Genomic DNA, 114,659 nt, shown 5'->3' on the forward strand with positions numbered 1-114,659 from the left:
TGCTGGAAGGTATTGCCGAAGGTACGACCGTCTATGCCGACAAAGGCTATGACAGTAAGGAAAACCGGCAACATCTGGAAGGGCATCAGTTGCTGGACGGCATTATGCGCAAAGCCCACCGCAACCGCCCGCTGACGGAAGCACAAACCAAACGCAACCGATATTTGTCGAAGACCCGTTATGTAGTCGAACAAAGCTTCGGTACGCTGCACCGTAAATTCCGCTATGCCCGGGCAGCCTATTTCGGGCTGATTAAAGTGAGTGCAAAAAGCCATCTGAAGGCGATGTGTTTGAACCTTTTGAAAGCCGCCAACAGGCTAAGTGTGCCTGTTGCCGCCTAAAAGGCGGCCCGGATGCCTGATTATCAGGTATCCAAGGGGGATTAAGGGGGTATTTGGGTAAAATCAGGAGTAATTAGGAGCGGAAATAGACGAAAACCTATGTTTGGATTTCGGCTGTCGGGGGAAAAGGAATTTTGCAAAGGTCTCAGGCCGTCTGAAACTTTCAGACGGCCTTTTCTTTCCTCTAGCAAAAATAGTATAAAATCTCCTTATCGTTCAAATCATAAACCCAAAACACCATGGTCAACAAACTCACTCCCCCTCCCAGTCTGCCCGATCCGCAAGACCTCCGCGCCGTTATCGCCTACAACATGCGCCTCTACCGCGTCAATCACGGCTGGTCGCAAGAAGAACTCGCACGCCAATGCGGACTCGACCGCACCTACGTCTCCGCCGTCGAGCGCAAACGCTGGAACATCGCCCTTTCCAACATCGAAAAAATCGCATCCGCACTCAAAATCGCCCCTTACAAACTTCTCCTTCCGCCGCAAGAAATGCTCCGCCAAATGACCGAGCCTGCCGACACCCAAGCCTAATTCAAAACCAGATACCATCATGACCGCCGCCCAACAAGCCATCCAAACCTACCGGCAGCAAAAAGCCGCAGCAGAAACTGCCTACCGCCAAAACAACCGCCCTACCGTTTACTTCCGCGACCATATCACCGCTGCCGAAACCCTGCTGCAAACCCTCTGGCAAATCCACTTTCCCGACAGCGACGACATCAGTCTCATTGCCATCGGCGGCTTCGGGCGTTGCGAACTCTATCCCCATTCCGACTGGGACTTAGCAATTATTTCCTCGGCCCCATTTTCAGACGGCCTGCAACAACAAACCGCCCAATTTATCCAAACCCTTTGGGACGCACGCCTCAATCCCGCCATCAAAAGCGGCAGCATAGAAGAAATCCTCCAAAGCACCCAAAACGACATTACCGGCGAAACTGCCTTTCTTGAAGCACGCCATCTCCAAGGCAATGCTAACCTTACCGCCCAACTTCTAAACAAACTCAATACACGCCGCGACACAGCCGCCTTTATCGAAGCCAAACTCCTCGAAATGGAGCAACGCCATACCAAATCCCAAGGCACAGGCGCACAACTCGAACCCAACATCAAAACCTGCCCCGGCGGCCTGCGCGACATCCACACCCTTATCTGGACAGCCAAAGCACAAGGCATAGACAGCAACCCCACCGCCCTCGTTACCGCCGGCGTCCTCACACGCACCGAAGCCGGCATGCTGGCTCATGGCTACCGCCGTCTCGCCAATATCCGCATTCATCTCCACCTTACCGCCGGCCGCCCCGAAGACAGGCTGCTTTTCGACTACCAGTCCCAAGTTGCCGAAAGCTTAGGCTATACCCAACCCGACATCCGCGGCAGAAGCGAAGCCCTGATGCACACCTTCTACCGCGCCACCAAAGCCATCAAACAACTCAACGGCATCCTCATTCCGGTTCTCAAAAACCATCAAACCTCCAGCCGTCCCCAACATATCCACCCTATCGACAGCCGCTACAAACGCATCGGCCACCAAATCGCCGCCAGCGACCTTGCCCTGTTCGAACAAAATCCCGAACACATCTTCACCATCATCCAAACCATGCAGGAGCAAAACATTACTACCATCGAGCCGCAAACCCTGCGCGCATGGTGGGCGGCCACACGAAAAATCAATACCCGTTTCACCCAAAATCCAGAAAACCGCCGCCGCTTTATCCAATTCTTCAAACACGGTACCGGCCTTACCCAAACCCTCCGTTTTCTCAACCTCTACGGCGTACTTGGCCGCTATCTCCCCGCATGGGAGAAAATCACCGGCCTGCTCCAACACGACCTCTTCCATATTTACCCCGTAGACGACCACATCCTGACCGTCGTCCGCAATATGCGCCGTCTCGCCATCGAAACCCATAGCCACGAAATGCCCGAGGCCAGCGCCATCATGCAGGCCTACCCACGACCACATGTCCTCTACACCGCCGCCCTGCTGCACGACATCGCCAAAGGCCGTGGCGGCGATCACGCCAAAGAAGGCATCAAAGACGCACAACAATTCGCCGCCAACCACTACTACACCGAAGAAGAAAGCTACCTCCTCGCATGGCTGGTTGAAAACCACCTGCTCATGTCCACTGTTGCCCAAAAAGAAGACATCCAAGATCCCCATGTCCTCCAAGCCTTCTGCCGCCGTATTCCCACACGCGAATACCTCGACGCACTCTACCTGCTTACTATTGCCGACATCCGCGGTACCAACCCCAAACTTTGGAACACATGGCGCGCCAGCCTGCTCCAAACCCTCTACCACAGCACCGCCGCCGTTTTACACAGCAAACACCACGATCCCGAACGCCTCCCCAACCGACGCGAACAAGCCTCGACCGATCAGCTCACACGCGCGGCCGTTCCACTCAAAAACCAACAAAAACTCCGCCGCATCCTCGGCAGCGCATACTACGTCCGCCATCAAACGCGGGAAATCCTCTGGCACACCGCAAACCTCGCCTACGACACCCAAAGTCCGGCCGTCCGCAGCCGCATCCTTCCCCAAAGCAACAGCCTTCAAGTCATGGTATTCATGCCCAATGGCGACCGCCTCTTCGCACGCCTCTGCCGCATCTTCAGCAGCCACCGCTTCGACATCCAAGCCGCCCGCGCCTTCATCACCGAGCACGACTACATCCTAGACACCTTTATCCTCCAACTTCCCGACAATCTCCCACCCGAAGAATATCCCGACCGCCAAAGCGCACTCGAAGCCGAACTCAACAGCTTCATCCACGGCAATACCACCGTCCAAAAACAAAGCGGCCGCCCGCACATCAGCCGCCGCATCCGCCACATCCCCATTCCGCCTACCGTAATCATCACCCCCGAAGAAGATTATCCCGGCTGGCATACCATAGACATCACCGCCGTCAACCGCCCCCATCTCCTCGCCGACATCGCCGAGACCTTCTTCGCACACAACATCAGCCTGCGCTACGCCAAAATCACCACCTTGGATCAGCGCATTGAGGACAGCTTCATCACCTACAGCCCATCCCTGCAAGACCCGCAAACCCAAAACACCCTAAAACAGGCATTGATCGAAGTCTTGACCCCATAAAGGCCGTCTGAACATCTTAAAAACATAGGGTGAGCATTTTTTGCTCACCCTAATCACACCCAAAAATATAAACATCCTGAATATACTCTTTTAAAACACTCAAGAAATCCAAAACTTTAAAATTCAAAACAGACCATTGCTCTGACATAAAACTACATTCTAAAATCATAACCCAAATGAATATAATTCTAATAACAAATTTTCATTCACCTATTATACCAAACCCTCGTTAAAAATCCTTCCTTCCAAATCTTTTCCTCATCCATATTCAAACAAAATACGTATACAAAATAAAACCCATAAAAAACAAAAAAATAAAATCACAAAATATTAAACCTACCGATTAATCCATAAAGATACTGCCTATCTAAATCAATTAATATATTATTGAATAAGCTTAATTTCTAACAAAAAACGTCACACATCCAAACTTGCCTCCTTTCCCTGTCACAAAAAACACAAAACTGACAAAAAACGTCAACCACCCAAATTCCCTAAAATCCTGAAACTTTCAAACAAAACCTCATAAAACTTAAAAATTAAAAAATAAACCAAATAAAAACAATGAATAAAAAATAAAAAATAAAATTTTTAATCAATTTTGCGAACTTGGCACACAGACTGCTTGTAACAACACATCCGATAAGGCCCAAGCCTCAAAGCAGCAAGCCCGACGGAAGCTGTATATTCCTTCTTACTTATGGTTTACTCATAATACATAGTGCCAAGCACATTACGGACTTTTTACTTAAACACAATTATTCACACTTTCAAACTGGAGTTTTAAACAATGAAAGCAATCCAAAAAGGTTTTACCCTGATCGAATTGATGATCGTCATCGCCATCTTGGGCATCTTGGCCGTAATCGCTCTGCCTGCATACCAAGACTACACCATCCGCGCCAAAGTATCTGAAGGCTTGAGCTTAGCCGAGCCTGCAAAATTGGCTGTAGCAGAAACTGCTTCTGCTTTGGGTGGCCTGAAAGCAATTACTGCCACCAATACTGGTTACACTTTCCCACAAAAAGGTACTAGCTATGTTAAGAGCATTGCTATTACACCAGGCTCTGGCATAATCACAGTTACTACTCAAAATACAGGTGCGACTAAACAGCCTGTACTGACTCTGACTCCTGCTCAAGCAAACTCTGAGTCTCCAATTACTTGGACATGTAAATTTAAAGACAGCGAAGCTAAACACGTTCCTGCTAACTGCCGCTAATATTGGTATTGCAGCCTGAATAAAAGCAAATCCCATAACGCGGTTATGGGATTTGCTTTATAAAAATAAAAAACTTAAAAACGATACGCTCAAATGAATACCCCATTTCAAGCCCAAAAAGGTTTTACCCTGATTGAGCTGATGATAGTTATCGCCATCCTCGGTATTCTGGTTGTTGTCGCCATACCCACTTATCAAAACTATACCGGTAGGGCGCAAGCCTCCGAAGCACTATACCTTGCCGATGACCTGAAAACCGAAATCAGTATCGCTTCTGCAGTAAATAACCGCCTGCCAAATGCAGAGGATGTCAGCAAACAAGGCACAATCGGTGTTACCGCTCAACGCATCGGCGGCACATACATCCAAAACGGTGGTGTAACGGTAGAAGCAGATACAGGCAAAATCAGTATTCCTTTCGATAAAGGGCAAAACAAAGGAAAAGTCCTGACCCTGACCCCTTATCGAAATAATAACGATTCGACTTGGTTGCTCAACTGGCAATGCGGCGGAACGCTGGATCCGATGATGGTTCCCGCCATGTGCCGAGACAACTCACACGGATAAGAACCAAGCATATACCCTAAGAAAAACACAAAAATACATTGCAAAGAAAACACCCAAACAAAGCCAAATACAAACGCGGAAAGCGAACAAACCAAAAGAACAAAACTCTCCAAAACAAGGTCCTTAAGAGCCTGAATGATCACATTACGAAAATAAATGCCGTCTGAAATCATTTTCAGACGGCCTCTTTATATCCAATCCTAATATGACATAAAACTTTGGCTTTGATTAGTTTCAGACGGCCTTCATCTTTTCACAACTACATAAAACAAATTCGCAACACCCCTGATAAGACAATTTGTCGCACATCTGAACTCAATATATAATTTAACCATGCAAGTCTTTATTTTTAAGCATTTTTCATTTTCAAAACATATATTATCGACACTGGGAGAACCATCATGCCTCATCTAAACTTGGATAAAACGGATTTAAAGATTCTGCAGGTTTTGCAGGAAAATGGGCGGTTGAGCAATGTTGAGCTTTCTGAAAAGGTGGCGCTCTCCCCTTCTCCCTGTCTGCGCCGTCTCAAACAGCTTGAAGATGCGGGCATAATTCAAAAATACGCGGCCCAGCTTTCTCCCGTATCTTTGGGCTTGGGCTTGCAGGCTTTTATCCGTGTTTCAATTAGCAAGGCAAAAGATGCACGCGAGGATTTTTCCGAATCTGTCCGCGCTTGGCCTGAAGTATTGAGCTGCTTTGCTTTAACGGGCGAAACCGACTATCTGCTCCATGCCTTTTTTACCGATATGAACGCGTTTTCCCATTTTGTTTTGGACACGCTGCTTTCGCACCACGGCGTGCAAGATGCGCAATCAAGTTTTGTGTTGAAAGAAATTAAAAACACGACCGCTCTGCCTTTGGTTCATTTGGTTCAGGATTAATGATTTGAAACTGATAAAGGCCGTCTGTTGTTCAGACGGCCTTTTAAATTCCAATGGTTTGCTTTCACGTCCATACACTTGTATACTTTTTAAGAATAATTCACATAAGCTTTTACTATGACTGACACCGCCCATCTCGATATCGATACTGTTTCAGAACATACCAAACAATGGCTGGAAAAAGCCGTTATCGGCCTGAATCTTTGCCCGTTTGCCAAAGCGCCGCACGTTAAAAACCTGGTTCGCATCGTTGTCAGCGAAGCCCGTCATTTGGACGGTTTTCTTGAAGATTTGGATCGTGAATTGCAGCTTTTGGGCAATACGCCCGCTTCGGAATTGGAAACCACTTTACTGGTTCATCCGACGCTATTCCCTGATTTTGAAACCTTCAACCAAATGCTGGAAATTGCCGATGATGCCGTTGTAGAAAACGAATTGGAAGGCATTGTCCAAATTGCACCGTTCCATCCCGATTTCCAATTTGAAGGCACTGAAGCCGACAACATCAGCAACTACACCAATCGCTCTCCCTATCCGACCTTACATCTTATTCGTGAAGACAGTATTGCCAAAGCGGCTGAAGCATTTCCCGATGCCTCGGCAATTTTTGACCGTAATATCGCGCTGCTGGAAAAAATGGGGCACGAGGGCTGGGATAAGTTAGATATTCCGCGTTGTCCATTTCCACATCACAAGCTGTCTGAAAACAAATAATTGGTGATGGGAATATGGTTCGCTATTTGTTGATTTTTTGCGGCGCATTGTCGCTCGTCTTGGGCATTATCGGCATTTTCCTGCCATTACTGCCGACTACGCCTTTCATTTTATTGACCGCCGCCTGCTGGGCAAAAGCTTCGCCGCGCTTTCACAATTGGCTCTATCATCACCGCCATTTCGGCCCGATCATACAAAACTGGGAAAATAACGGATCCGTTCCACGCAAGGCAAAGTTTTTCGCTATCGGCATGATGGCCCTTTCTTGCCTGTTTATGTTTTGGCAATTTCCAGAACGCTGGTGGATTGGTGCCGTTTCATCAATCTTCTGTAGCTGCGTGGCAGTGTGGATGTGGTTACGGCCGGAGGCATAAAATAAAACAGGTGGGCATTTTCGCTTACCTGTTTTTTATTTTCACACCCAATTTATCCATTAAAACAATCAGTAAGAACTAAAACACCCTATTTCATCCTCATTTTTCAGACGGCCTCCATTTATTCAATCAAATGTAAATTTTAGCTAAAATTAATTCAAAGTATTTTTTCGATAGCATTATTTCCAAAACTTCAAACTCCTGTTTCAAAACCATTTTTTTACTACCTCCTACTACTTCTATCGCTTTTATTTCTTTATTTGTATCAACATTTCTTTAGATTCCAACACTCTAAACCGTCCCTTAACACTTGCTTTGCGTTATACTTTCCCCTGACACCACCGCGCAGTTCGTCTGGATATTTTCAGACGGCCTGAATATTTCACCGCCGTGCTTTCTCAACGAAGTTTCTAACGGCGCAACAGAATAAAAAGGAAATACTATGCGCTCTCTCTCATTTTTACTGCTTCTTGCCGCCTTTCCTGCTGCGGCATCCGATTTTGACGGCTCATCCGCAAGCCTGCTTTGGGGTCTGCCGTTTGCACTGATTCTCTTGTCCATTGCACTCGGACCTCTGTTTTTCTCCCGTATTTGGCACCATCACTTCGGCAAAATTACAGCGTTTTGGACGCTGCTGTTTTTAACGCCGTTTATCATCACCTTTGGTTTCGGAGCCGGCGTACATACCGTTACCCATGCGTTGGTTGAAGAATATATCCCCTTTATCCTGCTGCTTTTGGCGCTCTATACCATTTCAGGCGGTATTTTTGTCAGCGGCGATTTGCACGGCTCGCCTAAATTGAATACAACCCTGTTGGCAGTCGGCACGGCTTTGTCTTCCATCATGGGGACAACAGGCGCGGCGATGTTGATGATTCGTCCGCTTTTGAAAGCCAACCATAAACGCCACTACCGCGTTCACATCGTGATTTTCTTCATTTTCTTGGTGGCGAATATCGGCGGAGGTCTGACTCCTTTAGGCGATCCTCCGCTGTTCTTAGGATTCCTGAAAGGCGTAGATTTCATGTGGACGGTCAAACACATGCTGCTGCCTGTATTGATTAGTTCTGTGATTTTGCTGGCCGTTTTCTACATCATCGACAGCCGACATTTTCATCGTGAACAACGCGAACACCTTATCCCTGCTTCTACCGAAACCGAAGAGAAAGTCAAAATTTACGGCAAATGGAATTTTCTGTTACTGGCCGGTGTTGTCGGCGCGGTTTTATTGTCCGGCTTGTGGAAACCAAATCATCCGGGCTTTGAAATCTTGGGCAGCCATTATGCCTTGCAAAACCTGATGCGCGATGGCATTTTGCTGGCTTTGACCGCCGTATCTTGGATTATTACGCCCAAACAGGTCCGCGCAGGCAATGAGTTCAACTTCGAGCCGATTGCCGAAGTGGGCAAACTGTTTTTGGGTATTTTCATTACCATTTCGCCTGTTTTGGCGATTTTGAAAGCCGGCGAAACAGGCGCATTGGCTTCCGTTGTTTCTTTGGTTCACGACGCGGCAGGCAATCCGATTAATGTGATGTATTTCTGGATGAGCGGCATTTTGTCGGCATTCTTGGATAACGCGCCGACTTATTTGGTGTTCTTCAATATGGCCGGTGGCGATGCCCAAGCCTTGATGACAGGCCATCTGTTCCATTCGCTGCTGGCAGTATCCATGGGCTCCGTATTTATGGGTGCGCTCACTTATATTGGTAATGCGCCGAACTTCATGGTCAAGGCCATTGCCGAACAACGCGGCGTACCGATGCCTTCCTTCTTCGGCTACATGGCATGGTCGGTGATTGTATTGGTACCGCTGTTTGCCCTGCATACGATGATTTTCTTCGTTTGGCAGCTCTTTTAAACTTAGAGGCCGTCTGAAATTCAGACGGCCTTTTATTTTCAGCTATATCATCAAATATAGCGTTTAAATATCAATCAGTTAAAAATTATTTCCCTTAACACTCGATTACATATTCCTACTTTTCTCCCACTTTTCCCGTAAAAATAAGCGTAAAACTGACATAAAGCAGCCTATACCTGATAAAATCTAAAGCTTTGTTGTTTGCGTTTATTCGTTGTTTTTATAGCAAACCTCTGCTTTTTTCAGACGGCCCATCCGTTGTTTCAACGCATTACATGCCGTCTGAAAAAACAATCCGACATCCGAATCTCAACCCACCAAAAAGTAACGCATCCTTATGATTAAGATAAAAAAAGGCTTAGACCTGCCTATCGCAGGCAGACCGGAGCAAGTCATTTATGACGGCCCGGCCATTACCGAAGTCGCGTTGCTTGGCGAAGAATATGTCGGCATGCGCCCCTCGATGAAAATCAAGGAAGGCGAAGCCGTCAAAAAAGGCCAAGTGCTGTTTGAAGACAAAAAGAATCCGGGCGTAGTATTTACTGCTCCGGCTTCAGGCAAAATCGCCGCGATTCACCGTGGCGAAAAGCGCGTGCTTCAGTCAGTCGTGATTGCCGTTGAAGGCAACGACGAAATCGAGTTCGAACGCTACGCACCTGAAGCGCTGGCAAAATTGAGCAGCGAAGAAGTGCGCCGCAACCTGATCCAGTCCGGTTTGTGGACTGCGCTGCGCACCCGTCCGTTCAGCAAAATCCCTACCGTCGATGCCGAACCGTTCGCCATCTTCGTCAATGCGATGGATACCAATCCGCTGGCTGCCGATCCTACAGTCATCATCAAAGAAGCCGCTGAAGACTTCAAACACGGTCTGTTGGTATTAAGTCGCCTGACCGAACGCAAAATCCATGTGTGTAAAGCAGCAGGCGCAGACGTGCCGTCTGAAAATGCTGCCAACATCGAAACACATGAATTTGGTGGCCCGCATCCTGCCGGTTTGAGTGGCACGCACATTCATTTCATCGAGCCAGTCGGTGCGAACAAAACCGTTTGGACCATCAATTATCAAGATGTAATTGCCATTGGCCGTTTGTTTGCAACAGGCCGTCTGAACACCGAGCGCGTTGTTGCCTTGGGCGGCTCTCAAGTCAACAAACCACGCCTCTTGCGTACCGTTTTGGGTGCGAAAGTATCGCAAATTACTGCGGGCGAATTGGTTGATGCAGACAACCGCGTGATTTCCGGCTCAGTATTGAACGGCGCGATTGCACAAGGCGCGCACGATTACCTCGGCCGCTACCACAATCAGATTTCCGTTATCGAAGAAGGCCGCAGCAAAGAGCTGTTCGGCTGGGTTGCGCCACAACCAGACAAATACTCCATCACGCGCACAACCCTCGGTCATTTCCTGAAAAACAAACTCTTCAAGTTCAACACAGCCGTCAACGGCGGCGACCGCGCCATGGTACCGATCGGCACTTACGAGCGCGTGATGCCCTTGGATATCCTGCCTACCCTGCTCTTGCGCGATTTAATCGTCGGCGATACCGACAGCGCTCAGGCACTGGGTTGCTTGGAATTGGACGAAGAAGACCTCGCTTTGTGCAGCTTCGTCTGCCCGGGCAAATACGAATACGGCCCGCTGTTGCGCAAAGTGCTGGAAACCATTGAGAAGGAAGGCTGATTATGGGCTTGAAACATTTTCTTGAAAAAATCGAACCGCACTTCCTGCCGGGCGGCAAACATGAAAAATGGTATGCCCTCTACGAAGCTGCGGCGACGATTTTCTATACATCCGGCGCGGTAACGCGCAAAGCGGCCCACGTCCGCGATGCGCTCGACTCCAAGCGCATGATGATTTTGGTGTGGCTGGCTTTGTTCCCCGCCATGTTCTTCGGTATGTACAACGTCGGCGCGCAGGCATTCGGTGCGTTAACGCCTGATTTGTTACAACAAAATATCGCCAACGACTGGCATTACGCCCTTGCCAACGCTTTGGGCATCAATATGTCGTCTGAAGCGGGCGTGTTGGGCAAAATGCTGTTCGGCGCGATTTTCTTCCTGCCGATTTACGCGACTGTATTTGTCGTGGGCGGCTTCTGGGAAGTTTTGTTCGCCACTGTGCGCAAACACGAAATCAACGAAGGTTTCTTCGTGACTTCGATTCTGTTTGCTTTGATCGTTCCTCCTACCCTGCCTTTGTGGCAAGCGGCTTTGGGTATTTCTTTCGGCGTTGTGGTTGCGAAAGAAGTATTCGGCGGTACAGGTAAAAACTTCATGAACCCTGCTCTTGCAGGCCGTGCGTTCCTGTTCTTCGCCTACCCTGCCAATATTACCGGCGATACCATTTGGACTGCGGTTGACGGCTATTCCGGTGCCACTGCTTTGGCGCAATGGGCGGCACACGGTGCAGACGGCCTGAAAAATGCCGTTACCAATCAATCCATCACTTGGATGGATGCGTTTATCGGTAACGTACCCGGCTCAATCGGCGAAGTATCCACTTTGGCGCTCTTAATCGGCGGCGCGTTTATCGTGTTTACCCGCATTGCCTCTTGGCGCATTATCGCCGGCGTGATGATCGGTATGATTGCCATGTCTTCTCTGTTTAACTTCATCGGTTCGGACACCAACGCCATGTTCTCCATGCCTTGGTACTGGCACTTGGTGGTCGGCGGCTTCGCCATCGGTATGCTGTTTATGGCGACCGACCCTGTTTCCGCTTCCTTTACCAATGTCGGCAAATGGTGGTACGGCGCGCTTATCGGCGTAATGTGCGTATTGATCCGCGTGGTCAACCCTGCTTACCCCGAAGGCATGATGTTGGCGATTCTGTTTGCCAACCTGTTTGCCCCGATTTTCGACTATTTCGTCGCACAAGCGAACATCAAACGCAGAAAGGCGCGCAGCAATGGCTAAGAAATTCGATAAAGACAGCTTCAGCGGCACGCTGATTGTGGTATTGGTTGTCAGCCTGATTTGTTCCATCATCGTTGCTGGTGCGGTCGTTGGCTTGAAACCAATCCAAGAGAAACAAAAACTCCAAGATAAACAAGGCTATATCTTGAGCGTAGCCGGTTTGATGGATAAAAACACCGACATCAGCAAAACCTTTGCCGAGCGTATCGAGCAACGTGTCGTGGACTTGGCTACCGGCGAATACGTCGCCGATGCGCCTAAAGACTTCAGCGCACGCGTTGCCGGCAAAGACCCTGCCCAAAGTATTCAAATCAAACCTGAAGACGATTTGGCAGGCATCAAAAGCCGCGCCAAATACACTGAGGTTTACTTGGTAAAAGGCGAAGACAGTAAAGTCAGCCAAATCATCCTGCCTATGCACGGTAACGGTTTGTGGTCTGTCATGTACGGTTTTGTCGCCATTCAACCTGACGGCAACACCATCAACGGCATTACCTACTACGACCAAGGTGAAACCCCGGGTTTGGGCGGCGAAATCGGCAACCCTCTGTGGCAACAAAAATTCGTCGGCAAAAAACTGTTTAACGAACAAGGCAAATTTGCCCTGCATGTCGGCAAAGGCGCAAGTTCAGACAAAGAACATGGCGTAGATGCCCTCTCCGGCGCGTCGCTGACGTCTAAAGGTGTACAAGGTTCGTTCGACTACTGGTTCGGCGAAAACGGCTATATCCCCTATCTGAACAAATTGAAATCAGCAGGAGCACAATAATGGCTGACATGAAACGCTTGAAACATTTGATGTTTTCACCCTTTATCGACAACAACCCGATTGCCTTGCAGGTTTTGGGTATTTGTTCGGCTTTGGCGGTTACCACCAAACTTCAGACGGCCATCGTAATGGGTATTTCCGTAGCTTTGGTAACCGGTTTTTCCAGCTTCTTCATCTCGCTGGTACGCAACTACATCCCCAACAGCATCCGTATTATTGTGCAAATGGCGATTGTTGCTTCCTTGGTAACGCTGGTTGACCAACTGCTTCAAGCCTTTGCTTATGAGCTGTCCAAACAGCTGTCTGTATTCGTCGGCCTGATTATTACCAACTGTATCGTGATGGGCCGTGCCGAAGCATTCGCCATGAAAGAGCCACCGCTGGAAAGCTTGGTTGACGGTATCGGCAACGGCGCCGGTTACGGCTTGATGCTGATTATCATCGCAACCATCCGCGAACTGATCGGCTCAGGCAAGCTCTTTGGCTACACCATTTTCCAAACTGTACAAGATGGTGGCTGGTATCAAACCAACGGCTTGTTCCTGCTCGCCCCTAGCGCGTTCTTCATCATCGGCTTCTTGGTATGGGGGCTGCGCACTTGGAAACCTGAACAGGCGGAGAAATAACACATGGAACATTACTTAAGCCTCTTTGTAAAATCCGTCTTTCTGGAAAACATGGCACTTTCCTTCTTCTTGGGGATGTGTACGTTTTTGGCGGTATCTAAGAAAGTATCCACTGCATTCGGTTTGGGCGTGGCTGTAACTTTCGTACTCGGCCTGTCCGTCCCTGCCAACCAACTTGTTTACTCGCTGTTAAAAGACGGCGCGCTGGTTGAAGGCGTGGATCTGACCTTCCTGAAATTCATCACCTTCATCGGCGTGATTGCCGCTTTGGTGCAAATTTTGGAAATGTTCTTGGACAAATTCGTCCCTGCCCTCTACAACGCATTGGGTATCTATCTGCCTCTGATTACCGTAAACTGCGCGATTTTCGGTGCCGTATCGTTTATGGCGCAACGCGAATACAACTTCGGCGAGTCCGTTGTATACGGTTTCGGTGCAGGTCTGGGCTGGCTTTTGGCTATTGTCGCTTTGGCGGGCATTACCGAAAAAATGAAATATTCGGATGTCCCTAAAGGCCTCAAAGGCTTGGGCATTACCTTTATCGCCGCTGGCCTGATGGCAATGGCGTTTATGTCGTTCTCCGGCATCCAGTTATAAGAAAGGAATCGGCATGGAGATTATTTTAGGTATTGTGATGTTTACCCTCATCGTCTTGGTTTTGGCACTGATGATTCTGTTTGCCAAATCCAAGTTGGTGAGCGAAGGCGACATCACCATCAAAGTCAATAACGAAAAAGAGCTGACGATGCCTGCCGGCGGCAAACTGCTGGGTGCGCTTGCCAGCCAAGGCATCTTCGTTCCTTCCGCCTGCGGTGGCGGCGGCTCATGCGGTCAGTGCCGCGTTGTCGTGAAAAGCGGCGGTGGCGACATTCTGCCAACCGAGTTGTCCCACATCAGCAAACGCGAAGCGCGCGAAGGCTGCCGTCTGTCTTGTCAGGTCAACGTTAAAACCGACATGGACATCGAAGTACCAGAAGAAGTATTCGGCGTGAAAAAATGGGAATGTACCGTCATCTCGAATGACAACAAAGCAACGTTCATTAAAGAACTCAAGCTTGCCATTCCAGAAGGCGAAGAAGTTCCTTTCCGCGCCGGCGGCTACATTCAAATTGAAGCCCCTCCTCACACTGTTGCCTATAAAGACTTCGACATTCCTAAGGAATACCACGAAGACTGGGACAAATACAATCTGTGGCAATACGTTTCCAAAGTGGACGAGCCGATTTTGCGTGCCTACTCCATGGCTTCATATCCAGAAGAAAAAGGCATCATCATGCTGAACGTGCGTATCGCCACGCCGCCTCCGCGCGTACCTGATGCGCCTCCGGGACAAATGTCGTCTTACATCTGGTCGCTTAAACCCGGTGATAAAGTAACGATTTCCGGTCCGTTCGGCGAATTCTTCGCCAAAGACACCGATGCCGAAATGGTATTTATCGGCGGTGGTGCGGGTATGGCTCCGATGCGTTCCCACATTTTCGACCAGCTAAAACGTTTGAACTCCAAACGTAAGATTACCTTCTGGTATGGTGCACGTTCTAAACGCGAGATGTTCTATGTCGAAGACTTCGACCAACTCGCAGCAGAATTCCCGAACTTCACATGGCACGTCGCTCTGTCCGACCCATTGCCTGAAGACAACTGGGACGGTTACACAGGCTTCATTCACAACGTGGTTTACGAAAACCACCTGAAAAACCACGAAGCACCGGAAGACTGCGAATTCTACATGTGCGGCCCTCCAATCATGAACCAGTCCGTGATCAAAATGCTCAAAGACTTGGGCGTGGAAGACGAAAACATCCTTTTGGACGATTTCGGCGGCTAACAGACAAAAAGGAAGAAACTTCGGTTTCTTCCTTTTTTATTGGCAGGCCGTCTGAAAACCATACTTTCAGACGGCCTGAACCTTTCTTTTACGATACAATAAAGGCTTCAAAAAATAATCCGCAAATCCCTTATGCCGTTTCTTTCAAATTCATTTTACCGTCCGATAATCGGTTGTACCGTTGCCATCGTTTCCGCACTCACGCTCTCTGCCTGCCAACCTGAAAAACAACAAACCATTACCCTGCAAGGCGAGACCATGGGCACGACCTATACTGTCAAATATCTTTCAGACGGCCAAGACAAACTCCCCTCCCCCGCCGAAATACAAAAACGCATTGATGATGCGCTTAAAGAAGTCAATCGGCAAATGTCTACCTACCAGACCGATTCCGAAATCAGCCAATTCAACCAGCTGCGCACTGTCAATCAGGCCATGCCCATTTCCCAAGACTTTGCCTATGTAACCGGCGAAGCCTTGCGTTTAAACAACCTGACGCACGGCGCACTAGACGTAACCGTCGGCCCCTTGGTCAACCTTTGGGGATTCGGTCCGCAAAAAGAAATCACGCACGAACCGACTGCACAAGAAATCCAACATGCTTCAGAAATGGTCGGTACGGACAAACTCAAACTTTCCCAAGACGGACAGCAGCCTACACTGGCGAAAACCCATCCCGAAGTCTATTTAGACCTATCCTCCATTGCCAAAGGCTTTGGTGTGGATAAAACCGCCGCCGAACTTGAAAAACTCAATATCGGCAATTATTTGGTAGAAATTGGAGGCGAGTTGCATGGTAAAGGCCGCAATGCGCAAGGCAACCCTTGGCGTATCGGCATCGAGCAACCCAATATCGTTCAAGGCGGCGCCACTCAAATCACCATTCCATTGGACAATAAATCACTGGCCACATCCGGCGACTACCGCATTTTCCATGTCGATAAGTCAGGCCGCCGCCTTTCCCATATCATCAACCCTAAAACCAAACAACCCATCAGCCACAACCTTGCTTCCATCAGCGTAGTCGCTGAAAACGCCACACTTGCAGACGGCCTTTCAACCGGCTTATTCGTCCTCGGAGAAACCGAAGCACTTAAACTTGCTGAGCAAGAAAATCTCGCCGTTTTCCTTATCATCCGGACCCCGCAAGGCGGCTACCATACTAAAATGTCCAGCGCATTCAAGAAATTACTAAACTAACCTTCAGGAATACACACATGAAAACCCTCCTCCTTACTTTCGGCATTTTTATCATTGTCATCCTCGGCATGGCAGTCGGCTATATCTTCTCCAAACGCACCATCAAAGGCAGCTGCGGCGGCATTTCCTCTCTCGGTATGAAGAAAATGTGCGATTGCGACACGCCATGCGATACCTTGCAAAAAGAGCTGGATAAAAAACAACATTCCGACAACCAAGGCATCAAAGTCGATCATTAAGTCATTGTTGAATGTTTATTAGTGATTTAAGACTGCTTATCCCCTATCAGGCCGTCTGAAAAATAAAAGAGCGTAATCCCAATGGATACACGCTCTTTGTATTTTGCCTCTTCCAAAGCAATCCAAAAATATCTTGCATACACATTTGAAACAAGCCTCCCAAACCAATCGAGAAAAAAGAAAAAGCTCCTGAAAAACAGGAGCTTTTTCTTGGAAGAAACCGGATTATTTCAATTTAGTTTCTTTGTAAATAACGTGTTTACGGGCTACTGGGTCAAATTTTTTGATTTCCAGTTTGCCAGGCATAGTACGTTTGTTTTTAGTAGTTGTGTAGAAGTGACCAGTACCAGCACTGGACTCCAGTTTGATTTTATCGCGCATTGCAGTAATCCTTAATTAATGGTGTTTAAATTAAGCTTCGCCGCGAGCACGCAAATCAGCCAATACGACATCAATGCCTACTTTATCGATGGTGCGCAATGCAGCGTTAGAAACGCGCAGGCGAACCCAGCGGTTTTCACTTTCTACCCAGAAACGACGTGATTGCAAGTTAGGCAAAAAACGACGTTTGGTTTTGTTGTTGGCGTGTGATACGTTATTGCCAGACATCGGGCGCTTACCGGTCACTTTGCAAACTCGTGCCATGGTTAGTCTCCAAACTTCTAAAATAGTAAAACGCGATTTATACCACGAAATCCGCCTTCAGTTCAAGTCGTTTGCTGAAAAAACGGGATTTGTGGAAATAAATCTTCTCAATATGTTGCATCTGCGAAACGGTATTCCGCAAAGCCTTAACTTTTCAATTATAACGGATTTCTTTAAAAAAATCATCTGTCGTTTGCGTGGTCGGCGAAATAAACAGGCCGTCTGAACATTTCAGACGGCCTGTTTATCATCATGCTTTTTTCTTCAACGCCGCATTCAAAATGCAGCCGAGTATAAAGCAGGCTAAAGAGGGAACAACCCACCCTAAACCGATATTGTAAAACGGCAATGCGCGCTCGATGGCAGCCGCGGTTTCGGCATCAAATCCAAACGCGGCCTTATAGGCATCGAGCAAGCCGACCATAAGGGCCGCCATCATGGTGCAGAAATAGACAATACGGCCGCCGCCAAACAGTTTATCTGTCAAGGCCAACAAAATGATGACGATGGTCAGCGGATACAACAGCATCAACATAGGGATGGAAAACTGCAAAATCGCTGACAGGCCTTTGTTGGCCAACAGGATAGACACCACCGTATTCAGTATCACAAAGATTTTATAAGAAATACCCGGGTAAAGACGGTTGAAATATTCGGCGCATGAAGTAATCAAGCCAACCGCCGTACTCAGACAGGCAAGCAACACCATGACACCAAGCAACACAATACCGGCCGTACCGAAATAGTGCTGTGCGGTTTTAGACAAAACCGACGCGCCGTTTTCCTGCAAGCCGATACCGGCCACGCCTGTCGCACCCATATAGCCGATAAACAGGTAAACCACTGCCAAACAAGAAGCCGCCAACACACCGGAAATCGTCGTGGTCTTCAGCAAATCCGCGCGGTTGTCCACGCCCATGGCGCGAACGGCATCGATGACGATAATGGCAAACACCAGCGAAGCCAGCGCGTCCATGGTGCCGTAGCCTTCCAAAATACCTTTGACCAACGGATGCGCGGCAAAATCGCCTTGTGCAGTCTGTGGCATACCCATCGGGTTAATAGCAGCATAGCCGACCAATATTGCAATTGCCAGCAACAAAACGGGCGTAAGGATTTTACCGATACGGTCAACCAGTTTCCCCGGAGAAATCGACAGCCAATAAGTCATACCGAAAAACACCAGGCTGAATACGGCCAATGCGATGCTTTTCCAAGATTCATCAATGAAAGGAGAGATGGCGGTTTCAAAAGATACCGTTGCCGTACGCGGCATGGCAAACAAGGGGCCGATTGCCAGATAAAGCGCGGCGGCAAAAGTCACGCCGTACCAAGGCGCAACACGGGAAGCCAGCGCTTCCACATCGCGCGAGCCGGAATAGCCGACGGCAATCACGCCCAGCAATGGCAACCCCGCCCCGGTCAGCAGAAAGCCGGACATCGCCGAAAGCCAGTTTTCGCCGGCCTGCTGCCCCAAATAAGCCGGGTAAATTAAGTTACCCGCGCCGAAAAACAGCGCAAACAGCATCAAGCCCACCGCCCATAAAGAGGCCTTGCTGCGACTTGTCGTCGAATTCATCTTAAATTCTCTTTTTCCAAATACCCGTTATCGGTTTCATCAGCTTCAAGGCCGTCTGAAAGCATTTCGGCTTCGTTTGTTTCCAAACCGTCTTTCAGGCTGATTTCGATTTCGCCATAATTTTCAGGCTGTACGATACGCACCAAGCCTTCTTTGGCCAATTCCAGCAATGCAATAAAATTGACCACCACATACGTCGCACCCTGCTCTGGCTTAAACAAATCACTGAACTTGCTGATACCGCTTTCGTTCAAACGGCGCAAAATCGCCGTCATCTGCGCGCGCACTGAAATGGTTTCCCGCACCACTTCATGACTGCGCGTATGCTTGGCACGCGACAAAATACCCAACCAAGCCTGCGTCAAATCGGCAACGTACACTTCCGGCAACTTCGCTTCGACCGCAATTTCCAGCGGCAAATACGCCCAAGCAAAATCACGTCCGGCCCGCGGCAACGCGTCCAAGCCTTGAGCCGCCAGTTTCATTTGTTCGTAAGCCAACAGACGGCGCACCAACTCGGCACGCGGATCCGCCTCTTCATCCTCAACTTCTTCAGGGCGCGGCAACAACAGGCGCGATTTGATTTCAATCAGCATTGCCGCCATCAGCAGGTATTCCGCCGCCAAATCAAACTGATATGCCTCCATTTGGGCAATATAGTGCAGATACTGCTCGGTAATCTTCACCATCGGAATATCGAGGACATCGATATTTTGCTTGCGGATAAGGTACAGCAGCAAATCCAACGGCCCTTGGAAGCTGCTCAATACCACCTTCAACGCATCGGGCGGAATAAACAAATCCTGCGGCACATCGGTAACAGGTTGACCGAACACCCACGCAACGGTATGTTCAGACGGCGTTGCGGCAGTGGAAGAAATAAGGTGTTCTGAAGGCATGGTTAAAGGGTCTTTTTCTTTTTAAGTTTAGTAAGAAGTTTCATCAACAAAAGGCCGTCTGAAACAAGGACGACCCGTTTTGAATATAAAAATCAGCGGTTTTTACGATTGATTTGCAAAGAAACGATGGCGACGGCAAAGGTCTGGGCCAAGGCCATGCCCAACAGCGGCAGGCCGGCGAAAACTGTACCCGTCAGTACCGAGCCGATATCTCGGGACAACACAAAACCATCTCTCGCAAGCATCGCCACCATCAAAGCCGACAACAGCAAACTTTCGCAGCCGACCAAAAACCAAATCATTTTAACCGAACGGCGTTTGCGCCATTTCATGATACCGGCGTGCACAAGGCTGAAGATCACGATAGACAGAAACGGATAAAGAAAAGTGGTGAACGGGCGGGTATAACCGCTTTGCACACACAAATAATCGCCCGGCAGCGTATTGCATTCCATCACATCGAGAAACATCGGATCGACAGCATACATCAACACGCCGAACCATACCGCATAAATCAGGCTGGCGATAAAGTAGGCTTTAAAAAATCGGCTCTTCACCATCTTCCCCTACCCCTCACTTCCGCCCTGCGATATGCTCCACCGCCGCCTGCGCACAATACAATCCAAACGAAGCCGTTACCAACATACTCGCACCATAACCCGCGCAGGACAAACCTTGCGGCGCAGCATCGGTCGAACACGCTTCGCCGGATTGCGGCGGCGTAATATTCTCGGTTGAATAAACGCAAGGCACGCGCATTTTTTCTTTGGTATCGCGGCTGAAGCCGTAGCGTTTGCGCAAGGTATAGCGCAAATTGGAAAGCAGAGGGTCGTGGGTAACGCGGCTCAAATCGGCGGTTTGGATTAAAGCCGGATTTTTCTGTCCGCCCGCGCCGCCGCTGATAATAAACGGTTGTTTATGTTGCACGAAATACGCCGCCATCGCCGCTTTGACACGGATTTGGTCAATGGCATCGATGACGAAATCAAAAGGCCGTCTGAAAAGCTCGTCCAGATTGTCTTCGGTCACAAAATCTTCGATTTCCGTCACTTCGCATTGCGGATTGATTTGGGCAATGCGTTCGCGCAAAGCGGTAACTTTTGCCTTACCGAAATCATCGGTCAAAGCGTGCAACTGGCGGTTGACATTCGACTCGGCAACGTTGTCCAAATCAATCAGCGTTAAACGACCGATACCGCTCCTCGCCAAAGCCTCCACCGCCCACGAGCCGACACCGCCGACGCCGACCACGCACACATGCGCACGCGAAAAGCGCGCCAGTGCTTCGTCTCCGTAAAGTCTGGCAATGCCGCCAAAGCGGCGCGAAGAAAGAAAAGCGGCGTCCTGCATAAGTAACCTTGTGATATATCAATAAATTAATGAAAAACGCGACAGGCGATTCGGACAGACATTATACTTGAAAGCAGATGGGCTGTTGTACCCGCCCGAAAGAGTTTATAATCGTTTCACATTCAGACACGTTCTGATTTCATATTAAACGAAAGTGCCGCTACTCGGCGCAAAAGGAGAATAAATATGTACAAACATCTGGTTGTAGCCGTTGACGGTAGCGAGACTTCCCTCAATGCATTGAAACACGCTGCCGAACTGGCAAGCCTCAACAAAGCCCAACTGACTTTGGTTCACGTTGCCAACCCTGCCGAATACATGGCTTTAGCTCCTGAATTCCTGCAACACGAAAGCTACGAAGCCGCCGCAGTGGCTCAAGGTAACGAAGTTTTGGATTTCGCAGAAAAAACAGCGCGTGAAAGCGGCGTTGAAAACATCGTAAAACACCTGTTGGTTGCCAACAAAGGCGCGCGCGAAATGGCGCAAGACTTGGTTGACTACGCCGACAACAACGGTGCAGACCTGCTGGTACTCGGTACACACGGCCGCACCGGCCTGATGCACCTGCTGATGGGCAGCTTCGCCGAGACCGTAATGCGTCAAAGCCACCTGCCTCTGCTGATTATCCGCAGCAAAGCCGAAGAAGCATAATCAAGCATTGATTTAAAATAGCGAAAGGCCGTCTGAATATTTTTCAGACGGCCTTTTTTCACATGACAGCTTCAGCTTTTATTTTGCCATTTCTTTGAACACTTCGTGTGCCACAGCAATGGTTTCGTCAATCAGCTCAGGCGTATGCGCGGCGGAAACAAAACCGGCTTCGTAAGCTGACGGGCCGAATGCGACATTGCGGTCGAGCATACCGTGGAAGAAATGTTTGAAACCGTCGATATTGGAACGCGCCATGTCGGCATAGTTTTGCGGCGTATGGCTGGCAAAATACAAACCAAACATACCGCCCACGCTGTCCGCCGTAAATTCAACACCATGTGCTTTAGCCGCGTCGGCAATACCGTTGGCGAGGCGTTGGGTCAGGGCAGTCAGGTTTTCATAGAAGCCTTCGCGCTGAATGATTTCCAGTGTTTTCAAACCGGCGGCAACCGCAATCGGATTGCCGGACAATGTACCTGCCTGATACACGCCGCCCAACGGGGAAATACATTCCATAATATCTTTACGGCCGCCGAACGCCGCCAAAGGCATACCGCCGCCGATCACTTTGCCCATGGTGGTCAAATCAGGTTTGATGCCGTGCAAGGATTGCGCGCCGCCCAACGCCACGCGGAAACCGGTCATCACTTCGTCGTAAATCAACACGGCACCGTGTTTTTCAGTCAATTCGCGTAAGGCTTTGACGAAGGCTTCAGACGGCCTAACCAGATTCATATTGCCGACAAAAGGCTCCAAAATCACGCAGGCAATGTCATTGCCGCTTTGGGCAAAGGCTTCTTCCAGTTGGGCGATATTGTTGTACTCGAGTACCAAAGTGTGTTTGGTAAAGTCGGCAGGCACACCGGCGGAAGAAGGATTGCCAAACGTCAGCAGACCGCTGCCTGCTTTCACCAACAGGCTGTCGGAATGGCCGTGGTAGCAGCCTTCAAACTTGATGATTTTGTCCCGACCGGTAAAACCGCGTGCCAAACGAATGGCGGTCATCGTTGCTTCCGTACCGGAGCTGACAAGGCGCAGCTGCTCGACGGACGGCATGATTTTGGCGATTTCTTCGGCAATGACAATTTCGCCTTCAGTCGGCGCACCAAACGACAAACCACCCAATGCCGCTTCGCGCACGGCTTCAATGACTTCAGGATGGGCATGACCGACAATCGCAGGGCCCCAAGAGCCGACATAGTCGGTATAACGCGTGCCGTTTTCGTCCCAAACATACGCGCCTTCTGCCTTTTTGATAAAGCGCGGTACGCCGCCGACGCTGCCGAATGCGCGCACAGGAGAGTTCACGCCGCCGGGAATAATGGCTTTGGCGCGGTTGAACAAGCTTTCATTACGGTTCATGGTCAATTCTTTCGTAAGAGGTCGTCTGAAAATCAAATCGGAGCCATTTTAACACCAAATCCTTTTCAGACGGCCCAAGCTTCAAAATAAGAATCGGGCGCAAAATCAAAATTATTCTTTAAAAACAAACACTCTATCCACATTTTTCCTGCTTGTGCTATAATCCGCGACCTATTGAAACAATAAAAGAAAAGCATCATGTTACGCGGATTCATACTCAGCCTCGCCCTTTTGGCGTCCTCTCTCGTCCATGCACAACGCAGCCTGCCTGATGATATGGACGTGGCCGTTTTAAAAACTGTCGATCTGCCTTATCTGAAAGTCAGCAAAGGTGGTTTTTCTTGGACGCGCCTGCTGACCTTGGGCATTGTGGACGGCAATGCAGCCAAACTGCAAATCACCCGCTTCACCAAAATCCACGATGAAAACGACCGTTTCATCCCCATGGGCCGCCTGCTGAACCAAACCGGCAAAGCCGTCGCGTTCAAATACAACGAAGAAAGCCGCCTCGTCCGCGAAATCTGGATTTTGACCGATGCCGAAGCCGACAGGTTCATCGAACACGCCAAAAAGCAGAAAAAGGCGGAAGAATAATTTTTCAGACGGCCCGAGTATTTCACAGGCCGTCTGAACCCTTTTACAACAAGCAAATCAATCAAAACAAACCATGAAAAAAGTATTTATCCGCACCTTCGGGTGCCAAATGAACGAGTACGACAGCGAAAAAATGCTGTCCGTCCTCGCCGAAGAACACGGCGGCATCGAACAGGTTACCCAACCTGACGACGCCGACATCATCTTGTTCAACACCTGCTCCGTGCGTGAAAAAGCGCAAGAGAAAGTCTTCTCCGACTTGGGCCGCGTACGTCCGCTCAAAGAAAAAAATCCCGACCTCATCATCGGCGTTGCCGGCTGCGTTGCCTCTCAAGAAGGCGAAAACATCGTCAAACGCGCTCCGTATGTGGACGTGGTTTTCGGCCCGCAAACGCTGCACCGCCTGCCCAAACTCATCGTTGACAAAGAAACCACCGGCCTGTCTCAAATCGACATTTCCTTCCCCGAAATCGAGAAATTCGACCACCTGCCGCCTGCGCGCGTAGAAGGCGGCTCGGCGTTCATTTCCATTATGGAAGGCTGTTCCAAATACTGCTCTTACTGCGTCGTCCCTTACACCCGCGGCGAAGAATTCTCCCGCCCGCTCAACGACGTATTGACCGAGATTGCCGGTTTGGCGCAACAAGGCGTTAAAGAAATCAACCTCTTAGGCCAAAACGTTAATGCCTATCGTGGCGAAATGGAAAACGGCGAAATCTGCGATTTTGCCACTTTGTTGCGCATCGTCCACGAAATCCCCGGCATCGAACGCCTGCGCTTTACCACCAGCCATCCGCGCGAATTTACCGACGCGATTATCGAGTGCTACCGCGACCTGCCGAAGCTGGTTTCCCATCTGCACCTGCCGATTCAAAGCGGTTCCGACCGCGTATTGAGCGCGATGAAACGCGGCTACACCGCCTTGGAATACAAATCCATCATCCGCAAACTGCGCGCCATCCGTCCTGATTTGTGCCTCAGCTCCGACTTTATCGTCGGCTTCCCGGGCGAGACCGAGCGCGAGTTCGAGCAAACCTTGAAACTGGTAAAAGACATTGCCTTCGACTTGAGCTTCGTCTTTATTTACAGTCCGCGTCCGGGCACGCCTGCCGCCAACCTACACGACGACACGCCGCATGAAGAAAAAGTGCGCCGCCTCGAAGCTTTGAACGAAGTCATCGAAGCCGAAACTGCGCGCATCAACCAAACCATGATCGGCACGGTTCAACGCTGCTTGGTTGAAGGCATCTCCAAAAAAGACCCTGACCAACTGCAAGCCCGTACCGCCAACAACCGCGTGGTCAACTTTACCGGCACACCCGACATGATCAACCAAATGATCGATTTGGAAATCACCGAAGCCTACACCTTCTCCCTGAAAGGCAAACCAGTATAAGCACACACAAACATAGGCCGTCTGAAACTGTTCAGACGGCCTTTATCTTGGTTCGGCCCGGCATTATCTGATTCATGTATTTTTATTACCCGAACAAAAGGCTTTTCAGTATAATACCGCCCGAAAATTCCCTTATCTGTTGAGAAGTTAAGGTCAAAATCCGAGCTTCCGACAATTAAACCCGATGATGCCGTCTTTGAACGGCTTTCCCCAAAGGAATATCTCGAATGAGTTCTTCAAATCAAAGCGTTTTGGAAAGATTATTCAACCTCAACGCCAATCAGACCAACGTCCGCACGGAAATTATGGCCGGGGTGACAACCTTCCTCGCCATGTGCTACATCATCATCGTCAATCCCCTGATTCTGGGTGAAACCGGCATGGATATGGGCGCAGTATTTGTGGCCACCTGTATCGCCTCCGCCATCGGCTGTTTCGTGATGGGCTTTGTCGGCAACTACCCGATCGCCCTCGCTCCGGGCATGGGTTTGAACGCCTACTTTACCTTTGCCGTCGTCAAAGGCATGGGCGTAGACTGGCGTGTGGCTTTGGGCGCTGTTTTCATCTCCGGCATCATTTTTATCTTGTTCAGCTTCTTTAAAGTGCGCGAAATGCTGGTGAACGCCCTGCCTATGGGCTTGAAAATGTCGATTGCCGCAGGTATCGGCCTTTTCTTGGCATTGATTGCGCTCAAAGGCGCAGGCGTGATTGTGGCCAATCCTGCCACCTTGGTCGGTTTGGGCGACATCCACCAGCCTACCGCCCTGCTGGCGATGGCTGGCTTTGTCATGGTGGTTGCACTTGGCCATTTCCGCGTTAAAGGCTCCATCATCATTACCATTCTGACGCTGACCGCCATCTCCACCATCTTGGGCTTGAGCGAGTTCAAAGGCGTGGTCGGCGAAATTCCGAGCATTGCGCCAACCTTCATGCAGATGGACTTCAAAGGCTTGTTCACCGTCAGCATGGTTAGCGTGATTTTTGTATTCTTCCTGGTTGACCTGTTTGACTCTACCGGCACATTGGTCGGCGTTTCCCACCGCGCAGGCCTGTTGCAAGACGGCAAACTGCCACGTTTGAAACGCGCCCTGCTTGCCGACTCAACCGCCATTATCGCAGGCGCCGCATTGGGTACTTCTTCCACTACTCCTTACGTTGAAAGCGCGGCAGGCGTTTCTGCCGGCGGCCGTACCGGCCTGACTGCCGTTACCGTCGGCGTACTGATGCTGGCCTGTCTGATTTTCTCCCCGCTGGTTCAAAGTATCCCTGCATTCGCTACCGCACCCGCCCTGCTCTATGTAGGCGCGCAAATGTTGCGCAGCGCGCGTGAAATCGACTGGGACGACATGACCGAAGCCGCACCAGCATTCCTGACCATCGTCTTTATGCCGTTTACCTACTCGATTGCCGACGGTATTGCATTTGGCTTTATCAGCTACGCACTCATCAAACTCTTGTGCAACCGCACCCAAGACGTACCGCCTATGGTATGGATCGTCGCTGTGTTGTGGGCATTGAAATTCTGGTTCTTAGGTTAAACCGCTCAAAAGAACAGGCCGTCTGAAAACTTTTCAGACGGCCTGTTTTATTTTACCCAGCGTTTAAAGCTTTTGGTAAAAGATTATTTTTTCGCTTTTTTAGCAGCTGGTTTAGCAGCAGCTTTCGCGCCGTTGTCCAATGCGCAGAAGCGGGTAACGATTTGATCAACCACTTCTTGTTTGCCGTTTACTTCGGTAGTACCGCGGATAGTCAGCATGTTGCCGTCAACTTTGTCTACGTTGGCTGCAGTGGCAGCTTCAGCAACCCAAGCGACATTGCCGCCCCAGAATGCGTTTACATCTTTGCTGCTGTCAGTGATACGGAACAGGTTTTCAGTTAGTTGACCTTTGTATTTTACTTGTGCAGCAACAACTTCGTTGCCTTTGAAGCCGTACATTACGCTCAAAGGCTCTTTGCCGTCTTTACCGCATTTGTAGTGAACTTCTTTTTTACCGTCGATAGAGTCTACTTTCAAAGTATTAGGTACTGGAGCTTGAGCTTGTTGAGCCTGAGCTTGGGTTTGTTGTTGCGCAGTAGGCGCAGCTTTAGCTTCAGGTTTGGCTTTAGAACCGCTGCTACATGCAGTCAGGGCAACAGCCGCCAAAACAGCAGGAACGATTAATTTAACATTCATATTCATAATTGACTCCCAAATGGTTTCAATAAAAAACCGGCAAACGCCGGCTGACATTTACACATTAACAGAGATATTCCGTCTTGTCTTTATCTCAGACGGCATTTTTTAGGAAAAGTTCAAATAAATATTTTTATTTTATAAAATCAAGAAATTATAAATATGAAATCATGTAAATTCAGGTTTGGGAATTTTTAAGATGAATACTATTGTCAATAAATCGGGTTTTGACAATGGTAAAATGAGGTTGAAAAGCGCATAGAGATGACAAAATTCAGGGCAATTGATTTTACACACTTCTGCCTCTTGAGTTGCTAAGCGTTTCAGACGGCCTTAGAACACAAACAGTAAATGCAATAAAAAAACGCAATCTGAAACAGATTGCGTTTTTTTGAAAACTGGCACGCCCACGGGGAATCGAACCCCGGTTACCGCCGTGAAAGGGCGATGTCCTAACCGCTAGACGATGGGCGCGGATAAATCTTGTGGCGCACCCGGAGCGATTCGAACGCCCGACCCTCTGGTTCGTAGCCAGATACTCTATCCAACTGAGCTACGGGTGCATCCTCATCACTTCGCTAGTGCGTTGTGAATCAAGAAGACCGAATAATATAGGCTTTCCTAAAACCTGTCTACCCTTTTCACGGATATTTTTTATATTTTTATTTAACTATTTGAAATTAAATAATATAAAATTAACGTAAAATCCCTACTCCCGACAAATCCTGCGCCATTTTGGCGGCGGAGTTATCGGTCATGCCGCCGACAAAATCCAAAATCTTCATATAGGCCTGATACAGACTGTCTTCAGGAAGAATCGGATTGTGCTTTTTCAATAATTCCAACGCCAAAGACTGACGCGTTGCCAACTGTTTTTCTGCAATCAGGGCATAAGCGGCAGGGACAAGCAAATCCAAGATAGAGCCTAAGCATGGGAACGTGGCGATTTCGGTCAAGAGTTTGGTGTGATGGCGGAAAATCCGTGTTTGCGCCAATTCTTTCGCTTTTGCCAAAGTATTTTGCACTTGCGGGCTACACAGAGCCAGCAAATCTTTGCCTTTGAATGTTCCGTCCAACAAGTCGGACTGATGCAGCATAAAGGTTTGCGCGACATCATCAATTGCCTTGCCGATCGCAATGCCGCGCAACATGGCGCAACGCTGACGGCTGGAGCTGGCGTGCCACGCGCTTTCGGCAAAGGTCAGCTCGGACAAAATACTTTCTACTTCCGTATCCGTGAGCAAATCCAATTCGACGGCATCTTCCAAGTCCAGCAAGGCATAGCAAATATCGTCGGCAGCCTCCATCAAATAAGACAAAGGATGGCGCGCCCAACTGTCTGCTCCTGCGGAAACCAGCCCCAATTCGTCGGCAACTTGACGGATAAACGGCAACTCGGTTTGATAAATATTGAATTTTTTTCTGCCGTTCGGATGTTGCGTTGTCCACGGATACTTCAGCAATGCGCCGATAGCTGCCGCAGTCAGACGCATTCCGCCCGCCTCCGGATACATTTCAAGGCTGGCGACGATACGCAGGCTATGCGCATTGCCTTCATAGGTTTGAATATCGTTGCGCTCCGCTTCGTTTAATGTGTTCAGATAAATTTGATGTTCAGGCCGTCTGAACCAATCGCGCAAAGCATCTTCGCCGGTATGGCCAAACGGCGGATTGCCCAAATCATGCGCCAAACAGGCAACCTGCACCACGGCACCAATATCGCTGGGCGTATTGCCCTGCGGCAGAAAACCGCCGTTGTGCAACATCACGCCCACGCGGTTGCCCAAGCTCCTGCCCACACTGGCAACTTCAACGCTGTGCGTCAGGCGGTTGTGCGTCAAATCGTGTTGCGCCAGCGGATGCACTTGCGTTTTTCGGCCAAGGCGGCGGAAGGCTCCGGAAAAAACAACCCGGTCGTAATCGATGTGAAAATCCGTACGCAAGGCATCGGCACCTTCCTGGGTCGAAGGGGTAACGGTCGGCACAATTTCGCCGTTTTTGGGACGGAAGCGTTGGGTGGACAATAAGTTTTGCCAATTCATTCGGGTATTCATAAGCGTTTCCTAAAATGAAGCAAAGGCCGTCTGAAACATATTCAGACGGCCTTATGTTTATTTACCGCGCATCAATTCAAAGAAATCGTCATTGTTTTTGGAGTCTTTGAGTTTGCCCACCAAAAACTCGGTCGCTTCGATTTCGTCCATCGGATGGAGGAATTTACGCAAGAGCCACATACGTTGCAACTGATCGTTCGGCACCAGCAATTCTTCGCGGCGCGTACCGGATTTATTGATGCTGATGGCCGGGAACAGGCGTTTTTCTGCCATACGGCGATCAAGGTGCAATTCCATATTGCCCGTACCTTTGAACTCTTCGTAAATCACGTCATCCATGCGGCTGCCGGTTTCAACAAGTGCTGTCGCAATAATAGTGAGCGAACCGCCCTCTTCCACATTACGCGCCGCACCGAAAAAGCGTTTCGGACGGTGCAAAGCGTTGGCATCGACACCGCCGGTCAGAATTTTACCCGAAGTCGGCACGACGGTATTGTAGGCGCGCGCCAAACGGGTAATCGAATCCAGCAAAATCACCACGTCTTTTTTGTGTTCGACCATACGTTTGGCTTTTTCAATCACCATCTCGGCCACTTGTACATGGCGTTGCGCCGGTTCGTCAAACGTAGAGGAAACGACTTCGCCGCGTACAGAACGGCTCATTTCGGTTACTTCTTCCGGACGCTCGTCAATCAACAGGACAATCAGCTCGACATCAGGATAATTGGCGGTAATGGCGTGGGCGATGTTTTGCAACATCACGGTTTTACCGGTTTTAGGCGGCGCCACCAACAATGCACGTTGGCCTTTACCGATTGGGGAAACCAAGTCGATGGCGCGGCCGGTCAGATTCTCTTCGGCTTTGATGTCGCGCTCGAGTTTGAATTGTTCGGTTGGGAATAAAGGCGTGAGGTTTTCAAAAAGGATTTTATGTTTGCAGACTTCGGGCGGATCGCCGTTGATGGTATCGAGGCGGACAAGCGCGAAATAGCGCTCGTTGTCTTTCGGCACGCGCACGCTGCCTTCGATGGTATCGCCGGTGTGCAGATTGAAGCGGCGGATTTGCGTGGGCGAAACATAAATATCATCAGGACCGGCAAGATAAGAAGTATCTGCGCTGCGCAGGAAACCGAAGCCGTCGGGCAGGATTTCAAGTGTGCCCGAACAGGTAAAGCTGACATTCTGCTTCATCATCTGGCGGACGATGGCAAAAACGAGGTCTTGTTTGCGGAAACGGTTGGCGTTTTCAATGCCATGTTCTTCTGCCATTTCCAAGAGTTTGGAAATGTGGAGGGTTTGGAGTTCTGAAACGTGCATAGTATTGATATATTTTGGATGGTATCAGAGAGATGGCACACAGGCCGTCTGAAAGTATGAAATCGTGCCGCAGGATACGGTAGATTTTTGAGAAAGTTGAATTTTAGGCAGTTGGAAGCAGGGTGTCAAATTTTTAAATCGAACACTGAGCCGAGACCATAATCTTACCCTGCAATAAGATTAGGGCCGGCAACAGCTTGACAATCGCAACCCTATCGCCCAAAATCCGAGTATTTACCCAACTTCAGACGGCCTTCTGCCCGTACCGCATCAGCGTCATGCCGCCGACTGCCGCCGCACAGCCTGCGACCAGCGAAATATGCAGCGGTTCGCCCAAAACCCACGCCGAAGACAGCACACCGAAAATCGGCACAAGCGTAATATACGCCGCCGCGCTACCTGCGCCCAAAGTCTTTACGCCTTCGAAATACCACGCATAAGCCAATACCGTCGCACCGATGACCAGCCACGCCAAGGCCGTCCAACCGCGCCCATCCATTGCCGCTATCGCCTCAAAAGGCAATCCGTCCGTCCACAACACCACCACCGACAACATCAACGCACCAATGAACGACGTTGCCGTCGTTACCGTCAGCGCGTCTATTCCGCGCAAAACCGCACGACCGATTAAGGTATAAGCCGCCCAACAGACCACGCAGCCGAAAATCAGCCACTCCCCCGCCTTGATGCCGCCCGACAATACCGTCAACGGCTGCCCTTGCGTTACCACCATAATGGCACCGCCGACCGCCAGCAGCATACCCGCCAAAATCTTCGCATTTAAACGCTCGCCGAAAAACCAAGTTGCCAACAGCAGCGTCAACACGGGATTCACCGCCACGACCACTGCCGCCTTGCCTGCCGGCATAGTCTGCAAACCCAGCATAAAAAACACCGCATAGCCGCACACGCCGACGGAAGCGGCCGCCGTCAAACCCAGCCATTGCCGTGCCGACAAAGCCGCCAAAGTCGCGAACCTGCTGCGCGCAAACAACCAGCCCAACAACAAAACCGAAGCCAAGACAAACCGAACTGCCCCGCCCGTCAGCGGTGGCAGCGACTGCCCCAGCATCCGCCCCATCGGCCAGGATGCGCCCCACAACACTGCCATTCCCAGCAGTTTCAAATGTACAGAATAACGTTCCATCTCATCCCTTTATCGACAAAGGCCGTCTGAAAACCGGATTTCAAGTTTTCAGACGGCCTTCAATATAGCGACTGCAAACAGATTACTTAGGCTGCCAAGAATCTTTCAACGTCACCGTGCGGTTAAACACCGGCGTGTCTTTGCTGTGGTCTTTGCGGTCGGTGACGAAGTAGCCGATGCGTTCAAACTGCCAACGGCTCTCCGCCGGCAAATCTTTTGCGACAGGCTCGGCGTAGGCGGTGATTTCCTTGATGGATTCTGGATTGAGGAAATCGGTAAACGGCAGGTAGTTGCCGTCTTCGCCACGCACGGCATCGGGACGCTCGACGGTAAAGAGGCGGTCGTAGAGGCGGACTTTGATTTCGGCGGCGTGTTCGGCAGAAACCCAGTGAATCACGCCTTTGACTTTACGGCCTTCGGGGTTTTTACCCAAGGTATCGTGGTCGATGCTGCATTTGAGTTCAACCACATTGCCTGCCTCGTCTTTTACCACTTCATCGCACTTGATGACATAGCCGTGGCGCAAGCGCACTTCGCCGCCGGGAATCAGGCGTTTGAAGCCTTTGGGCGGATTTTCGGCAAAGTCGTCGGCTTCGATGTAAATGGTTTGGGACACGGGAATTTCGCGCTCGCCCATTTCTTCGTGGTTCGGATGAAACGCGGCACGGCGGCTTTGGGTTTTGCCGGCTTCGAAGTTGGTCAGGGTCACTTTGAGCGGATTCAACACCGCCATCAGGCGCGGCGCGGAGTTTTCCAGCTCTTCGCGAATCGCGCCTTCCAACACGCTCATATCGACGATGTTTTCAGATTTGGAAATACCGGCGCGTTTGGCAAACAGGCGCAGGCCTTCGGGCGTGTAGCCGCGGCGGCGCATACCGGAAATGGTCGGCATACGCGGATCGTCCCAGCCGGAAACATGGCCTTCTGAAACCAGTTGGTTCAGCTTGCGTTTGGACGTGATGGAATACAGAAGCTCCAAACGGGAAAACTCGTATTGGCGCGGACGCGTGGCGTGCGGCGCAGGGATGTTGTCCAACACCCAGTCGTACAACGGACGGTGGGCTTCAAATTCGAGCGTACACAAGGAATGCGTGATGCCTTCGATGGCATCGGAAATGCAATGCGTGTAGTCGTACATCGGGTAGATGCACCATTTGTCGCCGGTATTGTGGTGATGGGCGCGGCGGATGCGGTAGATGACAGGATCGCGCATATTGATGTTGCCCGATGCCATGTCGATTTTCAGGCGTAGGGTTTTACTGCCGTCGGGAAATTCGCCGTTTTTCATGCGCGTGAACAGGTCGAGGTTTTCTTCGATGCTGCGATCGCGGTAAGGGCTGTTTTTGCCTGCTTCGGTCAGTGTGCCACGGTATTCGCGCATTTCTTCGGGCGTCAAATCATCGACATACGCTTTGCCGTCTTTGATTAAACCGACGGCGTAATCATAGAGCTGGTCAAAATAGTTGGATGCGAAACGAGGCTCGCCCGCCCAATGGAAACCGAGCCACTCAACATCTTCTTTGATGGCGTTGACGTATTCGTCGTTTTCTTTTTCAGGGTTTGTATCATCAAAACGGAGGTTGCACAAACCATCATAAATATAAGCCAAACCGAAGTTCAGGCAGATAGATTTGGCGTGGCCGATGTGCAAATAACCGTTCGGCTCGGGCGGGAAACGGGTTTGGATGGCTGTATGTTTACCGCTTTTGAGGTCTTCATCGATGATGGTGCGGATAAAGTGGTTGTCCGCGAATTGGTCTTTATTCAACATAATATTTCTTTGATGGGAAAATGATTTTCTGTTTTCAGACGGCCTGAGCATTCAATCAGGCCGTCTGAAAGGAATGGAATGATGGCTCAATTGTACCCGACTTGGCTACTTTGATACAGGGTCGGCAACCTGCCACGCCACGCCGCGTTCGTTTAGGGTTTTCTGCATGGCGGCGGATGGGGTGCGGTCGGTAAACAGCTTATCGAATGCGCCGATATCTCCCAGTCTGACCAAGGCATTGCTGTTGAACTTGCTGTGGTCGACACCGAGATAGCGCACGCGGGCATTGTTCACCATCGCCTGCATGACGCTGACTTCCTTGTAATCGTCATCCAAAAGCGAGCCGTCGTTTTCTATGCCGTGAGTACTCATGATGGCATAGTCGACTTTGAATTGGTTGATGAAATCGACAGTCGCCACGCCGGTAATACCGCCGTCCAATGGGCGGACCACGCCGGAAGCGATGATGACCGTGTAGTCGGTACGCGCCGCAGTGATGGAGGCGGCGTAGATATTGTTGGTGATAATCCGCAGGTTTTTACGCTGTCTGACCAACTCGGCGGCGACGGCTTCCATGGTGGTGCCGATGCTGATAAATAGCGAGGCATTATCGGGAATGGTGGAAGCGATCAATCGGGCAATGGCGTTTTTTTCCTGCTGCTGATGGTTGCGCCGCTCCTGCCCTGCCGTTACAACTGAAACGTCGCCCAAAGATGCGCCGCCGTGATAGCGTTTGAGCTGTCCGGTTTCACTCAACTCCTGCACATCGCGGCGTATGGTTTGCGGCGTAACATCCAAATTCGCCGCCAATTCTTCCACCGTCATAAAGTTATGTTCGCGGACAAGGCTGAGGATATGTTCGTGTCTTTGGATTTTGGGTTTCATGGCGTTTCGTTTTGTAGGGATAAACCAATGGCCGTCTGAATATTTCAGACGGCCTTGTTGTTGTCAACCCGATTACATCTCGAGTTTTTGTTCCAAGCGTTCCATACACACGCTCAAGTGGCGGCGTATGACTTTGGTCACACGGTTGCGCTTGCCGGCCACCAATAAATCGAGAATTTCACGGTGTTCATGGTGTGAATTGGAATCGATGTTGCGCTTTTCTTTGCGCAGCGGATCGGAAACAGCCACAATCAATGAAGAACGTGCACACAAGGTATTCATGATTTCAAACAGGACATCGTTGTCCAGCAGCCGCGCCAATTCGACATGGAAGGCATTGGACAGGCGGTTCCAACCCACGCGGTCGCCGCTTTCGGAGGCTGCGCCCTCTTGCTCAATCATGGCGTAAAGCGGTTGCAGACGCGTTTCCAAATCAGGCATATCGATGAGGACGCTCAAAATCATGCTTTCCATTTCGATACGCGTGTTGAACACGTCTTTCATTTCTTTCAAGTCCGGCACATGGACAAATGCACCGCGGTTGGGCTGCAAATCGACGATTTTATCGTGCGCCAAAAGTGACAATGCGCCACGCACGGTATTGCGCGAGCAAACCATTTGTCGGCAAAGCTCGGACTCGGTCAGTTTTTTTCCCGGCAGCAGCAGATGGTCGGTAATGCCGTCCAAAATCAATGCGTACACGCGGAAGAGTTCCGAATCGTGACGCTCTTCCAAAATAAGCGATGAAGTTGCAGGCGCAACGTTGGTATTATTTTCGTAATCCATAATGTTTCCCCAGTATCCGTATTAAGGCACAAGCGTTTACAAACCTGCAGCTTTCGGGGGTGTTTAAAATATAATTAAAAATTGTTGACAATGTTAAACGAAACTTGCACAATGAGGTCAACAAGCCAAGTTATAAAGGCTGATAGAGAGAGAGAAAAAGGAATAAAAAGCAAGCAGATATATTCATGTTAATGCGTGAATATATCTGCTTTTTTTGTGGGCAGCCGTTTCACGCTCCGACACCCCCCCTGAAACCGCCCTATTCTGTTTCGACGATCTCGAAGCTGTGGCTCATTTTTGCCGCTTTGCCCAGCATAATCGATGCGGAGCAATATTTTTCGGCAGACATCTGTACAGCGCGTTCAATCGCGCTTTCTTGCAAATCCCGACCATACACTTTGAAATGGATATGGATTTCGGTAAACACGCGCGGCGCGGTGTCGGCGCGTTTGGCAGTCACTTCGGCACGGCAGTCGGTGATTTTTTGGCGTTGTTTCTCGGCAATCATCACTACATCGATGCTAGAACAGCCTGCTACACCCAACAACAGCATTTCCATCGGGCTGGGGCCGCGTTTGACTTCGCCTTCAGCCGCCGCGCCTTCCATCACAACGCTGTGTCCGTTTGCCGTTGTTCCGACGAAGCACATTCCGTCTATCCATTTTGAAGTAACTTGCATGGTGTCTTTTTTATCCGTAAAAGCATTAATCCGATATTGTAAACAATTTCAAGTGATAAACCTAGTCAGGCCATCTGAAAAATACAATCAATTACAATTGGTCTGAACGCATTATTCGTCCCGATACGCCCAGTGGTTGACCGGTCCGTGCCCTGCCCCGATGCCCAAAGGATGGGAAATGGCGGCGGTAATATAGTTTTTTGCCGTTTGAACCGCCTCGGGCACGCTAAACCCTTTTGCCAACTCGGCAGTAATGCAGGCAGAAAACGTGCAGCCCGTGCCATGCGTATGCGGCGTCGGGAAACGTTTGCTGTTCAGCTCGATGGTTTCGTATGGCGTAAACAGCCAGTCGGTGCAATATTCGCTTTGACTGTCGGCAAGATGGCCGCCTTTAATCACCACATTTTTCACGCCCCAATCCTGAAGAATTTTGGCGGCGCGTTCCGCATCTTGGCGGTTTTCAATATTGATACCCGTCAAAGCCTGCGCTTCGGGCAGATTGGGGGTCAATACGTCCGTATGTGGCAGCAGCAGGCGCTTCATGGCTTCGACGGCTGAATTTTCCAACAACGGCGCACCGCCTTTGGCAATCATGACCGGATCCAACACGCGTTTGCCGAAGTCGCATTCGGCGGTTTGTTCCACCACGCATTCGATGATTTCCGCCGTACCCAGCATGCCGATTTTATAGGCGCGGATTTGGAAATCCTCCTGAATCGCGGCAATTTGCGCGGCAATCATGTCGGTCGGTATCGGATGCACTGCCGATACGCCCAAAGTATTTTGTGCGGTAACCGCTGTCAGTACGCTGGTACCGAACACGCCGCGCATCTGAAATGTCTTCAAATCCGCCTGTATGCCCGCGCCGCCGCCGGAATCGGAGCCGGCAATCGTCAGCGTTTGAATAAAAAGTTCATCCATCATATCCTCCTGTTTTCAGACGGCCTTTTGTTTATCGTTGTTGAAAGCCGTTTGGTTTTATCCGCAAACAAAGGCATTCGCCGTCTATTTTTCCGAATGCCTTATCTGTTGTTTTACCCAAAACAAACGTACGTTCTCGGGTGGAATATCTTAACAAACAAAAGGCCATCTGAAAACTATTTTCATTTTCAGACGGCCTGTTCAATTTTAAACCTATTCAGGCTTAATCTTCGTATGCGTCAATCGGCAAGCAGGAGCAAACCAGATTGCGGTCGCCATACACTTCATCTACCCGTTTGACGCTCGGCCAGAATTTGTGTTCGCGGACGAACGGCAATGGGAAGACAGCTTCTTCGCGGGAGTACGGATGCGCCCATTCGCCGGTTACATCTGCTGCGGTATGCGGAGCATTCACCAGCGGATTATCCTCTTTCGGCCATTCGCCGCGCTCGACTTTCAGCACTTCCTGTTTGATTTGTTTCAGGGCGGCGATGAAGCGGTCGAGTTCGGCTTTGCTCTCGCTCTCGGTCGGCTCGATCATCAGCGTGCCGGCAACAGGGAAAGAAACCGTTGGTGCGTGGAAGCCGTAATCCATCAGGCGTTTGGCGATGTCAGTTTCAGTGATGCCGCTTTCGGCTTTGAGCGGACGCAAATCAACGATACATTCGTGCGCGACACGGCCGTTTTTGCCTGTATACAGAATCGGATAGTCTTCGCTCAGACGTTTGGCGACGTAGTTGGCATTGAGCAATGCCCAGCGTGTCGCCTGCTCCATGCCTTGTTTGCCCATCATGGTCAGGTACATCCAAGTAATCGGCAGGATGGACGCAGAACCGAAGGCCGCAGCAGCAACGGCGGTTTGGTCGGCACTGGCGCTGTGGGTGTCGGTCAAAGCGTGTCCCGGTGCAAACGGGGCAAGGTGGGCTTTCAAACCGATAGGGCCGACGCCTGGACCGCCGCCGCCGTGGGGGATACAGAAGGTTTTGTGCAGGTTCATGTGCAACACGTCCGCGCCGACTTCGGCAGGCTGCATGATGCCGATTTGGGCGTTGAGGTTGGCGCCGTCCATGTAAACCTGTCCGCCGTTTTCATGGATGATGCGGCAGATGTCGCGGATGCCTTCTTCGTACACGCCGTGGGTGGACGGGTAGGTAATCATGATGGCGGACAAAGCGTCGCGGTATTGCTCGGCTTTGGCTTTCAAATCGTCGATGTTGACGTTGCCGTGTTCGTCGGTATCGACAACAACGACTTTCAAACCCAGCATAGCGGCAGTCGCAGGGTTGGTGCCGTGGGCGGATTTAGGAATCAGGCAGATGTTGCGGTGTCCCTCGCCGTTGGCTTCCTGATAGCGGCGGATGGAGAGCATGCCGCTGTATTCGCCCTGCGCGCCGGAGTTGGGCTGGAAGGAAATCGCGTCAAAGCCGGTGATGGCTTTCAGGCTGTTTTCCATGTCAGTCAAAAGTGCGCGGTAGCCTGCGGCTTGGTCTTTGGGGGCGTAGGGGTGGATGTCGGTGAACTCTGCCCAAGTAATCGGCAACATTTCCGCAGTCGCATTGAGCTTCATGGTGCAGCTGCCCAATGAAATCATGCTGCGGTTCATCGCCAAGTCGCGGTCTTCGAGTTTTTTCAGGTAGCGCAACATTTCGTGTTCGGTGTGGTAACTGTTGAACACAGGATGTTGCAGAATGTCATCCTGACGCAGCAATTCGGCATTCAGACGGCCTTTGACATCATCGGCAAATGTAGCCGTATCTTTGCCGGTAAACGCACGGTACAAATCGACCAAATCTTCGTATGCCGACGTTTCATGGAATGCAACTGCAATTTGAGTATCGTTGACGCGGCGCAGGTTGTAACCCGATTCTAAAGCAGCGGCAAACACTTGGTCTGCTTTCTCTTTGCTGCCGAAATCGACGGTAACGGTATCGAAGAAGACCTTGTGAACCACATTCAGGCCGTCTGAAACCAGCGCATCGGCAAAAGCAGAAGCCAGCGCATGAATGCGGTTGGCAATGCGTTTCACACCTTCAGGGCCGTGGTAAACGGCATACATACCGGCCAAGTTCGCCAGCAATGCTTGTGCGGTACAAATATTGGATGTCGCTTTTTCGCGGCGGATGTGTTGCTCGCGGGTGGACAAAGCCATGCGCAAGGCAGGTTTGCCCGATGCGTCTTTGGATACGCCGATGATGCGGCCCGGAGCGGAACGTTTGAACTCGTCTTTAAACGCGAAATAAGCAGCGTGCGGACCACCGAAGCCCATCGGCACGCCGAAGCGTTGGGTGTTACCCAAAGCAATATCCGCGCCCAATTCAGCCGGAGACTTCAGCAAAACCAAGCTCATGATATCGGCGGCAACGGCCACGATTGTGCCTTTGGCTTTCAGACGGCCGATAACGTCCTGCAAGTCTTGCACGTCACCGTCTTTGCCGACGTATTGGAACAGCGCGCCGAAGTATTCGCCCTCGTCGGCTTGGGCAAAATCGCCGACCACCAGTTCAAAACCGAAATATTTAGCGCGGGTTTTCATCACGTCCAAAGTTTGCGGATACACGCGCGCATCCACAAAGAAACGCTCGGATTTCACTTTGCCCACGCGGTGCGCCATCGCCATCGCTTCGGCGGCGGCAGTTGCCTCGTCCAGCAAAGACGCGCCTGCCACAGGGAAACCGGTCAAATCGATACACACTTGTTGGAAGTTCAACAAAGCTTCCAAACGACCCTGTGCAATTTCCGCCTGATACGGGGTGTAGGCGGTGTACCAACCCGGATTTTCCAATACGTTGCGCAAAATCACATTCGGCACGCGGGTCGGGTAATAGCCCAAACCGATATAGGATTTGTTGATCACGTTTTTCGACGCGATGCCTTTCAATTTCGCCAACGCGTCCGCCTCGGTCAACGCTTCGGGCAAATCGAGTTCGGACGGCATACGGATGCTTTGCGGCACGGTATTGCCGACAAAATCATCCATGCTCTTCTCGCCGAGCGCTTCCAAAAGCGCAGCCTCGTCGCCAAAGCTCAAATGGCGCGCGGCAAATTCGTTCGGGTTGAACAATTCAGATAGTTTCATTTCTACTCCTTTGGTGTTATCGATATCAACACTGTTTTTTCTTGCAGATGTTGTTTCAGACGGCCTCCGCCCACTTCGGACGACATGCCAATATTTCCCTATAAACCGGACAGGTTTCCACATGCGCGCCGGGCAGGTAGCCGGTACTCATCAGAAATTCGCCGACGATTTCGCCACCGACAAATTTAAAATGTTTTTTAAACAGCTTCACCCATTCAGCCTTGTCGAGCGGATGGTTCGCATCCAGCCAGTTTTTGAATGAGCCGTATTCTTGCTGTATTTGTTTGATTTGTCGCGCATTGTAGATGGCTGCGTTGATTTTCAGGCGGTTGCGGACGATGCCTGCATCGGCAAGCAGTCGCTCAATATCGGCTTCGTCAAATGCGGCGACCGTATCGATGTCAAAACCTTTAAATGCCGTCTGAAATGCCTGCTGCTTCTTCAGCATCAGCGTCCAGCTCAATCCTGCCTGATTGATTTCCAACACCAGTCGCTCAAACAATTCATTGTCGTCCTCAATCGGAAAACCGTATTGCGCGTCGTGATAATGTTTGTTGGGATTGTCCGTATCGTCAGGAAGCGTGTCGACAAATTCGCAGTAATTCATGTTTGCTGAGGAAAAATTGAAACAAAGGCCGTCTGAAAGCATTTTTCAGACGACCTAAGACCTGCAATATCAAACAGATGAAAAACCTGTTTGGATGTTTGCAAAAATCAAGCTACTTCGCCTGCGTATTGTTCGGCAGTCAGCAGACCGTCGTAATCGGCAGGGTTGGCAGGTTTGATTTTGAAGAACCAGCCTGCGCCGTAAGGGTCGCTGTTGGCAGTTTCCGGAGCGCTTGGCAAATCTTCGTTGACGGCAACGACTTCGCCTGCAATCGGCGCGTACACGTCAGATGCGGCTTTTACAGACTCAACCACACCGGCTTGCTCTTCGGCAGCCAGGTTTGCGCCGACTTCAGGCAGCTCGACAAACACGATATCGCCCAACAGCTCTTGCGCGTGATGGGTAATGCCGACGGTGATGGTACCGTCTTCTTCAAGGCGCAGCCATTCGTGGCTGGCAACGTATTTCAGTTCTGCTGGGATGTTGCTCATGGTTTGATACTCCATTGATAGGGGGTTATTTTCAGACGGCATCTGCATGAATCAATATCCACAGATGCCTTGTTCGATGCTTTCTACAAACGTCCGTATCGGACGACAATTAAAACCTGCTTTCAGACGGCCTTTAACAAATAAAGGCCGTCTGAACCGATATTAATCAAACTGTTTTTGACCATTACGCACAAACGGCAACTTCAGTACGCGTACGTCCACTTCTTTGCCACGCATCAGCACTTTGGCGGTATCGCCGTCAAAGTCTTTCGGTACGCGGGCGATGGCGATGGATTGTTTCAGGCTTGGTGAGAATACGCCGCTGGTGGTTTCGCCTTTGCCTTTGTCGGTCAACACTTCCATATGCGCGCGCAGGATGCCGCCTTTGTCAAGCAGCAAACCGACCTGTTTGACGGCAACGCCTTTTTCTTTCAATGCCAGCAATGCGGCTTTACCGACGAAGTCGCGGTTTTCATCTTTCAAGTCAACGGTCCAACCCATGCCTGCTTCGAGCGGGCTGGTATTGTCGTCCATATCGTTGCCGTAAAGGTTCATACCGGCTTCCATGCGCAGGGTGTCGCGTGCGCCGAGGCCGCAAGGCTGTACGCCTGCTGCTTGCAGGGCTTTGAAGAATGCGACGGCTTCAGTGCCCGGCAGAATCACTTCGACGCCGTCTTCGCCGGTATAGCCTGTACGGGCGACAAACCAGTCGTTGCCCAAGTCTGCACCTTGGAACGGTTTGAGGCCGCGAATCACGTCTGCCCATTCAGGTTTGACGGTCAGGAGTTTTTCGATGGCTTTCGGGCCTTGTACGGCGAGCATGCCGAGGTCGTAGCGCGGATTGAAGGCAACGCCGAACTCTTGTCCGACTTTGTGGAATTGCGCCGTGTCTTTTTCGCGGGTCGCGCCGTTGGACACGATGCGGTATTGGGTTTCGGCTTCATTGGTGCGGTAAACGATCAAGTCGTCAATCACGCCGCCGTTGTCGTTGAGCAAAGCGGAATAAAGGGCTTTGCCGACAAAAGCGAGTTTGGCGACATCGTTGGCAATTAATTTGCGGAAAAAGGCTTTGGCATTTGCGCCTGCTACGTCGGTAACGAGCATATGGGATACGTCAAACATACCGGCGTCGGTGCGCACGGCTTCGTGTTCGGCGATTTGTGAACCATAATGGATGGGCAGCTCCCAGCCGGCAAAATCTACCAGCTTCGCGCCTGCATCTTGATGGGCTTGATGAAATGGGGTGGTTTTCAGAGCAGTCATTCTCAAGTTTCTCCGGATTTTTTGTTCAGATGCCGCCCGCGCACCTGTGCGCGGATGACCCTATCTGTCCTTGAACCTGAGATTTTCGGCCGTATCCGCATGATGGCAAACCAGTCTGCTCACTGCTTTGCGCGGTTGTCTGAATGGTGGTTCAGACGGCCTTCTCCCCTTCGGTGGACGTTATTCTAACGCCGCTCTCCAGATTGTTTGTTTCAATGTGCAGTCCCTGATACCTGAGCGATTTAAGGGTGTCTGCGCCTTCGGTGGTTACATTGTAGTTGGGTGTAACACTCTCCTGCACATTTCCCGATTATGTCTTGAATCGGCAGTTTGGGCAAGTAGCCGACGAATATTTATGATGTGAATATTCGTCTTTTTATTGGGGTGGCAAAACCTGAGCCTTTATAAAATTGTTAGCTATGCGGCAAATGTTTTTGCAAAAGTCTCAGGCCGTCTGAAGCCCTTACCCGTTTTTCCTATATAATTCTGTTTTTTCGATTTATCTGCGTCCATCATGAACCGCCTCAAACGCATTAAAACCATCCTCTGCACGCTCTACCGCTACCGCCTTGCCGAGCTGATTGCCTCGCTGGTTCGTCCGGGTTGGGCGCGGACTTTCCTCAATATACTGCCGCAGTCGTCCAAGTTCAAACACGAGATGCCTGCCGTGCGCCTGCGTTTGGCGTTGGAAAGCCTAGGGCCGATTTTCATCAAATTCGGACAGGTATTGTCCACGCGCCCCGATTTGATTCCGCATGATTACGCGGTCGAACTGGCAAGGCTGCAGGACAAAGTGCCGCCGTTTGACGCGCAGCTTTCACGCTCGCAAATCGAAAAATCTTTAGGCCAATCCATCGACACTTTATACGCGGAATTTGAAACCGAGCCTGTCGCCAGCGCGTCCATCGCGCAAGTACACAAAGCTCGCCTGCATTCGGGCGAACAGGTCGCCGTGAAAGTCTTGCGCCCCAACCTTTTGCCCGTTATCGAACAGGATTTGTCGCTGATGCGCTTTGGTGCAGGCTGGGTAGAGCGTTTGTTTTCAGACGGCAAGCGTTTGAAGCCGCGCGAAGTGGTGGCCGAATTTGACAAATACCTGCACGACGAATTGGACTTGATGCGCGAAGCCGCCAATGCCAGCCAGCTCGGTCGCAATTTCCAAAACAGCGATATGCTGATTGTGCCGAAGGTGTTTTACGACTACTGCACCAGCGATGTGCTGACCATCGAATGGATGGACGGCACGCCGGTATCTGATATTGCCAAACTCAAAGCCGACGGCATTGATTTGCACAAACTTGCCGATTACGGCGTGGAAATCTTCTTCACGCAAGTTTTCCGCGACGGCTTTTTCCATGCGGATATGCACCCCGGCAATATTTTGGTCGCCGCCGACAACCGCTACATTGCCCTCGATTTCGGCATCGTCGGCACGCTGACCGACTACGACAAACGCTATCTAGCCATCAACTTCCTCGCATTCTTCAACCGCGATTACCACCGCGTCGCTACCGCCCACATCGAATCGGGTTGGGTGCCTGCCGATACGCGCGCGGAAGAATTGGAAGCCGCCGTCCGCGCCGTGTGCGAGCCTGTGTTCAACAAACCGATTTCGCAGATTTCCTTCGGCTTGGTGCTGATGCGCCTGTTTGAAGTCAGCCGCCGCTTCAATGTCGAAATCCAACCGCAGCTGGTATTGCTGCAAAAAACGCTGCTCAACATCGAAGGCTTGGGTCGCCAACTCGATCCCGATTTGGACTTGTGGAAAACCGCCAAACCGTTTTTAGTACGCTGGATGAACGAACAGGTCGGCCCCAAAGCCCTTTGGCGCAACCTCAAAAACGAAGCCCCCGACTGGGCGCAAATCATCCCTTCCCTGCCGCGCAAAATCAGTGCGTTGGTTGATGAAAACCGCCAACAGGAAATGCGTGATGCCTATGTACATCTGGTCAAAGTACAGCAACGCCAAAGCCTGTGGCTGGGTGTGATTGCGGTTGTTTTGCTGCTGATTTTGCTGTTTAAGTAAACCGTAATACAGCTTTAAACGACATAATAAAGGCCGTCTGAAATCTGATTTTCAGACGGCCTTTTATATACCAAACCTATTCTTTTTTCTCGTGCTGAACATGTCCGCTTTCGGCTTCGATATGCCGTCTGAAGCGCAAACCTGCGGCATGGTAAAACGGATGCGGCGAGAATTGGCGCGAGACTTGCGAAGCGAAGATGCAAGTCAGCAGCATCCAAAACAATAAATTCTGTCCGCCCGTCATTTCCATTACCACCACGGCGGCGGTCAACGGCGATTGGGTCGCAGCGGCAAGGAATGCGGCCATGCAAAGCAAAACCGCGACATTGGACGCGTCGCCCAGTTGCGCGAAAGAAGCCATGTGTTCGCCTATCATCGCGCCGATGGTTAATGACGGCGTGAAGATACCGCCGGGAATGCCTGCCCAGTAGCTGAACACGGTTGCCGCCCATTTCGCGGCGGCCAAGCCGAACGGCGCTTCATACGCGCCTTTGAGTGCGGCTGCGGCTTCGTGATAGCCCGTGCCATAGGTTTTGCCTTGATAAAACGTACCGAGCAGCGCCAGCAAGATACCCATTACAAAGGCGACCACCAACAAATGACGGCGGATGAAACTGCGCCAGCGTACCGGTGCGAATGCCGCCGCGCCGCGATACAAAAAGCTACCGAACAATCCGCCTGCCACGCCGCAGGCTATACCCGACACCGCGGCCCACATCAGCATGTTTGGCAGCTCATGCCCTTGAAACCCTGAGAAATACGGGTTATTGCCCTGTATCGCCACTTGAATGAAACCGGCCGCCAACACGCCCATCAGGATTTGGCGTTCCCAACGCAAAATCACGCCGCGCCCCAATTCTTCGATGGCAAAGACCACACCGGCCAAAGGTGCGTTAAACGCCGCCGCCAAACCGCCGGCCGCACCGGCGGCAATCAAATCGTTTTCCTGCATGCCCCTAAACGCCAGCCCGTGCTTTTTACACCATGCGCCCCAAGCGTCCATGACCGCCGAACCCACTTGTACAGACGGCCCTTCCCTGCCGACAGACGCGCCCAACAGCATGGCGCAAAACGTCAGCGGAATTTTGAAAAAGGTTTCGCCCAGACGAATCAAACGGGTTTTCTGCGCACCATAAGGCAAAGACAAAGAAGCGATGACCTGAGGGATACCACTGCCGGAAGTGTACGGCGCAAATTTACGCGTAAACCATGCTAAAAGCGGCAAACCCAGCGGCAAAGCCACCCACGCAAACCACGGATATTTTCCCACCAGCAATGCGTTCCATTCCAAAGCCAAATCTGCCAAGTACGCAAACATCAAAGCCGTCAGGGCAACCAGTGCCGAGCCTGCCAGCAAAAACAGAAGGGCAATGCTCTTTTTCGACAGGCGTTTGGTTTGGCGGATTTTGTGGGCGAGGCGCGCCGCCCAAGTCTGGGGAAATTTCATCATAAACACGCAGTCAATGTGTTCAGACGGCCTTGATACTTTGCTCAAAAGCCGTCTGAACACAAGGATAAAGGTTTTTAAGAACGGTAATCCGCGTTAATCGACACATACTCGTGCGACAAATCGCAGGTATAGACGGCTGCCGTCGTATCGCCGCGTTGCAAATCGATGCGGACGGTGATTTCTGGACGGTTCATCACCGCTTGTCCTGCTTCTTCGGTATAGCTTTCCGCGCGGCCGCCGTTTTCGGCCACCAACACGTCATCCAGCCACATTTTTAAAGCATCGACGTCCAAGTCTTCAATACCGGCATAGCCGACGGCTGCCAACAGACGGCCCAAGTTCGGGTCGGAGGCAAAGAAAGCAGTTTTCACCAAAGGCGAATGGGCGACGGCATAAGCCACTTTGCGCGCCTCTTCGCGGGTTTTCGCGTTTTGCACTTCAATCGTGATGAACTTGGTCGCACCCTCGCCATCACGGACAATCGCCTGTGCCAACTCCAAAGCCAGCGAACCAAGCAAGGCTTTGAGCTGCGCATAGCGCGGATCGGCGGTATTGTCGATTTCGCTCTGACCGCAACGGCCTGTCGCCATAATGACAAAGCTGTCGTTGGTACTGGTATCGCCGTCCACGGTAATCGTATTGAAACTTTCATCTGCGATTTCTTGGGTCATCAGCTGCAAAATCGGTTGGGACACTTTGGCATCAGTGGCGATAAACGACAACATGGTCGCCATATTCGGATGAATCATGCCCGAACCTTTGGCGATACCGGTAGCGCGGACTGTGTGTTTTTCGCCGACCAAGCCTGTGCGTGAAGCGGCTTTCGGTACAGTATCCGTCGTCATGATGGCACGAGCCGCATCCGACCAGAATGCAGGGCGCACTTGCGGCAAAGCGGCCACGATTTTATCCACAGGCAGCGGCTCCAAAATCACGCCGGTTGAAAACGGCATAATCTGATTGGATTGGCAGCCGACCTGTTCCGCCGCCGCCGCGCACACTTTAATCGCGTCCAGACGGCCTTGTGCGCCGGTACCCGCATTGGCATTGCCCGTATTGATAACTAAGGCACACACGCCGTCTTGGTCAAACAGATGCGACTTGGCGATATGCACCGGCGCGGCGCAGAAACGGTTTTGCGTAAACACCGCGCCCACCGTATGTCCGCCGCCCAACACCATCAGCGTCAAATCGTCGCGGTCTTGTTGCTTGATGCCGGCACGACCTGTAAACAGACGGATGCCGTCGATTTCCAACAATTCGTCTGCACGTTTTTCAGTCAAATTTACAGCCATATCATTTTCTCCTGTTTACACTATTTTCAGACGGCCTAAACGCTATACGCCCAATAAGGGAATCAAGATAGGCACCAATACCGCCGTCAATACACCGTTGAGCGTCAAGCCCAAGCCGGCATATGCGGCCATACGGCGGCCGTATTCCAAAGACGCCGCAATACCCATCGCATGTGAGGCCGTACCCAAAGACATTCCCACTGAAGAAGGCATATACAACGTCCCTTTCAACACTTTATATCCGGCCATCTGTCCAAAAAGTCCGGCAATAATCACCGTTGCCGCCGTAATCGCCGGAATACCGCCGATAGACGCTGTGATTTCAATCGCAATCGGGTTGGTCACGGATTTGGAAGCCAGCGACAGAATCACTTCGCGCGAAGCGCCCAGCCATTTGGCAAAATACACGCCCGTAACAATACCTGTCACGCTGCCCGCCAACTGCGACAACACCACCGGCAACCACTGGCTGCGGATACGGTCCCAATTTCGATAAAGCGGCACGGCCAGCAACACGACTGCCGGTTTCAACCAAAAATCAATAAAGTGCGAAGCAGAATGGTACAGCTCGTAATCGATGGCAAATACTTTCAAATACCCCATCAACACCAGCGTACTGATCAATACCGGATTACACAGCACATTCCCCGTGCGCGCCCGAATCCGCACCGCCAAAGCATACACGGCCAAAGTCAGGAACAACATGACCGAGGGCATACGCAACAGCCCGTCTATGTTCATCACATCCACCTCCTGACCCACTCATGCACTTTGCCGGTCACCAACAATACGCAGATCGTACTGCCGATTGTGGCCGTCAAAATCGAAAGCCAGTCGTTTGCAATCACATCCAAATAGCTGATGACGGCCACGCAAGGCGGCACCAAAAACAAAGTCAGGTTTGCCATCAAAATATCTGCCAGTTCTCCCACCCAAGACAATTTGACCCAGCCGGCCTGAAGCGCGGCAAACAGCAAAGCCATGCCGACAATACTGCCCGGCAGCTTCAACCCCAAAATCCAAACGGTTGCCTCGCCCAAAGCCAGGCAACCCAATACCACCAATAAGGCACGAATAATATTCATTAAGCCGGTTTCTCCTTATCCTTTTTCAGACGGCCTCAAAAAATTTATTAATCATTGAATCATATCGTGCCACAGGCCGTCTGAAAAGGGAAGAAACGCCTTCCTTCAAGTTTAATGAAAGATAAGTATGATTACTCTAGCGGGTTGCTTAGGCAATGTCGAAACCCCTACCCTGCTTTTTGTCTTTAACGGCCGCCGCAAACCGGGCATTCGGGATTGTGTCTCACCCCGTATTGCTGCCATTTTCCGCTCAACGCGTTATAGGTAGAAAGTTTGCCGTGCGACGGCGTACCGATACCGATCAGCACTTTAAGCGCTTCGGCGGCTTGGGTCGTTCCGATAACGCCGACCAATGGCGAAAAAACGCCGAACAATGCACAAGCGCCGTCGTCGGCTTGTTCGCCGTCAAACAGGCAGGCATAACAAGGCGTATCGGGAAGGTCGGGGCGGTACACGGCGATTTGTCCGTCAAAGCGGACGGCCGCGGCGGAAACCAAAGGCGTGCGCGTGGCAACGGCGGCGCGGTTGACCGCCTGGCGCGTGGGATAATTGTCGGAACAATCAAGAATGATGTCGGCGGCGTTTGCCAATTCGACAAACTTGGCCTCATCGAGAAATTCGGCTATGGCGGTAATGTGTGTTTGGCTGTTGATCTGTTTCAGACGGCCTTGCATGACCAAAGCCTTGTTTTTGCCGATGTCGGCTTCGGTAAACGTGATTTGGCGTTGAAGGTTGGTCTCGTCGACGGTATCGGCATCGGCAATCGTCAGGCGGCCGATACCGGCGGCGGCAAGATACGGCAAGGCCGCCGCACCCAGCCCGCCGCAACCGACAACGAGCGCATGGGCGGCCAAGAGTTTTTCTTGGCCTTCGATACCGATTTCATCCAGCAGGATATGGCGGCTGAACCGCAAAAGTTGTTGATCGTTCATCATAACAATAAGGCCGTCTGAAACCGAATATTCAGACGGCCTGAGTGGTTTAGAAATTGATATTTTCGTAGGCGTTGTCAAACAGGAAAGGACGGCCTTCGCTGCTGGTTTCGGATTCGAGGCGGATGCCGCTGAGCATCATATTGCGGTCAACGTCTTTCATCATGTCGTAAACGCTCAAGAGCGCCAGATTGAGGCCGGTCAGGGCTTCGGTGGCAATGCTGCCGTTGCTGTGCGCTTGGACGGTCAATGTGGCTTTCAGGCAGGCCAGCTCGACGTTAATATCGAAATCAACCTGCACGCCGATGATGCGGCCGGGCAGGTGCAGCGGAATCAGGTTGCCGCTTTGTTTGATGTTTTGAATGGCGGCAACGCGGGCGATGGTCAGGATGCTTGCCTTTTCGGTGGCATTCTCTATCAACACCCGTACCGCCTGCTGGCTCATGTTGATGGTGCCGACGGCGACGGCGGTGTGTTGCTCAGGAAAATCGGGCTGGTTGGGGAATTCGATCATGGGGTTCTCGCCTCTGTTTTGACAGTCAATATTTTACGGCATTTTACAGACACCGGCCACGCGGCGGATACGGACGGCCGTTTTCCGGTTTGAAATGTATCGGACGGCAGCATTGGCAGTTTATAAAAATCTGCTATACAATGGATTCGGGACAAACCTAAATTAACATTTAAATAAGAGAAAAATCATGCAACTGCATATCTTAAACAATCCCAAAGATGCCGCTTTGGCAGCGGATGCGGAATTTTTAAAACAGTCTCTGTTCAATCTGCTGCATGAGGAAGCATCGCCTTTAGTGGTCGAAACCGTTAAGTTGTTATCGACTTCAGACGACAGCGCCGCCTTGATTGAGAAGGTGTTGCCGCAACTGGACGAACAGCAAACTCACGATTTAACCCTGGCCTGCGGCCTGTTCGCACAAATTCTGAACATCGCCGAAGACGTGCACCACGAACGCCGCCGCCAAATCCACGAAGAGGCAGGACACAACAGCGCCGAAGGCAGCCTGACGGAAACCGTGCGCAAGCTCAAAGCCGGAAAAGTCAACGGCAAAGCGGTGCAACAACAACTGGACAACACGGTCGTTACCGCCGTTTTGACCGCGCACCCGACCGAAGTGCAACGCCAAACCGTCTTGAGCTTCAACCGCCGCATCCGCGCGCTACTGCCGCAACGCGAACGCTGCACTAATCCTGATGCACTGGCTCAATTGCGCCGCGAAATCGACACAGTCCTTTTGGGCTTGTGGCAGACCAGCGAAACGCGCCGCCACAAACTCAGCGTCAACGACGAGATCAACAACGGTGTATCCATCTTCCCGATGAGCTTCTTTGAAGCCCTGCCTAAACTCTACCGCACAATGGAACGCGATTTTCAGACGGCCTATCCCGGTGTCCGCGTTCCGAATATTCTCAAAATCGGCGGCTGGATCGGCGGCGACCGCGACGGCAACCCGTTCGTTTCTGCCGAAACCTTGCGTTTTGCGTTCAGACGGCATGCCGACGCCGTATTCCGTTTCTATCGCGGCGAACTCGACAAACTCTACCGCGAATTGCCGCTCTCCATCCGCCGCGTCAAAGTCAACGACGATGTAATGGCACTTTCCGCCCAGTCTCCCGATGAAGAAATCGCCCGCACTGAAGAACCCTACCGCCGCGCCATCGCCTACATCATGGCACGCGCTATGGGCAAGGCACGTTCACTCGGTTTGGGCATGGGCTGCAAATTCGGCTTCCTCGAGCCTTATGCCACGGTTGAAGAGTTCCTCAACGACCTGAAAAAACTGCAACGCTCGCTCCACGAAAACGGCAGCCAACTGCTGGCAGAAGGCCGTCTGGCCGACATTATCCGCAGTGTGTCCGTGTTCGGCTTCCACATGATGCCGCTCGACCTGCGCCAACACGCAGGCAAACACGCCGATGTGGTTGCCGAGCTTTTCCAACACGCAGGTTTGGAAGACTACAACAGCCTGAACGAAGAGCAAAAACAAGCCGCCCTGTTGCGCGAATTGAGCCATCAACGCCCGCTGTACAGCCCGTTCATCACATACAGCGACCATACCCGTCACGAACTGGCGATTTTCAACGAAGCGCGCAAAATCAAAGACGAATTCGGCGAAGATGCCGTTACACAAAGCATTATTTCCAACTGCGAACAACCCAGCGACCTGCTCGCCTTGGCATTGCTGCTGAAAGAAAGCGGCCTGCTGGTGGTGGAAAACGGCAAACCGCACAGCCGCATCAATATCGTGCCTCTGTTTGAAACCATCGAAGCGCTCGAAAACGCCTGTCCGGTCATGGAAACCATGTTCCGCCTCGACTGGTATGATGCCCTGCTCGAAAGCCGCGGCAATATCCAAGAAATCATGCTGGGCTACTCCGACTCCAACAAAGACGGCGGCTACGTTACCAGCTCGTGGTGTCTGTATCAGGCAGAGTTGGGCTTGGTCGAACTCTTCAAAAAATACGATGTCCGCATGCGCCTGTTCCACGGCCGCGGCGGCAGCGTAGGTCGCGGCGGCGGCCCTTCTTACCAAGCCATTTTGGCGCAACCTGCAGGCAGCGTTGCCGGACAAATCCGCATTACCGAGCAAGGCGAAGTCATTACCGCCAAATACGCCGACCCGGGCAATGCCCAACGCAACTTGGAAACCTTGGTTGCCGCGACTTTGGAAGCCAGCATCCTGCCGGATAAAAAAGACCCTGATGCCAAACTGATGCAGGATTTGTCGGACGTATCGTTCAAATACTACCGCGAACTAATTACCCACCCCGACTTCATCGACTACTTCCTGCAAACTAGCCCGATTCAGGAAATCGCCACCCTCAACCTCGGCAGCCGTCCTGCCAGCCGCAAAACCTTGGCGCGGATTCAGGACTTGCGTGCAATTCCGTGGGTATTCTCATGGATGCAAAACCGCCTCATGCTGCCGGCTTGGTACGGTTTCGGCAGCGCAGTGGAAACCTTGTGCGAAGGCAAACCCGAAACGCTCGCTGCCCTGCGCGAACATGCCCAAAGCAACCCGTTTTTCCAAGCCATGCTCTCCAACATGGAGCAAGTGATGGCGAAAACCGACATCACCTTGGCGGAAAACTATGCCGGCTTGAGCGAATCGCCCGATAAAGCAAAAGTCATCTTCGGCATGATCAAGGAAGAATACCAACGCAGTCGCAAAGCACTGCTCGACCTGCTGCAAACCGAAGAGCTCCTGCGCGACAACCGCAGCCTCGCCCGTTCGCTTGCCTTGAGGATTCCATACCTGAACGCCCTCAACGGCCTGCAAGTCGCCATGCTCAAACGCCTGCGTAAAGAGCCCGACAATCCGCACGCGCTGCTGATGGTTCACTTGACCATCAACGGCGTGGCGCAAGGTTTGCGTAATACCGGTTAAGGCAGCATGGAAAAAAGGCCGTCTGAAACAATTTTCAGACGGCCTTTAAACTAACTGCGAACCGTGGCAAAAGCTTTATCCATAAGCCCCATACTGTTTCTCAAACTACTTGCCACTCTTCCCCCTATTTATTAAGCTTGTCCTGTATTTCGGACTATTTTGGGAAATAGCAGATAACCCTCTGCTAATTCAAAGTGTTCACTTAAGTATGGCAAGCGCTTCAGCATGGTAAATAGTCGGCCTACTGACATACCTTACCGCGGCACTGCCACATATCGCCGCACAATACGCTTTCAGACAACCCTGAGGCCGTCTGAAAAACAAAAACATCTCACACCAAGGCAACTATCAATATGTTTGACATTGTATTTATATTGTTATTTGGCAGGCTTCAGCCCCACAAAACACCCGACTCATCCGACACGCCCCTCCCTTTTGGGAGTTCGGCTGCAGGCTCAGCTTTAATTTATTTATGCATACGCATAGGGACAATCATCCTTTATGGTTCGATTTCCGAAGCCATTGACAGCCTCCCCCTCATTCTGTTTCAAACAATCTGCATGTTCGGCTGTCTGGTTTTGTATTTCAAAATGTTACGTACCGCATCCAACCCGAAACACCGTCAGATGATTTATTGGGTACTGGGCATTCTTTTGGGTTTGATCTTAAGCCTCCTATCCGAAAAATTGTTTTATTTAATGGCTTTATTCATTTTCTCATTCTTCGGAAGCACAATAAGCTGAATGCCTGACCCTTCTTTTTTCAGACGGCCTTTTATTATAAGAACACACCAGCATTGCGGCTGTTTTGAGTACCTTCACAATATGCTATAATCCGCCGTTAAACTTTTATCTTTTCAGGAAAAACCATGAGCTTGAAATGCGGCATCGTCGGTTTGCCCAACGTCGGCAAATCCACCCTCTTTAACGCGCTGACCCAATCGGGTATCGAAGCGGCAAACTATCCTTTCTGTACCATCGAACCCAACGTCGGCATCGTTGAAGTCCCCGATCCGCGTATGGCTGAATTGGCAAAAATCGTCAATCCGCAAAAAATGCAGCCTGCCATCGTCGAATTTGTCGATATCGCCGGTTTGGTTGCAGGTGCGAGCAAAGGCGAAGGCCTGGGCAACCAGTTCCTCGCCAACATCCGCGAAACTGACGCAATTGTTAACGTTGTACGTTGCTTTGACGATGACAACATCGTTCACGTTGCAGGCAAAGTCGATCCTATTGCCGACATCGAAACCATCGGCACCGAGTTGGCACTGGCTGACTTGGCCAGCGTCGAAAAAGCCATCGTCCGCGAAGAAAAACGCGCACGCTCAGGCGATAAAGACGCACAAAAACTGGTCGATCTGTGCAAAAAACTGCTGCCTCATTTGGACGAAGGCAAGCCTGTACGCTCCTTCGGCTTAGACGCAGAAGAACTTGCCATGCTCAAACCGCTGTTCCTGCTGACTGCCAAACCTGCCATGTACGTCGGCAACGTTTCCGAAGACGGTTTTGAAAACAACCCGCACCTCGATCGCCTGAAAGAATTGGCTGCAAAAGAAAACGCGCCGGTTGTGGCCGTTTGCGCCGCGATGGAAAGCGAAATCGCCGAATTGGAAGACGACGAAAAAGCCGAATTCCTCGCTGAAATGGGCTTGGAAGAACCGGGCCTGAACCGCCTGATTCGTGCCGGCTACGACCTCTTGGGCCTGCAAACCTACTTCACCGCCGGCGTCAAAGAAGTCCGCGCCTGGACCATCCACAAAGGCGACACAGCCCCACAAGCCGCCGGCGTGATTCACACCGACTTTGAACGCGGCTTCATCCGTGCCCAAGTTATCTCCTACGAAGATTTCATCGCTTTAGGCGGCGAAGCCAAAGCCAAAGAAGCCGGCAAAATGCGTGTGGAAGGCAAAGAATACGTCGTACAAGACGGCGATGTGATGCACTTCCTGTTTAACGTATAAACCCAGTGTAACGCTTTTTCAGACGGCCTTTTCTAAGATTAAGGCCGTCTGAATTTATTTTCAGACGGCCTCATGTCTTGAAATATCAACAAAACAAGACATCATCTCCATAATAAATGCGGGCATGGCCCGTAATTTTTCTTGCTTAAAATCTCTCGTTTCTTACCTACGCCTCACCTAAAAATAGCGCAAGATTACATCATCAATAACAATACCACTGATATGACAATAAATAATTAAACAATACCACATCGTATTGATTCATTATAAAAACAACATATTAAACATTATGTTGAAACTATCAACCGTATTCCTACTCTAATCTATTACTATTCAAACGCATATCATCAGCAATCATTCTAAGAAGGCAAACAAACTGCCCAGTACTGACAAACGATGGCCGACCTCCGAAATACTGCCATTCTCGGCAGGAATCACTTTTCAGACGGCGCCATTAAAATAAACTAATTAAAATCAAAATATTATGAGCAAAGTTTTATCTTACCGCCCAGATATTGATACATTGCGTGCCGTTGCTGTTCTATCCGTTGTCGTTTTCCATATTGAAAAAAACTGGCTGCCTGGCGGCTTTCTTGGTGTTGATATCTTTTTTGTCATTTCCGGCTATCTGATCACGATGATTATCCATCGTGAAATGAGTAGCGGGATTTTCTCGTTCAAAAAATTTTACATCCGCCGTATCAAGCGGATACTGCCCGCATTTTTTACCGTATTGACGGTAACGCTGATATGCGGCTTTCTTTTATTCACCAAAGATGATTTCTTTCTTTTATGGAGGACAGCCCTGTCCACCTTGGGGTTCATCTCCAATATCTTTTTTGCCAAGGGTCAGGGCTATTTCGATCCCATACAAGAAGAAAAACCTTTGCTTCACATTTGGTCTTTATCGGTCGAAGAACAATATTATTTCGTCTTCCCGATATTGCTGTTGCTGGTTGTCCGCAAAAGCTGGCGCACCCAGTTTGCCTTCCTCATCACGCTATGCGTATTCAGTATTTTGGCTTCTTTTATACCGACTGCGCTGGATAAATATTACCTTCCCCATCTGCGCGCCTGCGAAATGCTGATCGGCTCGTTGACGGCAGTGTGGATGCAATATCGGCAACAACAAGGGCTGGATACCGGCAAACAATATGCAGCGGCAGGCGCATTACTTTCCGTATGCGTACTGTTTGCCTGCCTGTTTACCTATACGGAAAAAACTGCCTATTTCCCGGGGCCTGCCGCCGTCATTCCTTGTTTGGCCGCCGCCGCATTCATTTACTTCAATCAATTTGAACACCGGCTGAAAAAATTTTTCCAATGGAAGATTACTGTCGGCATAGGCTTGATTTCCTATTCGCTGTATCTGTGGCATTGGCCTGTATTGGCTTTTATGAGATACATCGGTTCAAATAATCTGCCTTCGTATTCGACTGCGGCCGCGATTGTCCTCATGTTCGTACTCTCTCTGCTTTCTTATTATTGTGTCGAGAAGCCGTTTAAAAACTGGAAAGGCTCTTTTGCCCAATCTGTGACATGGGTTTATGCCGTCCCCATGCTTGTTTTGGCCATTACGCCTTTTCTTGCCATGAAGCTCCCGTTTATGCAGCAATACGACCGTATGGGATTGGCACGTTCCTACACTTCTTGTCACAACAATACCGACAAACAGTGTATTTGGGGTGATACCGACAAACAGCCGGAATTACTGATTCTAGGCGATTCGCATGCCGACCAATATAAAACGTTTTTTGATACCGTCGGCAAAAAAGAAAAATGGTCGGCAACGATGGTTTCTGCGGACAGTTGCGCCTATGTAGAAGATTATGCCGCACCCGTATTCAAGAAAAACGCCTCCTGCCGTGCCGTTTATCAATATGCCAAAGAGCATCTGCCCCAATATTCAAAAGTGCTTTTAGCCATGCGCTGGGGCAGCCAAATGCCTGAAAACAGCCATTCCCTTGCTTACGATGCCGATTTTTTCAAAAAATTCGACCTCATGTTGCAAAAACTTTCTTCGGAAAAACAAGCGATTTACCTGATGATAGACAACCCTAATCTGTCATACAACGGCTTGCGCGCCTATATTCTGTCTTACCGCATACCGGGATTTAGTCAGAATCTTGCCATTGATGAAACAGTCACTTCAAAAGGAAATGAACGCATCAAAGAATTGGCAGAAAAATATGCCAACGTGCATATTATCGATGCCACTGCCTATATTCCGGAGAACTTCAAAATCAACGGATTGCCGGTTTATTCCGATAGAGACCACATCAACCCTTACGGCGGCAGAGAACTGGCCAAGCGTTTTTCTGAAAAACACACGCTTCTTCAGTAAGCCATAGCCATTCATCCGATGAAATTTGTTACAATTAGCAGTTTGTAAAACTGCTAATTTTTTTGGAAGATAACAATGAGCGTCATCAAAGACCTACAATCGCGTGGCTTAATCGCGCAAACTACCGACATCGAAGCCTTAGACGCTTTGCTAAACGAACAAAAAATTTCCCTCTATTGCGGTTTTGACCCGACAGCAGACAGCCTGCACATCGGCCACTTGCTGCCTGTATTGGCATTGCGCCGTTTCCAACAAGCCGGCCATACGCCGATTGCTTTGGTGGGCGGTGCGACCGGCATGATCGGCGACCCAAGCTTTAAAGCCGCCGAACGCAGCTTGAATTCTGCTGAAACCGTTGCCGGTTGGGTTGAAAGCATCCGCAACCAACTGACCCCTTTCTTAAGCTTTGACGGCGACAACGCGGCCATTATGGCTAACAATGCCGACTGGTTCGGCAGCATGAACTGCCTCGACTTCCTGCGCGACATCGGCAAGCATTTCTCTGTCAACGCCATGCTGAACAAGGAATCCGTCAAACAGCGTATCGAGCGCGACGATGTGGGCATTTCCTTTACCGAATTCGCCTACTCCCTGCTGCAAGGCTACGACTTTGCCGAATTGAACAAACGTCATGGCGCAGTTTTGGAAATCGGCGGTTCCGACCAATGGGGCAACATCACTGCCGGTATCGACTTGACCCGCCGTCTGCACCAAAAACAAGTATTCGGCCTGACCCTGCCTTTGGTAACCAAATCCGACGGCACCAAATTCGGTAAAACCGAAGGCGGCGCGGTATGGTTGAACGCAAAGAAAACCTCTCCGTATCAGTTCTACCAATTCTGGCTGAAAGTGGCCGATGCCGATGTGTATAACTTCCTGAAATACTTTACCTTCCTGTCCATCGAAGAAATCGATGCCATCGAAGCGAAAGACAAAGCCAGCGGCACCAAGCCAGAAGCGCAACGCATTCTCGCCGAAGAAATGACCCGTCTGATTCACGGCGAAGAAGCCCTTGCAGCCGCCCAACGCATTTCTGAAAGCCTGTTTGCCGAAGACCAAAGCCATCTCACCGAAAACGACTTCGAGCAGCTGGCACTCGACGGCCTGCCGGCTTTTGAAGTTTCCGAGAGCCTCAACGTGGTGGAGACTTTGGTGAAAACCGGTTTGGCGTCTTCCAACAAAGAAGCGCGCGGTTTTGTAAACAGCAAAGCGGTTTTGCTCAACGGCAAACCTGCTGAAGCCAACAATCCGAACCATGCCGCTGAAAAACCTGACGATGCCTACCTGCTGACCGACGAACACAAACGTTTCGGCAAATACACCATCGTCCGCCGCGGTAAACGCAACCATGCTTTGTTGGTTTGGAAATAATCTTTAAACGCATCGTTTAAAAACAAAAGGCCGTCTGAAAACCAAGTTGTTTTCAGACGGCCTTTTATATGGATGCATCACAGCAATGAAACTGTGCAAAAAGAAAGGACAGAACTTACGCTCGTCCTTTTTTCTCAAGAGTCAAACTGCTTTAAGAAACTTGCTTATTTCGGATTACTGCAAACGCTCATTTTCTTGGCGTACAGCATTCACCACATCCGCGCCAAACAAAGCGTTGACATCGGTTTCATCAAACACATACTTGCTATGGCAGAAATCGCAATCGATTTGAATGCTGCCTTGTTCTGCCACCACGCCACCGACTTCCTGACCACCAAGCATCAACAGCATATCGCTGACTTTGCCACGGGAGCAGGTGCAGGCAAACTCGATGGCTTCCGGTTCAAAAACGCGGGGCGGGGTTTCATGGTAAAGGCGGTAAAGGGCGTGATGCGCATCCAAACCGGTCAATTCTTGCGGAGTAAGCGTTTGCGCAAGCGTAGTCACATGCTCCCACGCGGCATCATCCAATTCTTCTTCCGGCAGGCGTTGCAGCAATAATGCACCTGCTGCTTGGTCGTCGGCGGCAAGCGTAATATAGGTATCGAGCTGCTCGGAACGTTTCATATAGTTGACCAGCATTTGCGCAATGCTGTCGCCTTCCAGCGGCACAACACCTTGCCAAGGGTCGGCATCTTTAGGCTGATGGGTCAAAACGAACACGCTGTTTTCGCCCAACAGCGCAGTCAGGCTTTCATCATCACGAATTTCAGCGGTTCCGTCCCAACGCGCGGTAGCACGGACAGTATTTTCAGAAGTCGCTTCCACCACCAACATTTTCAGACGGCCCTGACCTTGAACTTGAACAATCAGCGCGCCTTCGTTTTTAAGGTTGGCAGACAATAAAGAACCGGCGGCCAACAATTCGCCCAATGCGCGACGGATGGCGACAGGATAATGTTTTTGGTTGACGATGTGGTGCCAAACCTTTTCAAGGCGGATGTGCATGCCGCGGATAGGCATATCGTCGAAGATAAAGCGTGTACGGATATCGCTGTGATTTTGTGTCATATCAGTCTCTGAAAATAAATCAATGAATGCCGCTTATATGGTTGCAGCGGCGGATAAATCAAGCAAAACCGCGTTTGATGTTTTTCTAGTTTGTTTGGAAACAAGGGTTTAACGCAAAATAACAGCAGTTTTTTTGCCAAAAAGACGGTTTTTGAATACAATCAAGCAGATAACAAGAGAATGATACGGGATAACATCTCAGAAACCGGCAATGTGCCTGCAATCGGCAGGGAATGCCTTCTGAAACGGAAGTTTTTACAATGAATTTTTTACTCCGGCTCGCAGCAGTTTGGACTTCGGTCGCCATGCTCGCGAGCGTCAATTTTTCTTACGCCGATGATTTGGAAAACCTGATTACCACCCGTCAGCGTGTTTTAAACCAATTCAACGACAACGCCAACGTTTACGGCAATACGCGTCAGGCAACCCCTGTCCACCCCGTCAATACACGCCCCGCTCCAAGCAACAATACGCGCGCACCTTCAGGTAATTCAGACGAATTGATCGGCAGCGCCATGGGCTTGCTCGGCGTAGCCTACCGCTACGGCGGCACATCAGCCTCTACCGGCTTTGACTGCAGCGGCTTCATGCAACACATCTTTAAACGCGCCATGGGCGTAAACCTGCCGCGCACCTCTGCCGAACAGGCGCAAATGGGCGTTGCCGTGAACCGTTCCGAGTTGCAGCCGGGCGACATGGTCTTTTTCCGCACCATGGGTCGCGGCCGTATTTCCCACGTCGGCCTTTACATCGGCAACAACAATTTCATTCACGCGCCGAGAACGGGCAAACGTATCGAAATTACCAGCCTCGGCCACAAATATTGGAACGGAAAATACGCCTTTGCCCGCCGCGTGAAGAAAAACGACCCATCCCGTTTCTTGAATTGAGGTGCACGATGGCGATGCCGCAAATGCCCAAATGGTATGACGACGACGGTCAGATTGTTTCCTGCACCGAAAAAGTCAAAGTCATGACCGAAAACTTAAACGAACTGTACCAAATAGCGCAGGACGCATTTGAAGACGCGCTGCTGATGGGTTGCTCCGAAAAACAGTTGCGCGAATACTTCCGCGACTTAATGGCCGGACTGGAAAACCCTTATCAAAAAAACGGTTAGTGATTCGATTCATACAAAAAAAGGCCGTCTGAAAGTTTCTCAGACGGCCTTTTTTTATCGGGCATATCCCCTACCCTATCGCTAACATTCCACCACGCGCACGGATACCGGTATGGCTTTTTTCTGCAAGGTAATGGCTAGGCCTGCGAGTGAGGTTTCTTTGTAGGTTGCCTTCATATCGCGGCCGGTTTGCAACATGGTTTGAATCACTTCATCAAGTGAGACTTTTTTATCTGTGCCGTCTTCCAAAAGCGCGAGGGTGGCGAGCTTGAGGGCTTTTTCGGCGGCAATGCCGTTGCGCTCGATACAAGGGATTTGCACCAAACCGCCGACAGGGTCGCAGGTCAGGCCCAAGTGATGCTCCATAGCCATTTCGGCGGCGTTTTCCACTTGTTTTGGTGTACCGCCGATAACTTCGGCGTATGCACCCGCCGCCATAGAACATGCCACACCGACTTCGCCTTGGCAGCCGACGTCCGCACCGGAAATCGACGCGTTGGTTTTGTACAAAATGCCGATAGCGCCGGCAGTCAGCAGGAAATCTTCGACGCGCGATTGGTTGGCGTGCGGATTAAATTTACGGAAATAGTGCAATACGGCAGGAATAATGCCTGCCGCGCCGTTGGTCGGTGCGGTGACGACGCGGCCGCCGCCGGCGTTTTCTTCATTGACCGCCATGGCGTACACCATCGGCCAAAGTTGGGTATTGACGATTTCGCTCTCGCGCAGGACTTTGAGTTTGGCCGCCAACTGCGGCGCACGGCGGCGCACGTTCAAGCCGCCCGGCAATTGCCCTTCCGCGCCCAAGCCGCGCTTGATACAGTTTTCCATCACATCGGCCACGGCAGCCACACGGCGGCGCACTTCCACCTCATCGCAACCTGCCAACGCTGCTTCATTGGCCAACACGACTTCGGAAATATTCAACTGGTTCAGACGGCATTGTGCCAGCAACTCGTCGCAGTTTTTGTAAGGATATGGCACATCCGAATTTTCCTGCGCTTCTTGTGCAAACCCTTCGTCTGTTACGATAAAACCGCCACCGACCGAATAATAAATCTGCTCTTTCAGCTTCAGGCCGTCTGAATGGTAGGCGATAAAGTTCAAACCGTTCGGATGTTTGGGCAACACTTTGTCGCCGCGGATATCCAAATCTTTTTCAGGATTGAAGGCCATTTCACGGCCGTTGAGTTTTAAAACGTGTTGCGTGCGGATGCGTTCCAAGCGTTGAGGGATGTCCGCAAGCGGAATATCGTGCGGCAGGCTGCCTTCCAAACCAAGCAATAATGCGTCAAATGTGCCGTGTCCGATGCCGGTCAAGGCAAGCGAGCCGTACACTTCAATGACAATGCGCGCCACTTGTGTATCCAAGTTTTCGGCATTCAGCAAATCGGCAAAAGCGGCAGCGGCCTTCATCGGGCCGACGGTGTGCGAGCTGGACGGGCCGATGCCGATTTTGAAAATATCAAAGATGCTGATCATAATTTTCCTATTATTGTGTGTACGGGCTGTGTTTTTCAGACGGCCTTAAAGCCTAAAGCACCGCTTGCCAATGCAAGTACCAAATGTCCGACAACCATCAAAGGATCACCTGCTCCCGGCGAGGTGTATTTCAGCGTCAGCGGTTTTTTACGCAAGGGTTCGTAATGACTGACTTCACACTGTGAGGCCTCTAAACTTGCAGAACCGGCACGGTATTTGTACGCCAACAGCCGTAAATTGTTCAAGTCCATCTTCATGCCACTGTCCAGCAATTCGCGCAACTGGTTTTCCCAGGCAATATCGGTACTTCCGTCTTTAATGGCAATCAAGATGGACTTTTCGAGGATTTTTTTGATGTGCTGGTTCAAGGAGCGGATTGGGAAATGCCCCAGCCACAACAAATCGGTCTCTGCAAATTGTGCGGAAAACTGCTCGATAAACCAGGAATGTAAACCTCGATAATTCGGCGAATGAAACAGGGTTGATTTAACCTTGTTGCCATCTTTATCCAACATGTAATGGCAACCGATAATCACGCTGCAAGATTCGGCAGCCCATCTGGGAATAATGACTTTGGGGGTAAAGAGCGTTTCAAGGCGTTGCTCGGTAAATTGTGTGGTGAAATCGGGGTTGTATTGCAACGATGTCGGTAAATAGCCGCGCCAAAGGTACATGCCGATCCTGTTTTCGCCGATGACATCCAATAGTTGTTCCAGCATGGTACGGCTAGGACATGAAATAAATTCGTCCGCATCCAGCGGAAAAACGAAATCTATCGCTTCATCTTTTGCTACAAGCTGCTTCATAAGCAGGTTTACCAATTGGTCTTGATTGAACTTGAGCGCTTGATATTGATAGATAAATACAGGTAAACCTTCTTCTTTCAATTGAATCAGGATTTCCCTTGTACCATCGCTGCTGCCATGATCGATGATGTGCATTTCATCCATCAGCTCGAGATTATGACGGACAAACGATTCGATAACGTCGTTTTCGTTGCGCACCATGCTGATGCTGATTAGTTTTTTTCCCATAAATTACGCAATGTATTGAGATATTTTAATATTTTTCAGACGGCCTCTATCCAACCGGCAATGCGTTTTTCAACGGCTTCGGCATTCAGTCCCAAATCGGCTAAGAGTTTTTTCGGGTCGCCGTGTTCGGTAACTTTGTCTTCTACACCCAGCAGCAGTACCGGTTTGCAGATGCCGTGTTTCGCCAACACTTCCAACACTGCACTGCCTGCGCCGCCTTGTTCGGCATTTTCTTCGGCTGTAACAATGTAGTCATGGCTTCGGGCAAGACGGACGATCAGCTCTTCATCTATCGGTTTGACAAAGCGCATATCGGCAACGGTGGCGTTCAGATTCTCAGCCGCGGTCAATGATGGGACAACCATGCTGCCAAAGGCGATAACGGCAATTTTCTCGCCTTCGCGACGGATGATGCCTTTGCCGATTTCAACGGTTTCCAGGCCTTCTGAAATGGTTGCGCCCGTACCTGTACCGCGCGGATAACGGACGGCGGATGGCGAATTTGCCTGATAGCAGGTTGAGAGCAGCAGGCGGCATTCGTTTTCGTCGCTGGGTGCGGCAATAATCATGTTCGGCACGCAACGCAAAAAGCTTAAGTCGTATAAACCGGCATGGGTCGGGCCGTCTGCACCGACAATACCTGCACGGTCAATGGCGAACAAAACAGGCAGGTTTTGCAGGGCAACGTCGTGTACCAACTGGTCGTAAGCGCGTTGCAGAAAAGTGGAATAAATCGCCACGACAGGCTTGATGCCTTCGCACGCCAAACCGCCGGCAAAGGTAACGGCGTGTTGCTCGGCGATGCCGACATCGAAATAGCGGTCGGGGAATTGCTGTTCAAACTCAACCAAGCCGCTGCCCTCGCGCATGGCAGGCGTGATGGCAACCAAACGCTCGTCCGCCGCCGCTTGGTCGCACAGCCATTGGCCGAACACTTGCGTATAGGTCGGTTTGACCGCGGCAGGTTTGACTTCCGGAGCAGACACTTCGCTCGGCAGCTTGGCGACAGCGTGGTATTTGACAGGATCGTTTTCGGCGAATTTGTAGCCGTTGCCTTTTTTGGTGATGACGTGCAGCAACTGAGGGCCTTTGCGGCCGCGCAAGTCTTTTAATACATCCACCAGATTTTCAACGTTGTGTCCGTCCACCGGGCCTGTATAACGGAAACCGAAGTTTTCAAACAAAGACAGCGACTGTTTGGCGTGTTCCGCTTCGCCTGCCAAGGTTTTGATTTTATTTTCAACTTTTTGGGCAAGCTCCATCGCGCCGGGCAATTTGTCCAATACTTTGCTCGATTGGGCTTTGATGGTGCTCAATAGGCCGTGCATATCGCGCACGACGTTACTGGCGAGATATTTCGGCAGCGCGCCGACATTGGGGGAAATCGACATTTCGTTGTCGTTGAGGATGACCAGCAAATCGACATCCATATCGCCTGCGCAATTCAGGGCTTCAAACGCCTGACCTGCCGTCATGGCTCCGTCGCCGATGATGGCAACGCTGCGGCGGTTGTTGCCCAACTGTTTGTCCGCAACAGCCATGCCCAAGGCCGCACCGATGGATGTGGAAGAATGGCCTACGCCGAACGCGTCGTATTCCGACTCGCTGCGTTTTGGGAAACCGGCCAAACCGCCGTATTGGCGCATGGTGTGCATTTGATTTTTGCGGCCGGTGAGGATTTTGTGTGGATAGCTTTGGTGGCCGACATCCCAGACCAAATGGTCTTCGGGCGTGTCGTACACATAATGCAGCGCCACTGTCAGCTCGACTGCGCCCAAGTTGCTGGCGAAATGGCCGCCCGTCTTACCGACGGAATCCAACAGAAATTCGCGCAATTCGGCGGCGACTTGCGGCAGCTGTTTTTTCTCCAGACGGCGCAAATCCTGAGGCGTATCGATAATATCGAGCAAAGGGCTTGGGTTCATGATTTTTGGCGGTGAATTTTTGTGTAACGGACGATTATATCAAGAGATTGCACAACTTGTTACAAATGCTTTCAGACGGCCCGAACCTTTATCCTTTATAATACTGCCAACTGAAAACACAAGGCCGTCTGAAATGACCCAAAACGCAAACAATCTCTGCTGGCTCGATATGGAAATGACCGGCCTCAACCCGGAACACGACCGCATTATCGAAGTCGCCATGATCATTACCGATTCCGATTTGAATGTACTGGCGCAATCGGACGTTTACGTCATCCATCAAAGCGATGAGTTACTCGACGGTATGGACGAGTGGAACACCGCCACCCACGGCCGCACCGGCCTGACCCAACGCGTACGCGAATCCAAACTAACCGAAGCCGAAGTAGAACAAAATCTGTTGGACTTCATGTCCGCATGGATACCCGAGAAATCCACGCCCATGTGCGGCAACTCCATCCATCAAGACCGCCGCTTCATGGTCAAATACATGCCGCGCTTGGAAGCCTATTTCCACTACCGCAACTTAGACGTATCCACGCTGAAAGAATTGGCCAAACGCTGGAATCCGGCCGTCGCCAAAAGCGTGGTCAAACGCGGTTCGCACAAGGCATTGGACGATATCCTCGAAAGTATCGAAGAAATGCGCCATTATCGCGATCATTTCCTCAAATTCCCTTCCGAATAATAATCTTAAGGCCGTCTGAAACAGGTTTCACACCGTTCAGACGGCCTGATCGGCTTCCCTCATCTCATGAAAATCACCAAAATCTTTACCTTCGATTCCTCGCACATGCTTGACGGGCATGACGGCAAATGCCAAAACCTGCACGGCCACACCTACAAACTTGAAATCACTGTCTCCGCGCCCGTTATCCAAGGCGGCGCAAAAGACGGCATGGTGATGGACTTTACCGACCTGAAAGCCATCGTCAAACAACACATTACCGACCCGTTCGACCACGCCTTCATCTATCACGGCAACAACAAACGCGAAAGCCAAATCGCCGCACTTTTGGAAGGCTGGAACATGAAAACCCTGCGCCTGCCCTGCCGCACCACCGCCGAAAACATGAGCGTAGAAATGTATGGCCGTCTGAAAAATGCCGGTGTCAAAGTGTGCAGCGTGAAACTATGGGAAACGCCGACGTCGTGTGCGGAATATGAAGGAGACTAAACCGGCATTTTGTATTTTTCAGACGGCCTGTTCCACAAACACACCCATCCGCTAAACATCAAAAGGAATCTTCATGAAAATCATCTCCACCCTCCTCGTTCTCTTCGTCGCTGTCGAACACTTCTACATCGCTTGGCTCGAAATGACGCAAATCCCAAGCGAAAAAACGTCAGAGCTGTTCAACATGCCTTACGAATTTATGGAACAAAAGCGCGTACAAACTCTGTTTTCCAACCAAGGCCTGTACAACGGTTTCCTCGCCATCGGCTTGGTATGGGCGCGCTTTGCCGCACCCGACAACGCGGTTTACGGCGTGACCATCCTGTTCCTCGGCTTTGTCCTCATCGCCGCCGCATGGGGCGCGTTTTCATCCGGCAACAAAGGCATTTTGCTCAAACAAGGCTTGCCGGCATTTTTGGCCGCCGCAGCCGTCATTGCCGCTTAAACACACCAGCCGTTCTTTCCACTCGAACTAACAGAAAGAATGGCTGCCTCACCCGATTTCTCAAAACGCTTCACCACAACAATTAAAACCCGCACACCCGACATTCATGACCATTCAAATCACTCCGAACAATCCCCAATACCGCATTGTCGAAATCTTTGAAAGCCTGCAAGGCGAAGGCTGGAATACAGGCATGCCCGCCATTTTCATCCGCCTGGGCAAATGCAATCTCGCGTGCAGCTGGTGCGACACCGACTACCTCAAATTCGGCATGATGAGCCTATCCGATATTTTAGGCCGTCTGAAAACCTACACGGCGCGCAACATCATCATTACCGGCGGCGAACCCACCATCCAACCGCATTTGGATACCCTGCTCAATGCACTCAAAGCCGAAGGCTATTTCCTGTGTATCGAAACCAACGGCCTCAACCCCGCGCCGCCGCAAATCGACTACGTTGCTACCAGTCCCAAAGCCTGTTACTCCGCCAAATACGAAAAAAGCTGCATCGAGAAAGCAGACGAAGTGCGCATTGTCGCCGATGGCGATGTCATTGCGTTTTGCCAAGAGATGGAACGCAAAATCTGCGCCCGACATTACTATCTTTCCCCCTGCGAACAAGACGGTGCAATGAATATCTACGACACCATCCGCCAAATCGGCGTATTAAACAGCCGACCCGATGCACTCGTCCATTGGCAATTGAGCGTACAAACGCATAAATGGGCAGGAATAGAATAATTCGTTTAAAATCAATTAAAAACAAAATCTTTACAAAATATTGAATGTAAATACCATTCGATATCCGACCAAATGAACTGCTGGCAAAGCTCTCAGGCCGTCTGAAAACCCTATTTCAGACGGCCTTTTTTATTACAAACCTCTTGACCGATTACATAAGATTACGTAAAGTGTGCAACAGTTTTCATAAATTGGTAAAACCAATTTACCTGATAACTGGTTGCATCTAAAAAAATAGCAATCCTTATTCGAAAAACATTAACTACTCAACACATCGCATCAAACCGCCATTGATTGACGGTTATGATGCTTGTTGCCCCGAGGATAATCCCATGGCTCTCTTTCTCAGTATTTTTCCCATCGTGCTGCTGATCTGGCTGATGGTTAAGAAAAACAGTATGCCGTCCTACGTCGCGTTGCCGATTACCGCCGCGCTGATTTATGCCATCAAACTGTTTTATTTCGGCGACGATGCCATGTTGCTCAACGCAACAGCCGCGTCCGGCCTCGTCTCTACCCTGACCCCGATTACCGTAATTTTCGGTGCCATTATGTTTAACCGCATGATGGAAACCACCGGCTGTATCGATGTCATCCGCAAATGGCTGGCCACCATCAGCCCGAATCCGATTGCCCAGTTGATGATCATCGGCTGGTCTTTCGCCTTTATGATTGAAGGCGCATCCGGTTTCGGCACACCTGCCGCCATTGCCGCGCCAATCCTGATGAGCTTGGGCTTCAACCCATTAAAAGTAGCCATCTTCACTTTGGTCATGAACTCCGTACCCGTATCCTTCGGTGCAGTAGGTACCCCGACTTGGTTCGGCTTCGCTCCTTTGGGCTTGGATCAAAAGAGCATTATGGAAATCGGTATGCAAACCGGCGTAATGCACTTCTTTGCTGGTTTCATCATCCCTGTGATCGGCTTGAGCTTCATCGTACCTTGGGCTGAAATCCGCAAAAACTTGGGCTTCATCGGTATCGCCGTATTCTCCTGTACCCTTCCTTACGTTGCATTGGCGATGGTCAATGAAGAATTCCCATCTCTGGTTGCCGGCGCAATCGGCCTGATGGTATCCGTATTCGCCGCAAACCGCGGCTGGGGCTTGAGCAAAGATTACGCCAAAGACCCGAATGCAGAAAAAGTACCTTTCGCACAAGTTGCCAAAGCACTGGCTCCTTTGGGTATGCTGATCGGTATGCTGGTGATAACCCGTATCAAACAGCTGGGCATCAAAGGCCTGCTGACCAGCAAAGAAGAATGGTTCAGCTTCCAACTGCCGTTTGATTTGTCCAAAATCACCGTCAGCGACTCCCTGACCATCACCTTCGGCAACATCTTCGGCCAAGGCGTAAACGCTTCCTACCAAACCCTCTACGTTCCGGCCTGGATTCCGTTTGTCTTCACCGTTTGGATTTGCATCCTGCTGTACAAAACCAAATTCAAAGATGCATGGTCTTTCTACGCTGCAACCTTCAACCAAACCAAAAAACCTCTGCTTGCCCTGATGGGTGCGCTGATTATGGTTCAACTGATGATGGTTGGCGGTGACGACTCCATGGTGAAAATCATCGGTAAAGAATTTGCCAATATGGCTGGCGAACACTGGGTGTACTTCTCCCCATACCTGGGCGCAATCGGTGCATTCTTCTCCGGTTCCAACACTGTATCCAACTTGACCTTTGGTCCGATTCAACAACAAATCGCGCTTGATACCGGCCTGTCCGTTACCCTCATCCTCGCCCTGCAATCTGTCGGCGGCGCAATGGGTAACATGGTCTGCATCAACAACATCATCGCCGTATGCAGCGTGTTAAACGTAAACAACGCCGAAGGCGCGATCATCAAGAAAACTGTCATCCCGATGAGCATCTATGGCGTCATCGCCGTGACTATCGCTTCAATTTTCTTCTTGTAAACCGCTTCATATCAAAGGCCGTCTGAATATTCAGACGGCTTTTTTTGTATTCTTTTGCTATATTTCTTAAAGAATCATTAATGTATATATTCCGCAACAACCCGTATAACCACTTTGCAACACCAAATTACAAACAACTTTCTATTAATAAACAATCGGGTAAGCATAAGTAAACACTGTTTTGCAATTTACCTAATTGTCACTACCACCAAAACGCCTACAATATGCTTCATCTGCAAACGAAAACCCTTTCTCACTTTGCAAGATAACACACAACCCTCATATGGAGCTTAGATCATGAAATTACTTTCTGTTATCACTGCAGCCGCATTGGCTACTGTTTCCTTCTCTGCTGCCGCTGCACCTGCCGGCTTCGTTTCTTACCATTGTGACGGTGGCAAATCACTGAACGTGATGTACGGCTTTGACCGTAGCGGCCGTGCAGTTACTGCTGACGTAAACGCCGGTGGCAAAAAAGCCTCTTTGGTTGTCAACAAAAAACGTTCTGACAGCACTGGCACTACTTTCACCAACCGTCAAGGTTATGCAATGTCTGCTGGTTTCATCGACAAAAACACCCACACTACTTCTGAAGTAGTTGGCGTGAACGCCCCTAACGGCTCATTCCTGGTGAAAAACTGCGAACCACGTCCACGTTAATCCCAGTTTTCCTATTTAACCGAATCATCCCGGTTTGATAGAAAGGCCGTCTGAAAAACAATTTTCAGACGGCCTTTTGATTCAATCCTATAAAAAAGAGCGTGTCCCGTACACGCTCTTTTTGTTTGTTCACCCAATTAAATACGCATCGGCATTACGATGTATTTGAAATTCGGATTGTTCGGCACGGTAAACAGCGTTGAACGGTTGGCATCGCCGAAAGCAAGCTGCATATCGTCGGAGTGGATGTTACGCAACACATCCATCAAGTAGCCAATATTGAAACCGACTTCGAGTTCTCCGCCCTGGTAAGCGATTTCCAACTCTTCGCGCGCTTCTTCCTGCTCATTGTTGCTACATACGACACTCAGCAAACCAGGCTGCAGGAACAGTCGCGCGCCGCGGAATTTTTCATTGGCAAGAATGGCCGCACGTTCGAGCGCACCCAAAAGCTGGGTACGGGATACAAGGAAAATCTTGTCATTATCCAAAGGAATCACTCGGTTAAAGTCAGGGAACTTGCCGTCGATGACTTTGCTGACAATGGTCGTGCCATTGCATTGGAAGCGTACTTGATTATCCAAAAGCTCAACGGTGATGGACTCGGACGGATTGTTCAACAGCTTGAAGAGTTCCAATACCGTTTTGCGCGGCAGGATTACTTCCGTTTTTGGCAGTTCTGCTTCAATTTGGCTGGCCGCATAAGCAAGGCGGTGACCGTCGGTTGCAACAAGGCGCAGTTGGTTTCCTTCAACCTGCATCAGCAAGCCGTTGAGATAATAGCGGATATCTTGAACCGCCATGCTGTATTGCACTTGCGAAAGCATGGTTTTGAAGGTTTCTTGAGTCAGCGAGAAAGTCGCGCTGACGTCGCTGCCGACGTTCATCAACGGAAAGTCTTCAGCCGGCAGGGTTTGCAGGGCAAAACGGGATTTGCCCGCGCGCAGAGTCAAACGGTTGTCCGCCCAATCCAGTGACACCAGCGCACTGTCAGGCAGGGCGCGCAAAATGTCTTGGAATTTTTTAGCGTTGGTCGTAATACGGAAATCGCCTGCCTGACTTTCAGGGCCGGCGGTATTGATTTGGATTTCCAAGTCGGTTGCCAAAAGTTTGGTTTGTCCGTCTTTGCTTTCCAGCAACACATTGGACAAAATCGGCAGAGTATGGCGACGTTCGACAATACCGGTAACGGCTTGCAACGGCTTGAGCAGACTGTCGCGATCGGCTTGTAAAATCAGCATGTTCCATTCCTTTGAATTTGAAATCGGTTGATTTGGGTATTTTAAAATATTTTTTGTATTCAGACGGCCTCACATTGACATCAGGTCGTCTGAATATTGCATTGGGTCAGTTCTGAATCAAAATCAGCAGTTTTTCGTAGTCTTGCGCCAATTCGGGATCTTCTTCACGCAGTTTCGCCACCGCTTTAACACCGTGCATCACAGTCGTGTGGTCGCGACCGCCAAAGGCATCGCCAATAGAAGGCAGACTGAGCGTGGTCAGCTCTTTGGTCAGGCTCATGGCAACTTGGCGCGGGCGGGCGATGTTGCGCGTGCGTTTTTTGCCCAATATATCGCTGATTTTAATACGGTAGTATTTGGCTGTCGCATCTATGATGATGTCGGCAGTAATGACTTTGTGTTTCTCGGCAATAATATCCTGCAAAGCCGTGCGCGCCAAATCCATGTCGATAACAGGGCGATTCATAAAACGGCTGCTGGCGCTGACACGGTTAAACGCACCTTCCAGCTCACGAACATTGGAGCGGATCAGATTGGCAATAAACAGAGCAGCTTCGTCTTCGATACTGATACCGGCTGCTTCTGCCTTTTTCTGCAAAATCGCCACGCGCATTTCCAATTCGGGCGGTTCGAGTTCCAAAGTCAACCCCCATGAGAAACGGGATTTGAGACGGTCGTCCATACCCTCGATTTTGGCAGGCAATACGTCGCACGTCAGAATCAGCTGTTTTTTCTCGTTGTGGAAATGGTTGTACAGATAGAAGAATTCTTCCATCGTACGGTCTTTGCCTTTGATGAACTGAATATCGTCGATAATCAGCAGGTCATATTGTTTGTATTGTTGCTTGAACACATCATAAGTGTTGTTGCGCACCGCCTTCATAAAGCTGCGGATATAGTCGTCCGAGTGCATATAGCGCACTTTGGCATCAGGACGGTTTTTCAGCAATTCGTTGCCGATGGCCTGCACCAAGTGGGTTTTACCCAAACCGGTACTGCCGTATAAAAAAAACGGGTTGTAGCCCTGCCCCGGATTTTCAGCAATCGCTTGGGCGGCTGCGGCGGCAAGGCGGTTGCCCTTACCTTCCACCAAAGTTTCAAATGTATAGTCGCGCGACAAATTGGTCTGTTCGTAGCGCGCTTCTTCCGCATCGTGTTGCGCGTCGGTTTTGGCTTTGGCAACTGCTTTAGATTCAGCCGGAGCAGCAGTTTGCACTTGAGGCTCATCATGCGGCAGGTTTTTTATGCGTTGCGCCAAAATCTCGGCAGCCGTCATGGCAGCGACAGGCTTGGAAACCGTTTCAGACGGCCTATCTTCTTCCATTACAACAGCAGTTTGCAAAGGCATTTGAACAGGCTCTACACACTCTTCAACTTCAATGACTTCTTGCACTTGCACCGGCGCAACAGCCTGAGCCGCCATTTCATAATGCACACCTACGCCCGGCTTAAACGCGAAAGCAGCCTGCTGAGGCACCAATTCGGCACGCACGGCGTCAATTTTGGTGGCAAACTGGCTTTTGAGCATATTGCAGGCAAATTGGTTTTTACCATACACCACCCATGCGCCGTTTTCTTCACCCACGGTCAAAGGCGCAATCCATTGCGCAAACTGCCCGGCAGGCAACATTTCGTGAAGGCGGCAAAGGCACAGCGGCCAAAATTCAGCTAACGTCATGAGATTAAGCTCGGAAAATGGAAGATTTGGGAAATACAAGAAGGCAGAGCAGATAGGCAATCCGATAAAAATCAAATTTTTACGACACTCCCGCTGCTTTCAGACGGCCTTGCGCACAGAGAAAAGCAAGATTGGGCGATTATACCCATTCCGCTCTTTTTTATCCACAACCGCCGCAAAATTTTATCCACAAATTCTATCAATGCATAAAACCAGTTGTCACACTTTGGCCAACGAAAAGTTTTTATATTGATTGACAAAAGCAGCAAATTGGAGTGTAATTCACAGTTTAATTATCTACCAATTTTTAGGAAACATCATGAAACGCACTTATCAACCTTCCGTTACCAAACGTAAACGCACCCACGGCTTCTTGGTTCGCTCCAAAACCCGCGGTGGTCGCGCAGTATTGGCTGCCCGTCGCGCCAAAGGCCGCAAACGCCTGGCTGTATAATTTTGAATTACGGCTTCTCGAAGCAGTATCGCTTATTAAAAACGGATGATTTTTCATCCGTTTTTGCGTTGAAAAACCGACGCAGCCGCGATTTACTGCAAGTCTCCCAGTCCGCAGACAACGCGCTCGGCCATCCGCGCCTTGGTTTGGTCGTCAGCAAAAAGACCGCCAAACGCGCCCATGACCGCAATTATATGAAGCGCGTCATCCGCGACTGGTTCAGGCTGAATCAACACCAGCTGCCGCCGCATGATTTTGTTGTGCGCGTGCGTCAGGCGTTTAATCGGGAAACTGCTCCGGAAGCCCGAAGCCAACTTGCCCAGCTGATGAAAAAACGCCGATGAATACCCTGCTTTCCAAGCTCCTCCTTGCACTCATCCGCTTTTACCAATACTGCATCAGCCCCCTCATTCCGCCGCGCTGCCGCTATACCCCGACCTGTTCACAATACGCAGTCGAAGCCGTCAAAAAATACGGCGCATTCAAAGGCGGATGGCTGGCAATCAAACGCATCGCACGATGCCATCCTTTCGGCGGACACGGACATGACCCTGTTCCATAATGCTGCTGTCAACCATTTAAAGAACACGATTTTCTTTAATTTCCCGTCGGTTTCTATATAATGCCGTCTGAAGCAGTTTTCATCTTGATTACCTATCCGTCAATTCCAGGAATCTCTTATGGATTTTAAAAGACTAATGGCGTTTTTTGCCATTTCAGTGGCAATTTTTGCCGGCTGGGAACATTTTTTCCCCAGCCCCAAACCTAATCCGGCGCAACAAGCCGCGCAACAGCAAACGGCCGCCGCTCCGGCAAAAGCCGCTGTCGAAGCCGCGCTTGCCCCAGCCTCCCCTATTACCGTTACCACAGATACGGTTAAAGCCGTCATCGATGAGAAAAGCGGCGACCTGCGTCAGCTGACCCTCTTGCAATACAAAGCAACCGGCGACGAACACAAACCTTTCGTCCTGTTTAACGACGGCAAGGAATACACCTACGTTGCCCAATCCGAGCTTTTGGACGCACAAGGCAACAACGTTCTGAAAGGCATCAGTTTTAGCGCTCCGCAAAAACAATACAGTTTGGAAGGCGACAAAGTCGAAGTCCGCCTGAGCGCGCCTGAAACCAACGGCCTGAAAATCGACAAAGTTTATACTTTCACCAAAGGCAGTTACTTGGTTAACGTCCGTTTCGACATTACCAACAGCAAAGGCCAACCCGTCAACCTGAGCGCAGACTACCGCATCGTCCGCGACCACAGCGAACCCGAAGGCCAAGGCTACTTTACCCGCTCTTACGTCGGCCCGGTGGTTTACTCCCCTGAAGGCGGCTTCCAAAAAGTCAGCTTCTCTGATTTGGATGACGATGCCAAATCCGGCAAATCCGAAGCCGAATACATCCGCAAAACGCCGACCGGCTGGCTCGGCATGATTGAACACCATTTCATGTCCACTTGGATTTTGCAGCCTAAAGACGGCCAAAGCGTTTGCGCCGCAGGCGACTGCCGTATCGACATCAAACGTCGCAACGACAACCTGTATAGCGCAAGCGTCAGCGTGCCTTTAGCCTCCATTCAAGCCGGCGCGAAAGCCGAAACCGCCATCAACCTGTATGCCGGTCCGCAAACCACTTCCGTTATCGCCAATATCGCCGACAAACTGCAACTGGCCAAAGACTACGGCAAAGTACACTGGTTCGCCTCCCCACTCTTCTGGCTCTTGAACCAACTGCACAACATCATCGGCAACTGGGGCTGGGCAATCATCGTTTTGACCATCATCGTCAAAGCCGTACTGTACCCGTTGACCAACGCCTCTTACCGCTCTATGGCAAAAATGCGCGCCGCCGCGCCTAAATTGCAAGCCATCAAAGAGAAATACGGCGATGACCGCATGGCACAACAACAAGCCATGATGCAGCTTTACAAAGACGAGAAAATCAATCCGCTGGGCGGCTGTCTGCCTATGCTGTTGCAAATCCCCGTCTTCATCGGCCTGTACTGGGCATTGTTCGCCTCCGTAGAATTGCGCCAAGCGCCTTGGTTGGGTTGGATTACCGACTTGAGCCGTCCGGATCCTTTCTACATCCTGCCTTTGATTATGGCGGCGACCATGTTTGCACAAACTTATCTGAATCCGCCGTCAACCGACCCTATGCAGGCGAAAATGATGAAAGTCATGCCTTTGATTTTCTCTATCATGTTCTTCTTCTTCCCTGCCGGTTTGGTTCTGTACTGGGTAGTCAACAACCTCTTGACTATCGCCCAACAATGGCACATCAACCGCAGCATCGAAAAACAACGCGCCCAAGGCGAAGTCGTTTCTTGATAAAAGCTTAGGCAACACAAAGGCCGTCTGTTGTTCAGACGGCCTTTTTTATTTCCCCAAACAAATACAGTTTGAAATTGAACCCAATCCAGTTTTAAGCGGCATGCAACACAAAAATCGTCGGGCGTTTTTTCAAATTCGGCATTTCTTTTCTTTTCCGCCACTGCGCAATCGTCTGGCTGATGATTTCCTGTGTCGGCAAGGTCAAGTCCGTAGCCACGCACAAGCGCGTTTCGGGATGCAGGTTTTCCACCGCATCAGCCAACAACGCATCGTTGCGATACGGCGTTTCGATAAACAGCTGCGTTTCATTCTGCTGGCGCGAACGTTGCTCCAAAGCCTTCAAACTCTGAATCCGCTCATTTTTTTCAGACGGCAGATAACCCTTAAATGCAAAGTTCTGCCCATTCGCACCCGAAGCCATCAGCGCCAGCAACAAACTGGACGGGCCGACCAAAGGCCGTACTTCAAAACCGTGTTTATGCGCCAACGCCACCAAATTCGCGCCTGGATCAGCAACAGCCGGGCAACCCGCCTCACTGACAATGCCCATACTGCGTCCCTCTTGCAAAGGCTTCAGCAATTCCGGCAAAGTCTTCAAATCCGTGTGTTCATTCAGCGTTTGCAAATTCAGCTCGCGGATAGGCGTAGTCACGCCCAAATGTTTCAAATGCGCGCGCGCTGTTTTTTCCGCTTCCACGACAAAATCCGTCAGCCCGACAATCGCCTGTTGTTCATGCGGCAACAGGCATGGCGTATCAGGCGCACCCAAAGGGGTAGGAATCAAATACAAAATCGGTTTCATTCTTGCAACTCCAAAAAATCTCAGGCCGTCTGAACACATTCAGACGGCCTCAAACTATAAAACTTCCACACCTTCGTTTTTCAAAAAATCAATCAGACGGAAAATCGGAAGGCCGATCAAAGCATTCGGGTCCGTACTTTCAATCCGCTCCAACAAAGCAGCGCCCAAACCCTCGCTCTTCGCCGCACCGGCACAATAAACCGCATCCGGCTCTCGTTCCAAATATCGGCTGATTTGCGCCTGCGTCAACTGTCGCATGGCAACCACCGTATGATCGACATGATGCTGAACCTTGCCCGTAGCAGTATTCAAAAGCACGATTGCACTGTAAAATTCAATCCGTTTTCCGCTTAAGTCCGCCAGCATCTGTTGTGCATTTGCGACGTTCATCGGTTTACCCAACTGCCGTCCTTCGCACCATGCGACTTGGTCTGCGCCGATAATCAGCGCGGCAGGGAAAGTTGCCGCCAATGAACGGGCTTTGCCTTCCGCTAAACGCAGCGCCGTCTCGCCTGCATGCTCGCCCTCAATAGGCGTTTCGTCAAAATCAGGCGATGCCGTCTGAAAATCGATACCCAAACGGCGAAGCTGTCCACAGCGGAAAACCGAACTCGACCCTAAAACCAAAGGCAGTTTTACTTCCATATTTTTACTTAAAAACATTGACGTTAGACTGCCGAAATTATATCATACTCCGTTTATGTCATACCCTAATTTGATTGACCCAGAAGTTTTCGCCGCCGAAGGGCAGAATCTGCAAGGCAGCTTCCTGCTCGAAGAATTGGATGAACGAGTTAGTTCGCACGATTACCCGGCCGACAAACAGACACGCGTGTCGTTTACGCTGCAAGGCGGTCGCGACCGGCTGCAACGTCTGTTTCTCGATTTAAACGTCAAAGCTGACATGCCCCTGATTTGCCAGCGTTGCATTACGCCCATGCCGTTTCTGCTCGATGAAACCAGCCGTATCGTCCTGTTTGCCGATGAAGAGAGTTTGGACGAAGCCATGCTTGCCGATGAAGAATTGGAAGGCATGCTGCTCGAAAAAGAGCTTGACGTGCGGACTCTGGTTGAAGACCAAATCCTGATGTCGCTCCCTTTCTCCCCTCGACATGAAGACTGCGGCAACAATGGAACACTGGACGAAGTCAATCGGGACAAACCAAACCCCTTCGCTGTTTTAGCAGGTTTGAAAAGCAGTTAATTAGGACACAGTTTATTTATCTAGGAGCTTGAAATGGCCGTTCAACAAAACAAAAAATCCCCTTCTAAACGCGGTATGCACCGTTCACACAACGCTCTGACTGCGCCTTCTCTGTCTGTTGACAGCGCAACCGGCGAAGTACATCGTCCACACCACATTTCTCCAAACGGTATGTACCGTGGCCGTAAAGTGGTAAAAGCTAAAGGCGAATAATCCGTTCGTCTGACTGAAAAAGCCAGAATATTGCCATGCAATGACTGGCTTTTTTGCATTGCACCCTGTATTTTCCTCTTCGGAAGCACACCATGAAACGTAAAATCTGGTACACCTACGACGACATCCACCGCGTAATCAAAGGATTGGCGGAAAAAATCCAAAACTCCGGCACAAAATACGATGCCATGATTGCCATTGGCGGCGGCGGTTTTATCCCTGCCCGCATGTTGCGCTGCTTCTTGGAAATTCCGATTTACGCCGTCACCACAGCCTACTACGACAGCGATAACGAAGGTCAAGTGACCGAGGAAGTGAAAAAAGTCCAATGGCTTGATCCCGTTCCAGATACACTGAAAGGCAAAAACGTACTGGTCGTTGACGAAGTGGACGACAGCCGCGTTACCATGGAATTTTGCCTGACCGAATTGTTGAAAGAAGATTTCGGCACCGTCGGCGTGGCAGTATTGCATGAAAAAATCAAAGCCAAAGTCGGCAAAATTCCTGAAGGTGTCCCTTATTTCAGCGGCATCACCGTTGAAGACTGGTGGATCAACTATCCTTGGGACGCGCTGGACATTGACGAACACAACAAATTGGCCGCGCAAAACCAATAAATCTGGCACGACGTCGCAACAAGCCTTTTCATCTGATTTTCCATTCAATCTCCTGAAAATCAGATGAGTGTGCTTGTCTGATTGTTTGAGGCCGTCTGAAACACACAAACCGGAGAACAACATGATTACACTGGCCGTAGATGCCATGGGCGGAGATGCAGGCCTTGCGGTTACCGTCCCCGGTGCAGTGGATTTCCTGAAACAGCAATCCGACGTACACCTGATTATGGTCGGAGATGAAGCAGCAGTCCGCCAAGCATTAAGCTCGGCAGGCGCACCTATGGACCGCATTACCGTCTGCCATGCAGCGCAAGTCGTCGAAATGGATGAAGCGCCGCAATCCGCGCTGAAAAACAAAAAAGAATCATCCATGCGCATCGCCATCAACCAAGTCAAAGAAGGCAACGCGCAAGCCGCCGTATCGGCAGGCAATACCGGCGCACTGATGGCGACTGCCCGATTCGTCCTAAAAACCATTCCCGGCATTGAGCGCCCTGCCATCGCCAAATTCCTGCCTTCCGACAGCGAACACGTTACCCTGGCTTTGGATTTGGGTGCCAACGTTGACTGTACGCCCGAACAACTGGTTCAATTTGCCATCATCGGCAGCGAGCTGGTACACGCACTGCACCCAGAAAAAGGCAGCCCGCGTGTCGCCCTTTTGAACGTCGGCACAGAAGACATCAAGGGTACGGATGCCGTCAAACAAACCTTTAAACTGTTGAGCAGCAGCAAACTCAACTTTATCGGCAATATCGAAAGCAACGGCGTTTTATATGGCGAAGCCGATGTCGTTGTCGCTGACGGGTTTGTCGGCAACGTTATGCTCAAAACCATCGAAGGTGCAGTTAAATTCATGAGTGGCGCCATCCGCCGTGAATTCCAAAGCACCCTGTTCAACAAACTTGCCGCCATTGCCGCCCTGCCCGCGCTCAAAGGTTTGAAAGGCAAATTGGATCCGCGTAAATTTAACGGCGCCATCCTGCTTGGCTTACGTGGCATCGTGATTAAGAGCCACGGCGGAACCGACGAAGTCGGCTTCCGTTATGCTTTGGAAGAAGCCTACCACGAAGCCAAATCTGCCGGCCTCGCTCAAATCGAACAAGGCGTAGCCACCCAGTTGGCCGCTTTGGAAGCCGCCAAAGCAGCCGAACTGGAAGAAACCGCCACTCCAGCAACGGAAGCTTAAGGCTGATATACACAGGCCGTCTGAAACTTCAAAAAGTTCAGACGGCCTGTTTTTATCTTTAATCACCGACTTCATTCTTAATATTGGGAATTTTCCCATTTTCGCTTACAATACCCGACTATCTGAATCAACTCTCTAAAAAGGCCGTTCTCATGCAATATGCCAAAATTTCCGGTACAGGCAGCTACCTTCCTGCCAACCGCGTCAGCAATGACGACCTTGCCAAAAAAGTGGACACTTCCGACGAGTGGATTACCACGCGTACAGGTATCAAATTTCGCCATATTGCAGACGACAGCGAAAAAACCAGCGACTTGGCCGCCGAGTCAGCGCGCCGCGCCTTGACAGATGCCGATTTGCAGGCTGACGATATCGATCTGATTATCGTCGCCACAGCTACTCCCGATATGCAATTCCCTTCTACGGCAACCATCGTGCAGCAAAAATTGGGTATTGCCAACGGCTGCCCTGCCTTTGACGTACAAGCCGTGTGTGCCGGTTTTATGTATGCCCTGACCACTGCCAATGCCTACATCAAAAGCGGCATGGCAAAAAACGCTTTGGTCATCGGCGCGGAAACCTTCAGCCGCATCGTCGATTGGAACGACCGCACCACCTGCGTCCTCTTTGGTGACGGCGCAGGCGCGGTTGTCTTAAGCGCATCTGACGAACCGGGCATCATCCACGGCAAACTTAAAGCCGACGGCAACTACCTCAACCTTTTGAACGTCCCCGGGCAAATCGCTAACGGCCAAATTTGCGGCTCACCCTACATCAGCATGGACGGCCCCGGCGTATTCAAATTTGCCGTTAAAATGCTGTCCAAAATCGCCGATGACGTTATCGAAGAAGCCGGTTACACCACCGATCAAATCGATTGGATTGTGCCGCACCAAGCCAATAAGCGCATTATCGACTCTACCGCCAAACACTTGGGCTTGAGCATGGATAAAGTGATCTTGACCGTCCAAGATCACGGCAATACTTCCGCCGCCTCCATTCCGTTGGCACTGGATGTCGGTATTAAAAACGGCCAAATCAAACGCGGACAAAACCTCTTGCTCGAAGGCATCGGCGGCGGTTTTGCCTGGGGTGCGGTTTTGGTGAAATACTAACGGCTGGGCCGTCTGAACCTCCCTTTCAGACGGCCTATTCTGCTCAAACCCATGAAATCCCTAACGTTTGCACTCTGCATCAGCAGCCTGTTTTTAAGCATAACGGCTGTAATATTGCCCAAACTGGCAATCGCCTATCTCGCACTGAGTGCATACGTTTTCCTGCTTTACTACCTAGACAAACAGCGCGCACGCAACCACGACAGACGCATACCCGAAGCAAAATTGCACCTGCTCAATCTGCTTGGCGGCTGGCCGGGCGGTTATTGCGGCAGCCTCGCATTCCGGCATAAAACCAGCAAACCCGAGTTTGTCCGCCCCTTCCGGCTGACCGCCGCAACCAATACTGTCGCCACCCTCCTTCTGCTGGCAGACACCCTCAAACATTCAAACCAATAAGGAATTACCATGTCTTTCGCATTCTTCTTCCCCGGACAAGGCTCACAAAGCCTAGGCATGATGAGCGGCTTTGCCGAGCAAGCCATCGTTAAAGCCACATTTGACGAAGCTTCCGCCGTATTGGGTCAAGACCTGTGGGCAATGATTAACGGCGAAGATGCCGAATTAATCGGACAAACCGTCAACACCCAGCCCATCATGCTGGCCGCCGGTATTGCCACTTACCACGCCTACTTGGAAGCCGGTGGTAAAATCCCTTCAGTCGTTGCAGGTCACAGTCTCGGCGAATACACCGCCCTCGTCGCTGCCGGCGCATTGAATTTCGCAGACGCGGTCAAACTGGTCCGTCTGCGCGCCGAGCTCATGCAATCTGCCGTACCGCAAGGCGTAGGCGCAATGGCCGCTATTTTGGGGTTGGAAGACGAACAAGTGAAAGCCATTTGTGCCGAAGCTGCACAAGGCGAAGTCGTTGAAGCCGTCAACTTCAACTCCCCAGGCCAAGTCGTTATCGCCGGCAATACCACCGCAGTCGAACGCGCCATGGCCGCCGCCAAAGAAGCCGGAGCCAAACGCGCCCTGCCGCTGCCCGTTTCCGTTCCTTCACATTGCAGCCTCATGAAGCCTGCAGCGGAAAAACTTGCCGAAGCACTGAAAGACATCACCATCAAACAACCGCAAATCCGCGTTATTCATAACGCCGATGTCGCTTCTTATGATGATGCCGACAAAATCAAAGATGCCTTGGTACGCCAACTGTACAGCCCGGTGCGCTGGACAGAAACCGTCAACGAACTTGTCTCCGAAGGCATCACCGAATCCGCCGAATGCGGCCCCGGCAAAGTCCTCGCAGGCCTCGCCAAACGCATCAACAAAGAAGCCGTATGCAGCGCATTGACCAATGCCGATCAAGTGGCTGCATTTATCGAAGCTCACTAAAACGTTTTCAGACGGCCTATCCTGTCAGGCAAGGCCGTCTGAAAAATCAGCCCACTCCAATCCGAATACATTATGAAAAAAACCATTATTCTTGCCGTTCCCTACATGTACGGACTGGATCAATGTATCGAAAAAAATCTGCGTTTTCTTGGTTTTGATGTCATTAATCTGTGCTATGACGACCGAGATTCCTATTACCCGAACTTGGGCAGCAGACTCAAAAACCTCTACCACAAACACATCACCAAAGACGGCAACTATAAAAAATACCTCAAATACAGCCGCCACCTCGACGACATTCAACAAAAACTGGCCTTGTTAAATGGTAAAAAAGCCGATTATGCGCTCTGTATCCGTGCCAATATTTACCCCAAAGAAATCATCGCCACCATCCGCGAACACAGCAATGTTTGTGTGAATTATCAATGGGATGGCGTAGGTCGTTTTCCAGATATTATTGAATATTTGGATTATTTTGACCAATGCTGGGTTTTCGATCCCGACGATATTCAAAAATATCCACAATGCCGTTTCAAAGCCACCACCAATTTTTACTTTGACTTTCCCGTGGCAGAATATGCACCTACCAACAAACTCTACTTTTTAGGCGGCTACGAACTTAGACGCGAAGAACAAACCAAACGCTTTATCCAAGAAACCGAACGCCTCAACCTACCCTTGGATTTTCATATCTACTGTAAAGACGATAGGGCTGAAAAAGCCTTCGGACACAACGGCATCCGCTATCTTGACCGCAGCAGCATCCTCAGCTTTGAAGAAAACCTCAGCCAAGTACAAAGTTGCGGTGCGGTTGTCGATTTTGCACAATTCGAACATTACGGCTTATCATTCCGTATCTTCGATGCGTTGCGTTTCGATAAAAAACTGATCACCACCAACAAACATATCTTGGAGACCGACCTATACCACCCGGACCGTGTGTTCGTATGGGACGGCGGTAATTTAGACGCATTGCCTGAATTCTTGGCGCGCCCGTATCAGCAACCTGACCCTGAAATCAAAGCCTATTATTCGTTTACACAATGGCTAAACCGCCTGCTCGGCATTGATTAACCCTATTGCCTACGGCAGATACTTCTGCCTGACAAAATATTACATCGAATACATTATGAGTAAGAAAAAAGTCATTCTCGCCATGCCGGAACTCTTCAAAATCCACGAACTCATTATTGAGAACTTGGAGAAATGCGGATTTGAAGTGCTGTCCCTGACCTATGAAGAAAAAGAGTTCAAATACAAAAATGTATTTCAACGGCTGAAAAAAATCTGGTATCGAAATATTCTTGGACAAAAAGACTTCAAAAAACGGACCATGTTCCGCGCCGTAGAAGAACGCCTCAATACCCTGTTAAGCGAACATCCCGAACAAGCGGATTATTGCTTCATGATTTGGCTAGGCGCCTACCCGAAAGACTTCATCGCCAAGCTCAGAGCGCATTCAAAATTGATGGTGTACTACAACTGGGAAGCCCTGACCTTCTTAAAAGAAGACTTCGACAACATCGAATTTTTCGACAAATTTTACTTTTTCGATCCGTTTGACCAAGGCAAACACCCCGAATACGCCGAAAAACTCTTTCCAACCACCAGCTTCTACTTTGACAGCTTCAGGCCGTCTGAAAACCCGCAAAACAAAATCTTGTTTATCGGCTCGTACGCTGCCGACCGCAACAATGACATCCGTGCATTTTGCGAAGCTGCACGTTCAATCGGTTTAGAAATAGATTTCCGCTTGGCCAGTAAGAAAATTGAAGAAGAAAAAGCGGCTTTGGGCATTCCCGAGGTCGAGTTCTTCTCATTTGAAAACGCCCTCTCCTATCGTCAAAACTTAGAAGAAGCGGCCAAATCCTCCGTATTGGTAGATTTCCTCAACCGCAAGCACTACGGCCTCTCTTTGCGGATTTTCGAAGCGATTGGTTTGGACAAAAAACTGATTACGACCAATCCGACCATCGTACATTACGATTTTTATCACCCGAACAATATGTTCTACTGGAATGGAAGCAACCTTGACGAACTCAAAGCCTTCCTGACCTTGCCGTATGTACCGCTTGCCCCCGGCCTGAAGCACAAATACAGCTTCAGCAACTGGATCAGCTGCGCATTTGATATTGAACCGAATATCCCTATCGGATTGCCTGAAATCGATAGAGACGTTGTGGAGAATTTAAATGTTTGATAGAGAAAAATTAGTATTAGAAACTGCTCATATCCGCAAACGAGAATTCATTGAACAGCCGAGACATATTGTTTATGCAGCCGATCAAAACTATATCAAACACATCGGCACTGCGTTACTTTCTGTGCTGCAAAACAATACCAATCCAATACATTTTCATTTGTTAGTTAGTGGTTCAGAAGGTTATGATTTTAATATTTTCGATCAAATTGAAACATCAAATCAAAACTACGCAATAAGCGTTTACCATTTAAATACAGAATACTTTTCTACCCTGCAGACTACCCATTATTTTACTATCGCTATGTATTACCGTATGAGTATCCCTTGCTTATTAAAAGGTATTGCTCATACTGCGCTTTATTTAGATACTGATGTACTGTGCTTGGGCAACATTGATGATTTATTTGAAATCGACATTTCAAATTCTTTGATTGCTGCCGTACCTGATGCAATCTTATACAGAGCATATATAAAACAACTCAATCAATTTGGTTTTACAGATACTGAGCCTTATTTCAACTCTGGGGTCATTCTATTCAATATTGACAAATGGAATGATATGGCAATAGATAAAATTTTGTCTGAAAAAATGCAAGCCGTAGAAAAACAGAATTTTAAACTCTCCTGTCCAGACCAAGATATTTTGAATTTAGCCTGTATAGGTCATGTACACTGGCTTTCAGAAAACTTTAACTGGATACATTGGCATCAAAAATACAGTGAATTAATCGACAATCCCAACAATATCCGCTTAGTCCATTTTGTTGGTCATATCAAACCGTGGCATCAATTAGGCTTCCACCCTGCATATGATCAATATTTTAAGAATTCCCCATGGAATAACGGATATCTAGAACAACCTCTATCAACTTGGTTGCCCTTTCCAAATCCTAAAAGGAAATTTAGACAAGCAGCCAAACGGCTTTGGAAACAAGGACAAAAAAAGCAAGCATGGGCATACTACAGAGAATATTTATTACGAAGAATCAACAAACGACGGTATCAAGCACCCTCCCCAGGTAAATAAGGCCGTCTGAAACCATTTTTCCAATCGCAATTAAGGAATAAAACATGAGTACACAAGATTTAAGCGGCAAAATCGCTTTGGTAACCGGCGCATCGCGCGGTATTGGTGCGGCAATTGCCGATACTTTGGCTGCGGCCGGTGCAAAAGTTATCGGCACTGCCACTAGTGAGAGTGGCGCGGTTGCAATCGGCGAACGCTTGGCACAATGGGGTGGCGAAGGCCGTGCATTAAATTCTGCCGAACCTGAAACCATCGAAAATCTAATTGCCGACATCGAAAAAGAATTCGGCAAACTGGATATTCTGGTCAACAACGCCGGCATTACCCGCGACAACCTCCTAATGCGCATGAAAGAGGAAGAGTGGGACGACATCATGCAGGTCAACCTCAAATCTGTCTTCCGCGCCTCTAAAGCCGTATTGCGCGGCATGATGAAACAGCGTGCCGGCCGCATCATCAACATCACATCCGTTGTCGGCGTGATGGGCAATGCCGGCCAAACCAACTATGCAGCCGCAAAAGCAGGCTTAATCGGCTTCTCCAAATCTATGGCGCGTGAAGTCGGCAGCCGTGGCATTACCGTCAACTGCGTTGCCCCCGGCTTTATCGACACCGATATGACCCGCGCCCTACCGGAAGAAACCCGCAAAACCTTTGAAGCGCAAACTTCTTTGGGCAAATTCGGTGAAGCACAAGATATTGCCGATGCAGTCTTGTTCTTGGCTTCTGATCAGGCAAAATACATTACCGGTCAGACACTTCATGTCAACGGCGGCATGTTGATGCCTTAAACCATTTATTTAAAGGCCGTCTGAATATTTCAGACGGCCTTTTTTGTCAATCAAAACACTACTTTACATTCTATCTTGATATAATCTTAATAATCCGTTAGATAACGCTCGAAACAGTAAGTCCAAATAAGCATGATACGGGAAATCAAATCGCAGAAATGAAGTTCATTCTGTGCGTTTTTATTTGGGTTTGCTGTCGGTTTTCGACGTGTTTCAGACGGCCTATATAACAATAGCTACTCTTAACGAAAGGCCGCCCACTCTATGCACGAATTCTCCCTCGGACCCATTGTCATTGTCTTGTTGGTTTCCGTCATTACAGTTATCTGCTGTCGCAAGTTCAACATTCCTTCCATGCTCGGTTATCTTTTGGTCGGTTTTATTGCCGGTCCGGGTATGTTCAAACTGATTCCGCAAAGCCATGCCACCGACTATTTGGGCGAAATAGGCATTGTATTCTTGATGTTCAGCATCGGTCTCGAATTCTCCCTGCCCAAACTCAAAGCCATGCGCCGTCTCGTATTCGGCTTGGGCGGTTTGCAAGTCATCATTACCATGCTCTCGATTATGGGCATTTTGATGGCAATGGGCACGCCGTTTAACTGGGCGTTTGCCACTGCGGGCGCACTGACCATGTCGTCCACCGCCATCGTCAGCCGCATTCTGTCGGAGAAAACCGAGCTGGGTCAGCCACATGGACAAATGGCCATGGGTGTTTTGCTGATGCAAGATATTGCCGTGGTACCGCTGATGATTCTGATTCCGGCACTTGCTGGCGGCAGCGAAGGCAACTTGTGGGTAGAACTGGGCTTGGCCGGTTTGAAAATGTTGCTGACCTTGGGCATTTTGTTTGTTGTCGGCAGCCGTGTGATGTCGCGCTGGTTCAGACTGGTTGCCAAACGCAAATCGTCCGAACTCTTTATGATCAACGTTTTGCTGGTTACTTTGGGCGTGGCCTATCTGACGGAGCTTGAAGGCCTGTCTATGGCATTGGGCGCATTCGTTGCCGGTATGCTGCTTTCCGAAACCGAATACCGTATTCAGGTGGAAGACGACATCCGTCCATTCCGCGATATCCTGCTGGGCTTCTTCTTCATTACCGTCGGTATGAAGCTGGATATTCAGGCGCTGATCGGCAACTGGCAGCAAATCCTGATTTTGTTGGCAATCCTGTTGGTCTTGAAAGCACTGGTCGTCTTCATCATCGCTTTGCGCATGAAAAACCCTACGAGCGACAGCCTCAAGAGTGCGCTTTATTTGGCACAAGGCGGCGAGTTCGGTTTCGTGATGCTGGCTATTTCCAGCAAAATCAATATGGTTTCGCCCGAATTGGAACAAGCAGCCACTGCAGCCGTCTTGCTCTCCATGATTGCCGCACCATTCATTTTGGGCAGCAGCGATGCCATCGTCAGCCGCTTTGTTAAATCCGACTGGGACATGAAAGCCTTGGACTTGCACTCCATGCTGGTGGAAACCATGAGCAAATCCGAACACGTCCTAATTATCGGTTTCGGACGCGGCGGTCAATCGGTTGCCCGTGTATTGGCGCAAGAAGGCATCCCCTACTTTGCCCTTGACTTGGATATTGCCCGCGTACAAGTGGCACGCAACGCAGGTGAGCCGGTTTCCTTTGGCGATGCCAAACGCCGCGAAGTCTTGGAAGCCGCCGGCTTGGGACGCGCAAAAATGGTGGTCATCACGCTGAACAATATGCATGAAACCCAACATGTTCTCGGCAACATCATGTCCATGCATCCGAGCATGCCGGTTTATGTTCGCGCCACCAATGACGATTACGTTAAAACCTTTACCGAAATGGGTGCTGAAGAAACCGTCTCCGATACCAAAGAAACCAGCCTGGTGCTGGCAAGCTATGCCATGTTGGGCCACGGCCTTTCCTACAACCATGTTTATCAAACCATAACCCACATCCGTCACAGCCGCTATGCATCTTTGCAAGACTTGTTTGTCGGCAGTGATGATGACAGCTTCTCCGACGAAGACAGCAAGGCCGTCTGCCGCCATGCCTTCCCATTGCAAGGCGAGGCACATGCCATCGGTAAAACCATCCGTGAATTGCCCTTGACCGCCCATCATCTGAAACTATTGTTTATCCGCCGCAATACCGGAAAAATCCAAGACCTTGACCCTGATTTCGTTCTGGAAACCGGCGACATTTTGGTTGTCGCAGGCAAACAGGAAGAAATTATTTCCTTTGAAAACTGGTGCTTGCAGGGAGACATCTAATTATCGGCAAATAAATCTTGCGCGCATCAGGATTTTTTGGTTTAATAACGTCTTCGCAATTTTGCGCATGGGTGATTAGCTCAGTTGGTAGAGCGTCTGCCTTACAAGCAGAATGTCGGCGGTTCGACTCCGTCATCACCCACCAAGTTTCTTTTTCATTGTCTTTGACAGTGGATGCGCGGTGGTAGCTCAGTTGGTTAGAGTACCGGCCTGTCACGCCGGGGGTCGCGGGTTCGAGCCCCGTCCGCCGCGCCATTATTTAAAAATACTGATTCTTCAGTATCTCCCTTTTTTGGGTGATTAGCTCAGTTGGTAGAGCGTCTGCCTTACAAGCAGAATGTCGGCGGTTCGACTCCGTCATCACCCACCACTTTACTTTTCATTGTCCCTGACAATGGATGCGCGGTGGTAGCTCAGTTGGTTAGAGTACCGGCCTGTCACGCCGGGGGTCGCGGGTTCGAGCCCCGTCCGCCGCGCCATCAAGTTAAAAATAAAAAATACCGGTTTTTACCGGTATTTTTTTCGTCTGTACCTTATGCCTTTTCGTAAAAAGTCCGATTATTTAGACAAGAGAAGGTGGGAATAAAACTTAAAACATACGTCTTAAATACCGAAGATAAAACCATCTATCTCAAGCGGATTTACACCAAACGCTTATCCATTAAATCCCTAAATTATCCTTCAAAATAGACATAAATACTTGTCCTTCTTACACAAAGGCCGTCTGAAAACGTCAATACATTTTCAGACGGCCTTTTTTAGCTTATCAAGCCTGATACCTAATCATGCAGGAAGCCTTAGCATCAATCCAATGTTCGCCACCGGGCTGAACAATTTTAGACACCAGCTTATCCAAGTCGCGTAAATAATCGGTTGACTTTTGGCTGTTGATAATGACGACAACCAACAACGGCTTTTCGCCCAACCAATACCCAGCCAGTGCGCGGACATCTTTGAGTGTACCGGTTTTGAGGCGCAGGTTTTCACCGGGCTGTTTCAAGCGTGTTTTAAGCGTGCCGTCTTTACCGGCAATCGGCAGCGTACTGATAAACTCGTTTTTAAACGGGCTGAAGTAGGCTTTTTCCAACATTTGCGCCATCATTCGCGCATTGAGCCGTTCTACGCGGGACAGGCCTGAGCCGTTTTCCAACACCAGCCCTTCCGTATTGATACCGGCAACCGCCAGCTCACTTTTTACGATAGACGCGGCCTTGGCCTGCGCCTGCTTGTAATCAGATATATGTCCGGCAAATTTAAGGAAAACCGAACGGGCAATCAGATTATTGGAATGCTTGTTCATATCGGTGAGGATATCGGCAAGCGGTTTGGATTGATGACTCGCCAACACATGCGCGTCATGAGGCGCAGCACCTGTCGTCAGGCCGTCTGAAATCGTGCCGTCTTGTTGGCGCCATTGGTTGACAAAACTTTTGCCGACAAATTCTTTCATGCTATACATATTCAGATACAGCTCTTTGCCCAAGCAGCTTTCCGGCAGCTTGCCCGATACGGTCAGCGTATTGTTTTTATAGGAAGTCTTCATGTGGTTTTTTAAAACACTGCACTTCCCTTCTTTATTCTCAAGTGTCAATTTGTTTTGAATGTTCAGATTCGGAAGCGGCGGATTGGTACGGATGACCAAGCTTCCGTCTTCTTCTTTTTCAGCACGCAGTTCAACGGTTTTATACCCCAACATATTAGGATCGGGCGGCGTCATAAAGCTTTCGGCAGAATCGGAAGCAAAATCATCCGGATTCTTCACATCGCCCCACAGGCTGCGGTCGAGTATCAGATGTCCGTCAATATGGCGTATGCCCTTATCGCGCATCTGTTGCTGCATTTGCACCAGATCATGCTGGTCAAACACAGGATCGCCGCTCCCCACCCAATACACATTGCCTTTCAACGTATCGCCTTTGATTGGGCCGTTGGTTTTAAACTCAGTTTTCCAACGATAATCACCGCCCAACATACGAAACGCGGTAAACGCCGTTACCAGCTTCATGGTCGAAGCAGGATTGCGCAATTCATTGGCACGGTGTTCGGCAATCACGTTGCCGCTGTCCAATTCCTGCACATAAACAGAAATCTCATTTTCAGGAATACGCCCGAAATCCAAAGCCCATGACGGACAAACCGCCATCATCAGGCCGATTGATAAAATACATTTTAACTTCATTGTGTTACAAAATCTTATAAATTCTTACGAGGTGCTTAGGCCGTCTGAACGTTTCAGACGGCCTTTTTCTTTATTTCTGATGCGCTTTCAAACGTAAAGCAAACATGACGACCACAACACCGACAACCAAAGCGCAACCCATCGCCAAATGGATACCGTCCAGCATTGCCTGTTGCGGCATATCTGCGCTGGAAAGTTTCTCGCCGATATTGGTCGCACCAACAAAAAACGCCGCGCCGATGGCACCGGCAATCGGGTTGATGGTGGTCAGAATCGCCGCACCGTGCGGATTGAGCATTTTCGGCAACGCGTTCAGACCATGGGTTTCGCCGGTTACACAAGCAGACACGGAAAGCGCCAACAGCGTAAACATCGCCGTCAGCATCACCACTTGCGTATCAATCCGCAAAAACAGCCACAATACCGCCAACGACACCACCAGCATCACTGTTGCCGGCAAAACGACAAAGCGTCCGCCCTTTTTGTCCAACAATTTGCCGAACAAAGGCGCGGCAACCGCTTGGGCAATACTGGCAGGCATCAGGATCAGGCCAGTTGCCGTACCGGTCAGCATCAACACTTGCTGCGTGTACATCGGCACCATCAGTTCCAAGCCCAAAAACAGGAATATCGCACCGGCCAAAATCACAACGCAATATCTGAACTGTTTGTATTCAAACGCACGAAGGTTCAACAACGGCGTAGCCAAACGGAACTGCCGGCGCGCAAACCACCCCACCAGTACAACGGAAGCAGCAAAGAGCAGGATAAATTCCAGCAGCGGCATATGGGCAAAATTACTGCTCGCATAAACCAACCCGCCGAAGCCCACAATCGACAGCACAGCCGACAACATATCAATTTTCGGACGGCTGATGTTGCTCAAATTGACCGTTAAATATTTGCCCGCCAGCACCATCGCCGCCAACATAAACGGCGCGGTAAAACCGAACAGCACGCGCCAATGCGTATGGTCGATGATGATGCCCGACAGCGTCGGCCCCATTGCAGGCGCGGCGGTAAACATCATGGTAATCACACCCATCGCCGTTCCGCGCCTGTTGGGAGGGAAAATCGACAACACACCGTTAAACAGAAGCGGGACAAAAAACGCGGCAGACACTGCCTGCACCATCCGACCGACCACCAATACGCCAAACGTCGGTGCAAACACGCAAATCAGCGATCCTGCTAAAAACGTTGCCTGCGTAAACAGCACCATTTTGCGCGTTTCAAACCATTGAATCACGCCTGCCGTAATCGGCGTAAATGCCCCCATGACCAGCAAAAAGCCCGTTGTCAGCCATTGAACCGTGGTCTTATCGACACCAAAATCCTTCATAATCGGCGTAAGCGCGACATTCAACAGCGTGTCGTTGAGATAGCCGAAAAATGCGCCGATGAATAAGGTGGCGACAATGGTTTTAGCAGGAAAGTCGGGATTGTCGGCGTAGTATTCGTGTGCCGTTTCACCCTCTTGCGAATCAGAAGCGTGCATAATAATTTGAAATATCAGCGAAACCGTTATTTTAGCATAAACCATTTTGACAGGCCGTCTGAAACCTTGACCGCTTCCCCAGATAATACTAAAATTTAGAATTGTTTTCATTTTTATTATTAAACAGGAGAAAAACATGTCAAAGAAAGTCAGCATCTTGGTCGGCAGCCTGCGTAAAGGCTCGTTCGCACGAAAAGTCGCACAAAACGTCATTCCCATGTTCCCCGAAGGCTACGAAGCGCAAATCGTCGAAATCGGCCATTTGCCTTTATACAACTTCGACTACGACGATCCTGCCGTTACCGACTTCCCCACTCCATCCAGCTATACCGAGTTCCGTGAAACCATCAAAGCCTCTGCCGGCGTATTGTTCGTGACTTCCGAAAACAACCGTACCGTCCCCGCCTGCCTGAAAAACGCCATCGACATCGGCTCCAAACCCAATGCCGATGTTGCCTGGAAAAAAACACCGGCCGGCATCATCAGCCATTCTGTCGGTAAAATGGGCGGTTATAGCGCGCAAAAAAATCTGCGCCTTGCCCTTTCGTATTTCGATATGCCATTGACCGGCCAACCGGAAGTGTTTCTCGGCAACTCGCCTACCCTGTTTGACGACAACGGCCAGCTCATCGAATCCGCGCGCGGATTTGTTCAAGGCTATATCGACCAATTGGTTGCCTTGATTGAGAAAAACCCTAAATAATCGGGATTGAAGCATACAGGCCGTCTGAAAAACGAAATTTCAGACGGCCTCATCTTTTGCAAAAAATCAGTTTTTAGACAGCTCCTAAATTTTTACTAATTGAGTGCGGTTATAATCACTGTCCACCCATCCTCACGGAGAACTTCCATGCGCGTATTATTGGTTGAAGACGATGCCATGATTGCCCAAGCCGTCAGTGCCAACCTGAAAGACACCGGCTACGCTGTCGATTGGGTCAGCCGCGGTTCGGAAGTTGCCGCAGCAGTGGCGGCGCAGGCATACGATTTGCTGCTTTTGGATTTGGGTTTGCCCGGCAAAGACGGTTTGGACGTATTGGCGCAAATCCGCAACGGCGGCTGTACCGTTCCCGTCTTAATCGTGACCGCGCGCGATGATTTGCACAGCCGCCTCAACGGCCTAGACGGCGGCGCAGACGACTACATCGTCAAACCCTTCGACATGGCGGAGCTGCAAGCCCGTATGCGCGCCGTATTGCGCCGACACGGCGGACAGGCGCAAACGCTACTAACCAACGGCATCATCATGCTCAACCCTTCCACCCATCAGGCAGAAGTGGTCGGGCAGGAACAGGCCATCATGCTCAGCAACAAAGAATTTGCCGTCCTCCAAGCCCTGCTGCTGCGTCCGGGCATGATTCTGTCGCGCAGCGATTTGGAAGACAAAATCTACGGCTGGGGCGAAGAAGTCGAAAGCAACGCCGTTGACTTCCTGATTCACGCCTTACGCAAAAAACTCGGCAAAGAAGCGATTCAAAACGTCCGCGGGGTCGGCTGGCTGGTTGCACAAAACAACCAGGCCGTCTGAAAAACCACAACAACACCAACACACAAACCATGCAACGCCTTATCCACACCATCAAACAATCCCTGCAAGTCAAGATCAGCCTCGCCCTGATCTGTATGCTCCTGCCTCTATCCATCCTTGCAGGCATATTTTCATATTACGATACTTATCACGAGACCCAAGAGGTTCAAGACGACCTGTTGCGCCAAGTCGCGAACTATCTCGACCCGAGCGATGCCGATGACGAGAATCACTCGCTCGATAACGACAACAAGATTTCCGTTCAATTTCCCAATACGCCCAACCCCATTGTCAGCCTGCCTGAGAAGATTTCAGACGGCCTGCACACCATTCAGGCCGACGACGACGACGATTACTACCGCGTTTATACCCGCAACACCAAGCAAGGCCGCATCGCCGTCATGCAGGAAAGCGACTACCGCGAAGAGCTGGCCGAAATGGCCGCCGTACAGAGCATCCTCCCCATGCTCCTCGCCCTGCCCCTGATTATCCTGCTCACCGTCTGGATTACCCACCGCGCCATGCGTTCCGTCAAAACCCTGTCCAACGATTTGGAGCTGCGCCAAATCAACGACCTCTCGCCTATGGACACGCAAGACATTCCCAGCGAAATCCAAGGCTTTGTCGTCGCCATCAACAACCTGTTGCAACGTACCGATGAAAACGTCCGCCAACAGCAACGCTTTATCGCCGATGCCGCACACGAATTGCGCAGCCCCATGACCGCCCTTTCCCTTCAGGCAGAGAGGCTCAACAATATGCAGCTGTCCGCCGAAGCGCGCGAGCAGTCCGCCCTGTTGCAACAAAGCATACAGCGCAACCGCCACCTGCTCGAGCAACTCCTCTCCCTCGCACGCGCCCAAGCGCCCGAAACCCAACGCCCCAAAACCCTGATCAGCCTGCAAAACCAGTTCCGCCGCGTCTTGCAGGAACTCATGCCGCTGGCGCTGGCCAAAGGTCAAGACATCGGCGTCGCCGTCGAAAACGACTGCCAAATCCACGCCGATGACACCGAAATCTACACCCTCATCAAAACCTTTACCGACAACGCCATCCGCTATACTCCCAAAGGCGGCCGCATCGATTTGGGCTTTGACGAAACCGCCGAATACCTCAACATCTGGGTGGAAGACAACGGCCCCGGTATTCCCACAAGCGAACGCCAACGCGTTATCGACCCCTTCTACCGCATTCTCGGCACCGAACAACAAGGCACTGGACTTGGTCTGTCCATCGCAAACACCATTGTCAAACGCCATCAAGGCCGTCTGAAACTGGCCGACAGCCGACGCTTTGACAGCGGCTTGTTGATTATTGCCGAGTTGGATAAAAAGATGCTTTAAATGATTGACCCGCCCAAATTGGTTTATCTATCTTTAAGCCGATGAATCAAAACGTTTTAAAACCAAAGGCCGTCTGAAAATGACTTTCAGACGGCCTTTTTATATTTTAAAGTAAACCTAATTCATTCCTCACAAATACGGTTGCAAGGTTTGGCGGAGGATTTCCATATCGGTAATTTCGGTGATATTGGCTTTGCCCAAGTATTCCAAGCCGACAAAACGCATGATGCCGCTGCTGACTTTTTTGTCGTGGCTCATGTGTTCAATCCATTTTTCAAAGGAGAAAACAGGCGGTGCAGACGGGAGGGAGGCGGCTTCCATTAAAGCGGCAATGCAGTCGGTATCGGCTTGTTGGGTTTTGCCCAAAATTTGCGACAAACGAGAAGCGAGGACGCAACCGGCGGCAACGGCTTCGCCGTGCAGCCATACGCCGTAGCCCATTTCGGCTTCGATGGCATGGCCGAAAGTGTGGCCGAGATTAAGCCATGCGCGGATGCCCTGCTCGGTTTCGTCTTGGGCAACAATATCGGCCTTCATTTTGCAGCAATGGTAAACGGCTTCTGCCATTTTTTCTTGGTGTTGTGCCATCAGGTCGGCCATATTTTCTTCCAACCAAGCAAAAAATTCGGCATCGCCCAAGGCACCGTATTTGATGACTTCGGCCATACCCGCAGAAAGTTCGCGTTGCGGCAGCGTTTGCAAAGCGGTCAAATCGGCCAGCACGGCTTGCGGCTGGTAGAACGCGCCAATCATGTTTTTACCGAGCGGATGGTTGATGGCGGTTTTACCGCCGACCGAGGAATCGACCTGGCTGAGCAATGTGGTCGGCACTTGGATAAAAGGTGCGCCACGCTGATAAGTCGCTGCGGCAAAGCCGACCATATCGCCTATCACGCCGCCGCCCAAAGCGATTAAAGTGGTTTTGCGTTCGGCACGGTTTTGCATCAGGCCATCGTAAATCAGGTTGAGCGTCTGCCAGTTTTTATATTCTTCGCCGTCGGGAAGGATGATGCTGAAATGCGGCACGCCCAATCTGTCTAAGGCCGTCTGAAGCTGTTTGAGATAAAGCGGTGCAACGGTTTCGTTGGTAATAATGGCTACTTTTTTGCCTAAATAGGGCTGAAGCAGCGTATCAGCCTGCTCAATCAGTTTATGTCCGATAAAGATAGGGTATTGATGAGACGGGGTTTGGACAGTCAGTGTGCGCATGGTATTCCTTTGCAAAACGTATTTATTCGCCTAAAGCCTGTATCAGGCGTTTGAGCGTTTTGTGACAGCTGTCGGATTCGATGACGAGATGGGCGGTTTGACGGTACAGCGTATCGCGTTGGTCATACAGCTCTTGCAGTTTGGCCAAAGGGTCGGCAACTTGCAACAGCGGCCGGTTGCTGTCGTAACGGGTACGCTCCAGCAAGGTTTCGGGGCTGGCATGCAGATAAACAACCGTGCCGTTTTGGCGCAAAATCTGTCTGTTTTCACTGCGTAATACAGAGCCGCCACCGGTCGATAAAACGATGTTGCGCCGGGAAGCGAGCTTCTTCAGCATATTGGTTTCGCGGTTGCGGAAGCCTTCCTCCCCTTCCATCTCAAAAATGGTCGGAATGGATACGCCCGAAGAAGTGCAGATTTCGTAGTCGCTGTCGTAAAACGGGCATTCAAACATTTGGGCAAGCTGCTTGCCCAAAGTGGTTTTGCCCGCGCCCATCAGCCCGATTAAAATTAAATTGCCGTTGATTTTTTCCATGAGGGTCATTTTATACGATATGGTGGTTTCGTGGAAAAGTTCGTCGTTTTTCAGACAGCCTTTTCATCTCAGGCCGTCTGAAAACCAAAACAGGCATACCTTTGCAGATATGCCTGTTTGTCATTTTAAAAATCAGTAACGCAGATTGTTACCCACATTATCCATAATGCGCGGCGTGATAAAGATCAACAGCTCACGGCGGTTTTCACGTTTGCCGCGTGATTTGAACAGATTGCCGACAACAGGAATATCGCCCAAAACAGGTACTTTGTTCACTGCATTGGTGCTTTCTTCTTCGTAAATACCGCCGACAATCAGCGTACCGCCATCTTCAACCATGGCTTGGGTATTCAAGTGTTTGGTGTTGATACACTTGGTTGTCAGAGAATCTACGGTACAGTCGATCGGGGTATCGCGATTAATCTTCACAGTCATGATGATTTGACCGTCAGGCGTAATATTCGGCGTTACGGTCAAGCCCAAAACGGCTTTCTTGAAGGTAATCGAAGTCGCACCGCTGGAAGAAGCTTCTTGGTAAGGAATTTCCGTACCGGATTCGATTTTGGCTTCTTTGCGGTCTTGTGTCAGCACGCGCGGATTGGAAATAGTTTTGCTCTTACCTTGTTCTTCAGACGCGCTGATTTCCAAACCCAATGCACCGGACGAGAACGCACGCACCAGCGCAATGCTGTTGACTGCGGCTGCGGTCGGCAGGCTGACGTTCGGATCCAAAGACCAAGTAGGATAGCGGACATCACCACGGTTAAACGAGGCATTGGTATTGTAGTTGGTTTGTGCATTGCTCCAGTTGCTGCCCCATGCGTTACGGCCACTTGCACCACCGGAACCGAATTTAACGCCCAAGTTGCGGAAGAAGGTATCTTCTGCTTCAACAATGCGCGCTTCCACCATCACTTGACGGGTTGGAACGTCCAATTCATCAATCAGTTTGCGGAATTTCTCAATCACGCCGCGGTTGTCGGTCACGATCAGCGTATTGGTAGCCGGATCGATTAAGGCGCTGCCTCGGTTGCTCAACAGAGTATTGCGGGTATTGGAATTATTGCTATCGTATTCTTCCAAACGCAGAATTTTGCGGAATTCTTCCACATTTTTGTATTTCAACTGGAAGGTTTGAGAATACAGCGGACCCAATTCGGCAATCTCTTTTTCAGCCTGCAAGAAGGCTTTGTCTTTTGCCAACAATTCATCGCGAGGTGCGATATTGATGATGTTGCCTTGACGGCGCATATCCAAATTGCGCGCCTGCATAACCAAGTCCAAAGCCTGATCCCAAGGTACATCTTTCAGGGACAGGGTCATGGTGCCTTTGACGGTATCGCTGGCAACAATATTCACACCGGACTCTTTCGCTAAAATCTGCAAAATGGTACGGACTTCTACATCTTGGAAGTCCAAGGAAATTTTACGGCCTTTAAACGATTTGTTTGCATTGTGGTTCAAGCCGCCGGATTCGGTATTGGCGGCTTTAGGCGATACTTCAAATACAAAACGGCCTGAAGAAGCTTTGGTATTGATGTCCCAATTCGCATTATTGTTGCGGATAATGAGCTGGGTAGAATTGCCGATACGTTTGAGCGTAACGTTTTGTACAGGGGTATTGAAGTCAGCTACATCCAAACTGCGTTGCGCTTGTGTCGGCAGCGTATGGTTTTTCAATGTCACAACCACACGGTCGCGCTGCTGTTTGATGTCCGGCTGTCCGCTGAAACCAGGGGCGGACAATTCAATAATGCCGGAATTGCGTGCGCCTTTGCGGAAATCAATATTGGCTGCTGAAACGGCTTGATAAGTCTGAGCAGCGCGCGCGGTAGACGGCGTAGCCGCACGTTCATTGGCAACGGCCGCATTGGTTTGGTCAGTAGATTCGTTTACAAATACCCAAACTTCGTTGCCGCGAATTTCAGTATTGTATTGGCTGATTTTGTTCAAACCCAAAACCACGCGTGCACGGTCATTGTTTTGCGCCGCAGTAATTTGATTCAGCAATGGGTCGGCATATTCCAAAACAGGCTGAGGCAAACGAATATTGGTATTGGCAAAATCCAATGCGATACGTGCCGGAGTAGATGTTACAAAACCATGAGGTGTAGTGACGTCTTTGTCGAAACGGATTTTGATGATTTTTTGGTTGTCAGGCAAAGTGGAAACGTTGATATCGGTAATATTGCCTGCAAAGGCCGTCTGAACAGCGAGGGCAACGCTGAAGCCGGCAAATAATTTTGTCATGTGCTTGGTTTTCATAATCGAGTGAGACCCCTAAATTAATTTGAATTCGAACTATCTGAGCTATTGGAAGAATCCGCCTCTTTACTGCTCAATGGCAATTCGGCCTTCCGGTACACCCAGTTGCCGTAGCTGTCTTCAACTTGCTCGGTCACGATAATTTTGTCTTCGGTAATACTTTGGATTCTGCCGTAATTCTGACCGATGTAGTTTCCGGGATAAACGGTATAAACATGGTCCTTGACCTTGATAAATCCGGAAACCTTGCCGCCGCTTTGCAGCGTTCCGACAAAGGCCATGTTTTCCAAACTGAAGGCTTCCAATGTTTCTTTCGGACGGTTCATATCCGGCGCATTGCCGCCTTTAGGGGCAGTGTCCAAACGGCGTGAATCAAACGCATTTAAGCCTTTAAAATTCGGAGGGTTATACGGCTTAGGCAATGTAACCGTCGGCTCTTCAAACGGAATAATCTTGGATTTCGCTTCCTGACGGGTTTGCGTCATCCATTGAGTCAAATCTTCATAACTTTGCGTACAGGCTGCCAAGGGAAGAAGACTTAAGAGTAAGATGATTTTTTTCATGATTTCCCTATTCTTTTATTTTTGCTCATTCTCGGCAGGTTTACCTTCTTCTTGTGCCTGTTGCGCAGCCAATTCTGCAGCAATCTCTTCGGCCGGACGGGCTTTGTAAGTTGTCGCAATCGCGCTCAATGTCAACTCGCCTTTATTGCCTTTGCCGTCTTTGTCCTCGCCTGGGTTCACGAGTTTTAAAGAATCTAAAGTAATAATGCGCGACAAATCGCCTACATCACGGGTAAATTGGCTGATCTGTGAATATTTGCCTGTAATGGAAATCTGATACGGCAGTTTTTGAATCGGACCATCGTTTTCAGGTTGGAGCGGTGCAACGCTGTCCAAACGCAATCCGTTGGTTGAACCTGCCTGATGCAGCTCTTGAATCAGGTTCGGAATTTCCGCGTCGGTCGGCAGTTGTTTCAACAAAACGTCAAATGCAGAACGGATCGAAGCCAACTCAGCCTTCAGATTGTTCAAGCTTGCCGCCTGAATGCTTTTACGCGTAAAGGTTTCCTTCAGCTCTTCTTCTTTGGCTTCCTGCGTATTCAAGGTTTCAATCTGATCTTTAAATACGCCGACATAGCCCAAAGCCAACATACCAACAATCAATAAACCTGCCAGCAAAAGTTTTGAAGGCATATTGAGCAGGTACAGATCTTGTACGTCCAATTGTTTCAGGTTTTTAGATGCCATTATTGAGCCTCCGGAGCAGGTTCTACCACAGGTTCGGCCACTTTTTGGGCAGTTGGCGCAGGAGCCGGCGTATTCACTTGGTTGATTGAAGATTTCAAAGTAAATTCTTGGTAGTTATCTACTTTTTTAATACTCAACAATTCAGGCTGCAAGAAAATACCTGTACTTGGCAAGGAGCGCATCATAACGGCAATTTTATTGTCGCTGATGGCATGACCGCTGATTTTATAGCTGGTCGGACTTTCGGCTTCCAACGCGGTCAAATAAGTATTATCGGGCGTAAGCGCATTCAAAGAATCAAGGATATAGGCCGCTTGATAGCGTTTTTCCTGTAACTCTTCAACTTTCAGTTTTTTGGCCAAGAAGGCTTCTTTTTCTTGCTGAAGTTTATCGATTTCGCCCAATTCTCTATCAAGTCTGTCGATTTCGGTTTGCAGGAAGTTGTTGCGGCCTTCTTGATTGCTGATGGCGCTGTCAATACCAAGATAGGTAGCGGCCGCCAAGCCCAAACCTACTGCAAAAGCGCCAAGCATCAATATTTTGAATTGCTGCTGCTTGCGCTGTTTAATCTCTTCCCGATATGGGAGAAGGTTGATTCTGGTTAATTCGATCATGTTCTCAAAGTCCCCTTAATGCCAATCCGAACGCCAAAGTCAGTGACGGCGCATCAATTTGAAACTGCGGCAATTCTACTTTTGCACTGCGTTCCACATATGAAATCGGATGCAGATATTCTGTTGCCGTATTGGTTTGCGAGAAAATGCTTTCCGCCAAACCTGCCTGCTGAGCGGTAAAACCGGTCAGCAGGATGTGTTTGATATTGGAGAAAGAATCAGTGGCCTGTGTGGTATAGTAAAATTGCAAAACACGCTGAACTTCTTGTGCAACCTGTACGTTAAAACGGTCGGCAATCTGAGATTGGTAGTCGGAAGGCTTGTTTTGAGAAGCCATCATTTGCGCGGCTTTTTCTTCCGTTACCTGATAAGTACGCTGAATCAGCTGATTGAGCTGCTCGGTACTGACCGGCGTTTCTTGTTTGTAGAGGATGCGGCCGTTTTGCAGAATCAGGGCATACATTTGCGTTGCATGAATGCCGAACACGGCAACTTTTTCCTCTGCCATTTCGGGGGCATGCGTATTCATCCAATAGACGAAGGCATTGCGTTGAGCCAGCAAGTCCAAATCCAAAGCCGACAAAGGCAGGCCTGCATTCTCAAACATTTCAATGCGCGGCTCGACATCGTCTTTTTTGGCAGCAACCGCTAAAACATGCTGACCCGAACCGACTTCTTCAGCTTGAAAGTCGTAGTTCATTTCTTCAATCGGCGCAAATTGGCCGACTTCCGCTTCGACAAACTCTTCCAAGTCCAAATCAGTATCACGCGGGTTGTAAATAATTTGCTCGACTGTCGCCAAATTTTGTGGCACGGCCGCAACAATATTTTTGCAAGAACTGCGTAATTGTGTGTAAGTATGTTGGATGTAAGTAGCAAGCTGATCGTAGTCTTGAATTTTGTTGCCTTTGACAATATTTTTAGGCAATTTGGTAATAACGTATTTTTCCAGCTGAATTTGGTTTAAACTACGGCCTGTCAGTTGTACCATCTTAATGGCATGTTGGCTGATATCGACGCCGATGGCAGAGCGGTTGTTCAATCCGCTAGAAGCCTTACCTGTTTTGGTATCTTTCGTGCTTTTAAATAAGCGCATGATTTGACTTCCCTGTATCATTTAGGAGTGAGTAACTGTTTCGTTATCCGTAAAGGACTTCTTATTCTTTACACAGTATTGACTGTGGCTGATAGAAATCGTTTCCCATTTTACTTTATTTATCGCCATTAATGGCAAAATTATTACCTAGTCATGATTAAAAAGATTATAACGACCTGCATGGGTCTCTTATTAGGACTGGCTCTTTTTGGTGTAGGTCTGATTGCAATTGCAATTTTGGTAACCTATCCAAAACTGCCGTCTTTGGACACTTTACAACACTACAAACCCAAAATGCCGCTGACGATTTATTCTTCAGACGGCCAAGTCATTGGCGTTTACGGCGAACAACGGCGTGAATTTACCAAAATCGGCGACTTCCCGAAAATTTTGAAAGACGCCGTGATTGCCGCCGAAGACAAACGCTTCTACGATCACTGGGGCGTAGACGTTTGGGGCGTGGCGCGCGCCGCGATCGGCAACGTCATGGCCGGCGGCGTTCAATCCGGTGCCAGTACGATTACGCAACAGGTTGCCAAAAACTTCTACCTGAGCAGCGAGCGTTCGTTCACCCGTAAATTCAACGAAGCCCTGTTGGCCTACAAAATCGAGCAGTCTTTGAGCAAAGACAAGATTTTGGAGCTGTACTTCAACCAAATCTATTTGGGTCAACGCGCTTATGGTTTTGCATCTGCAGCCCAAATTTATTTCAACAAAAATGTTAATGAATTAACATTGGCCGAGGCCGCCATGTTGGCCGGCTTGCCTAAAGCACCTTCCGCCTACAATCCGATTGTGAACCCTGAGCGTGCCAAATTGCGTCAGACTTATATTCTGAACAATATGCTGGAAGAAGGCATGATTACCCTGCAGCAACGCGATCAGGCTTTGAAAGAAGAGTTGCATTACGAGCGTTTTGTACAAAACATCGATCAAAGCGCCCTGTACGTTGCCGAAATGGTACGTCAGGAGCTGTTTGAAAAATACGGTGAAGATGCCTACACTCAAGGCTTCAAGGTATATACCACAGTCGATACCGCACACCAACGCGTCGCTACCGAAGCCCTGCGTAAAGTTCTGCGCAACTTCGACCGCGGCAGCAGCTACCGTGGTGCAGAAAACTACATCGACCTGAGCAAAAGCGACAACGTAGAAGAAACTGTCAGCCAATACCTTTCTACGCTTTACACCGTCGATAAAATGATTCCGGCAGTTGTATTGGAAGCCTCCCGTAAAGGTGTACAGATTCAGTTGCCAAGCGGCCGTAAAGTGACGCTGAACAGCCACGCTTTAGGCTTTGCCGCCCGTGCCGTCAACAACGAAAAAATGGGGGATGACCGCATCCGTCGCGGCTCCGTCATTCGCGTTAAAGGCAGCGGCGATACCTTTACCGTTGTTCAAGAGCCTTTGTTGCAAGGCGCATTGGTGTCTTTAGATGCGAAAACCGGTGCAGTCCGCGCATTGGTCGGCGGCTACGACTACCACAGCAAAACCTTCAACCGCGCGACTCAAGCCATGCGCCAACCCGGCTCGACGTTCAAACCGTTCGTTTATTCCGCCGCTTTGGCAAAAGGCATGACTGCTTCCACCATGATTAACGATGCGCCGATTTCCCTGCCGGGCAAAGGTGCAAACGGCAAAGTGTGGAACCCGAAAAATTCAGACGGCCGCTATTCCGGTTACATCACGCTGCGCCAGGCTTTGACCGCTTCGAAAAACATGGTGTCCATCCGCATCCTGATGTCTATCGGCATCGGCTACGCGCAACAATACATCCAACGCTTCGGCTTCAAGCCGTCTGAAATCCCTGCCAGCCTGTCTATGGCTTTGGGTACAGGCGAAACCACGCCGTTGCGTATTGCAGAAGGTTACAGCGTCTTTGCCAACGGCGGTTACAAAGTATCTGCCCACGTCATCGACAAAATCTACGACAGCCAAGGCCGTCTGAGAGCGCAAATGCAGCCTTTGGTAGCCGGTGAGAACGCACCTCAGGCCATTGACCCGCGCAACGCCTACATCATGTACAAAATCATGCAAGACGTTGTCCGTGTCGGTACCGCACGCGGTGCAGCCGCACTCGGCCGCGCCGACATCGCCGGTAAAACCGGTACCACCAACGACAACAAAGACGCATGGTTTGTCGGCTTCAACCCTAGCGTTGTGACTGCCGTCTATATCGGCTTTGACAAACCGCGCAGCATGGGTCGTGCAGGTTACGGTGGTACAATCGCCGTACCGGTTTGGGTAGAATACATGCGCTTCGCACTGAAAGGCACCAGCGTCAAACCGATGAAAGCACCTGAAGGCGTGGTTACAAACGGCGGCGAAGTGTATATGCGCGAACGCATGACCACCAGCTCCGACCTGGCCTTGGACAACAGCGGCGTTGCTCCGCGTCCTGCCCATCGTGCCGTTCCGAATGAAAACCGCCGCCGTACCGAGAGCGGCAATGCGCCAGCCCGTGAAGAATTAGATGAAACCCCAGTTCTGCCAAGCAATACCGGCAACAATAACAAACAACAACTGGACTCTCTGTTCTAACAAATCAAGGCCGTCTGAAACGTTCAGACGGCCTTTTTTGAGAAAATTCAAAGCAAAACCATGATTGATTTACACTGCCATTCGACCGTTTCAGACGGCATGCTCTCCCCAACCGAAGTCGTCCGACTCGCCCGTCAAAACGGTTGCACCCTGCTCGCCCTAACCGACCACGACCACACCGGCGGACTTGCCGAAGCACGCGCCGAAGCCGATACCCTCGGACTCCCCTTCGTCAACGGCGTGGAAATATCCGTCACTTGGCGCGGCCGCACCATCCACGTTGTCGGCTTGGACTTTGACGAACACAACGAAGCCCTGCAAAACCTGCTTGCAGAAGTCCGCAAAGGCCGTCTGAAACGATTGGAAGCCATCGCGGCCAAGCTGGAGAAAAAAGGCATAACAGGCGCGTATGAAGGCGCGCTGGCATTGGCCGCCAACAAAGAAATGGCCAGCCGCACCCACATTGCCGAATTCCTCATCTGCGAAGGCCATGTTAAAAACAAACAGCAGGCATTTACCAAATATCTGGGCGACGGCAAATCCTGTTCCGTCAGACATGAATGGGCCACACTGGAAGACTGCGTAGCCGCGATTACAGGCGCGGGCGGCATGGCCATTATCGCCCACCCAATGCGCTATGAATTATCCGCCACCGCCAAACGAAACCTGTTCCAAGAATTTAAAAATCTCGGCGGCGCAGGGATTGAAGTGCACAGCGGCAACTGCTGTAAAAACGACCGCCTCAACTATGCCCTGCTTGCCGACCGCTTCGACTTTCTCGCCAGTGCAGGCAGCGACTTCCACCGCCCCAACGACTTCAGCGGCGGCATACTCGGCGCCTGCCCCGACTTACCCGAACAATGCCACCCGGTCTGGGAACACTTTAAGGCCGTCTGAATTTTTGACAGCAATTTTTCAGACGGCCCGCCAAGTATGAGACAGTTATAAACATATCACACTCTACATATTGAAACTGCCTGCCCGATACACCATAATAACCCCATAAATACCCCAAAAATAAAGGTTAACGCCATGTGCCAACTGCTCGGCATGAATTGCAACACTCCCACAGACATCATGTTTTCTTTTGAAGGCTTCCGCCGCCGTGGCGGCATTACCGATCACCACGCCGACGGCTTCGGTATCGGCTTTTTCGAAGGCAAAGGCGTGCGCTTGTTTCACGACGACAAACCCAGCGCCAACTCGCCTGTTGCCGACTTGGTGCGCGCCTATCAGATCAAATCTGAAAACGTTATCGCCCATATCCGCAAGGCCTCACAAGGCCAGACCTCGTTGGCGAACACTCATCCCTTCATGCGCGAGATGTGGGGCGAATATTGGCTGTTTGCACACAACGGCCATTTGATTGATTTTTTTCCTGAGCAGGAAGAGTACTACCATGCCGTCGGCTCAACCGATTCCGAACGCGCGTTCTGCTTTATCCTCAACCGCCTGCGCAGCCGCTTTGCCACCAAGCCCGAACCTGAAGTTTTGTTTGACGCCATTGCCGGCCTGACTCATGAAATCCGCCGCTATGGCTTGTTCAACTTTGTGATGTCCAACGGCGACTGCCTGTTTGCCCACGCCAGCACCTTGCTGCACTACATCGTGCGCAAAGCCCCGTTTGGTAAAGCGCGTTTGCTGGACGATGATGTCATGGTCGATTTTTCAGAAGTGACCACCCCGAACGATAAAGTTTCTGTCATCGCCACCCTGCCCCTGACACGAGATGAAACCTGGTCGCAATTGGCAGTCAATGAATTGGTGATGTTTCAAGACGGCGACATTGTCCTCAGCGACCGCCCCGACAATCCGGTTTACATGAGCGCGGAAGAAGGTTTGGAAATCGCCCGTGCCGTCGGCGTATCGGTTTGACGTTTGATTGACTGAAAAACATAAGGCCGTCTGAAAGGCTCAACTTCGCTCAAGTTGCCCTTTCAGACGGCCTTTTTATACTTAATCCATAGTCAAAGCGTTTACTATACGAAAATAGCGCAATCCGCTACAATAATAGGTCACAAACAATGAATTCAATTGCTTAGCGACCTTGCCGAGCGTATGACAAGGAAACCCGATGAAGTGCCCGTTTTGCCAACACCCCAATACACAAGTAGCCGACTCGCGATGGCTGGAAGACACCAACAGCATCCGTCGCCGTCGCAAATGCTTGGAATGCGGACAACGCTTCAGCACCTTTGAAACCGTTGAAATGCGGATGCCGCAAGTCATCAAATCCAACGGCACACGGGTTCCCTTCAATCCGCACAAACTGCAAACCAGCCTTGAGCGCGCGCTGCACAAACGCCCTGTCACACAAGAACAAATCGATGAAACCGTTGCCCTTATCGAGCAGCGCCTCTACCGTTTGGGCAAAAAAGAAGTCGCTTCGCGCATCGTCGGCGAAATGGCGATGGAAGAGCTGGCAAAAATCGACCAAGTTGCCTATGTCCGCTTCGCGTCCGTCTATAAAAGCTTTAAAGACGTTTCCGAATTCACCCAAGTCATCGCCGAATGCAAAGCCAAATAAGGCCGTCTGAAACCATGTTTTCCGCACTTGATACCCAAATGATGCAAACCGCCCTCGAGCTGGCCAAGCTTGGGCGGTTTTCTACTTCCCCCAATCCCCGCGTCGGTTGCGTGATTGCACACGGCGCCCAAATCATCGGACAAGGTTTCCACGTCAAAGCAGGCGAGCCGCACGCTGAAGTTCACGCGTTAAGGCAGGCCGGAGCGGCGGCAAAAGGCGCAACAGCCTATGTCACGCTGGAACCTTGCAGCCATTACGGCCGTACACCACCGTGCGCCGAAGCGCTGGTTCATTCCGGCGTAACGCGCGTAGTCGCCGCCATGACCGACCCTAACCCGTTGGTCGCAGGCAAAGGCTTATCCATGCTGGAAGCCGCCGGAATCCGTACAGAAAGCGGTTTGCTGGAAGCTCAGGCGCGCGAACTCAACCGCGGTTTCCTGTCGCGTATCGAACGCGGCAGACCGTTTGTCCGCCTCAAATGCGCTGCCAGTTTGGACGGCAAAACCGCTCTTTCAGACGGCCGCAGCTTTTGGATTACCGGCGAAGCGGCACGCGAAGACGTACAAATTCTCCGTGCCGAAAGTTGCGCCGTTTTGACCGGTATCGGTACCGTACTTGCCGACAACCCGAAACTCAACGTTCGCAGCTTCCCCACCCTACGTCAACCTGCGCGTATCGTCTTGGACAGCCGACTGCAAATCCCTTTGGACTGCCACCTCGTGACCGATACCGAAAGCCCGACCGTTATCGTTACCCTTTCCTCAGACGAACAACGTTTGCAGGCTCTGAGTGCATTTGAACATATCCGCATCATCAGGCCGTCTGAACACATCAACGGTCGCATCAATCTTCTTTCACTCATGCCGCAACTGGCAGAGCTTGGCTTTGGCGAAGTTCTGGTAGAAGCCGGCTCAACACTTGCTTCAGCCTTCCTGAAGGATGACTTGGTGGATGAAATCGTCCTCTACCAAGCGCCGAAACTATTAGGCGCAGGCAAACCTCTTTTCTCCATTCCTGAAAATCCGGCCGTCCTGCTTTCAGACGGCCCTTGGCAAAGTCAATCAGTAGAAATCATCGGGCAGGACATTAAATGGGTTCTCCGGAAAAAATCCACCTAATTGCCTCAGCTTGATAATTAAACCATTTTCAATAGAATCTATCTATCATTTGCATGGCAATAAATGTGTTTTTCGCCGAAATATTATAATGACTATAACGTATTCCAATTTAAAACTTTGACTTGCACTAACTATCCTCGAGCTGATTGTCGACAAATTTTCCTTTTTTTCATCACAAAAGAATGAATTATTAAGATAAGTTAAACCATGAAAATTTGTTAAAAGTTTTTATTCTAGAAGGGTTTTAAACGGCATAAACGGTAGTTTAATTTCATGAACCATGCATTTGACAAAGAGATATTTAAAATTAAAACATTTGGTTGAGTGTAATTTCTAAAAATTCAATATTCAAAAATACCTTTTTCATACCTTACAGGCCGTCTGAACGACCGTTAAACTTTTTTGATTGAGACGAATCAGATAAGTGCTTATGATTCCGTCTAATGTAATTATAAGTATGGTTTTAAGGCTTCACACGATACGGCAGCCGGCTATGGCTATGCGGTTGCAGCAAACAACTCAGGCATCGGGAAAACACTCCCGATTTACTCATTCATTAAACGAAAGACATCATGAAAAACGTTACGATACAAAAATTTGCCGATAAGACCGCAAAAATCGGCATCGTTGGCTTAGGCTACGTCGGTTTACCACTGATGTTGCGCTATGTGGATATCGGTTACCAAGTTTTGGGTTTCGACATTGACACCAACAAAGTCGACAAGCTCAACAAAGGCGAAAGCTACATTGAGCATATCCCTTCCGACAAAATTGCCGCTGCTTCCAACAGCCTGTTTGAAGCAACGACCGACTTCTCCCGCATCGGCGAAGTAGAAGCCGTCATTTTGTGCGTACCGACTCCGCTGAACAAATACCGTGAGCCGGACATGAGCTTTGTGATTGACACTACCGATGCGGTAAAACCTTACCTGCGCGCCGGTCAAGTGCTGTCTTTAGAATCCACCACCTACCCCGGTACTACCGAAGAAGAATTGCTGCCACGTATGGAAGAAGGCGGCTTGAAAGTCGGTCAAGACGTGTTCTTAGTTTACTCTCCTGAGCGTGAAGACCCGGGTAACCCTAACTTTGAAACCCGTACCATTCCAAAAGTCATCGGCGGCCATACCCCTGCCTGTTTGGAAGTCGGCCTTGCGCTGTACCAACCTGCCATCGATAAAGTTGTTCCAGTAAGCTCCACCAAAGCTGCCGAGCTGACCAAACTCCTGGAAAACATCCACCGCGCCGTAAACATTGGCTTGGTGAACGAGATGAAAATCGTTGCCGACAAAATGGGCATCGACATTCACGAAGTCATCAATGCCGCTGCGACCAAACCGTTCGGCTTCGTTGCTTATTACCCAGGTCCAGGCTTGGGTGGTCACTGTATCCCTATCGACCCGTTCTACCTGACTTGGAAAGCACGCGAATACGGCGTAAACACCCGCTTCATCGAGCTTGCCGGCGAAGTAAACTCCCACATGCCTGACTACGTTATCGAAAAAGTCGGCCTGGCTTTGAATGACCACAACCGTTCTATCAAAGACAGCAAAATCTTGGTATTGGGTATCGCCTACAAGAAAAACGTGGACGATATGCGTGAAAGCCCGTCTGTAGAAGTGATGGACCGCCTGCACAAACTGGGCGCAGTGGTTTCCTACTCTGACCCGCACGTTCCAGAGTTTCCGCACATCCCCGGCCACCACTACTTCGACCTGAAGAGCGAAGCGCTGACTCCTGAAACTGTCGCCCAATACGATTGCGTGGTTCTGACCACCGATCACGACAAATTCGACTATGACATGATCACCGAACATGCCAAGCTGATTGTCGATACACGCGGCAAATTCCCAGTAAAAAATCCTAAAGTCATCAAAGCATAATCTTGCTTCAGACACATCCGGCTGCCTCCGGTTTCCCCGACCGGGACGGTAGCCGGTTTCCCAAGGCTATTTGTTTTTCAGACGGCCTTGGCAAACCGGCAACGGTAACAACACATACCCTACGAAAAACGCTCAGCTCGAACTTCTGGCCGTCTGAAAACAAATAATATGAACGCGAAAAAAATCCTCGGCTACGCATTGGGCCCGATAGGAAGCGCCGCTTTCGGCCTGCTTTCCCTGCCGCTCATCTCATGGTACTTCCCTGCGGAAGACATCGGCCGTATCGTACTCTTGCAGACCATTGCCGGACTGAGCATCCTGTTGCTGGGCTTGGGGCTGGACCAATCCTATATTCGCGACTATTACGCCGTTAAAGACAAGGCCGCGCTGTTCAAATCCGTTTTTTTATCGCCATTGATTCTGACTGTGGCGGTTGTGGTTTTAGTGTTACTGATAAACGCATCATGGCCGTCTGAAATCATTTTTGACATCCCCAGTGCAAATTTGGGGATTCTCTTTCTGATTTTCTTGGCCACTACGCTGATTACCCGTTTTTTAGCCTTGATTTTGCGGATGAAAGAGCAGGCATTGGCTTTTTCCGTCAGCCAGCTTGCGCCGAAATTCTTGATTTTGGTGTTGGTTTTTGCCGTGATTGCTTCCGGCTTACCTACCAATACTACTTCGCTGGTTTTTACCTACACCGCAGCCCAAGTGCTGACCGTTGTACTGTTGATATATCAGCTGCGCCAAGACCTGCAAGCCGTTTCCCATGCGAAATGGTCGCCCGAGCTGCATCGGGACGGCCTGCGCTACGGCCTGCCGCTGGCATTCGGCAACTTGGCCTATTGGGGCCTGACTTCGATTGACCGCTTTGTCCTCAAAGACATCTCGGGTTTGGACGAATTGGGCATCTATTCGATGGCAGTCAGCTTTGGTGCCGTCGCCTTGATTTTCCAAAGTGTGTTTTCCACTATTTGGGCGCCTTTGGTGTTCAAATGGGTAGAAGAAAAAACCAATCTGGATAAAATCGGCGACATCACGCTTTCCATGACCGTCCTCATCAGCGCAATGATTTGCCTCATTGGGATTTTCTCGCCGATGGTGACCTGGATACTGCCGGAAAAATACACGCAGGTTCAATTTATCCTGCTCTCGTGTATGCTCTTCCCCCTGTTTTACACGCTGACCGAAGTCAGCGGCATCGGTTTGAACGTTGTCCGCTCAACTTGGCTGATTACCGTCATCAACATCGTTGCCTTTATCGCCAATACCGCCCTGCTCTATCTGCTGGTACCGAAATTCGGTGCAAAAGGTGCGGCTATGGCCAGCGCAACGGCTTTTTGGCTGTTTTTCATCTTTAAAACCGAATTCTCTTCACGCCTGTGGCAGCCTTTGCCGCGCCTGAAGATTTATACAAACTCAACGCTCTGCCTGATGATCTGCCTTGCCTATACTTGGCTGGGTACGCGCGACAACTACATCTGGTTTGCGCTGGCATGGGCAGTCGGGCTAGGTTTCCTGTTCCTAAAATACAAACACGCACTATTTGCCGCGACCGAAAAAATCAAAGCCAAATTAAACCGTTCGGCAAAATAGCCAACCTGAGATTCAGGTCTCTACGATAACAACAGAACGACTATGAAAATAAAACGTCTAAATTTATACACTTACATCCTATACATTATGTTTACAGCTTATATGCTGGGGCCGGCGCTGTCTTTTAAAATCGGCGTACCGCGCATCGATAATCCTTTATCGTTGTTGTTCGTATTGATTGGCCTTGCCGTATTCTTTTTGGAGGGCAAGCATATTCCGCGCAAAATTTTTGTCATGCTCTGCGCCCTGGCCGCCATGTGTATTTGGCCGGCCATCCACATGGGCATTACATCGCTGATACCGACTCAATACATGGACATCTTGTTTTTTATGGCGGTGCCGGTTTTTTTCTACTTGTTTTACCAAGTGCTTATGCGCGCTGAAGATCCATTGGGCGTTATTCAGAAGTTTTTATTGGTCTTTGCCCTTTATGTTGCCATTCCACCATTTGTGGAATTGATTACCGGCATTCAGTTTGTCAGTGCCAGTGATGAACTGGCCATTAAAGAAGGCTCGCTCAAAGGGCTGTTTTTCAACCCCAACAACCTTGCTGCTACTGCCGTTTGCCTCGCACCCGCCATCCTGTTTTTCTTTCAACTGCAAGGACGCAAACACAAAGAGAAACTACTGGGCTGGGGATTATATTTACTACTAGGTATGGCCATTTTTGTTTGCGTATCAAGAACAGCTATTGCCTGCTACCTTTTGATTTCACTCATTTATATAGCTTATCGTAAAAATGGTTTTATTACCGTTATTGCCACAGGACTGCTCGCGTTAACATTATCGATGATTCCATCCCGTGTCATCGCGGAATTTTTGCTGTCACTTAACGGCAACCCTTTTCTTGAACGTTTTTCCAGCCGCGTGTACCTTTTTCTATTCGATTTAGACAGCGACAACTCTGTGTCCTACCGTCAGGAGATTTACAACTATTTTTGGAATAATCCGCCCCTGTTGCTAACCGGCTACGGACCAAAAAATTTTCGCGACTATTTTGGCGGCCACTTGAGTAACAGCCTGGGTTTTGAAAATCCGCACAGTTTCATCATCGAACTGTATTTGGGTTTCGGCATAATTTCCCTGCTCGGTTTTATTGCATTTGTAGCGTTTTATTTCCTCTACACTACCTCAAGCCGTGCACTAACCAACAAATCACGCGTACTGGCTTGGGTAACTTTGGGCATTTTCTTGTTGGCAGGTTTTATTCCGTCCACCATTTTGCGTATGCCCTTCATCTGGCTACCCTGCCTGCTGATTTACATTTACAGCGCATTTGTCGCATCCAAATTACAAAATCAGGCCGCTTACACATATAGCTATACCCCATCTAAAACAAAGGGAATATCATGAAAATCACCCTGACTACCTCCATGTCTGGCCTCGGTGGCACTGAAAACGCCACTTTCCGCCTTGGTCGCCTGCTCAAACAACGCGGACACGATATCGTATTGGCCTCTTCAGACGGCCCTTTGATTCAGGAAGCGCAAGCATTGGGCATCCGTTGGCAGCCGATTGATTTTTACCAAGGTGGTCTTTTGGGTTACGTCAAAGGCATGTTTGCCTATATGAAACTGCTGAAAAAAGAGAAGCCCGATGTGATTCACTGCCAAATGGCGCGTATCGTTCCGGCCTGTGCCATTGCAGCCAAGCTCGCTTCGCCGAAAACCAAAGTGTTCTACCACGCGCGCGGCCTTGATCCGGAAACTTATCCGAAAATCGCCAAGCTTTTCGACAAGCTGGGCGTGTACATCATCGGCAACTGCAAACACGAACGTGAAAAACTCATCCGTTACGGTTTCCCTGCCAACCGCATCACCTACACCTACAATGCCCTGCACAAAGTAGATTTCGTTCCTGAAAAAACAGTCAAAGACTATGTCCAACTGGGCACGCTTTCCCGTTTGGACACCGTCCGCGCTGTGCATCTGATGTTGGATATTTTGAAGAAAATGGTTGACCGCGGTATGCCTGTACGCCTCAACGTTGCAGGCATCGGCGAAGAAATGGACAACCTCAAAGCCCAAGCCAAACGTTTAGGCATTGAAGACAAAGTCACCTTCCTCGGCGGCGTCCGCGACTTGACCGGCTACTTCAAAGAAGTCGATATTTTGGTGAACACGCCGCATTGCGTGGGCGACCACGGCGCAGGTGTCGGCAACAATATTTTGGAAGCCGGCCTTTACGACACGCCTGTCGTGACCTACAACATGGCGGGCATTTCCGAAATGGTCATTACCGGCCAAACCGGCTACTGCATTCCTTTCGGCGATGACGAAGCATTTATCGAAGCCGTCGATACACTCATCAAGCATCCGGAGTTGCGCGGTCAAATGGGTAAAGCCCTGCACAAACACGTCGAAACCTTATGCTCCGACGACGAAATCTACCGCACCACCATGGCTGCGTACGAAATGTAAGGCTATCTGAAACATGAACATTACCATCGTCGCCCCTTATTGCTCACTGCCGTCCGAGCCGCATTTCAACCGCTTCTGGTATCTTGCCGAGCTGTTGTCGCAGTCGCATGACGTGTTGCTGATTACCAGCAACTTCAAGCACTACGACAAATCTTTCAGACGGCCCGAAGATGCAGAGGCCGCCTCACAAGGCCGTCTGAAAGTCATGCTGTTGGAAGAAAGTGGATACAGCAAAAACGTGTCTTTAGAACGCTTGGCCAGCCATCACCACTTCGTCAAACATTTTGAAAAATGGTTGGAAAACTGCCGTCCGGGCGAACAAGACGTCGTCTTTTCCGCCTATCCGCTGATTGCCACCAACCTGCTGTTGGGCAAACACAAAGCGCGTTTGGGTTACAAACTGATTGTCGATGTGCAGGACGTATGGCCGGAGTCTTTCTCCTCAGTCGTACCGTTTTTGAAAAAAGTACCGCACAACCTGCTGCCCTTTGCTTCACGCGCCAACCAGGCCTACCGTTACGCCGACGCGCTGGTTGCCGTATCGCAGACTTATCTCGACCGCGCCAAAGAAGCCAATCCGAATGTACCTGGCGAAGTCGTCTATATCGGTGCTGACTTTCCCAAACTCGATGCCGCGCCTGCCAAAGATTTTGGCGACGACAAAACCCGCTTTTTCTACTTGGGCACGCTCAGTTACAGCTATGACGTGGAAACCGTGTGCAAAGGCGTTCTCAAGCTGTTGGACGCCGGCGAAAACGTCGAGTTGCACATCATGGGCGGCGGCCCTGATTTGGACAGGCTCAAACAATACGCCTGCGACGACATCAAGTTTTACGGCTACATTCCCTATGCCGAAATGATGTCGGTTGCC

At 50.1% G+C, this 114,659-nt stretch carries 106 protein-coding genes, 6 tRNA genes and 1 riboswitch (1 of these 113 running past the window's edge); of the genes, 67 read left to right on the forward strand and 45 right to left on the reverse strand.

Features of this window, described 5'->3' with window-relative positions; genetic code table 11:
* The 17 genes from ACTHTJ_RS02805 to nqrM all read left to right on the forward strand — a co-directional run.
* Positions 1-341: transposase (locus ACTHTJ_RS02805; RefSeq protein WP_440360769.1), on the forward strand; the 341-nt coding region annotated here is incomplete at its 5' end.
* Positions 342-580: 239 nt separating this feature from the next.
* Entirely contained in the window at positions 581-877 is a 297-nt protein-coding gene (locus ACTHTJ_RS02810; RefSeq protein WP_003680870.1) for a helix-turn-helix domain-containing protein, read from the forward strand.
* Positions 878-896: 19 nt separating this feature from the next.
* Complete coding sequence (gene glnD / locus ACTHTJ_RS02815) at positions 897-3,455, forward strand: [protein-PII] uridylyltransferase (RefSeq protein WP_440360768.1); 2,559 nt, start codon at positions 897-899, stop codon at positions 3,453-3,455.
* 790 nt (positions 3,456-4,245) lie between these two features.
* Positions 4,246-4,677 (forward strand): pilin, encoded by a 432-nt coding sequence (locus ACTHTJ_RS02820; RefSeq protein WP_070713483.1) that lies wholly within the window; start codon positions 4,246-4,248, stop codon positions 4,675-4,677.
* A gap of 93 nt (positions 4,678-4,770) precedes the next feature.
* On the forward strand, positions 4,771-5,244 hold the full coding sequence (locus ACTHTJ_RS02825; protein WP_070713485.1) for a pilin: 474 nt from the start codon (positions 4,771-4,773) through the stop codon (positions 5,242-5,244).
* 401 nt (positions 5,245-5,645) lie between these two features.
* Positions 5,646-6,128 carry an Lrp/AsnC family transcriptional regulator gene (locus ACTHTJ_RS02830; RefSeq protein WP_003684427.1) on the forward strand — a complete coding sequence of 161 codons (483 nt, stop codon included), beginning with the start codon at positions 5,646-5,648 and terminating at the stop codon, positions 6,126-6,128.
* 117 nt (positions 6,129-6,245) lie between these two features.
* Positions 6,246-6,842 (forward strand): DUF1415 domain-containing protein, encoded by a 597-nt coding sequence (locus ACTHTJ_RS02835; protein ID WP_070584822.1) that lies wholly within the window; start codon positions 6,246-6,248, stop codon positions 6,840-6,842.
* A 14-nt stretch (positions 6,843-6,856) separates the two neighbouring features.
* Complete coding sequence (locus tag ACTHTJ_RS02840; RefSeq protein WP_070584821.1) at positions 6,857-7,216, forward strand: YbaN family protein; 360 nt, start codon at positions 6,857-6,859, stop codon at positions 7,214-7,216.
* 442 nt (positions 7,217-7,658) lie between these two features.
* The gene (locus ACTHTJ_RS02845; protein ID WP_070584818.1) at positions 7,659-9,077 is read left to right on the forward strand and encodes a sodium:proton antiporter; all 1,419 of its coding nucleotides are present in this window, start codon (positions 7,659-7,661) and stop codon (positions 9,075-9,077) included.
* A gap of 337 nt (positions 9,078-9,414) precedes the next feature.
* Positions 9,415-10,758, forward strand: a complete 1,344-nt coding sequence (locus ACTHTJ_RS02850; protein WP_070584816.1) for a Na(+)-translocating NADH-quinone reductase subunit A — start codon at positions 9,415-9,417, stop codon at positions 10,756-10,758.
* Between the two features lie 2 nt (positions 10,759-10,760).
* Positions 10,761-11,993, forward strand: a complete 1,233-nt coding sequence (locus ACTHTJ_RS02855; protein WP_070584814.1) for an NADH:ubiquinone reductase (Na(+)-transporting) subunit B — start codon at positions 10,761-10,763, stop codon at positions 11,991-11,993.
* Positions 11,986-12,762, forward strand: a complete 777-nt coding sequence (locus tag ACTHTJ_RS02860) for a Na(+)-translocating NADH-quinone reductase subunit C (protein ID WP_070584812.1) — start codon at positions 11,986-11,988, stop codon at positions 12,760-12,762. The genes ACTHTJ_RS02855 and ACTHTJ_RS02860 overlap by 8 nt, the downstream gene beginning before the upstream one ends.
* The gene (locus ACTHTJ_RS02865; RefSeq protein ID WP_063069109.1) at positions 12,762-13,388 is read left to right on the forward strand and encodes an NADH:ubiquinone reductase (Na(+)-transporting) subunit D; all 627 of its coding nucleotides are present in this window, start codon (positions 12,762-12,764) and stop codon (positions 13,386-13,388) included. The genes ACTHTJ_RS02860 and ACTHTJ_RS02865 overlap by 1 nt, the downstream gene beginning before the upstream one ends.
* 3 nt (positions 13,389-13,391) lie before the next feature.
* On the forward strand, positions 13,392-13,985 hold the full coding sequence (gene nqrE / locus ACTHTJ_RS02870; protein WP_003684365.1) for an NADH:ubiquinone reductase (Na(+)-transporting) subunit E: 594 nt from the start codon (positions 13,392-13,394) through the stop codon (positions 13,983-13,985).
* 13 nt (positions 13,986-13,998) lie between these two features.
* Positions 13,999-15,216, forward strand: coding sequence for an NADH:ubiquinone reductase (Na(+)-transporting) subunit F (gene nqrF / locus ACTHTJ_RS02875; RefSeq protein ID WP_004519569.1), 1,218 nt, complete (start codon positions 13,999-14,001; stop codon positions 15,214-15,216).
* 132 nt (positions 15,217-15,348) lie between these two features.
* Entirely contained in the window at positions 15,349-16,416 is a 1,068-nt protein-coding gene (locus tag ACTHTJ_RS02880; RefSeq protein WP_083297198.1) for an FAD:protein FMN transferase, read from the forward strand.
* A gap of 17 nt (positions 16,417-16,433) precedes the next feature.
* Positions 16,434-16,655 carry a (Na+)-NQR maturation NqrM gene (nqrM, locus tag ACTHTJ_RS02885; protein ID WP_003680888.1) on the forward strand — a complete coding sequence of 74 codons (222 nt, stop codon included), beginning with the start codon at positions 16,434-16,436 and terminating at the stop codon, positions 16,653-16,655.
* Positions 16,656-16,880: 225 nt separating this feature from the next.
* Here nqrM and rpmG read toward each other — a convergent pair whose 3' ends face one another.
* The 6 genes from rpmG to ACTHTJ_RS02915 all read right to left on the reverse strand — a co-directional run bounded on the left by rpmG (position 16,881) and on the right by ACTHTJ_RS02915 (position 21,128).
* Complete coding sequence (rpmG, locus tag ACTHTJ_RS02890) at positions 16,881-17,036, reverse strand: 50S ribosomal protein L33 (RefSeq protein WP_003684373.1); 156 nt, start codon at positions 17,034-17,036, stop codon at positions 16,881-16,883.
* 30 nt (positions 17,037-17,066) lie between these two features.
* On the reverse strand, positions 17,067-17,300 hold the full coding sequence (rpmB, locus tag ACTHTJ_RS02895) for a 50S ribosomal protein L28 (RefSeq protein WP_002216391.1): 234 nt from the start codon (positions 17,298-17,300) through the stop codon (positions 17,067-17,069).
* A gap of 250 nt (positions 17,301-17,550) precedes the next feature.
* Complete coding sequence (brnQ, locus tag ACTHTJ_RS02900; protein WP_070584810.1) at positions 17,551-18,879, reverse strand: branched-chain amino acid transport system II carrier protein; 1,329 nt, start codon at positions 18,877-18,879, stop codon at positions 17,551-17,553.
* On the reverse strand, positions 18,876-19,778 hold the full coding sequence (locus tag ACTHTJ_RS02905) for a segregation and condensation protein A (RefSeq protein ID WP_070584808.1): 903 nt from the start codon (positions 19,776-19,778) through the stop codon (positions 18,876-18,878). Before ACTHTJ_RS02905 ends, brnQ begins: the two co-directional genes overlap by 4 nt.
* 92 nt (positions 19,779-19,870) lie before the next feature.
* Positions 19,871-20,338, reverse strand: a complete 468-nt coding sequence (locus ACTHTJ_RS02910) for a hypothetical protein (RefSeq protein WP_070584806.1) — start codon at positions 20,336-20,338, stop codon at positions 19,871-19,873.
* A 13-nt stretch (positions 20,339-20,351) separates the two neighbouring features.
* Positions 20,352-21,128 (reverse strand): tRNA threonylcarbamoyladenosine dehydratase, encoded by a 777-nt coding sequence (locus tag ACTHTJ_RS02915; RefSeq protein ID WP_003748819.1) that lies wholly within the window; start codon positions 21,126-21,128, stop codon positions 20,352-20,354.
* Between the two features lie 186 nt (positions 21,129-21,314).
* On the opposite strand from ACTHTJ_RS02915, the gene ACTHTJ_RS02920 reads away from it, so the two are divergent.
* On the forward strand, positions 21,315-21,779 hold the full coding sequence (locus tag ACTHTJ_RS02920) for a universal stress protein (protein ID WP_003680896.1): 465 nt from the start codon (positions 21,315-21,317) through the stop codon (positions 21,777-21,779).
* Positions 21,780-21,857: 78 nt separating this feature from the next.
* Here the strand turns inward: ACTHTJ_RS02920 and hemL are convergent, their stop codons facing one another.
* The gene (gene hemL / locus ACTHTJ_RS02925) at positions 21,858-23,141 is read right to left on the reverse strand and encodes a glutamate-1-semialdehyde 2,1-aminomutase (protein WP_049336068.1); all 1,284 of its coding nucleotides are present in this window, start codon (positions 23,139-23,141) and stop codon (positions 21,858-21,860) included.
* Positions 23,142-23,339: 198 nt separating this feature from the next.
* Between hemL and ACTHTJ_RS02930 the strand changes: the two genes are divergently transcribed.
* The 3 genes from ACTHTJ_RS02930 (at position 23,340) to ACTHTJ_RS02940 (ending at position 26,669) form a co-directional block, all read left to right on the forward strand.
* Complete coding sequence (locus ACTHTJ_RS02930) at positions 23,340-23,735, forward strand: hypothetical protein (RefSeq protein ID WP_049333912.1); 396 nt, start codon at positions 23,340-23,342, stop codon at positions 23,733-23,735.
* 73 nt (positions 23,736-23,808) lie between these two features.
* Positions 23,809-25,131: a tRNA (N6-isopentenyl adenosine(37)-C2)-methylthiotransferase MiaB gene (gene miaB, locus ACTHTJ_RS02935; RefSeq protein ID WP_003684389.1), complete on the forward strand. Its 1,323-nt coding sequence runs from the start codon at positions 23,809-23,811 to the stop codon at positions 25,129-25,131.
* 227 nt (positions 25,132-25,358) lie between these two features.
* Positions 25,359-26,669: an NCS2 family permease gene (locus ACTHTJ_RS02940; RefSeq protein ID WP_070584805.1), complete on the forward strand. Its 1,311-nt coding sequence runs from the start codon at positions 25,359-25,361 to the stop codon at positions 26,667-26,669.
* An 83-nt stretch (positions 26,670-26,752) separates the two neighbouring features.
* Here ACTHTJ_RS02940 and ACTHTJ_RS02945 read toward each other — a convergent pair whose 3' ends face one another.
* The 15 genes from ACTHTJ_RS02945 to gcvT form a co-directional block, all read right to left on the reverse strand.
* Positions 26,753-27,310 carry a hypothetical protein gene (locus ACTHTJ_RS02945; protein ID WP_070584850.1) on the reverse strand — a complete coding sequence of 186 codons (558 nt, stop codon included), beginning with the start codon at positions 27,308-27,310 and terminating at the stop codon, positions 26,753-26,755.
* Positions 27,311-27,703: 393 nt separating this feature from the next.
* Positions 27,704-27,778: transfer RNA gene (locus ACTHTJ_RS02950), tRNA-Glu, on the reverse strand.
* Positions 27,779-27,790: 12 nt separating this feature from the next.
* Positions 27,791-27,867: transfer RNA gene (locus ACTHTJ_RS02955), tRNA-Arg, on the reverse strand.
* 132 nt (positions 27,868-27,999) lie between these two features.
* Positions 28,000-29,358: a deoxyguanosinetriphosphate triphosphohydrolase gene (locus ACTHTJ_RS02960; RefSeq protein WP_049348127.1), complete on the reverse strand. Its 1,359-nt coding sequence runs from the start codon at positions 29,356-29,358 to the stop codon at positions 28,000-28,002.
* A 57-nt stretch (positions 29,359-29,415) separates the two neighbouring features.
* Positions 29,416-30,675: a transcription termination factor Rho gene (gene rho / locus ACTHTJ_RS02965; protein WP_003748836.1), complete on the reverse strand. Its 1,260-nt coding sequence runs from the start codon at positions 30,673-30,675 to the stop codon at positions 29,416-29,418.
* 244 nt (positions 30,676-30,919) lie between these two features.
* A complete protein-coding gene (locus ACTHTJ_RS02970; RefSeq protein WP_070584803.1) occupies positions 30,920-31,822 on the reverse strand; it encodes a DMT family transporter in 903 nt (300 codons plus the stop codon).
* 82 nt (positions 31,823-31,904) lie between these two features.
* Positions 31,905-33,593 carry a glutamine--tRNA ligase/YqeY domain fusion protein gene (locus tag ACTHTJ_RS02975; protein WP_070584802.1) on the reverse strand — a complete coding sequence of 563 codons (1,689 nt, stop codon included), beginning with the start codon at positions 33,591-33,593 and terminating at the stop codon, positions 31,905-31,907.
* Between the two features lie 105 nt (positions 33,594-33,698).
* A complete protein-coding gene (locus ACTHTJ_RS02980) occupies positions 33,699-34,478 on the reverse strand; it encodes a DeoR/GlpR family DNA-binding transcription regulator (RefSeq protein WP_049332174.1) in 780 nt (259 codons plus the stop codon).
* Between the two features lie 72 nt (positions 34,479-34,550).
* Entirely contained in the window at positions 34,551-35,264 is a 714-nt protein-coding gene (locus ACTHTJ_RS02985; protein WP_070584800.1) for a GntR family transcriptional regulator, read from the reverse strand.
* 259 nt (positions 35,265-35,523) lie between these two features.
* Entirely contained in the window at positions 35,524-35,943 is a 420-nt protein-coding gene (locus tag ACTHTJ_RS02990; RefSeq protein WP_003679886.1) for an OsmC family protein, read from the reverse strand.
* Between the two features lie 111 nt (positions 35,944-36,054).
* The gene (thiD, locus tag ACTHTJ_RS02995; RefSeq protein WP_070584798.1) at positions 36,055-36,864 is read right to left on the reverse strand and encodes a bifunctional hydroxymethylpyrimidine kinase/phosphomethylpyrimidine kinase; all 810 of its coding nucleotides are present in this window, start codon (positions 36,862-36,864) and stop codon (positions 36,055-36,057) included.
* 223 nt (positions 36,865-37,087) lie between these two features.
* A complete protein-coding gene (gcvP, locus tag ACTHTJ_RS03000; RefSeq protein WP_440360767.1) occupies positions 37,088-39,940 on the reverse strand; it encodes an aminomethyl-transferring glycine dehydrogenase in 2,853 nt (950 codons plus the stop codon).
* 55 nt (positions 39,941-39,995) lie between these two features.
* On the reverse strand, positions 39,996-40,547 hold the full coding sequence (locus tag ACTHTJ_RS03005; protein ID WP_070646631.1) for a DNA-3-methyladenine glycosylase I: 552 nt from the start codon (positions 40,545-40,547) through the stop codon (positions 39,996-39,998).
* A 107-nt stretch (positions 40,548-40,654) separates the two neighbouring features.
* The gene (gene gcvH / locus ACTHTJ_RS03010) at positions 40,655-41,053 is read right to left on the reverse strand and encodes a glycine cleavage system protein GcvH (RefSeq protein ID WP_036492952.1); all 399 of its coding nucleotides are present in this window, start codon (positions 41,051-41,053) and stop codon (positions 40,655-40,657) included.
* A gap of 147 nt (positions 41,054-41,200) precedes the next feature.
* Positions 41,201-42,301 (reverse strand): glycine cleavage system aminomethyltransferase GcvT, encoded by a 1,101-nt coding sequence (gcvT, locus tag ACTHTJ_RS03015; RefSeq protein ID WP_440360766.1) that lies wholly within the window; start codon positions 42,299-42,301, stop codon positions 41,201-41,203.
* 210 nt (positions 42,302-42,511) lie between these two features.
* Positions 42,512-42,609, reverse strand: a riboswitch (glycine riboswitch).
* 206 nt (positions 42,610-42,815) lie between these two features.
* On the opposite strand from gcvT, the gene ubiB reads away from it, so the two are divergent.
* Positions 42,816-44,327 carry a ubiquinone biosynthesis regulatory protein kinase UbiB gene (gene ubiB / locus ACTHTJ_RS03020; protein ID WP_070584788.1) on the forward strand — a complete coding sequence of 504 codons (1,512 nt, stop codon included), beginning with the start codon at positions 42,816-42,818 and terminating at the stop codon, positions 44,325-44,327.
* Between the two features lie 76 nt (positions 44,328-44,403).
* Here ubiB and ACTHTJ_RS03025 read toward each other — a convergent pair whose 3' ends face one another.
* The 6 genes from ACTHTJ_RS03025 to ACTHTJ_RS03050 all read right to left on the reverse strand — a co-directional run bounded on the left by ACTHTJ_RS03025 (position 44,404) and on the right by ACTHTJ_RS03050 (position 49,603).
* Positions 44,404-45,774: a chloride channel protein gene (locus ACTHTJ_RS03025; protein ID WP_083297199.1), complete on the reverse strand. Its 1,371-nt coding sequence runs from the start codon at positions 45,772-45,774 to the stop codon at positions 44,404-44,406.
* 77 nt (positions 45,775-45,851) lie between these two features.
* Positions 45,852-47,072, reverse strand: coding sequence for a bifunctional glutamate N-acetyltransferase/amino-acid acetyltransferase ArgJ (argJ, locus tag ACTHTJ_RS03030; RefSeq protein WP_070460366.1), 1,221 nt, complete (start codon positions 47,070-47,072; stop codon positions 45,852-45,854).
* 42 nt (positions 47,073-47,114) lie between these two features.
* Entirely contained in the window at positions 47,115-47,813 is a 699-nt protein-coding gene (locus ACTHTJ_RS03035; RefSeq protein ID WP_070584785.1) for an LrgB family protein, read from the reverse strand.
* Positions 47,813-48,157 carry a CidA/LrgA family protein gene (locus tag ACTHTJ_RS03040; protein ID WP_070584782.1) on the reverse strand — a complete coding sequence of 115 codons (345 nt, stop codon included), beginning with the start codon at positions 48,155-48,157 and terminating at the stop codon, positions 47,813-47,815. Before ACTHTJ_RS03040 ends, ACTHTJ_RS03035 begins: the two co-directional genes overlap by 1 nt.
* 185 nt (positions 48,158-48,342) lie before the next feature.
* Positions 48,343-49,089: a HesA/MoeB/ThiF family protein gene (locus ACTHTJ_RS03045; RefSeq protein ID WP_440360772.1), complete on the reverse strand. Its 747-nt coding sequence runs from the start codon at positions 49,087-49,089 to the stop codon at positions 48,343-48,345.
* Positions 49,090-49,138: 49 nt separating this feature from the next.
* The gene (locus ACTHTJ_RS03050) at positions 49,139-49,603 is read right to left on the reverse strand and encodes a cyclic pyranopterin monophosphate synthase MoaC (protein WP_070646624.1); all 465 of its coding nucleotides are present in this window, start codon (positions 49,601-49,603) and stop codon (positions 49,139-49,141) included.
* Between the two features lie 187 nt (positions 49,604-49,790).
* On the opposite strand from ACTHTJ_RS03050, the gene ppc reads away from it, so the two are divergent.
* The 4 genes from ppc to tyrS all read left to right on the forward strand — a co-directional run bounded on the left by ppc (position 49,791) and on the right by tyrS (position 58,168).
* Positions 49,791-52,493 (forward strand): phosphoenolpyruvate carboxylase, encoded by a 2,703-nt coding sequence (ppc, locus tag ACTHTJ_RS03055; protein ID WP_440360765.1) that lies wholly within the window; start codon positions 49,791-49,793, stop codon positions 52,491-52,493.
* 868 nt (positions 52,494-53,361) lie between these two features.
* Positions 53,362-54,453: a redox-regulated ATPase YchF gene (gene ychF / locus ACTHTJ_RS03060; RefSeq protein WP_049330669.1), complete on the forward strand. Its 1,092-nt coding sequence runs from the start codon at positions 53,362-53,364 to the stop codon at positions 54,451-54,453.
* Between the two features lie 484 nt (positions 54,454-54,937).
* On the forward strand, positions 54,938-56,797 hold the full coding sequence (locus tag ACTHTJ_RS03065; RefSeq protein ID WP_070584772.1) for an acyltransferase family protein: 1,860 nt from the start codon (positions 54,938-54,940) through the stop codon (positions 56,795-56,797).
* A gap of 75 nt (positions 56,798-56,872) precedes the next feature.
* Entirely contained in the window at positions 56,873-58,168 is a 1,296-nt protein-coding gene (tyrS, locus tag ACTHTJ_RS03070) for a tyrosine--tRNA ligase (protein WP_070584770.1), read from the forward strand.
* Positions 58,169-58,342: 174 nt separating this feature from the next.
* Here tyrS and hslO read toward each other — a convergent pair whose 3' ends face one another.
* Positions 58,343-59,239, reverse strand: a complete 897-nt coding sequence (gene hslO / locus ACTHTJ_RS03075) for an Hsp33 family molecular chaperone HslO (RefSeq protein WP_070584768.1) — start codon at positions 59,237-59,239, stop codon at positions 58,343-58,345.
* Positions 59,240-59,499: 260 nt separating this feature from the next.
* On the opposite strand from hslO, the gene ACTHTJ_RS03080 reads away from it, so the two are divergent.
* Positions 59,500-60,129: a C40 family peptidase gene (locus ACTHTJ_RS03080; RefSeq protein WP_070584766.1), complete on the forward strand. Its 630-nt coding sequence runs from the start codon at positions 59,500-59,502 to the stop codon at positions 60,127-60,129.
* 8 nt (positions 60,130-60,137) lie between these two features.
* Positions 60,138-60,359 carry a hypothetical protein gene (locus ACTHTJ_RS03085; RefSeq protein ID WP_004519529.1) on the forward strand — a complete coding sequence of 74 codons (222 nt, stop codon included), beginning with the start codon at positions 60,138-60,140 and terminating at the stop codon, positions 60,357-60,359.
* A gap of 81 nt (positions 60,360-60,440) precedes the next feature.
* Here ACTHTJ_RS03085 and ACTHTJ_RS03090 read toward each other — a convergent pair whose 3' ends face one another.
* Genes ACTHTJ_RS03090 through dxs form a run of 3 tightly spaced genes read right to left on the reverse strand, consistent with a single transcriptional unit; the run spans position 60,441 to position 64,800 of the window.
* Positions 60,441-61,841, reverse strand: coding sequence for an L-serine ammonia-lyase (locus tag ACTHTJ_RS03090; RefSeq protein WP_070584765.1), 1,401 nt, complete (start codon positions 61,839-61,841; stop codon positions 60,441-60,443).
* Positions 61,842-61,876: 35 nt separating this feature from the next.
* Entirely contained in the window at positions 61,877-62,875 is a 999-nt protein-coding gene (locus ACTHTJ_RS03095) for a glycosyltransferase family 2 protein (protein WP_070584763.1), read from the reverse strand.
* Positions 62,876-62,910: 35 nt separating this feature from the next.
* Positions 62,911-64,800 carry a 1-deoxy-D-xylulose-5-phosphate synthase gene (gene dxs / locus ACTHTJ_RS03100; protein WP_070584761.1) on the reverse strand — a complete coding sequence of 630 codons (1,890 nt, stop codon included), beginning with the start codon at positions 64,798-64,800 and terminating at the stop codon, positions 62,911-62,913.
* A 133-nt stretch (positions 64,801-64,933) separates the two neighbouring features.
* Between dxs and orn the strand changes: the two genes are divergently transcribed.
* The 6 genes from orn (at position 64,934) to ACTHTJ_RS03130 (ending at position 69,743) form a co-directional block, all read left to right on the forward strand.
* Complete coding sequence (gene orn / locus ACTHTJ_RS03105; RefSeq protein ID WP_070584759.1) at positions 64,934-65,488, forward strand: oligoribonuclease; 555 nt, start codon at positions 64,934-64,936, stop codon at positions 65,486-65,488.
* A 66-nt stretch (positions 65,489-65,554) separates the two neighbouring features.
* Complete coding sequence (queD, locus tag ACTHTJ_RS03110; protein ID WP_070584757.1) at positions 65,555-65,977, forward strand: 6-carboxytetrahydropterin synthase QueD; 423 nt, start codon at positions 65,555-65,557, stop codon at positions 65,975-65,977.
* 73 nt (positions 65,978-66,050) lie between these two features.
* Positions 66,051-66,422, forward strand: a complete 372-nt coding sequence (locus tag ACTHTJ_RS03115; protein WP_070584755.1) for a DUF1304 domain-containing protein — start codon at positions 66,051-66,053, stop codon at positions 66,420-66,422.
* A gap of 106 nt (positions 66,423-66,528) precedes the next feature.
* A complete protein-coding gene (locus tag ACTHTJ_RS03120; protein WP_070584753.1) occupies positions 66,529-67,164 on the forward strand; it encodes a 7-carboxy-7-deazaguanine synthase QueE in 636 nt (211 codons plus the stop codon).
* 332 nt (positions 67,165-67,496) lie between these two features.
* Positions 67,497-69,083, forward strand: a complete 1,587-nt coding sequence (locus ACTHTJ_RS03125; protein WP_070460394.1) for an L-lactate permease — start codon at positions 67,497-67,499, stop codon at positions 69,081-69,083.
* Between the two features lie 297 nt (positions 69,084-69,380).
* The gene (locus tag ACTHTJ_RS03130) at positions 69,381-69,743 is read left to right on the forward strand and encodes an ACP-like domain-containing protein (protein ID WP_070460395.1); all 363 of its coding nucleotides are present in this window, start codon (positions 69,381-69,383) and stop codon (positions 69,741-69,743) included.
* 137 nt (positions 69,744-69,880) lie between these two features.
* Here the strand turns inward: ACTHTJ_RS03130 and dnaN are convergent, their stop codons facing one another.
* A complete protein-coding gene (dnaN, locus tag ACTHTJ_RS03135) occupies positions 69,881-70,984 on the reverse strand; it encodes a DNA polymerase III subunit beta (protein ID WP_004520410.1) in 1,104 nt (367 codons plus the stop codon).
* Positions 70,985-71,090: 106 nt separating this feature from the next.
* On the reverse strand, positions 71,091-72,662 hold the full coding sequence (gene dnaA, locus ACTHTJ_RS03140) for a chromosomal replication initiator protein DnaA (RefSeq protein WP_070584752.1): 1,572 nt from the start codon (positions 72,660-72,662) through the stop codon (positions 71,091-71,093).
* Positions 72,663-72,981: 319 nt separating this feature from the next.
* On the opposite strand from dnaA, the gene rpmH reads away from it, so the two are divergent.
* From rpmH to yidC, 4 genes are all read left to right on the forward strand, one after another.
* Entirely contained in the window at positions 72,982-73,116 is a 135-nt protein-coding gene (gene rpmH / locus ACTHTJ_RS03145; RefSeq protein WP_002214728.1) for a 50S ribosomal protein L34, read from the forward strand.
* A 2-nt stretch (positions 73,117-73,118) separates the two neighbouring features.
* Entirely contained in the window at positions 73,119-73,460 is a 342-nt protein-coding gene (gene rnpA, locus ACTHTJ_RS03150) for a ribonuclease P protein component (protein WP_070460400.1), read from the forward strand.
* Positions 73,457-73,678 carry a membrane protein insertion efficiency factor YidD gene (gene yidD, locus ACTHTJ_RS03155; protein WP_003682178.1) on the forward strand — a complete coding sequence of 74 codons (222 nt, stop codon included), beginning with the start codon at positions 73,457-73,459 and terminating at the stop codon, positions 73,676-73,678. Before rnpA ends, yidD begins: the two co-directional genes overlap by 4 nt.
* A 118-nt stretch (positions 73,679-73,796) precedes the next feature.
* Complete coding sequence (yidC, locus tag ACTHTJ_RS03160) at positions 73,797-75,443, forward strand: membrane protein insertase YidC (protein WP_070584748.1); 1,647 nt, start codon at positions 73,797-73,799, stop codon at positions 75,441-75,443.
* A gap of 94 nt (positions 75,444-75,537) precedes the next feature.
* Here the strand turns inward: yidC and ACTHTJ_RS03165 are convergent, their stop codons facing one another.
* Both ACTHTJ_RS03165 and ACTHTJ_RS03170 read right to left on the reverse strand, forming a co-directional pair.
* A complete protein-coding gene (locus ACTHTJ_RS03165; RefSeq protein ID WP_049328886.1) occupies positions 75,538-76,248 on the reverse strand; it encodes an SAM-dependent methyltransferase in 711 nt (236 codons plus the stop codon).
* Between the two features lie 54 nt (positions 76,249-76,302).
* Positions 76,303-76,893, reverse strand: a complete 591-nt coding sequence (locus tag ACTHTJ_RS03170; RefSeq protein WP_070584844.1) for a Maf family protein — start codon at positions 76,891-76,893, stop codon at positions 76,303-76,305.
* Positions 76,894-76,948: 55 nt separating this feature from the next.
* On the opposite strand from ACTHTJ_RS03170, the gene ACTHTJ_RS03175 reads away from it, so the two are divergent.
* From ACTHTJ_RS03175 to ACTHTJ_RS03250, 16 genes are all read left to right on the forward strand, one after another.
* Positions 76,949-77,452 (forward strand): YceD family protein, encoded by a 504-nt coding sequence (locus tag ACTHTJ_RS03175; RefSeq protein ID WP_004520416.1) that lies wholly within the window; start codon positions 76,949-76,951, stop codon positions 77,450-77,452.
* Positions 77,453-77,485: 33 nt separating this feature from the next.
* The gene (gene rpmF / locus ACTHTJ_RS03180) at positions 77,486-77,665 is read left to right on the forward strand and encodes a 50S ribosomal protein L32 (protein WP_070584747.1); all 180 of its coding nucleotides are present in this window, start codon (positions 77,486-77,488) and stop codon (positions 77,663-77,665) included.
* Between the two features lie 92 nt (positions 77,666-77,757).
* Positions 77,758-78,282, forward strand: a complete 525-nt coding sequence (locus ACTHTJ_RS03185; RefSeq protein ID WP_070584745.1) for a phosphoribosyltransferase — start codon at positions 77,758-77,760, stop codon at positions 78,280-78,282.
* A 121-nt stretch (positions 78,283-78,403) separates the two neighbouring features.
* Positions 78,404-79,471 carry a phosphate acyltransferase PlsX gene (gene plsX / locus ACTHTJ_RS03190; RefSeq protein ID WP_440360764.1) on the forward strand — a complete coding sequence of 356 codons (1,068 nt, stop codon included), beginning with the start codon at positions 78,404-78,406 and terminating at the stop codon, positions 79,469-79,471.
* A gap of 152 nt (positions 79,472-79,623) precedes the next feature.
* The gene (locus ACTHTJ_RS03195) at positions 79,624-80,586 is read left to right on the forward strand and encodes a beta-ketoacyl-ACP synthase III (protein WP_070584743.1); all 963 of its coding nucleotides are present in this window, start codon (positions 79,624-79,626) and stop codon (positions 80,584-80,586) included.
* A gap of 51 nt (positions 80,587-80,637) precedes the next feature.
* Positions 80,638-80,985, forward strand: coding sequence for a DUF1294 domain-containing protein (locus ACTHTJ_RS03200; RefSeq protein ID WP_070584741.1), 348 nt, complete (start codon positions 80,638-80,640; stop codon positions 80,983-80,985).
* Positions 80,986-80,994: 9 nt separating this feature from the next.
* Positions 80,995-81,921 carry an ACP S-malonyltransferase gene (gene fabD / locus ACTHTJ_RS03205; protein WP_070584739.1) on the forward strand — a complete coding sequence of 309 codons (927 nt, stop codon included), beginning with the start codon at positions 80,995-80,997 and terminating at the stop codon, positions 81,919-81,921.
* Positions 81,922-81,993: 72 nt separating this feature from the next.
* Entirely contained in the window at positions 81,994-82,995 is a 1,002-nt protein-coding gene (locus tag ACTHTJ_RS03210) for a hypothetical protein (protein ID WP_063069061.1), read from the forward strand.
* A 55-nt stretch (positions 82,996-83,050) separates the two neighbouring features.
* A complete protein-coding gene (locus ACTHTJ_RS03215; protein WP_049336417.1) occupies positions 83,051-84,121 on the forward strand; it encodes a hypothetical protein in 1,071 nt (356 codons plus the stop codon).
* On the forward strand, positions 84,114-85,151 hold the full coding sequence (locus ACTHTJ_RS03220; protein ID WP_049336358.1) for a glycosyltransferase family 8 protein: 1,038 nt from the start codon (positions 84,114-84,116) through the stop codon (positions 85,149-85,151). Before ACTHTJ_RS03215 ends, ACTHTJ_RS03220 begins: the two co-directional genes overlap by 8 nt.
* Positions 85,152-85,195: 44 nt before the next feature.
* Positions 85,196-85,942 carry a 3-oxoacyl-ACP reductase FabG gene (gene fabG / locus ACTHTJ_RS03225; protein ID WP_049336356.1) on the forward strand — a complete coding sequence of 249 codons (747 nt, stop codon included), beginning with the start codon at positions 85,196-85,198 and terminating at the stop codon, positions 85,940-85,942.
* Between the two features lie 264 nt (positions 85,943-86,206).
* Complete coding sequence (locus tag ACTHTJ_RS03230) at positions 86,207-88,189, forward strand: monovalent cation:proton antiporter family protein (protein WP_049336355.1); 1,983 nt, start codon at positions 86,207-86,209, stop codon at positions 88,187-88,189.
* Between the two features lie 69 nt (positions 88,190-88,258).
* Positions 88,259-88,334 (forward strand) — tRNA-Val (locus ACTHTJ_RS03235).
* A 33-nt stretch (positions 88,335-88,367) separates the two neighbouring features.
* Positions 88,368-88,444: transfer RNA gene (locus tag ACTHTJ_RS03240), tRNA-Asp, on the forward strand.
* A gap of 39 nt (positions 88,445-88,483) precedes the next feature.
* Positions 88,484-88,559: transfer RNA gene (locus ACTHTJ_RS03245), tRNA-Val, on the forward strand.
* 32 nt (positions 88,560-88,591) lie between these two features.
* Positions 88,592-88,668, forward strand: a tRNA-Asp gene (locus ACTHTJ_RS03250).
* Positions 88,669-88,955: 287 nt separating this feature from the next.
* Here the strand turns inward: ACTHTJ_RS03250 and dacB are convergent.
* Both dacB and ACTHTJ_RS03260 read right to left on the reverse strand, forming a co-directional pair.
* Positions 88,956-90,368 carry a D-alanyl-D-alanine carboxypeptidase/D-alanyl-D-alanine endopeptidase gene (dacB, locus tag ACTHTJ_RS03255; protein ID WP_049336968.1) on the reverse strand — a complete coding sequence of 471 codons (1,413 nt, stop codon included), beginning with the start codon at positions 90,366-90,368 and terminating at the stop codon, positions 88,956-88,958.
* A gap of 70 nt (positions 90,369-90,438) precedes the next feature.
* Positions 90,439-91,866, reverse strand: coding sequence for an MFS transporter (locus ACTHTJ_RS03260; protein ID WP_440360763.1), 1,428 nt, complete (start codon positions 91,864-91,866; stop codon positions 90,439-90,441).
* Positions 91,867-92,002: 136 nt separating this feature from the next.
* Here ACTHTJ_RS03260 and ACTHTJ_RS03265 point away from each other — a divergent pair, with 136 nt between their 5' ends.
* From ACTHTJ_RS03265 to ACTHTJ_RS03275, 3 genes are all read left to right on the forward strand, one after another.
* Positions 92,003-92,569, forward strand: coding sequence for an NADPH-dependent FMN reductase (locus ACTHTJ_RS03265; RefSeq protein ID WP_070587528.1), 567 nt, complete (start codon positions 92,003-92,005; stop codon positions 92,567-92,569).
* Between the two features lie 147 nt (positions 92,570-92,716).
* Complete coding sequence (locus tag ACTHTJ_RS03270) at positions 92,717-93,394, forward strand: response regulator (RefSeq protein ID WP_049344268.1); 678 nt, start codon at positions 92,717-92,719, stop codon at positions 93,392-93,394.
* 29 nt (positions 93,395-93,423) lie between these two features.
* Positions 93,424-94,737 carry a sensor histidine kinase gene (locus tag ACTHTJ_RS03275; RefSeq protein ID WP_440360762.1) on the forward strand — a complete coding sequence of 438 codons (1,314 nt, stop codon included), beginning with the start codon at positions 93,424-93,426 and terminating at the stop codon, positions 94,735-94,737.
* A 129-nt stretch (positions 94,738-94,866) separates the two neighbouring features.
* On the opposite strand, the gene aroB is transcribed toward ACTHTJ_RS03275, so the two are convergent.
* The 7 genes from aroB to pilM all read right to left on the reverse strand — a co-directional run bounded on the left by aroB (position 94,867) and on the right by pilM (position 101,706).
* Entirely contained in the window at positions 94,867-95,946 is a 1,080-nt protein-coding gene (gene aroB / locus ACTHTJ_RS03280) for a 3-dehydroquinate synthase (RefSeq protein ID WP_070584723.1), read from the reverse strand.
* A gap of 22 nt (positions 95,947-95,968) precedes the next feature.
* Positions 95,969-96,481: a shikimate kinase gene (locus tag ACTHTJ_RS03285; protein WP_049333679.1), complete on the reverse strand. Its 513-nt coding sequence runs from the start codon at positions 96,479-96,481 to the stop codon at positions 95,969-95,971.
* Between the two features lie 132 nt (positions 96,482-96,613).
* The gene (gene pilQ, locus ACTHTJ_RS03290) at positions 96,614-98,746 is read right to left on the reverse strand and encodes a type IV pilus secretin PilQ (protein ID WP_070584722.1); all 2,133 of its coding nucleotides are present in this window, start codon (positions 98,744-98,746) and stop codon (positions 96,614-96,616) included.
* Positions 98,747-98,766: 20 nt separating this feature from the next.
* Positions 98,767-99,309: a pilus assembly protein PilP gene (locus ACTHTJ_RS03295; protein ID WP_070584719.1), complete on the reverse strand. Its 543-nt coding sequence runs from the start codon at positions 99,307-99,309 to the stop codon at positions 98,767-98,769.
* A 15-nt stretch (positions 99,310-99,324) separates the two neighbouring features.
* Positions 99,325-99,996 (reverse strand): type 4a pilus biogenesis protein PilO, encoded by a 672-nt coding sequence (locus ACTHTJ_RS03300; protein ID WP_070584717.1) that lies wholly within the window; start codon positions 99,994-99,996, stop codon positions 99,325-99,327.
* Entirely contained in the window at positions 99,996-100,610 is a 615-nt protein-coding gene (locus tag ACTHTJ_RS03305; RefSeq protein WP_070584715.1) for a PilN domain-containing protein, read from the reverse strand. Before ACTHTJ_RS03305 ends, ACTHTJ_RS03300 begins: the two co-directional genes overlap by 1 nt.
* 4 nt (positions 100,611-100,614) lie before the next feature.
* Positions 100,615-101,706: a type IV pilus assembly protein PilM gene (gene pilM, locus ACTHTJ_RS03310; RefSeq protein WP_070584713.1), complete on the reverse strand. Its 1,092-nt coding sequence runs from the start codon at positions 101,704-101,706 to the stop codon at positions 100,615-100,617.
* Between the two features lie 153 nt (positions 101,707-101,859).
* Between pilM and ACTHTJ_RS03315 the strand changes: the two genes are divergently transcribed.
* From ACTHTJ_RS03315 to ACTHTJ_RS03360, 10 genes are all read left to right on the forward strand, one after another.
* Entirely contained in the window at positions 101,860-104,247 is a 2,388-nt protein-coding gene (locus ACTHTJ_RS03315) for a penicillin-binding protein 1A (protein WP_070584712.1), read from the forward strand.
* Positions 104,248-104,307: 60 nt separating this feature from the next.
* Positions 104,308-105,144, forward strand: a complete 837-nt coding sequence (locus ACTHTJ_RS03320; RefSeq protein WP_070584710.1) for a PHP domain-containing protein — start codon at positions 104,308-104,310, stop codon at positions 105,142-105,144.
* Positions 105,145-105,279: 135 nt separating this feature from the next.
* On the forward strand, positions 105,280-106,122 hold the full coding sequence (locus ACTHTJ_RS03325; protein ID WP_070584708.1) for a class II glutamine amidotransferase: 843 nt from the start codon (positions 105,280-105,282) through the stop codon (positions 106,120-106,122).
* 199 nt (positions 106,123-106,321) lie between these two features.
* Positions 106,322-106,774, forward strand: coding sequence for a transcriptional regulator NrdR (nrdR, locus tag ACTHTJ_RS03330; protein ID WP_070584707.1), 453 nt, complete (start codon positions 106,322-106,324; stop codon positions 106,772-106,774).
* A gap of 14 nt (positions 106,775-106,788) precedes the next feature.
* Complete coding sequence (gene ribD / locus ACTHTJ_RS03335; RefSeq protein ID WP_107792217.1) at positions 106,789-107,892, forward strand: bifunctional diaminohydroxyphosphoribosylaminopyrimidine deaminase/5-amino-6-(5-phosphoribosylamino)uracil reductase RibD; 1,104 nt, start codon at positions 106,789-106,791, stop codon at positions 107,890-107,892.
* A 572-nt stretch (positions 107,893-108,464) separates the two neighbouring features.
* Positions 108,465-109,772: a nucleotide sugar dehydrogenase gene (locus ACTHTJ_RS03340; RefSeq protein WP_070460459.1), complete on the forward strand. Its 1,308-nt coding sequence runs from the start codon at positions 108,465-108,467 to the stop codon at positions 109,770-109,772.
* A gap of 168 nt (positions 109,773-109,940) precedes the next feature.
* Positions 109,941-111,368, forward strand: a complete 1,428-nt coding sequence (locus tag ACTHTJ_RS03345; protein WP_070460460.1) for an oligosaccharide flippase family protein — start codon at positions 109,941-109,943, stop codon at positions 111,366-111,368.
* 42 nt (positions 111,369-111,410) lie between these two features.
* Positions 111,411-112,721: an O-antigen ligase family protein gene (locus ACTHTJ_RS03350; RefSeq protein WP_070460461.1), complete on the forward strand. Its 1,311-nt coding sequence runs from the start codon at positions 111,411-111,413 to the stop codon at positions 112,719-112,721.
* Entirely contained in the window at positions 112,718-113,788 is a 1,071-nt protein-coding gene (locus tag ACTHTJ_RS03355; RefSeq protein ID WP_070584705.1) for a glycosyltransferase family 4 protein, read from the forward strand. The genes ACTHTJ_RS03350 and ACTHTJ_RS03355 overlap by 4 nt, the downstream gene beginning before the upstream one ends.
* A 13-nt stretch (positions 113,789-113,801) precedes the next feature.
* On the forward strand, positions 113,802-114,659 hold the 5' portion of the coding sequence (locus tag ACTHTJ_RS03360; RefSeq protein ID WP_070645328.1) for a glycosyltransferase. The gene runs 315 nt beyond the window's last position; only the first 858 of its 1,173 coding nucleotides appear in the window; it begins with the start codon at positions 113,802-113,804; its stop codon lies off the right edge, out of view.

The organism is Neisseria sp. P0018.S001 (assembly GCF_051957355.1).
Lineage (GTDB): Bacteria > Pseudomonadota > Gammaproteobacteria > Burkholderiales > Neisseriaceae > Neisseria > Neisseria subflava_A.

Excerpts from the sequence above, each read along its gene's own strand:
- ACTHTJ_RS02810 (WP_003680870.1), top strand. The coding sequence starts at position 581 with ATGGTCAACAAACTCACTCCCCCTCCCAGTCTGCCCGATCCGCAAGAC.
- glnD (WP_440360768.1), top strand. The coding sequence starts at position 897 with ATGACCGCCGCCCAACAAGCCATCCAAACCTACCGGCAGCAAAAAGCC.
- ACTHTJ_RS02820 (WP_070713483.1), top strand. The coding sequence starts at position 4,246 with ATGAAAGCAATCCAAAAAGGTTTTACCCTGATCGAATTGATGATCGTC.
- ACTHTJ_RS02825 (WP_070713485.1), top strand. The coding sequence starts at position 4,771 with ATGAATACCCCATTTCAAGCCCAAAAAGGTTTTACCCTGATTGAGCTG.
- ACTHTJ_RS02830 (WP_003684427.1), top strand. The coding sequence starts at position 5,646 with ATGCCTCATCTAAACTTGGATAAAACGGATTTAAAGATTCTGCAGGTT.
- ACTHTJ_RS02835 (WP_070584822.1), top strand. The coding sequence starts at position 6,246 with ATGACTGACACCGCCCATCTCGATATCGATACTGTTTCAGAACATACC.
- ACTHTJ_RS02840 (WP_070584821.1), top strand. The coding sequence starts at position 6,857 with ATGGTTCGCTATTTGTTGATTTTTTGCGGCGCATTGTCGCTCGTCTTG.
- ACTHTJ_RS02845 (WP_070584818.1), top strand. The coding sequence starts at position 7,659 with ATGCGCTCTCTCTCATTTTTACTGCTTCTTGCCGCCTTTCCTGCTGCG.
- ACTHTJ_RS02850 (WP_070584816.1), top strand. The coding sequence starts at position 9,415 with ATGATTAAGATAAAAAAAGGCTTAGACCTGCCTATCGCAGGCAGACCG.
- ACTHTJ_RS02855 (WP_070584814.1), top strand. The coding sequence starts at position 10,761 with ATGGGCTTGAAACATTTTCTTGAAAAAATCGAACCGCACTTCCTGCCG.
- ACTHTJ_RS02860 (WP_070584812.1), top strand. The coding sequence starts at position 11,986 with ATGGCTAAGAAATTCGATAAAGACAGCTTCAGCGGCACGCTGATTGTG.
- ACTHTJ_RS02865 (WP_063069109.1), top strand. The coding sequence starts at position 12,762 with ATGGCTGACATGAAACGCTTGAAACATTTGATGTTTTCACCCTTTATC.
- nqrE (WP_003684365.1), top strand. The coding sequence starts at position 13,392 with ATGGAACATTACTTAAGCCTCTTTGTAAAATCCGTCTTTCTGGAAAAC.
- nqrF (WP_004519569.1), top strand. The coding sequence starts at position 13,999 with ATGGAGATTATTTTAGGTATTGTGATGTTTACCCTCATCGTCTTGGTT.
- ACTHTJ_RS02880 (WP_083297198.1), top strand. The coding sequence starts at position 15,349 with ATGCCGTTTCTTTCAAATTCATTTTACCGTCCGATAATCGGTTGTACC.
- nqrM (WP_003680888.1), top strand. The coding sequence starts at position 16,434 with ATGAAAACCCTCCTCCTTACTTTCGGCATTTTTATCATTGTCATCCTC.
- rpmG (WP_003684373.1), bottom strand. The coding sequence starts at position 17,036 with ATGCGCGATAAAATCAAACTGGAGTCCAGTGCTGGTACTGGTCACTTC.
- rpmB (WP_002216391.1), bottom strand. The coding sequence starts at position 17,300 with ATGGCACGAGTTTGCAAAGTGACCGGTAAGCGCCCGATGTCTGGCAAT.
- brnQ (WP_070584810.1), bottom strand. The coding sequence starts at position 18,879 with ATGAATTCGACGACAAGTCGCAGCAAGGCCTCTTTATGGGCGGTGGGC.
- ACTHTJ_RS02905 (WP_070584808.1), bottom strand. The coding sequence starts at position 19,778 with ATGCCTTCAGAACACCTTATTTCTTCCACTGCCGCAACGCCGTCTGAA.
- ACTHTJ_RS02910 (WP_070584806.1), bottom strand. The coding sequence starts at position 20,338 with ATGGTGAAGAGCCGATTTTTTAAAGCCTACTTTATCGCCAGCCTGATT.
- ACTHTJ_RS02915 (WP_003748819.1), bottom strand. The coding sequence starts at position 21,128 with ATGCAGGACGCCGCTTTTCTTTCTTCGCGCCGCTTTGGCGGCATTGCC.
- ACTHTJ_RS02920 (WP_003680896.1), top strand. The coding sequence starts at position 21,315 with ATGTACAAACATCTGGTTGTAGCCGTTGACGGTAGCGAGACTTCCCTC.
- hemL (WP_049336068.1), bottom strand. The coding sequence starts at position 23,141 with ATGAACCGTAATGAAAGCTTGTTCAACCGCGCCAAAGCCATTATTCCC.
- ACTHTJ_RS02930 (WP_049333912.1), top strand. The coding sequence starts at position 23,340 with ATGTTACGCGGATTCATACTCAGCCTCGCCCTTTTGGCGTCCTCTCTC.
- miaB (WP_003684389.1), top strand. The coding sequence starts at position 23,809 with ATGAAAAAAGTATTTATCCGCACCTTCGGGTGCCAAATGAACGAGTAC.
- ACTHTJ_RS02940 (WP_070584805.1), top strand. The coding sequence starts at position 25,359 with ATGAGTTCTTCAAATCAAAGCGTTTTGGAAAGATTATTCAACCTCAAC.
- ACTHTJ_RS02945 (WP_070584850.1), bottom strand. The coding sequence starts at position 27,310 with ATGAATATGAATGTTAAATTAATCGTTCCTGCTGTTTTGGCGGCTGTT.
- ACTHTJ_RS02960 (WP_049348127.1), bottom strand. The coding sequence starts at position 29,358 with ATGAATACCCGAATGAATTGGCAAAACTTATTGTCCACCCAACGCTTC.
- rho (WP_003748836.1), bottom strand. The coding sequence starts at position 30,675 with ATGCACGTTTCAGAACTCCAAACCCTCCACATTTCCAAACTCTTGGAA.
- ACTHTJ_RS02970 (WP_070584803.1), bottom strand. The coding sequence starts at position 31,822 with ATGGAACGTTATTCTGTACATTTGAAACTGCTGGGAATGGCAGTGTTG.
- ACTHTJ_RS02975 (WP_070584802.1), bottom strand. The coding sequence starts at position 33,593 with ATGTTGAATAAAGACCAATTCGCGGACAACCACTTTATCCGCACCATC.
- ACTHTJ_RS02980 (WP_049332174.1), bottom strand. The coding sequence starts at position 34,478 with ATGAAACCCAAAATCCAAAGACACGAACATATCCTCAGCCTTGTCCGC.
- ACTHTJ_RS02985 (WP_070584800.1), bottom strand. The coding sequence starts at position 35,264 with ATGGATTACGAAAATAATACCAACGTTGCGCCTGCAACTTCATCGCTT.
- ACTHTJ_RS02990 (WP_003679886.1), bottom strand. The coding sequence starts at position 35,943 with ATGCAAGTTACTTCAAAATGGATAGACGGAATGTGCTTCGTCGGAACA.
- thiD (WP_070584798.1), bottom strand. The coding sequence starts at position 36,864 with ATGGATGAACTTTTTATTCAAACGCTGACGATTGCCGGCTCCGATTCC.
- gcvP (WP_440360767.1), bottom strand. The coding sequence starts at position 39,940 with ATGAAACTATCTGAATTGTTCAACCCGAACGAATTTGCCGCGCGCCAT.
- ACTHTJ_RS03005 (WP_070646631.1), bottom strand. The coding sequence starts at position 40,547 with ATGAATTACTGCGAATTTGTCGACACGCTTCCTGACGATACGGACAAT.
- gcvH (WP_036492952.1), bottom strand. The coding sequence starts at position 41,053 with ATGGAGTATCAAACCATGAGCAACATCCCAGCAGAACTGAAATACGTT.
- gcvT (WP_440360766.1), bottom strand. The coding sequence starts at position 42,301 with ATGACTGCTCTGAAAACCACCCCATTTCATCAAGCCCATCAAGATGCA.
- ubiB (WP_070584788.1), top strand. The coding sequence starts at position 42,816 with ATGAACCGCCTCAAACGCATTAAAACCATCCTCTGCACGCTCTACCGC.
- ACTHTJ_RS03025 (WP_083297199.1), bottom strand. The coding sequence starts at position 45,774 with ATGAAATTTCCCCAGACTTGGGCGGCGCGCCTCGCCCACAAAATCCGC.
- argJ (WP_070460366.1), bottom strand. The coding sequence starts at position 47,072 with ATGGCTGTAAATTTGACTGAAAAACGTGCAGACGAATTGTTGGAAATC.
- ACTHTJ_RS03035 (WP_070584785.1), bottom strand. The coding sequence starts at position 47,813 with ATGAACATAGACGGGCTGTTGCGTATGCCCTCGGTCATGTTGTTCCTG.
- ACTHTJ_RS03040 (WP_070584782.1), bottom strand. The coding sequence starts at position 48,157 with ATGAATATTATTCGTGCCTTATTGGTGGTATTGGGTTGCCTGGCTTTG.
- ACTHTJ_RS03045 (WP_440360772.1), bottom strand. The coding sequence starts at position 49,089 with ATGAACGATCAACAACTTTTGCGGTTCAGCCGCCATATCCTGCTGGAT.
- ACTHTJ_RS03050 (WP_070646624.1), bottom strand. The coding sequence starts at position 49,603 with ATGATCGAATTCCCCAACCAGCCCGATTTTCCTGAGCAACACACCGCC.
- ppc (WP_440360765.1), top strand. The coding sequence starts at position 49,791 with ATGCAACTGCATATCTTAAACAATCCCAAAGATGCCGCTTTGGCAGCG.
- ychF (WP_049330669.1), top strand. The coding sequence starts at position 53,362 with ATGAGCTTGAAATGCGGCATCGTCGGTTTGCCCAACGTCGGCAAATCC.
- ACTHTJ_RS03065 (WP_070584772.1), top strand. The coding sequence starts at position 54,938 with ATGAGCAAAGTTTTATCTTACCGCCCAGATATTGATACATTGCGTGCC.
- tyrS (WP_070584770.1), top strand. The coding sequence starts at position 56,873 with ATGAGCGTCATCAAAGACCTACAATCGCGTGGCTTAATCGCGCAAACT.
- hslO (WP_070584768.1), bottom strand. The coding sequence starts at position 59,239 with ATGACACAAAATCACAGCGATATCCGTACACGCTTTATCTTCGACGAT.
- ACTHTJ_RS03080 (WP_070584766.1), top strand. The coding sequence starts at position 59,500 with ATGAATTTTTTACTCCGGCTCGCAGCAGTTTGGACTTCGGTCGCCATG.
- ACTHTJ_RS03085 (WP_004519529.1), top strand. The coding sequence starts at position 60,138 with ATGGCGATGCCGCAAATGCCCAAATGGTATGACGACGACGGTCAGATT.
- ACTHTJ_RS03090 (WP_070584765.1), bottom strand. The coding sequence starts at position 61,841 with ATGATCAGCATCTTTGATATTTTCAAAATCGGCATCGGCCCGTCCAGC.
- ACTHTJ_RS03095 (WP_070584763.1), bottom strand. The coding sequence starts at position 62,875 with ATGGGAAAAAAACTAATCAGCATCAGCATGGTGCGCAACGAAAACGAC.
- dxs (WP_070584761.1), bottom strand. The coding sequence starts at position 64,800 with ATGAACCCAAGCCCTTTGCTCGATATTATCGATACGCCTCAGGATTTG.
- orn (WP_070584759.1), top strand. The coding sequence starts at position 64,934 with ATGACCCAAAACGCAAACAATCTCTGCTGGCTCGATATGGAAATGACC.
- queD (WP_070584757.1), top strand. The coding sequence starts at position 65,555 with ATGAAAATCACCAAAATCTTTACCTTCGATTCCTCGCACATGCTTGAC.
- ACTHTJ_RS03115 (WP_070584755.1), top strand. The coding sequence starts at position 66,051 with ATGAAAATCATCTCCACCCTCCTCGTTCTCTTCGTCGCTGTCGAACAC.
- ACTHTJ_RS03120 (WP_070584753.1), top strand. The coding sequence starts at position 66,529 with ATGACCATTCAAATCACTCCGAACAATCCCCAATACCGCATTGTCGAA.
- ACTHTJ_RS03125 (WP_070460394.1), top strand. The coding sequence starts at position 67,497 with ATGGCTCTCTTTCTCAGTATTTTTCCCATCGTGCTGCTGATCTGGCTG.
- ACTHTJ_RS03130 (WP_070460395.1), top strand. The coding sequence starts at position 69,381 with ATGAAATTACTTTCTGTTATCACTGCAGCCGCATTGGCTACTGTTTCC.
- dnaN (WP_004520410.1), bottom strand. The coding sequence starts at position 70,984 with ATGCTGATTTTACAAGCCGATCGCGACAGTCTGCTCAAGCCGTTGCAA.
- dnaA (WP_070584752.1), bottom strand. The coding sequence starts at position 72,662 with ATGACGTTAGCTGAATTTTGGCCGCTGTGCCTTTGCCGCCTTCACGAA.
- rpmH (WP_002214728.1), top strand. The coding sequence starts at position 72,982 with ATGAAACGCACTTATCAACCTTCCGTTACCAAACGTAAACGCACCCAC.
- yidD (WP_003682178.1), top strand. The coding sequence starts at position 73,457 with ATGAATACCCTGCTTTCCAAGCTCCTCCTTGCACTCATCCGCTTTTAC.
- yidC (WP_070584748.1), top strand. The coding sequence starts at position 73,797 with ATGGATTTTAAAAGACTAATGGCGTTTTTTGCCATTTCAGTGGCAATT.
- ACTHTJ_RS03165 (WP_049328886.1), bottom strand. The coding sequence starts at position 76,248 with ATGAAACCGATTTTGTATTTGATTCCTACCCCTTTGGGTGCGCCTGAT.
- ACTHTJ_RS03170 (WP_070584844.1), bottom strand. The coding sequence starts at position 76,893 with ATGGAAGTAAAACTGCCTTTGGTTTTAGGGTCGAGTTCGGTTTTCCGC.
- ACTHTJ_RS03175 (WP_004520416.1), top strand. The coding sequence starts at position 76,949 with ATGTCATACCCTAATTTGATTGACCCAGAAGTTTTCGCCGCCGAAGGG.
- rpmF (WP_070584747.1), top strand. The coding sequence starts at position 77,486 with ATGGCCGTTCAACAAAACAAAAAATCCCCTTCTAAACGCGGTATGCAC.
- ACTHTJ_RS03185 (WP_070584745.1), top strand. The coding sequence starts at position 77,758 with ATGAAACGTAAAATCTGGTACACCTACGACGACATCCACCGCGTAATC.
- plsX (WP_440360764.1), top strand. The coding sequence starts at position 78,404 with ATGATTACACTGGCCGTAGATGCCATGGGCGGAGATGCAGGCCTTGCG.
- ACTHTJ_RS03195 (WP_070584743.1), top strand. The coding sequence starts at position 79,624 with ATGCAATATGCCAAAATTTCCGGTACAGGCAGCTACCTTCCTGCCAAC.
- ACTHTJ_RS03200 (WP_070584741.1), top strand. The coding sequence starts at position 80,638 with ATGAAATCCCTAACGTTTGCACTCTGCATCAGCAGCCTGTTTTTAAGC.
- fabD (WP_070584739.1), top strand. The coding sequence starts at position 80,995 with ATGTCTTTCGCATTCTTCTTCCCCGGACAAGGCTCACAAAGCCTAGGC.
- ACTHTJ_RS03210 (WP_063069061.1), top strand. The coding sequence starts at position 81,994 with ATGAAAAAAACCATTATTCTTGCCGTTCCCTACATGTACGGACTGGAT.
- ACTHTJ_RS03215 (WP_049336417.1), top strand. The coding sequence starts at position 83,051 with ATGAGTAAGAAAAAAGTCATTCTCGCCATGCCGGAACTCTTCAAAATC.
- ACTHTJ_RS03220 (WP_049336358.1), top strand. The coding sequence starts at position 84,114 with ATGTTTGATAGAGAAAAATTAGTATTAGAAACTGCTCATATCCGCAAA.
- fabG (WP_049336356.1), top strand. The coding sequence starts at position 85,196 with ATGAGTACACAAGATTTAAGCGGCAAAATCGCTTTGGTAACCGGCGCA.
- ACTHTJ_RS03230 (WP_049336355.1), top strand. The coding sequence starts at position 86,207 with ATGCACGAATTCTCCCTCGGACCCATTGTCATTGTCTTGTTGGTTTCC.
- dacB (WP_049336968.1), bottom strand. The coding sequence starts at position 90,368 with ATGAAGTTAAAATGTATTTTATCAATCGGCCTGATGATGGCGGTTTGT.
- ACTHTJ_RS03260 (WP_440360763.1), bottom strand. The coding sequence starts at position 91,866 with ATGCACGCTTCTGATTCGCAAGAGGGTGAAACGGCACACGAATACTAC.
- ACTHTJ_RS03265 (WP_070587528.1), top strand. The coding sequence starts at position 92,003 with ATGTCAAAGAAAGTCAGCATCTTGGTCGGCAGCCTGCGTAAAGGCTCG.
- ACTHTJ_RS03270 (WP_049344268.1), top strand. The coding sequence starts at position 92,717 with ATGCGCGTATTATTGGTTGAAGACGATGCCATGATTGCCCAAGCCGTC.
- ACTHTJ_RS03275 (WP_440360762.1), top strand. The coding sequence starts at position 93,424 with ATGCAACGCCTTATCCACACCATCAAACAATCCCTGCAAGTCAAGATC.
- aroB (WP_070584723.1), bottom strand. The coding sequence starts at position 95,946 with ATGCGCACACTGACTGTCCAAACCCCGTCTCATCAATACCCTATCTTT.
- ACTHTJ_RS03285 (WP_049333679.1), bottom strand. The coding sequence starts at position 96,481 with ATGGAAAAAATCAACGGCAATTTAATTTTAATCGGGCTGATGGGCGCG.
- pilQ (WP_070584722.1), bottom strand. The coding sequence starts at position 98,746 with ATGAAAACCAAGCACATGACAAAATTATTTGCCGGCTTCAGCGTTGCC.
- ACTHTJ_RS03295 (WP_070584719.1), bottom strand. The coding sequence starts at position 99,309 with ATGAAAAAAATCATCTTACTCTTAAGTCTTCTTCCCTTGGCAGCCTGT.
- ACTHTJ_RS03300 (WP_070584717.1), bottom strand. The coding sequence starts at position 99,996 with ATGGCATCTAAAAACCTGAAACAATTGGACGTACAAGATCTGTACCTG.
- ACTHTJ_RS03305 (WP_070584715.1), bottom strand. The coding sequence starts at position 100,610 with ATGATCGAATTAACCAGAATCAACCTTCTCCCATATCGGGAAGAGATT.
- pilM (WP_070584713.1), bottom strand. The coding sequence starts at position 101,706 with ATGCGCTTATTTAAAAGCACGAAAGATACCAAAACAGGTAAGGCTTCT.
- ACTHTJ_RS03315 (WP_070584712.1), top strand. The coding sequence starts at position 101,860 with ATGATTAAAAAGATTATAACGACCTGCATGGGTCTCTTATTAGGACTG.
- ACTHTJ_RS03320 (WP_070584710.1), top strand. The coding sequence starts at position 104,308 with ATGATTGATTTACACTGCCATTCGACCGTTTCAGACGGCATGCTCTCC.
- ACTHTJ_RS03325 (WP_070584708.1), top strand. The coding sequence starts at position 105,280 with ATGTGCCAACTGCTCGGCATGAATTGCAACACTCCCACAGACATCATG.
- nrdR (WP_070584707.1), top strand. The coding sequence starts at position 106,322 with ATGAAGTGCCCGTTTTGCCAACACCCCAATACACAAGTAGCCGACTCG.
- ribD (WP_107792217.1), top strand. The coding sequence starts at position 106,789 with ATGTTTTCCGCACTTGATACCCAAATGATGCAAACCGCCCTCGAGCTG.
- ACTHTJ_RS03340 (WP_070460459.1), top strand. The coding sequence starts at position 108,465 with ATGAAAAACGTTACGATACAAAAATTTGCCGATAAGACCGCAAAAATC.
- ACTHTJ_RS03345 (WP_070460460.1), top strand. The coding sequence starts at position 109,941 with ATGAACGCGAAAAAAATCCTCGGCTACGCATTGGGCCCGATAGGAAGC.
- ACTHTJ_RS03350 (WP_070460461.1), top strand. The coding sequence starts at position 111,411 with ATGAAAATAAAACGTCTAAATTTATACACTTACATCCTATACATTATG.
- ACTHTJ_RS03355 (WP_070584705.1), top strand. The coding sequence starts at position 112,718 with ATGAAAATCACCCTGACTACCTCCATGTCTGGCCTCGGTGGCACTGAA.